The following is a 111509-nucleotide window of genomic DNA, read 5'->3' on the forward strand; positions in this document are numbered from 1 at the left end:
CCTGGTCGGCGTGAGCGCCAGCAACTACAACCCCATGATCTCCTTCGCGGCCACCGGCACGTTCTGGAAGGAACTCAGCAAGAAGTAACCCTTCTCTGAGCTGACGGCACAGGGCAGCCCCCCATACCGGGGCTGCCCTGACTGTTGTGGTAGCCGCATCAGGGCCCGCGCGGTTCACACGCCGTCACCGCAGATCACAGACGAGGCAGGTCCACAAGGAAAACTGACGTTCCAGCCGTCAGAATCGGTTCTCCATACCGGGACGCCAGGACCGTCACCTTTGCGTTGTCCGGCCCTTTTGAACTAGTCTAGAGAGCGGACTACAGCTCAGGCGTCACCTTCCAAACCAACGTTCGTTCTTCATCCCTTCGCTCCGACTGCCGGAGCCCAGCGCGGCTCCACACGCGGAAAGTCACCCACCCCGAGGCTCTCATGCTCAATTTCATCGTGAAGCGACTCATCCAGATTCCTGTGGTGATGCTCGTGCTCTCCCTGATGATCGTCGGCCTGACCCAGCTGCTCACCCCCGAGCAGCGCGCTGCGCCGTACATCCGCAGCGAACAGCAGGCCGCCCGCCTGGAACAGATCATCGAACAGCGCGGCCTGCGCGACCCCTTCCCCGTCCAGTACAGCCGCTGGCTGGGCAGCACCCTCCAGGGTGACCTGGGGTACTCCAAGGCCAGCAACCAGGACGTGATCGTCACGATCAAGGAGCGGCTGCCCCGCACGGTCGAACTGACCATCCTGACCGCCATCCCGATCCTGCTGATCAGCGTGTGGCTGGGCACCCTGAGCGCCCTGCACAAGGACAAGTTCATCGACCAGCTGCTGCGCGTGTTCGTGGTCCTCGGGTACTCGCTGCCCAGCTTCGTGGTGGGCATCCTGCTGCTCGCCGTGTTCTACGCCTACCTGGGCTGGCTGCCCGGCTCGGGCCAGCTGAACGTCGTGAACACCTTTGCGCTGGGCGACATCAGGACCTACACCGGCCTGCTGACCGTCGACGCCGCCCTGAACGGCCGCTGGGACATCGCCTGGGACGCCCTGCAGCACATGATCCTCCCGGCCCTGACCCTGGTGATCGTCCTGAGCGCCAACATCATCAAGGTCATGCGCAACAACATGCTCGAGGCGCTGACCAGCGACTACGTCCGCACGGCGCGCGCCAAGGGCCTGTCCGCCAGCGTCGTGAACCGCAAGCACGCCCGCCGCAACGCCCTGCTGAGCATCGTCACGCTGGGCGGCTTCCTGATCATCGGTCTGCTGGGCGGCTCGCTGATCACCGAGACGATCTTCGCGTTCCCCGGCATCGGCCAGTGGGTCGTGCAGGCCGCCGTGGGCGTCGACCTGGCCGCCGTGCTGGGCTTCGCCATGCTGACCGCCGTGATCGTGGTTGTCGTGAGCACCATCGTCGACATCCTGTACGGCGTGATCGACCCGCGCGTGAGGTTCGACTGATGCCCCGCCCCACCCTGACCCGGAGGACCGCATGACCGTCGCCGCCCCCACCAAACCCCAGGAACGCAGCCGCTTCCAGGAGTTCTGGACCAGCCCTGCCACCCGCAAGCTGCGCCGCAACCCGCTGGCGATCACGGGCCTGATCATCACCATCCTGTTCGGCCTGATCGCGCTGTTCGCGCCGCTGATCGCCAAACCCAGCGGCAACTGCCTGCGCGACCTGAACATCACCAGCGCGAACGAGGTCTACAACCCCGCTGGAGGGGCCTTCTGGCGCGCCGTGTTCACGCCGCCCGAGAGCTGCTACCGCACCGAACGCCTGAGCTTCGCGCAGGAACCCAGCGCGCCCAGCGCCGCCGCGCCCTTCGGCACCGTGAACGGCTACAACATCTACTACGGCCTGATCTGGGGTACCCGCACCGCGCTGAAGATGGCGTTCATCATCGTGGCGATCACCCTGGCGCTCGGCGTGGTCATCGGCGCGATCAGCGGCTACTACGGCGGCTGGATCGACAACCTGATCCAGCGGTTCATCGACGTGCTGTTCTCGCTGCCGCCCCTGATCCTGACAGTCGTGATCCTGACCATCCTGCGCGCCCGCTTCCAGAGCGGCGGCGGGGACTACGACCCGACCCTGCCGATCATCGTGGCATTCTGCGTGACCGGCTGGGCTGGGTACGCCCGTCTGATCCGCGGTGAGGTGCTCCGCACCCGCCAGCTGGAGTACGTGGACGCCGCCCGCAGCCTGGGCGCGCGCGACCCTCGCCTGATCCTGAAGCACGTGGTCCCCAACAGCATCGCCGCGGTGTTCACCATCGCCGTGCTGGACCTCGCGACCGTGCCGCTGACCGTCGCGGGCCTGTCCTTCCTGGGCCTGGGTTTCGAGTCCGGTTTCGCCGAGTGGGGTCAGATGATCGACTTCGCCCGCGCGTGGCTGAAACCCGAGTACTGGTACGTGCTTGTGTACCCGGCGACGTTCATCGTGCTGTTCAGCCTCGCCTTCAACCTGTTCGGTGACGGCCTGCGCGACGCGCTGGACCCCAAGTCCCGCTGACGCGGCCAGAACCCGGCACGAGGAACCCCCCGCTCCTGTCTGCGGGGGGTTCTTCATGCTGTGCAGCCGGGTCAGCGGGGACGGGTCAGGACGAACAGGATCAGCGCAAACGTCCACAGCAGCGCCGCGAACAATGGCGCGGCCAGGAACGCGCAGCCCACCAGAAACGCGAGCCCCGGTGCCGTGGCGGCCTGCATCGCCCCGGCCAGGGCGCGCTGCGGGACGGGCAACGTCTCGTCGCGGGCAGTGCGGCGCGCGAGGTGCCACGCCACGCCCGCCAGCAGGATGACCAGCAGCAGCACGCCGCCCTGCGTCGCCAGCCCCTCGACCCGCAGGGGCCGCAGCAGGGCCAGCAGCGCCCCCAGCGGCAGACCCGGGGCGGCCAGGGTCAGGAACGCGAGTAGGTGGGCGCGCCGCGCGGCGCGCAGGTGCCCGGCGGCGTCCCCGCCTCGCAGGTCGCGGGTCAGGGCGTCAAGCATGCGCGGTGATGAGCGTGACGGTCGCGGGCTGCCCGGCCACCTGTACCTCCGCGCCGTCCGGGAGTTCCTTGCGCAGACGGGCCACACTGCCGCTCCCCGCGTGCAGTCCGGCCTGACCGACGACCTTCCCGTCCGCCGTGATCTCCGCACCCGCCTCCCAGGGCCCCGCGCCAGTCAGTCGCACGAGGTGGTAGCGGGCGTTCCCGCGTGCCTCCAGGCGGGCCATGATCTCCTGCCCCACGTAACAGCCCTTGCGGTAGCTGATGGCCGGCAGGGGCCCGGTCAGGTCCAGGCCGACCTCCTGCGGGAGGGTGCCGCTCAGGGCGTCCCGCGTGATGTCCGGGATGCCCGCCTGCACGCGCGCGGCGTCCAGTGCGGCCAGGGGCGTCTCGGTGCCGGGCAGGGCAGCCAGCACCGCCTCCTCGTGCCGGGCGAGGTAGTGCAGGTCCATGCCCGCCGCGCCCGTGCGGTTGACGCGGCCCGCCAGGACAGTGCTCCCGGCCAGTTCGAAGGTCTGCGCCTCCCCGCCGTCCGCCTGCCAGCCGGGCAGGGCCGAGCCGGGCCAGACGTGCACGGTCCGCAGCTCGTCGGTGACGTCCTGCACCTCCACCTGATCGAAGATGATGTACCGCCGCAGCCGCGCGGCCAGCGCCCCGGCCTGATTGGCGTCCAGGTGCAGGTACACGTCCTGCTCGCGGCGGTACGCGCGGGCGAACTGCTCGATCTGCCCCCGCACGTTCAGGAACGCGCAGGGCACCAGCCCCGGCGTGGGCGCCGCGCGGAGGTTGTTCGTCATCTGACCGTGCACGAAATCCACGCGGTCCGCGCCGGTCACGCGCAGGCTGCTGGAGGGAATCCGGGTCCACATGCCGCCCAGGGTACGGGATGCGGCGCGCGGCATGTGGAACGCGGATCGCAAGGCACCCCCCGCACCCGTCATCACTCACCCACGCAGCCTGTACTGGCCCGTCGCGGGCGCTGTTCGGGCGGGAACACGAGCAGGCGATGACCCCTGGTGTGAAGCCTGGGGTCATCTCCGCTGCTGCGGTCAGTCGCTGGCGAGGGCCAGTTCGCGCTGCCGGGCCTGCCGGGTCAGGTGCCAGCGGCTGAGGTCGGCGGCGGCGTCGCGGACGATGGCGTTCGCGTGCGGCAGCGCGGCGCGGCGGCTCTGCATGTTGCGCGCCACGATGCCGGTCAGGTCGTCGAGGTTGTGCAGGTGCGCGCCGGGCACCCCGGCGATGTCGGGGTTCAGGATGCGCGGCACGCTGATGTCGATGAGGAACATCGGGCGGCCCGGCCGCTGGCGCAGCGCGGCGTTCACGCCCCCGGCACCCAGGACGTAGTGGGGCGCGCCGCTGGAGGCGATCAGGACGTCGGCCTCGGGCAGGACCTCCTCGAGGTAGTCGGCGGCGCAGGGGCGTCCCCCGAGTTTCTCGGCGAGCTGCCGGGCGCGTTCCACGGTGCGGTTCACGACGATGACGTCCTCGACCCCGGCGGCGCGCAGGTGCGTGAGAGTCAGTTCGGCGGTCTCGCCCGCACCGATGATCAGGGCGGTGCGGCCCGCGAGGCTGCCCAGGGCCGCCTGCGCGAGTTCCACGGCGGCGCTGGAGACACTGACGATCTTGTCGCTCATGCCGGTCTCGAAGCGCACGCGTTTCCCGGCGGCCAGGGCGCCCTGCGCGACCTTGTTCAGGGTGGTGCCGGTCAGGCCGCGTTCGCGGGCGTCCATCCAGGCGCGTTTGACCTGCCCCTGGATCTGCGTCTCGCCGATGACGAGGCTGTCGAGGCCAGCGGCGACGCGGTACAGGTGCGTGACGGCGGCCTCGCCGGTGTGGACGTACAGGTGCTCGCCGAGGTCCTGCGCCCAGGCGCCCTCGAAGGCGGCGCGGGGGTCGCCGCTGACGCCCGCCATGTACACCTCGGTGCGGTTGCAGGTGGCGAGCAGCATGACCTCCTGCGCGTAGCCGCACAGGTGCGAGAGCAGGGTGCCCTCATGCCCGGCTCGCACGGCGGCGCGTTCGCGGACCTCGACCGGGGCGGTCTGGTGGTTCAGGCCGACGACCACGAAATCCAGCGCCTGCGGGGCGTGCGTGCCCGTGCGGGTGAGCAGGGCGTGCGCGGTGGGGCAGGCGAGCGTCACGCGAGCCCCACGGATTGGCGGATGTCGCGGCGCAGGGCGTCCAGCGTGGCGGCCCGCACGGTTTCAGGCTGGGTCAGGGCGATCTCGCGGCGGGCGGCCCAGCCGTCCAGGGTGGCCTCGTCGGGCAGCAGGGACGCGACGCGTTCGGCAATTGCCTGGGCCAGCAGGGGCAGCTCCCGGCCGCTGGTGACGGCCACCTGCACGCCCGCGCGACGGGCCTGCGCGGGGAAACGCCAGTTGCCGCGCGGGGCGTCCCCGGCGTCGTTCACCAGGGAACCCTGCGCGCGCGCGTCGCGCACCACGGCGTCGTTCACGTCGGCGGAGCTCGTGGCGGCGACGACCAGCGCCGCGCCGCTCAGGTCGCCCCGCCGGTAGTGACGGGTCAGGGCTGTCACGGGCAGCGCCGCGAAGTCCGGGTGCTGCTCGGGCGCGACGACCTGCACCTGCGCCCCGGCGTCCAGCAGGGTGCGGGTGCGGCGCAGCGCGACCTCTCCCCCGCCGACCACGACGACGCGCACGCCGCGAAGATCAAGGAAGGCTGGGAGGAAACTCACGTGGCGCAGCATAGCGTGCCGGGCGCGGGGCAGCCGTCCCCGACCGATCGGTAAGAAAGACGACTGGGACGCGATTGCACCCCAGATTCGTCACTGCGCGCGGAACGCGGGGGACGCGGTGCGCGGACGGCGGGGTCGGCCCCGTCATCCATCCCCTATTGCCCATCCCCCGCCCGCAGGGCGGCCTCGGCCGCGTCGGCCAGGGCGTCCAGCGTCGGCACGGCCGCCACCGTCACGCGCGTGAAGCCCGCCTCGCGCGCCGCCTCGGCCGTCTGCTCGCCCATCGCCGCCACGCGGAAGTCCGTCCCGGCCAGGGCCGCGAGGTGCCGCGCGGCGCTGCCGGACGCCAGGGTCACCACGGCCGCGCCGCGCAGGCGGTCCATGCTCAGGTCGTCGGGCCGGGCGGGTTCGGTGCGGTACAGTTCTGCCCGCCCGTACGGCAGGCCGCGCGCGGCCAGGGCGCGTTCCAGGTGATCCTCGGCCAGCTGCGAGGTGAGGTGCAGCAGCGTCCCGCCGTCCGGCGTGGCGGGAATCTGCGCGCCCAGGTGCCGCGCGCCCGCCACGCTGGGCACGAAGTCCGCGCGCAGGCCACGCTCCGCGAGGGACCGGGCCGTGCTGGGGCCCACCGCCGCCAGCCGCGTGCCCGCGAGGTGCCGGGCGTCCAGGCCCAGCGCGTCCAGGTGCTCGAACAGCGCCGCGACCGCCTGGTTGCTGGTCAGCAGCAGCCACGCCACGCCGCTCAGGTCGCGCAGGCGGGCGTGCAGCGCCTCCGGCTGCGAGGTCGGCGCGAAGCGGATCAGCGGGACCTCCAGCACGCTCGCGCCCCGCGCGCGCAGCCGCTCGGACAGGTCGCTGGCGCCCACGCGGGTGCGGGTCACGGCGACCGTCTGCCCCGCCAGCGGCCCGCGCGCCCCCTGCGCCGCCTGGAACCAGCGCAGCGGGTCGTGCAGGCGCACCACCTCCCCCACCACGGTCACGGCCGGGGCCTCCAGACCCGCCTCGCGGACCCGGTCCGCGATGGTCGCCAGGGTGCCGGTCACGCTGCGCTGCTGTGGGGTGGTGCCCCACTGGATGGTCGCGGCGGGCGTTTCCGGGGCGCGGCCCGCGTCAATCAATTCAGTGGCGATGCCCTCCAGGTTCCTCACGCCCATCAGCAGCACCAGCGTGTCCACGCCCGACAGCCGCCCGTAGTGCGCGCTGCCGCCCCGCGTGTTCCCGGTCAGGACCGCGAACGACTGCGCCAGATCGCGGTGCGTGACGGGAATGCCGGCGTAGGCCGGCACGGCCAGGGCGCTGCTCACGCCGGGTACGACCTCGAAGGGAATCCCGGCCTGCACGCACGCCTCGGCCTCCTCGCCGCCGCGGCCGAACACGAACACGTCCCCGCCCTTCAGGCGCACCACGCGCCGCCCACACCCCTCCAGGGCCTTGCGCACCAGCAGGTCGTTGATCTGCTCCTGCCGGATGTACTCGGAGAAGCCCTTCTTGCCCACGTAGATCGTCTCGGCCTGCGGGGCGAAGCGCAGCAGGTCCGGGTTGGCGAGGTAGTCGAACAGCACCACCTCGGCCTGCTCCAGCGCCTCACGTCCCCGCAGGGTCAGCAGGCCCGCGTCGCCGGGCCCAGCGCCGACCAGGGACACGAACGCATGGGAGGAGGCAGGCGCAGTCATGCGCCCCAGGGTAACGGCCCCCGGCACGCGGGAGAGCCGACCCGTTTAATCCACCTCTATGCAGCGTCCCGGTCAGTCGGCGGCGGTCGCGTGCACGTCACCCAGGTCCAGGTGATGCGCAGACGTGTCGTGCAGCCCCGCGAAGCGCAGGTGCCGCTGGCAGATGAACCACATCTCGTCCCGGTCGTTCGGGAGGATGAAGTACGCGTCCGACGACTCGGACGGGTTATACACCCCCAGCACGCGGTAGGCGCGGCCCTCGCTGAAGCCGCTGGACAGGGGCCGGGGCATTGGTGCGCGCGGCCCATCGAGTTCCACGATGCGGACGAACAGGTGAGGGTGGAAGGCGATCATGACCCATCGTTCACCCACGCAGCATCCGGCAACGGGGCGATGCGTCACAAGGTCAAGGCTGGCCTAAGGCCGTCCCCTCGCTGCCCCCCGCAGCCGCTAGGCTGGTCCTCATGAATGATTTCATCCGGCAGCTTGCGCGGGCCGAGGCCGCCGCCCACGGGCGGGGCGGCACGCGCGCCGAATTTGGCCCGCTGGTCGCCGCGCACCACGGTCCGGGCCTGCCGCTGAACAGCGCGTGGCACGACGGGAGTGCGTCCCTCACGGAAGCGGACCTGCTGGACTTCGAGGCGTTCAGTGCCGCGCACGACATGCCCGCCACGCTGCACCTGCTGTCCCCCGCCGTGAACGAGGTCCTGCCGCCCCTGACCGCGCGCGGCTACGCCCTGACGTACGTGCTGCACGCCTACACCCACGACCTGCGCGACCTCCCCCCGGCTCCCACTCTGGACGTGCGCCGCAGCGACGATCCGGACGACTGGGCGGCCCTCTCCGCGCAGGGCTTCGGCCCCGGCAGCGAGGCGGTCATGCGGGTCGTGGCGCACCTGCCCGGCACGGGGCTGTACCAGGCCCACGTGGACGGACAGCCAGCCGGAACCGCCGCGCTGGGCCTGACAGCAGGCGTCGCGGCGCTGTTCGGCACGTCCACCGTGCCAGACCGCCGGGGCCTGGGTGTGCAGACCGCGCTGCTCGCCGCGCGCCTGCACGCCGCCCACACGCAGGGCGCGGCGCTCGCCAGCGTGTTCGCCACGCCCGGCAGCGCCAGCGAACGCAACATCCGCCGCGCCGGGTTCCGACTGACCACCCTGCGCCTGACCTTCACCCGGACCGGTTAGAGCACGCCCATGCACACGCGCAGGTGCGCCAGCGCCGCGCGGTCCACCGGCCCCAGCCCGTGGGGCAGGGCGTCCAGTGGCCAGAAGCGAAGTTCGGTGCCCTCCAGCCCGTCCGCGTGGGGCACCCCCACCCAGCGGCGCACCACGTACGCGGCGGACACCTGATAGAACTCGTCGCCGTTCGGCAGGCGCACGAAGGTGTCCGGCCCGCTGACCACCGTGAACAGGAGGGAGTCCAGGACGGTCAGGCCGGTCTCTTCATGCACCTCGCGGCGCAGCGTGTCCTCCAGGGACTCGCCGGGTTCGCACAGCCCGCCCGGTGTGCCCCAGCCGCCGGTGTCGCTGCGCCGTTGCAGCAGGACCTCCTCGCCGCGCAGCAGCAGCGCGCACGCGCCGGACAGGATCAGCGGCATCGGGCCGGTGCGGGCGCGCAGGTCGCGGATGTATGTCACGCGGTCCATGCCAGGGCGGCGCGGCCCAGGCGGGTCAGCGGGAGGTGCGGGAGGTCGGCTCGCGGGAAGAAGCGCAGGTCGGCGAGTTCATGCCCGTCGGGCTGCGGGGTGCCGTGCCAGCCGGTCACGCGGTACGCGGCGGTATACGCGAAGAACTGGTCGCCGTTCGGAGCCTCGCTGAGCCCGGCCGGGGCGAGCAGGTCGATCAGGTGCGCGCCCTTGACGGTCAGGCGGCTCTCCTCGTGGACCTCGCGGCGCAGGGTGGTATCCGGTGATTCGCCCAGTTCGCTGAGGCCCGCGATGAGGCCCCAGCGGTCGGCGTTCACGCGCCGCGCGAGCAGCAGGTGCCCGTGCAGGTCGGTGATCAGCGCGGCGACGCCGATCAGGTTGACGGGGCGCGGACCGATCAGCGCGCGGAGGTCACGGACATAGCCTTCTCTGCTCATATGAGCATGTTACACAACGTACTTCTAGTGCGATGTCGGGTTCGAGCAGCGGTTTCCAGTTCCGCCCAGGCGCCAACGGCACGCCCCTGGGCTCCACTTCCAACCGCTGGTCTTGACGGCTTCTCGCTTCGCTCGTTTCAGGGGTGCCGAGAAGTACCCTCACCACCCCTGAATTCCGCTGAGCAGCGCACCGCGTCCCGCACCGCCGCGCACACCGCCTCCTGCACCAGGGCGCCCAGCAGCAGCGGATCGGCCGCCGGGAGCGCCCCCGTGCTCACCATGAACGCGCTGTCCCCATCCCAGAAGGTGTGGCTGGGGTGAATCACGCGCGACAGCGCCGCCTGCGCCGCGTCCGCCAGCCGCCGGCACTCCGCCTTGCTCAGGGCGTGCTCGGTGACGACCGCGACGAGCGTGGTGTTCTCCGCGTCGCCCGGCGTGAACGCCGCCGCGCCCGGCCCCACGCCCGGCCCGGCCAGCACCCCGCCCTGCTCGTCCAGCACATCCCCGATCGGGTTCACGACCGCCAGCGCCCCCACCCGCACCCCGTGCCGTTCCAGCAGGACGCTGCCCAGCCCGCCCGGCACCGCGCCGCGGCCCAGGTACTTCCCGGCGGTCGCCCCGGTGCCCGCCCCCACCCGTCCACGCGGTACGGGATCGCTGCTGGCCGCGCGGGCCGCCTGTTCCCCCTCGGCGTCGCCAGGGCGGACGTCCGCGCGGCCCACGCCCAGGTCGTAGATCACGGCGGCGGGCACGATCGGCACGCGCGCCCAGGGCGTCTCATGGCCCACGCCACGTTCCTCCAGCACCCGCACCACGCCCGACGCCGCCGCGAGCCCGAAGGCACTCCCGCCCGTCAGGAGCAGCGCGTGAATGCGCTCCACCTTCTTCTCCGGGGCGAGCAGCACGCCCTCGCGCGTGCCCGGGCTGGGGCCCAGGAACGACGCGGACGCCACCGCACCCGCCGGGGGCAGCAGGATCGCGGTGCAGCCCGTGCGGGCCTGGGCGTGCGTCCAGTGGCCCACGCGCACGCCAGGGATGCCGGTCAGGGTGAGGTTCGGGGTCATGCGGGCATTCCAGCACTTCCGCACGCGGCAATACCACTTGCCACCGCGCCACTCACCACAGCGCGCGGCCCAGGCGGCATCATCCGGGGCACACATGTACCGCGGCTCCCTCCTGCCGGCCCTCGTTCTTTCAGCGTCCCTGCTCGCGCCGGGCGCGGAGGCCCTGACGATGACGTACCCGAACTCCACCACCACCATCCACGAGCAGCCCGGCGACTGGGCCGGCGGCGAGGGACGCGGCGCGGTCGCGGGCGCCGCCGGCCTGAGCCTCGCGCCCGGCGCGACGAGCGGCACCTGGACGTCCGCGCCCCTGCGGGTACCCGCCTTCGACGAACTGGTCCCCTCGTGGAACGCCGTGACGCCCGCACGCGGCAGCGTCAGCGTGGAGGTCCGCGCGCAGAACGCCGGCGGCTGGACCCGCTGGTTCAGCTTCGGCACCTGGAGCGACGCCGGGGACCGCGCCAGCCTGGACGGGCAGAAGGACCGCGCCGGGCAGGTCCTGACCGACACGCTGCGCCTGACCGCCAAGTCCAGCGCCGTGCAGTACCGCGTGACGCTGCGCGGCGCCGGGACCGCCGTGCGGCTCGTGGCGCTGAACACCAGTGACCGCGCCCGCCGCAGCGAGGCCCTGGGCACCCCCGGCAACCGCGCCGCGTGGGGCAAGGAAGTGAGGGTGCCGCAGCGCTCGCAGATGCTCTACCCGGACGGCGGGGAGGTCTGGTGCAGTCCCACCAGCGTCTCCATGATCCTCGCCAAGCACGGCGTGAACGTCAGCGTACCCGACGCGGCGCGCGGCACCTTCGACCGGGTGTACGACGGCACCGGCAACTGGGCCTTCAATGCCGCGTACGCCGGGGCGCGCGGCATGCGCTCGGTCGTGCTGCGCCTGCCCAGCCTCGCCGCCGCCGAGACGTTCACCGCGCAGGGCACCCCGCTGGCCGTCAGCCTGGGCTGGAAGGCCGGGGAACTCCCGGGCGCGCCCCTGCCCAGCTCGGGCGGGCACCTGATGGTCCTGACCGGCTTCGACGCGCAGGGCAACCCGGTCCTGAACGACCCGGCCGCCCCCACCGACGCGGGCGTGCGCCGCACCTACCCGCGCGCCGCGTTCGAACGGCTGTGGCTGGGTCACTCCGGCGGACTGGCGTACCTGATCACGCCCCGCTGAGAACCGCACCCGACCACCCGTCGCCCCCCTGACCGGGTGTGTACCTGAACGGGTGGTCACTGCCCAGTTTGAGGTATTTTCCACAGCCGCGCGGACGTACCGTGAAGGCATGAACACGTCTCATGGGGGGAGGTTCAGCAGACCTGAGCAGGGGGTGGCACTGGTCGTCACCCTGCTGTTCACCGGGATCGTCCTGATGATCATCGTCATGACCAGCGCCACCCTGGTCACCGGCGCGCGCAGCGGCGGCGCCGAGGAACGCCGCGCGTACCAGGCGCTGCTCGCCGCCGAGAGCGGCCTGAACACCGTCATGGTGCGCGTCAACCGCCGCCTGACCAGCACGCCGTACACCGGCAGCACCCAGACGGACCTGCAGACCTGGCTGGGCGGCCTGAACAGCGACCCCGAAGCGGCCCTGTTTCCCGCCACGTTGACCTTCACCCCGAACAGCGCCGACACCTTCACCGTCGAGTCACGCGGCAGCGCCGCGGGCGCCGTCAAGATCGCGCTGCAGGACTTCACCCTGAAACCGGTCTACCTGTCCACCGGCATGCGGCTGCGCGCCGCCCTGACCTCGCTGCCGCGCATCAACGCCAACGGCAACGCGACCATCACCGGGCAGTCGAACCGCGGCCAGATCACCACGCTGGCCGGGACCGGCGTCAGCGCCGCGCTGGGCAGCAGCGTCGTGACCGTGACCGTCACCGACGCCAGCGGCCTGACCAGGGGCGACTACGTGCAGGTTCCCGCCGGTACCGCCGGGCAGCGCTTCCGGGTGGACGGCATCAGCGGCGCGCAGCTGAGCCTGACCAGCGTGCCCGGCCCACTCGCGACCGCGCTGGCCGCCACCGCCGGGACCGGCGTGGACCTGATCCTGAACGCGGCCGCCCAGACGACCACCAGCGTCACCGATCCCCTCACGCAGCGCGTGTCGAACGCCGCGGACTTCACGCCCGGGGAAGTCGTCACCGTCGGCGGCTTCAAGGCGACCGTCACCGCGATCAGCAGCAGCGGCAGCGGCCCCGACGGGCTGGTCCTGGACTGGCAGGCCGGGCAGCCCGCCGCCATCCCCGAGGGCACCGAGATCACCCGCGACCTGTCCGCCATGCGCAGCGCCAACGCCATCGACGTGAAGGACACCGACAAGGCCCTGAGTAACTTCACCATGGACGGCAGTCAAGACTGCGTGATCACCGGCACCAAACCGAACACCAGCGTCAAGTGCGAGGGCGCCGCCGATCCACTGCTCACGAACGGATCGGCGCTGGAAGCCGACAAGTTCTTCACGCAGCAGCTGCTGGGCATGACCGACACGCAGCTGAACGAGCTCGTGCCGCTGTCCTACCCGGATGCCAGCGGCAAGTTCCCGCCGATGGTGAACGCCATCCGCCGCATCCGCGCGCAGGACTTCGACGCCATGCTCAAGAACAGCACCTCCAGCGGCCTGCTCATCGTGGACGGCGACATCAACTCCAACGTCAACGGCAACACCATCTTCAACGGTTTCATCTACTTCCGCGGGAACCAGGGCGGAAAGTTCAATGGGAACCTCACCGTGAACGGCGCCATCGCCGTGCGTGGCGGCCCGATCGAGGGCATCACCACCGACGATGTCGTCACCGACATCACCGGCAGCCTCAACATCAACTTCAATGCCGTGAAGCTCCGTCAATTGCTGATGAACACGCGTGGCGGCCTGACGCTGAACGACACCCAGGGCACCTGGAGGCAACGGTGAGACCCGCCGGTTTCACGCTGCTGGAAGTGCTGATCGTCGTGGCGATCGTGGGCATCCTGGCCGCGCTGGGCCTGGGCAGCTACACCCGCTGGCGGGCCAGCAGCGCCGTCGGCGAGGGCACGCAGGTCTTCACGCAGGCCGTGAACGCCGCGCGCACCGGCGCCAAGCGCCTGAACACCTGCCAGGAGGTCCTGCTCACGGCCGTCAGCGCCAGCCCCTCCCTGACGGTCCGCTCCTACCCGGGCAGCACCTGCAGCGGCACGCCCACCACCCGCACCCTGAATCTCCCGGCCGGCGTGCAGGCCAGTCTGGACAGTGGCGCGAACAGCCTGTCGTTCCGCGCGCCCTATGGGTCCACGGACGCCGCCCCGGCACAATTCACCGTGTTCTGGGCGGCCAACCCGGCCATCACGCGGCTCGTGCGGGTCACGGGCATCTTCGGGAAGGTGATCGTGAAATGAACCGTACCACGCACGAAGCGGGCCTGACGCTGATCGAGGTGCTGATCGCCCTGGCGATCTTCACAGTGCTGAGTATCGCCGTGCTGGGCGTCCTGCCCACCCTGTTCAAGGTGAACCGCAGCAACCAGAACGACCAGGCCGTCACGGTGGCCGCCAAGGCCTTCATGGAATCTGTCCGCACCGGGTACAGCGCCCAGAGCACCTTCGACGCGGGCACGCTGCCCGCCGCGCCCGACACCAGCCTGATGGGCGGCCTGACCTGCACCACCAGCCAGACCAACCCGGTCCCGACCTGGGTGACCGCCACCGGCAGCCCGATGCTGCGCCGCGTCACGCTGAGCTGCACCGGGAGCGGCCAGCCGACCTACGCCTTCACGCTGGACTTCGGGCGTCCGGTCGGCACGCCGGGCGGGGCGGGCTCGTGAGGCGCGCCGCGCGCGAAGCAGGGCTGACCCTGATCGAGATCCTGCTCGCCCTGGGCATCATGGGCGTCGTGATGGCCCTGATCACGAACTGGCAGACCGGCACCCTGAACATCACCACCCGCACGAACGCCACCGCGCGCGGCCTGACGGAACTGAACGACCTGACCGGGTACGTGGGCGACCGCGTCCGCACGGCGCAGCGGGTCCGGGTGGCCACATCGGGGCTCAGCGTGAACAGCGGCAGCGGGAACACCTGCTCGGCGCTCTCACCCTGTCTGGCCGTCGTGCTGCCCGAGACCAACCCCACGACCGGCGCCGTCACGAAGTACGTCCTGTTCGTGTACCGCATGGAACCCCGCTCGAAGGTCACGGCTGACAAGACCCCGGACGACTGGGCGGAAGACCACGTGCAGGTCATGCGCGAGTACCGCAGCGGCGACTCGGGCACCACACCCGTGAACTGTGTCCCTGCCGCCGGGCAGACCTTCGAGACGGCCACGGGCGCGGGCTGCGCCGCCATGCAGGGCCTCGCGGGGCTCACCTCGGTGGGCGGGTTCAATCCGTACCTCGTGGCGGATTACCTGACGCCCTCGGATCAGCTGCCGGGCAGCGCCGCGCCGTTCGAGTGGAGCGCCGCGACCCGGTCGGTCACGCTGCGCGTCCAGTTCCGCCAGCAGGCGGGCGGCCGCGTGACGAGCCTCCCCCCCACCCAGGCCTACGCCCTGAACGTCCAGGCGCGCAACGCGCCGGTCGTGCCCTGACCGGGGACCGCTCCCGCGTCCCGGCTGGGAGAATGAGGGCATGCCCCTGCCCGTCCATCAGGCCCCCCTCGCCGACCACGCCGCTGCGGCAGCCCACCTGTCCCGCGACCCCGTCCTGGCCGGGGTGATCGCCCGGGTGGGCGACCTGCCGGTCCTGGCCCCCACCGCTGACCCATTCGGGACACTGATCCGCAACGTGACGGGTCAACAGCTGAGCGTGAAGGCCGCCGCGAGCATCCACGCCCGCGTGACGGCCACCCTGGGGGAGGTCACGGCCGACACGCTGCTCGCCGCCAGTGGCGACACCCTGCGCGGCGCGGGCCTGTCATGGGCGAAGGTGCGGACCGTGCAGGCCATCGCGCAGGCCGCGAAGACCGGCGCGGTGGACTTCACGCACCTGAGCGGGCAGGACGACGAGACCGTGATCACCGAACTGCTGCCCCTGCCCGGCATCGGCCGCTGGACCGCCGAGATGTTCCTGATGTTCGCCCTGGCCCGCGCGGACGTGTTCAGCCTCGGGGACCTCGCGCTGCGCCAGGGCCTCGCGCGACTGCACCCGGACGCGCCCACTGCCGAGATCCTGAACCGCTGGGCCCCGTACCGCACGCTGGCCGCCCGCTACGTCTGGGCCGACAACGCCCGCGTGAAAGCGGGCGGGGAACCGGTGTAAGCGGGTGATGGGTGATGGTCAACAGCGTGTGCGCGGCGTACCCGCCCGCGTCAACTCACTTCCCACTCCCCACGTCCCCCTGCCCCTTCTGCCACTCCTCGAAGGGAATACGGTCGATGACGAAGGTGTCGCGCGTGCGGGCGTACGTGCCGCGTCCGCCCATGCGGCCGATCAGGTCCAGCAAGCCCGTGTCCACGTGGTGCCGGTCGACGTCCTGCACGGCGTCCGAGCGCAGGGTCAGGCCCAGCACCTCGCCCAGGATGATGCGGGTGCGGCCGATCAGCACGGTCTGCACCTCGCGGCATTCCAGCGCGGCGGGCGCGGCGGCCACGCGCGGCACCGCGACCTTCACGCCCGGCGCGAGGGAAATGCCCAGCGCGTCCGGTTCCCCCTGCCCGTGCGGGAAGTCGGTGGCGGTGGCATTCATGGTGACGGCCAGCGCCTCGCTGACGAGGTTCACGGTGAACTCGCCGCCAGAGGCGATATTCAGCGCGGTGTCCTTCGGCGTGCCGTCGGGCCGGTCGCCGGGCGCGAACGCCACGACGGGTGGGTCGCTGCCCATCAGGCCGAAGAAGGAATACGGCGCGAGGTTCACGTGCCCGCCCTCGCCCAGCGTGCTCACCCACGCGATCGGGCGGGGCGTAACGGTCGCCGTGAGCAGCTTGTACCGCGCCGCGCCGGGCAGCGCCGTCAGGTCGAAGTGCGCCACTGGCAGGGCGGCCGGTGCAGAATCGGCGGGGGTCATGCGCGCAGCGTAGCGGTAGCATAGCCAGCATGACTGAGCCTCAGCCCACCTCGTACCGGGAGGCGTACGCCCGGCTGAGCCGCATCGCCGCCGAACTCGAATCCGGAGAGGCCGACCTCGACCGCGTCCTGCCGCTGCTGGAGGACGCCCGCGCCGCGTACGCCCAGTGCCGCGAGCGCATCGAGGCGGTCCGCGCCGTGCTGGCCGGAGACTGGGCCGACGGTGAGGATGGAAGCGACGAAGACGAGGAGTAGGTGGGAAATGGAGGGTGGGTCGGAGGTCAGCCCCAACCCACTGCCCCCTTACAACTCGGCGACGGCCTGCGCGACCGGGGTGTCCCCGGCGACCACCTCGAAGGTCTGCCCGGCGCGGCGCAGGTCGTTCAGGTAGGCGGGCAGTCCGGCGCTGACCCTGCCGGTGCCGGGGGCGTCGGTCAGACCGCCGGGCCGCACGACCGTCCATGCCAGCGGGCTGGCCGCCGTGCTGCGCGTCAAGGCCGTCTCGGACGTGCAGTGCAGCACGGGGGCCAGGAAGGGCGGCATCTGCTCGGGGCGGTCCAGACCCATGGAACTGACCACCACCAGCGGCCCCGGACTGCCCGAGACGCGGCGGCGGACGAGTTCAGCCGTCGCGGCGGTCAGGGCGTCCCCGTCGATGGCCTGGAGGTGGCCGCTGGCGCCGGCCCCGGCGGCCCACACGACCGCATCGGCACCGTGCAGCGCGAGCATGTCGGCCTGTTCCGTGGTGGGTACCAGTGCACGCACCTGATGCCCGGCGGCGGCCTGCGCGGCCACGCGGCAGCCCACGCCACCGGCCGCTCCGATCACTGCGAGATTCATGGCCGCGCAGGCTGCGCCCGTCAGGGTGGCGAGACCGCACGCTCTGCCACGGTTGTCCCCACCACCACCGGAAGGGTCAGCGTGGTCCCTGCGCACCGGGCATGCGCCAGAACGCGGAGGTCAGTTCGTGGGTGCGGGCGTATCCTGCGGGCAATGAGTGACGCTGCTCACCCCGAGAAGCCCGCTGCCCCGTCAGCCGCTAAGGCCCCCACGGCCGAGCCGCCCGCGCCGCCCGTCATTCCGTGGGTGTACCGGCTGGTGGTGGACACCACGTACCTGCCCGTGATCTTCAGCGGCATGCACCTGGAGGTGCACGGCCGCGAGCACGTGCCGCCGCCCGGCACGCCGCTGGTCGTCGCGGCCAATCACGTGAGCGCCCTGGATCCGTTTCTGGTCGCGCGGGCGCTGCCGCCGGGCCGGTTCCTGCAGTTCATGGCGAAGAAGGAGCTGTTCATCCCGGTTATCGGGGACATCATCCGCGCCGGGGGGTCGTTCCCGGTGGACCGCAGCGGGAACGACCTCGGTGCGGTGCGCACGTCGCTGCGCATCCTGAAGGCGAACGGCACGGTCGGGATCTTCCCGCAGGGTACGCGCGGCGGGCATGAAATGCAGGGCGGCGTGGCATTGATCGCGGCAAAGGGCCGCGCACCGATCCTGCCTGCTGGGGTCAGCCGCGACGGCAAGCGCTGGATCGTCCGCTTCGGGGCGCCCATCCCGCCGCGCGGGGGGATCAAGGCCATCACCGGGGAACTTGCCGAGGTGCTGTCCACGCTGGCCGTCCCGGTCGGGCAGCGGCTGTAGCGTCCGGCGCTATACTCGCGGGTGACGGCTGCGGGGGGAAGTCCGGTGAGAGTCCGGCCCTGTCGCGCAACGGTAACCCTGCCCCCTCATCACATGATGGGCGGCGGGGAAGGCCGAGCACCCCCGCCGTTCGCGCCGCCCGGAGTGGGCGGGCGTGGCTTGACCCCTCGCGGACTGGGGGCACGCCGTGAGCGCCCCCTGTGCGGGGCCTGCCACGGACACTGTGTTTCCCGCCGCCGCCCCCAGCCGGGCGGCGCGTTTCGTTGCCGGAGGGAAGGAGTTTTCCATGACGTTCCCTATGAAAGGCATCCTGACCCTGATCACCCTGAGCGGCGCCCTGAGTGGCGCGGCCGCCGCGACCTCCTACCCGCTGACGATCACCGACGACCTGGGCCGCAAGGTGACCCTGAAGGCCGAGCCGAAACGGATCGTCAGCGTGCTGCCCAGCACCAGCGAGACCGTGTGCGCGCTGGGCCTGTGCGACCGGCTGGTGGGCGTGGACGACTACAGCGACTACCCGCAGCAGGTGACGAAACTGCCCAAGGTGGGCGGCCTGTACAACCCGAACATCGAGGCGATGGTGGCCCTGAAACCCGACGTGGTGCTCGTCAGCCAGTACGGGAAGCTGGCCGAGCCGCTGACGCAGGCGGGCGTCACCGTGATCGCCGTGAACCCCGAGACGTACGACGAGGTGTTCAGCAAGACGCTGCTGCTCGGGAAGATCCTGAACCGCGAGGCTCAGGCCAAGACGCTCGTCGGGAAGATCAAGGGCGACATCGCGCGCGTGGAGATCCTCACGAAGAACGCCGTGCGCAAACCCACCGCGTACTTCGAGATCGACCCCACGCCGTACTCGATCGGGCCGAACTCGTTCATGGGCGTGCTGCTCACCAAGGCGGGCGCGCGGAACATCATCCCCGCCAGCATGGGCGACTTCCCGAAGGTGGACCCCGAATTCATCGTGAAGGCCAACCCGCAGCTGATCCTGGGCGTGGACGCCAGGACGGCGGGCGCGCGCCCCGGCTGGAGCGGCATCAGCGCCCTGAAAACCGGGAAGGTCCGGGACATCCCGGCGGAGCTGAACACCATGCTGGGCCGCCCGGGACCGCGCCTGGGGCAGGCGCTGATGGGCCTGGCGAAACTGATTCACCCGGAACTGTTCAGGTAAATGCAGGCCGCCGCGCCCCGCCGGGGGCTGGGGGTGGGTCTGGGCACGCTGCTGCTCGCGGCGCTGCTGCTGGCCGCCGTGGTGCTGGGCACCGGGCTGGGCAGCGTCACCATTCCGCCCGGCGAGGTGCTGGGCGCGCTGTGGCGCGGCGTGACCCGGCAGGCGCTGGCCGGCAACGACGTGATCGTGTGGCAGATCCGGCTGCCGCGCGTGGTCATGGGGGCACTGGTGGGCGCGAGTCTCAGCGTGTGCGGGGGTGCGTTCCAGGGCGTGTTCCGTAATCCGCTGGCGGACCCGTACCTGCTGGGCGTCGCCAGCGGCAGCGCGCTGGGCGCCACGGTCGCCATCGTGGCCGGGTGGCCCCGCACGCTGATTCCTGTGTCGGCGCTGCTGGCGGCCCTCGCGGCGGTCGCATGCACCCTGTCCCTGGCGCGCGAGGGGCGCCGCTTTCCGCCGACGCGGCTGATCCTGGCGGGTGTGGTGGTGGGCAGCGTCCTGAGCGCGGCGACCACCGCGCTGATCCTGCGCGGCGAGGACCGGGCGCGGCAGGTGCTGGCGTACACGCTGGGCGACCTGGGCTTCAGCGGCTGGCGGGACGTCCTGACGGTGCTGCCGTACGCGGCGCTGGGCTGCGGGGCGCTGCTGCTGCTGGCGCGCGCGCTGGACACCCTGCAACTGGGCGAACTGACCGCCCGCAGCCTGGGCGTCCCGGTCGAGCGGCTGCGGCTGATCGCGGTCCTGGCCGCGAGCCTCGCCACGGCGGGCGCGGTCGCGTACGTGGGCGTGATCGGCTTCGTGGGCCTGATCGTGCCGCACATGATCCGCCTCGCGTTCGGACCCGGGCACCGCACGCTGCTGCCCCTCTCGGCACTGCTGGGCGGGGCGCTGCTGGTCGGCGCGGACCTGCTGGCCCGCACCACGCCGCTGTCGCAGGTGGGCATCGTGACGACCCTGCTGGGCGGCCCGTTCTTCCTGTGGCTGCTGCGCAAGGAACGCCATGAATAACGGCGCGCCGGACACCGACGCCCTGGTCGCGCGGGACGTCCACGTTCACGCCGGGTCGTTCCCGGCGGTGCGCGGCGTGAGCGCGGCGTTCCGGCCCGGTGTGTTCAGCGCCGTGATCGGCCCGAACGGCGCGGGCAAGAGCACGCTGCTGCGCGCCCTGCTGGGCCTGAACCCCGTCACGCAAGGGGAGGTGACTCTGGCCGGGCGGCCCCTGAAGGCCTGGAGCCGCGCGCAGCGGTCGCGGCAACTGGCGTACCTCGCGCAGAGCGAGGGGCTGCCGGACGGCGCGCGCGTGCGGGACGTGGTGGCGCTGGGGCGCGGCGCGGGCGACTGGCGCTTCGGGCTGCTGCCCCGCACCCCCTGGACCCCCGCCGACGAGGCCGCCGTGGACGCCGCGCTGGACCGCACCGACACCCGCCGTTTCGAGGACCGCCGCGTGTCCGAACTCAGCGGCGGGGAGCGGCAGCGGGCGGCGCTGGCCCGCGCCCTGGCGGCCGAACCGCGCTTCCTGCTGCTGGACGAACCCACCAACCACCTCGACCTCGCGTACGCGCTGGACGTCGTGCGCTACCTGCGCTGCGAGGTCGCGGGCGGCCTGGGCGTCGTGGCGGTGCTGCACGACCTGAACCTCGCCGCGCGCGCCGATCACCTCGTGCTGCTGTGCGGCGGGCGCGTGCAGGCCGCCGGGTCCCCGCACGAGGTGCTGACGCCCGGGCACCTGCACGCCGCGTACGGCCTGCACGTCAACGTGGTGCAGCACGCAGACCGCCTGCTGGTCATCCCGCAGGATTGAGCAGCGTCACGTAAGGAGAGGCATGCCCCCGAAGTTCTTCCCCACCCACGGCCACCTGCTCGTCTGCCAGGGCCCGAACTGTCAGGCGCGCGGCTCGGCGCTGCTGCACAAAGCCCTCTGGAATCACTTGGAACGCCAGTCGCTGGCGTACTACAAACGTGGCGGGACGCTGCGCCTCACCGAGAGCGGCTGCCTGGGCGCGTGCAGCTACGGCCCGGCGCTGTGCGTCTACCGCCCCGACCCCGGCGGCGCGGGCCTGGAGGAAGCGTGGTACGCCGCCGTGGACTTCCCGCTGGCCGCGCGGGTGGCGCAGGCCACGCACGACCGCGCGCCCCTGCCCGCCGAGCACCGCTACGGACCGGACCCGGACGCCTGAACGGACAGCGGAAGGGGGCGGGCCATTCGTGGCGCCGCCCCCTTCCCTTTCAGCCGACCTTTCAGCCGCGTACGACGTCCAGGATCTTGTCGCCGTACTTGCCCAGGCGGGCCTGCCCCATGCCCTTGACCTCGCGCAGGTCGTCCAGGGTGTACGGGACGCGCCGGGCGATCTCGGCCAGGGTGGCATTGCTGGCGATGATGAAGCGGCTGATCTCCTGGCGTTTGGCCTCGGCATTGCGCCACTCGCGCAGGCGGGCGTAGATCGCCAGCTGCCCGTCCGTGAGGTTCGCCGCCGGGTCCTCCTTCCCGCCGGGCAGGTCCGGGGGCAGGATGACCGGGGCAGGTTCGGGCGTGGGCTCCGGTTCCGGCTGGGTGTTGGCGGGCTGCTCCATGACAGAACCGGCCTGTTCCGCCGCGGGCTGGTCCTGCTCCTCGACGGCCTGATGGCGCACGTCCGGCACCTGCGGGAGGTTCGGGGCGTCGGGGCCGCTGCTGACCGGGGTGGGCAGCGGCGCGGCGACCTGCGCGGGCGAGTCACTGAACACGATCTCGGGCTCCCAGGTCTCCTCCGGCTCTGGCTGGGGCGCAGGGGCGGGTGTACTCACAGGGGCCCCCGCTGCGGCTGGAGGCTCGAAGGTGAAGCGTTCGGGCACGTCGGGCTGATCCGGCTGCGACGGGGTGCTGGGCGCGTCGGGCTGCTCGCCGCGCGCACCGGTCACGGGCGGGCGGAAGTCGCGGCGCTCGAAGCGGTCGCGGCCTCCCCGCTCGCGGCTGTCCCGCCGTTCGTCGCGGCGACCTCCGCGTTCCCGGCGCTCAAAGCGGTCGCGGCTCTCGCGGCGCTCCCGGAACTCGCCCCGCTGATCCGGGCGGCCATCCGGGCGCGGCTCGCGCTCGCGGCGGTCCTCCTCCTGCGGCGCGGCCGCCTCCGGGGCCACCGGCGTGGCGGGCGTCTCCTCTGCGGTGGCCTCGCCGCGCAGCAGGGCCAGCGCGACGCGGGCGTCCTCCAGGCCGGGCGTGATCAGGACGCCGCCCGGCACGCTGCGCGCCGCCGCCAGCACGCCGCCCAGCGGGGCCTCGCTGTCCGCCGCCTCGTCCGGCGCCAGCAGCAGCGCGGTCGGTCCGGCAGGCTGCGCCGCGCCGCCCAGCCGCTCGGCCAGCTGCGTGGTCGTGCGGGCCACGCGCGCCAGCCGCAGCGGCAGCGTCGCCACGTCCCGCAGCGCCAGCGCCACGCTCAGGTCGCTGGGCGCGGCGGCCACCGGGGCGGGCGCGGCTCCCGTGCCGAACAGGGCGCTCAGGGGCGCGTCGCCGTGCCCGGTCAGGGTCACGCTGTCGCGGTACACGACCAGCCGCGCGCCCTGCGCGAGCCAGGTGCCGCCGGGCGCCAGCGTGGCGTCCACGATCACGGGCACCCCGGCGCGGCGGGCGCGGTCCAGCTCGGCGGGCGTGGGTTCCAGCAGCCACACGGCGCGCGCGCCGCGCCAGTCGGCGTCCACGCTCGCGGCGGCCAGCCCGGCGGCCGCCAGCGCCTCGCGGCTGACGCGCACGCGGGCGTCCACCCGCAGCGTGCCCGCACCCAGGTGCTCGGCCAGCTGGCGGGCCAGGGCGGTCTCGTCGCGCAGCAGCAGGCCCCACGCGGCGCCCTCCAAGTCGGCGAGCGCCCCCGCAAGGCGGGCGTGCGGATCGCCCCGCCCGGCGTGCAGGCGCACGAGCCGGGCGTCAGGACGAACGGAAGTCACGGGATCAGTCATGCCCTCCATTCTGACGCACCGCGCGCCGCGCGCGCCGCCACACGTCCGGGGGGCCTCTCTTCACGTTCGCTGCTCGCCCGGTCACCTGCGGCAACCCCGGGCACGCAAACGCCCAGAGCCTTACAAACCCCGCGCCGGAAACGCGCCATGCTGCGGGCGACGGAGGTTCACATGGCGCGTGTCACGCGGTACAGCAAGTTCGAGGGGGAACTCGATCAGCTCGAGAGCAGCGAGCTGATGCAGATGATTCAGGAGGCGCTGCTGGGCCAGGGCATGAACGACCCGTACGACCCGGACCCGGACGCGCGCCCCAGCATGGACGACCTGTTCGACGCGATCCTGCAGGCGCTGGCCGAGCGGAACATGATCCCGGAGGAGCAGCTGATGGAGGCCATGCAGGCCGACGACATCCGCGAGACCGGGCTGGGCCAGCAGATCCAGCGCCTGATGGACAAGCTCCAGCAGGACGGCTTCATCCGCAAGGAGTTCGAGGATGGCGAGGGCGGCGGCGCGGGAGATCCCGGCGACGCGAAGTTCCAGCTGACCGACAAGAGCATCGATTTCCTGGGGTACAAGAGCCTGCGGGACCTGATGGGCGGCCTGGGCCGCAGCAGCGCCGGGTCGCACAACACGCGCGAGTACGCGTCGGGTGTCGAGATGACCGGTGAACTCAAGGGCTACGAGTTCGGGGACACCATGAACCTCGACACGACTGCCACCCTCGGGAACGTGATCAGCAAGGGCTTCGATAACCTCGAAGAAAGTGATCTGGTGATCCGGCAGGCGGAGTACAACTCGTCGGCGGCGACGGTGGTGCTGCTGGACTGCTCGCACTCCATGATCCTGTACGGCGAGGACCGCTTCACGCCCGCCAAGCAGGTCGCGCTGGCCCTGGCGCACCTGATCCGCACGCAGTACCCGGGGGACACCGTGAAGTTCGTGCTGTTCCACGACAGCGCCGAGGAGGTCCCGGTCGGGAAGCTCGCGCAGGCGCAGATCGGGCCGTACCACACGAACACCGCGGGCGGCCTGCGGCTGGCGCAGCAGCTGCTGAAGCGCGAGAACAAGGACATGAAGCAGATCGTGATGATCACCGACGGGAAACCCTCGGCGCTGACGCTGCCGGACGGGCGCATCTACAAGAACGCGTACGGCCTGGACCCCTACGTGCTGGGCGCGACGCTGCGTGAGGTGGCGAACTGCCGCCGCAGCGGCATTCAGGTGAACACGTTCATGCTGGCCCGCGACCCGGATCTGGTGGGCTTCGTGCGCCGCGTCAGCGAGATGACGCGCGGCAAGGCGTACTTCACGACGCCGCACAACATCGGGCAGTACGTGCTGATGGACTTCATGACGAACAAGACCAAGATGATCAACTGACGCAATGGGGCATTCAGGGGCGGGCGGCGTGAGGCGGTCTGCCTCTGCCCTTTTATGCTGCCCGTATGAACGTGGATCTGGGGACGGTGCGGGGGCAGCTGGCGCGGACGCCGGGCGTGCTGGACGCGCTGCTGCGGGGCCTGCCGGGGGACTGGGTGGGGCTGGACGAGGGGCCGGGGACGTGGTCGCCGCGTGGGGTGGTGGCGCACCTGTCGCACGCGGACCGCACGAACTGGCTGCCGCGTGCGCGGGTGCTGCTCGCATGGGGCGAGGCGGAGGTGTTCCCGCCGTTCGACCGGGCCGGGCATCAGGCGGCGGAGGCGGCGCGGTCCCTGGATGAACTGCTGGACGACTTCGCGGCGGTGCGGGCGGAGAGCCTGCACGCGCTGGACACCCTGAACCCGGGTCCGGCAGAGCTGGCGCGGCGGGGCACGCACCCGGAGTTCGGACCCGTGACGCTGGCGCAGCTACTCGCGACCTGGGCGGCGCACGATCTGGATCATGTCCTGCAGATCACGCGCACGCTGGGCGGCGGGTACCGGGAGGCGGTGGGGCCATGGCGGGCGTACCTGCGGATCATGCGGCCCGCGTAGACCACCTCCCGCAGGCCAGCTTCAGCGGATGCGTTCGCTGAGGCCGGGGACTGCCTGGCCGCGCAGCAGGTCGGCCAGCACCTGCGCGCCGCGCACGACGCCCAGCGCGGGGCGGCTGAACAGCGCGTTGGCGTCCACCGCCCACACCTCTCCCAGCGGCAGGTCCGGCAGGTTGCAGGCGAAGGTGACGTTGTCGCGCAGGCCGTACCCGCAGCACAGGACGACGCTCACGTCGGGCCGCAGGGGCGCGATCTGCTCCCAGGTGGCGCGGCCCGAGTCGGTGCCGGGGGTGCCCAGGACGTTCACGCCGCCCGCCCGCACCACCTGCTCGGGCACCCAGTGCCCCCCGTAGAACGGAGGTTCGGTCCACTCCAGCGTCAGGACGCGCGGCGCGTGGGGAACGGGCCGGATGGCGTCCCAGTCGGCCTGCGCCTGCCGGGCGAGGGCATCGCCGGCCTCGGGGAGACCGGTCGCGGCGGCCAGGGCGCGCAGGTCGTCCAGGATGCCCTGCACGCTGCGGCCATCCAGACTGAGGACGTTCGCGGCGGGCAGGCAGCCGGGCAGGTACCGCACGGCGGCCTCCAGGGTGCCGGGCGTGACGGCGCAGACCTCGCACACGCCCTGCGTGACGACCAGATCGGGGTTCAGCTGGTCGAGCAGGGTGCCGTCCACCTGGTACAGCGCGCGGCCCTCGCGCACGGCCTCGCTGACGGCGCGGTCAATCTCGGCCTGGGGGGCGCCGCTGTCCACGATGGAGCGGGTCAGGACCGGCAGGTGCCGGGCGCGCGGGTGGTCGCAGGAGTGGCTGACGCCCACCACGCGGCCCGCCAGACCCAGGTCGGTCAGCAGATCGAACAGCAGGTCGGTGGCGCTGGGCAGCAGGCTCACGATGCGCTGGGGGGCGGTCATGCGGTTCAGGGTACCCCGCGCCAGCGTGGGCGCACAGGCCAGCCGCGCTCCTGGCGGGGCGGTGGGGGCCCTCTTGACCCTGACACTGACGTCAGGGTCTAGCCTGAGGGCATGCGAATCGGCGAACTCGCGGCCCGCACTGGCAGCAGTGTCCGCGCCCTGCGGCACTACGACCGGACCGGCGTCCTCAGCAGTGTCCGTCAGGACAACGGGTACCGCACCTTCATCCCGGAGGACGTGGCCCGCGTGCGCCTGATCCGCATGTTCCTGGCAGTGGGCTTCACCCTCGACGAGATCCGCCGGTACGCCCCGTGCTGGCAGGCCGGCGGGACCCCCGCTGATTCCGCCGCCGGGGACGTCGCCCACTTTTACCGCCGTAAGCTCGCGGAACTCGACACGCAACTGCGGGACCTGCACGTCATCCGTGACCGCCTGAGTGCGCAGCTGGACGCCCTTGAGCGCTCCGGCACGACCTGCGCCGCGCCTCCCCGGGAGACCCCATGAACCTGACCCTGCTTCGCAACGCCACCCTGCGCCTGGAACTGGCGGGGCAGACTGTCCTGATCGACCCGATGCTCGGTGAGCGGCACACCCTGCCGTCCTTCGGGGGCCTTGAAGCCAACCCCACCGTGCCGCTGCCCGTCCCGCCGGACGCGGCGCTGCACGGCGTGACCCTGCTGGTCGTGTCGCACCTGCACCCCGATCACCTGGACGCGGCGGCCCTGGCGGCGCTGCCCAGGGACCTGCCGCTGCTGTGCCAGCCGGGCGACGAGGCGACCCTGCGCGGGCACGGCTTTCAGCACGTGACGCCCCTCCAGGACAGCCTGACCCTCCAGGGCCTGACCTTCACGCGCACGGTGGGCGAGCACGGCAGCGGCGAGATCCTCTCGCGGATGGGACACGCGATGGGCTTCACGCTGCGCGCGCCCGGGGAACCCAGCCTGTACTGGGCGGGCGACACCGTCCTCATTCCCGCCGTGCGGGAGACCATCGCCCGCGAGCAGCCGGACGTGATCGTCACACATTCGGGCGGCGCGGCGCTGGGCGGGACGCTGATCATCATGGACGCCGCGCAGACCGTGGACGTGCTGCGCGCCGCGCCGGACGCGACCGTGGTGGCCGTGCATCTGGAAAGCCTGGACCACTGCGCCACCACCCGCGCCGACCTGCGGAACGCGGCACAGGCGGCGGGCGTCGCCGCGCGCCTGCTCGTCCCGCAGGACGGTGAGACCCTGACGCTGGCGTGACCGCCGCGCACGGCCCGGTTGAGGACGGTTGTCCAGGCCGCGTGCCCGGAGACCCGGGCGCCCCGCTCCCTGGTCAGCGGCTGGCCCAGAGCTCCACGAGGCCGCGCAGGGTCAGGGTCTCGTCGTAGTGGTCAATCTCGCGGCAGATGCCCTCGATGGTGCGCGAGAAGCCCCCGGTGGCGATGGCCACGGCGGGACCCGGCAGTTCGGCGCGGATGCGGCGCAGCAGGCCGTCCACCATCTCGGCGTACCCGAACACGAGGCCGGACTGCAGGGCGTGCGTGGTGTTCTTCCCGATGGCCGTGCCGGGCGCCTGCAGCGTGATGCGAGGCAGTTTCGCGGCGCGGCTGAACAGCGCGTCCGCGCTGACCTGCGCGCCGGTGGCGAGCACGCCGCCCAGGAAGCGGCGTCCGCGGCCGATCACGTCGAAGTTGGTGCTGGTGCCGAAGTCCACGACCACGGCGTACTCGTGGTGCCCCAGGTACTTCTCGGCGCCGAACAGGTTGCACAGGCGGTCGGCGCCCACGGCGTCGGGCACGTCGAGTTCCACGCTGACGTCCGGGAGGTTCGTGGCGCGCACCTCGAAGGCCTCCACCGCGAAGTGGCGGCGCAGGGCCAGGACGTAGTTCTCCCCCAGGGGCGGCGCGACGCTGCTGAGCACCGCGGCGCGCGGCGTGGGCGCGCCCGTCAGCGCCAGCAGGCCGTGCAGGCGCATGGCGAGGTCGTCCGGGAGGTGCTCGCGGTTCGTGCGGATGCGCCACGTGTTTGTGAGGTTCAGCTGCTCGTCGGCCAGGCCGATCACGGTGCTGGTGTTGCCGATGTCCACGGCCAGGAGGGGGAAAGCAGGCACGCCCCGCATTCTAGGCCAGCCCTGGCTGGTCCCGGCCGGTGTGCGGCGGGTTCAGCGGAGGGTGCGGGTCAGTTCGCGGGTCATCAGGTCCTCGGCGATGGGTCCGCGGAGGCGGCCGAACAGCTGGATGTCCAGGAAGTACACGTGTCCGGCGCGGCTGGCCGGAAGGCGCTGCGCGAAGGGGTTGGCGTGCCAGTCGCGCCGGGCCTGCGCGGCGGTGTTCTTGCCGGACGCGATCACGAAGATGGCGTCGGCGCGGGTGGCGCTCAGGCCCTCGCTGCTCAGTTTCAGGTAGCCCTCGCCCAGGCTGGGGTCCTGGCGGCCGGGCAGGTCGAGGGTCAGGCCGAGGTTCTGGAAGTACCCGCCGGTCCAGTCGTGCGGGCCGAGGACGGTGTAGAGGTCGCGGGTGGCGCCCCCGGCGTTCCAGATGACTAGGGCGCGGCGGCCGCGCAGCCACGCGGGGAGGGTCTGGCGGGCGCGGTCGGCGGCGGCGGCCCGCTGGCGGATGACCTGCGCGGCGCGTTCGGGGCGGTTCACGGCGCGGGCGAGGACCGGCAGGGTCTTCTGCCAGTCGCCGCTGTGAGTGCCGTGAAAGAGCAGGGTGGGCGCGATGGCGTTCAGGGCGGGGTAGGTGTCCTGCGCGAAGTGCTCGCCGACGATCAGGTCGGGTTTGAGGCTGGCGAGGACTTCGAGGTTGGGTTTGAAGCGGTCGCCGACGTAGGTGGGCGCGCCGGTCACGCGGCTGCCCAGGTAGCGGATCTGGCGGATGGGTGAGCCGTACTGGCGCAGGTTGAGCTGGGCGGCCTCGCCGTAGCCGACGGGCTGGATGCCCAGTGAGAGCAGCAGGTCCAGCGCGTGTGGGCCGAGCGCGACGACGCGGGTGGCGGGTGCGGGGAGGGTGGTGGTGCCCGCCGCGTGGCGCAGGGTGATGGGGGCGGCGCCGGCGGTGGCCAGGAGGCCGGTCAGGAGCGTGGTGGCGAGCAGGATGGTGGGGCGGCGCAGGGTCACGGGCCTCACTCTGCTTGAATGATAATGAAATATCAATACTTTTAAGGCAGTGCTGTCTGCCGGAACCGTCCCTCCTGTCGCCAGGCAGTGGTCCGCACCTCCGGCTGTTCCTGCACGCCGGACACGCGGCTCAGGCAGAACTCTCATGCGGGCGGCGCTAGGCTGACCGGGCCACACAACCCATCCCTCTCTTCTGACCTGTCCGGAGGCCGCTGTCATGGATCCTGCCCTGCTGTCCCACCCGCTGGTGCTCCCCACCCCCACCCTGTCCGCCGCCGCACCCGTGTCCCCCCAGGACGCCGCGCGGCTGCGCGCCCTCGACCCGCAGGCCTACTGGCTGGAGATCGCCCGGGAACTCAGCTGGGTCACGCCGCCCACCACCGCCCTGAACGGCACACTGGGCCACTTCGAGTACTTCCCCGGCGCGACCGGGAACGTCAGCACAAACTGCCTCGACCGCCACCCCCCGGAGCGCGTGGCGCTGCGCTACGAACGCGAGGACGGCCTGAGAGAAACCTGGACGTTCGGCGCGCTGACCGACGCCACCGCCCGCTTCGCCGCCGCGCTGGAAGACCTGGGCGTCACGAAGGGCGACCGGGTGGCGATCTACCTGGGGAACGTCCCGGAGGCGTTCATCGCCATTCACGCCTGCTACCGCATCGGGGCGATCTACTCGGTGATCTTCGCGGGCTTCAGCGCCTCGGCGGTACGCGACCGGCTGGAGGACGCGCAGCCGAAGGTCGTGGTGTGCACCGACGCCACCCTGCGGCGCGGGAAGGTCGTGCCCCTGCGCGACACCCTGCACGAGGCGCTGGGCGGCCTGGACGCGCAGGTCATCGTGGCCCGCCGCGTGGAACCCGGCGCGCCGCTGCGGCCCGGCGACCTGGACTTCCACGCGCTGCTGGACGCCACCACCCGCCGCGCCGACCCCGCCGCGCTGGACGCGAACGACCCGGGCTTCATCATCTACACCAGCGGCACCACCAGCAAACCCAAGGGCCTCGTGCACGCCGGGCTGGGCTTCCTGACCGGCGCGTACGCGAACGTGAAGTGGGCCCTGAACCTCCACCCCGGCGACGAGTACTGGTGCACGGCGGACGTGGGCTGGCTGACCTTCCCGATCTTCGCGCTTGTGGGCGGACTGGCGCACGGCGCGACCCACGTCATCTACGAGGGCAGCATCGACACGCCCACCCCGGCCCGCCCGTACGAGATCATCGGCCGGTACGGCGTGACGAAGGTCTTCACCGCGCCCACCGCCCTGCGGATGCTGCGCCGCGCCGGGGACGACGCGCTGCGCGGCCAGAACCTGGACAGCCTGCACCTGATCGGGCTGGTCGGCGAGCCGCTCGACCCGGAGACGTGGCACTGGACGCACCGCACCCTCGGGCAGGAACGGGTCTTCGTGAACAACACCTACGGGCAGACCGAGACCGGCACCGCCTGGGCAGGCAGCATGGTGGGCCTGACCGCCACCCGCCCCGGCGCGTGCGGGCACCCCCTGCCCGGCTACCGCGCCCGCGTCGTGCGGGACGACGGGCAGGAGGCCGCCCCGGGCGAACTGGGCGCCCTGACCCTCACCGAGCCGTTCCCCTGCCTGGCACGCACCGTGTGGGGCGACCACGACCGCTACGTGCAGACGTACCTCGCGGACTTCCCCGGCGCGTACGCTGCCAGCGACGCCGCCCTGCTCGACCACGACGGGCAGCTGTGGGTCACGGGCCGCCTGGACGACGTGATGAACATCGCCGGGCACCGCATCGGCACCATGGAGATGGAAGCCGCGCTCATCACGCACCCCACCGTCAGCGAGGCCGCCGTGGTCGCCATGCCCGACGACGTCAAGGGCGCCGTGCCGGTCGCGTTCGTGGTGCCGCGCGGGGACGCGCAGGACAGCCCCGAACTGCAACGCGAACTCGCCGAGGCCGTCGTGCGCGGCGTGGGCGCCATCGCCCGCCCGGCGCGCGTGATCGTGACCCCCACCGTGCCCCGCACCCGCAGCGGCAAGATCATGCGCCGCGTCCTGCGCGACCTGCTCGTGACCGGCGAGACGCGCGGCGACCTCACCAGCCTGGAAAATCCGGACGCCATCGACACGGTGCGCGAACGGCTGCGGGGCGGCAGCACGCCGTAACCCGCCAAGCACAGAGGGAGCGCCCGTGTTGCCCGGCGCTCCCTCTGTCTCCTGCGCTCAGCTGAACTTGCCGAGGTCCAGGGGAATCTGGTAGGCGCAGTCCGTGTCCGCCTCGGTGCGCAGCAGCAGGGGCACGGTGTCACTGGCGCCGATCCCGGCCTTCAGCGGCTCGAAGTAGTACACGAGCGTGCCGCTCCAGGTGCCGCCGTCCTGCTTGAAGTCGTTCACGTACGTGCTCCTGACGGGCGCGATCAGTTTCCCGTCCGGGCCCTTCAGGCGCACGAGGTACGCACCCCGGGCCTTCTCGCCCGGCAGGCCGCGCACGCCGATGTCCACGCGCAGCTGCCCATCCGGAAGGCGGCGACTGGCGGACTCCTCGGCCAGCGCGGCCTTCACGCTGAGGTTCTGGAAGTTGTTGCGGGCGTCCTGCGCCTGGAAGTACAGCTGGTCCGCCTGCCCGCTCACGGTGAGCTGCGCGGGACGGCTGCCCTTCGTGAAGTCGTCCGGCGCGGCCAGCCAGTCCGCGACGCAGGCCGCGCCGCCGTCGAAGGCGGTCACGGCGTCCTTCCCACCAGCGAAGGCGCCGCCTTTGACGGTCAGGTCCACCGTCAGGTACGTGGCGACCGGGTCGCGGCGGCCATACGCGCCGTCGATGACGTTCTTGGCGGTGGTGTCCTCCAGTTTCGGCACCCACGCGTACGCGGGCGCGGCCAGCAGCGAGCAGAGGGTCAGCAGGGTCAGGTAACGGATCATGGGGCTCCTTTGATACGGGATGGAATTGACTTGCTTCGAACGTGATCGCGTTCCGTTATCCCCTCTCCCCCTGAGGGAGAGGGAGGAAGGAGCAGAGCGACGGAAGGGTGAGGGGGCCACCGGGCGACTCCGATTGACTTGGAATCACTCGAATCCCGTATGAGGCTCAATCTTTGAGGTAGACGACGCGGCACGCGCTGCCCGCCGAGCGGAACTGCGCGGCAGCCGCGTCCGAGAGGGTCACGTCGGTGTACACCCGCGAGTTCGGGGCGAACCGGTTGGGCTGGATGCGCTCGGCCTTCACGCGGGTGACGTTCGGGAAGGTCGAGAGCTGCGACTCGGCGGTGACGTAGGTGTGCAGGTTGCCCGCCTGCACCAGTTCGCTGGACACCCCCCTGATCAGGGCGGCGTCGGGCCACAGCTGCTGCCCGCCCGCGTACACGATGCTGGTCATGTCCCGCTGGAACGCGCCCAGCCCGCGCACGTCAATGGCGACGGTGCAGGCCAGCGGGCGCGTCTCGCTGCCCGCCCCGGCTGCCGCGCCGCCCCCGCGCGCGAGCGGCGCAGCCGGGTCACGGCCCCCGCTGCCGCTTCCCGCGGCGCCGCTGCCCCCACGTCCGGATGCGGGCGCACCGGCATCCCCCCCTGCGCCGTTCCCGGGCCGGGCCGAGGTGGGGGCGTCCGCGTCGCCCGCCGCGGGACCCGTACCCGCTGCGCCGGTGGGGGCCGTGCCAGCAGCCGGGGTGGGACTGCCGGCCGGGTCGCGGCTGGGCGCGCCGGCGGCCGGGGCCGCGCCGGTTCCGCTGCCAGGCTCGGCACGTGGGGCCGGAGAAGAGGCGGGGGCATCGTCGCTGGCCGCCGTCGGGGCCGTGCCGCGCGGGGCGGGCGTGGCTGCGGGCGTGGTGTCCCCAGAATCCCCGGCGCCGTCAGCAGGTCGAGCCGAGGGGGCGGGTGCGGGCGTGGCGGTGGGCTCCGGCGCGCGGGCGGTTGGGGTCGAGGTCACTGGAGCGGCCGCCGCTGGCTCGCTGGGGGCCGCTCGGCTGCTGCCGGAAGCGGCCGGACCCTCCTGGGGCGCTGGAGCGGTCTGGTTGCGGGTGGTGGCGGTCACCGGACTGCCGCCTTCGGGCGTGTCGGCGCGACTCACGGGCCGGGCGGGGATGCCGCGCGCGTCGGCCGGGGCCTCGGTCGGGCTGGCGGTGCGGGCCGGGGCAGCCTGGGCGACCTCGCTGCCCGTCTCCGCGCGGGTCAGGTCCTCGCGGCGGGGCAGGGCACTGATCGGCTCGGGGGCAGAAGTGGCGTTCCCGGCGGTGCGGGCCGCCTCGGGGGCCGCTACGTCCGGTTCCGCCGCGCGGGTGGGCGTCGCCTCGGGCGCGGCCTCCACCTCACCGGTGGCGGCAAGGCGGGTCGTGGCGTCCAGCGCGGGCAGCTCGGACGGAGCAGGTGCGGCGTCCGCCTCACGGGGCGCAGCCGGAGCGGATGCTGCCGCAACAGGCGCCGCGACCTGCGGGGCTGAGGCTGTGGGAGCGGCCAAATTCGGAACCTGGGCCGCCGGAGTCGAAGAGGCCGGGGTTGAGGCAGTTGGGGTTGAGGTGGGCGGCGCAGACGGCGCGGCCGTCGTGCGGGACGCCGAGTCCGCCGGGGGCTGAGCCGCACGGGTCGGGGCGGCGGGTGTCGTCGGCTGGGAAGTCGTCGGGGACGGCCGCGGCTGTGGCGCCTGGCGGGTCTCGGTGACGGGACGCGCGGCTGTGGCCGGGCTGGTGCGCTCCGGGGTGGCGCGCGGCGTGGTGGTCGTCCGGGATGGGGTGATGTGCGTGGTGGGCGGCGCCGGGGCGAGCGTCACGACTTCCAGCGGCGCGCGGGCCGGGTCGGGCGTCGCCGCGGAGGGCAGGGGCTGGGGGCGCAGGGCCAGCAGGCCGGCCAGCAGCGTCACGTGCACCGCGATGGTGGCGGCGGCGGCGCGTCGGCCCTCGCGGGACTCAGGGCGGGCCGGGGTGGGACGAGGCAGGGTGGTCACGGCGCCGCACCTTCGTCCTTTCCGGTCTGCGTGCCCAGGGCCAGCCGCGTGCCGCCGGCTTTCTTGATCTCGTCCATCACGCCGACGACCGTGCCGTAGCTGCCGCGCTCGTCGGCGCGCAGGCCCACCATGCCGCCCGACGCGGCCGCCAGGGGCCGCAGCTGCGCGCCCAGCCTGGTGAGGGTGGTGGCTGTCCCGTTCAGGAACACCTGCCCGGCGCGGTTCACGCTCACGACCGGCAGATCCGGCGTTTCCTGCACGCTGCTGCTCGCGCGCGGCAGGTCCAGCGGCAGGGCGTTCTGCCGGGCGCCCAGCGTGCTCGTCAGGAAGAAGAAGATCAGCAGCAGCAGCACGATGTCCACCATGGGCGCGAAGTCAAAGGTGACCGGGTCGTGGTCCCCGCGGAAGCGGCGGCGGGCGGGGCGGGTCACTGCGCCCCACCGAAGGTCAGGGCGACCTCCGGTACCGGCGCGTCGGCGCGCGCGGGGGCCGGGGTGGGCGCAGGGCGGGTCAGCCAGCCGGGCAGGTCCTCGCGCACCTGCTCGGCCTGCACCATGATCCGGTCGGCGCGGGCGCGCAGCGCGCCGCGCGCCACGTACGCGATTACCGCGACGATCAGCCCGGCGGCGGTGTTGATCAGCGCCTCGCTGATCCCGGTCGCCAGCTGCGCGGGCGTGGGCGCGGTGGTCTGGCTGAACACCAGGAACGAGCGGACCATGCCGATCACGGTGCCCAGCAGGCCCAGCAGGGGCGCCACCTGCGCGGCGGTGCCCAGCGCGCCCAGCCCGGCGTACAGGCGGGCGTCTTCACCCAGCAGCGCGGAGTGCATGGCGCTTTCGGCGGCGGGCACGCCCCGGTCGGCGCGGGCCAGTCCGGCGCGCAGGACCTGCGCGGCGGGGCTGGGGTGCGCGGCGCGGTCCACTTCGGCCAGCGCGGCGTGCGGGCCGCTCTCGGCGGTGACGGCGCGGGCGCGTTCCACGAGCGTGCGGGCGTCGGCGCCCAGGCGGGCCAGGGCCTGGGCGCGGGCGGCGCTCAGGTAGACCACGTAGACCGACAGGGCCAGCAGCACCCACAGGAGCGGGCCGGCCGCGCGAACCAGATCAAGGATGGTCATGACCTTCACGGGTAGCACGCGCGCTCGTGGCAACCGTGAAAAACACGTGCAGCACACTCATGAGGAGGAGCGGCCGTCTGCGGGAGGCTGAGCTCCAGCCCCTGGTGGAGTGGCGGGTCCGGGTCGGCCGCGCTGAGCGGCGGGGTTCTGGTTGCCGCTCGCGCGGGCGGTACGGTCCAGAGCCTCAGGACGTGACGTCCACCTGTCGGCGGCTGGGGGTCCGCGCCGCGTTTCCTGGCCCGGAATCCGCAGTGAATCACTCGACTTTGCAGGCTGCGGCGGGTAAAATAACCCGGTAAGTAGGAATCATTCCTAACAAAACACACCCTGATTCCCGAAGGAGCCTCATGACCCACCAGCTCGAAATCCGCAACCTGCACGCCACCGTCGGCGACCAGCCCATCCTCAAAGGCATCAACCTGACCGTGCCCCGCGGCGAACTGCACGCCATCATGGGCCCCAACGGCAACGGCAAGAGCACCCTGGCCAAGGTCATCGTCGGCGACCCCGAATACACCGTCACCGAAGGCGAAATCCTCGTCGACGGCCAGAACATCCTCGAGATGGAACCCGACGAACGCGCCCGCCTCGGCGTCTTCCTGGCCTTCCAGTACCCCGTCGAGATCCCCGGCGTCACCATCGCCAACTTCCTGCGCCTCGCCATGCAGGCCCGCAAGGCCGAAGGCGAAGAAGTGAGCTTCACCGAGTTCTACGGCAAGCTCCAGAGCGCCCTGAAAACCCTGGAATGGGACGAGAGCATCGTCGAACGCTACCTGAACGCCGGCTTCAGCGGCGGCGAGAAGAAGCGCAACGAGATCCTCCAGATGCTCATGCTGGAACCCAACTACATCATCATGGACGAAACCGACAGCGGCCTCGACGTCGACGCCCTGAAGATCGTCTCCAAGGGCGTGAACAGCATGCGCGGCGAGAACCTCGGCGGCCTGATCATCACCCACTACCAGCGCCTGCTCGACTACATCGTGCCCGACAAGGTCCACATCATCCTCGACGGCAAGGTCGTCCAGACCGGCGGCCCCGAACTCGCCAAGAAGATGGACACCGAAGGCTACGACTGGGTCAAGGAACTCGCCACGGCGTAACGCCGTTGATGGTGAACGGTTGACGGTTGATGGCCGACCCCACGCGGGTCCGTGTCCATCAACCCTCGCTTCCCTCTCACCCTCCGAAGGAGCAGCACATGACCATCAATCCTGAAGTGAACGAGATCAACGCCACGTACGAGTACGGGTGGAGCAGCCCGGAACGCTACGCGATCAAGGCCCCCAAGGGCCTGAGCCGCGACGTCGTGGAGATGATCAGCAAGGCCAAGGACGAACCCCAGTGGATGCTGGATTTCCGCCTGAAGGCCCTGGACATCTTCCTGAGCAAGCCCATGCCCGAGTGGGGCGCAGATTTGAGCGGCCTGAACCTCGACGAGATCTACTATTACATCAAGCCCGAGGGCTTCAACGCGCGCAGCTGGGACGACGTGCCGGCCGACGTGAAGGAAACCTTCGAGCGTCTGGGCATCCCCGAGGCGGAGCGCGCCGCGCTGGCCGGTGTGGGCGCGCAGTACGAGAGTGAAATGGTGTACCACAACCTCAAGGAGGAGTGGGAGAAGCTCGGCGTGGTGTTCCTGAGCATCGAGGACGGCCTGAAGGAGTACCCGGAGCTGTTCCGCGAGCACTTCGCGACCATCGTGCCGCCCGAGGACAACAAGTTCGCGGCCGTGAACAGCGCCGTGTGGTCGGGCGGGAGCTTCGTGTACGTGCCCAAGGGCGTGAAGGTGGACATTCCCCTGCAGACGTACTTCCGCATCAACGCGGAGAGCAGCGGGCAGTTCGAGCGCACCCTGATCATCATCGACGAGGGCGCGCAGGCGCACTACATCGAGGGCTGCACCGCCCCCGCGTACAGCAGTGACTCCTTCCACTCCGGCGTGATCGAGATCGTCGTGAAGGAAGGCGCGCGCTTCCGCTACAGCACCATCCAGAACTGGAGTCACAACGTCTACAACCTCGTGACCCAGCGCGCCGCCGTGTACGCGGGCGGCGTCATGGAGTGGGTGGACGGGAACCTGGGCAGCAAGGTCACCATGAAGTACCCCGCCTGCTACCTCCTCGAGGAAGGCGCGCGCGGCGAGGTCCTGAGCATCGCCATGGCCGGCCGCGGCCAGCACCAGGACGCCGGGGCGAAGATCGTGCACTTCGCGCCCCACACGTCGGGCACCATCGTGTCCAAGAGCATCAGCAAGGACAGCGGACGCAGCAGCTACCGCGGCCTCGTGAAGATCTACGAGGGCGCCAAGGGCAGCAAGACGAACGTCGAATGCGACGCCCTCCTCCTCGACGAGGAAGCCCGCACCGACACCTACCCCTACATCGAGATCGAGGAAAAGGACGCCAGCGTCGGCCACGAAGCCACCGTCTCCAAGATCAACGACGACCAGATCCTGTACCTCCAGAGCCGCGGCCTGAGTGAAGACGAGGCGGCCGGCCTGATCGTGCGCGGCTTCATTGAACCCATCGCGAAGGAACTCCCTCTGGAGTACGCCGTGGAACTGAACCGCCTGATCGAACTGGAAATGGAAGGCTCGGTCGGCTGACCGCCCCCTGCCGCCCTCACGCTGCGGCGTGGGGGCGTCTCCCCTGCCCTGGAGGTCCCGCGTCATGAAACTCAATCACATCAATCTGGGCGTCACGGACGTACCGCAGGCGGTCGAGATCTTCGAGCGGTTCTTCGGGCTGCGGCAGGCGGACGGCATGCCCCGCACGGACGCGATGACGTTCCTGCTGGACGACGCGGATTCGCTGATCTCGGTCTTCCGGGCGAAGGACGTGGTGTACCCGAAGGTGTTCCACATCGGGTTCCTGCAGGACTCGCCGGAGCAGGTGAGGGCCATTCACGCGCAGCTGACCCAGGGTGGCTTCACGGTGCCCGCACCGCGTGAGAACCACGGTCGGCTCACTTTTTATTTTGACGCGCCGTTCGGCGTGGTGATCGAAGTCGAATCGTTCCTCGGCTGAGGGACTCTTCTTCTTTCTTCTGGAGGTCGCATGACTCAATTCAATGATCAACTGGCGCAGGTGCAGGGGCCCGAGTGGCTGAGCGCGAAGCGCAGGGAAAGCCTGGAGCTGTTCACGACGCTGGACGTCCCGCAGGAGTCGGTGGAGGCGTGGAAGTACACGCGCGTGGACGTCGATTTCGACGCGCTGCGCCCGCACGGCAAGCGGGACGTGGTCTCGGACGTGTCGGCGCTGCCCGCGAGCGTGCAGGAGCGCCTGAGCGGCACGGACGTGGGCGCGTTCCTCGTGCTGGACGGTCCGGACGTGGTGTACCGCACGGAACTCCCGGCGGAACTGGCCGCGAAGGGCGTGATCTTCACCGATCTGAAGACGGCGGTAGAGCAGCACGCGGACAAGGTGCAGCAGTACCTCTACAGCGTGGTGCCGGCCGAGGTGCCGGACGACACGACGATCGCCGCGCCGGGCACGACGCCCAGCAAGAGCCCGGATCCCAGCGAAGGGAAATTCAGTGCGCTGGCGGCGGCCCTGTGGACGAACGGCGCGTTCGTGTACGTGCCGCGCGGCGTGGAGGTCGAACTGCCCCTGGGGTCCTTCCGCGTGATGAGTGAGGCCGGGACGTACACCGCGACCCGCACGCTGGTCGTGGCCGAGGAGAACGCCCAGGTGACGTTCATTGACGAGCAGGACAGCGCCCCTCTGCCCGGCACGTACGCGATCGGCGCGGTGGAACTCGTGGTGAAGGACGGCGCGCGCGTCCGGTACGTCAGCATCCAGAACTGGGGTGAGGGTGTCACGCACATCCAGCGTCAGCGTGGGGACGTGGGCCGCGACGCGACCCTGAATTCCCTGGTCGTCACGATGGGCGGCACCCTGAGCCGCACCGAGATGCAGTCCTACCTGCGCGGGCAGGGCGCGGACAGCGAGATGCTGGCCCTGTACTTCGCGAACGCCGACCAGCACTTCGATCACTACACCCTCCAGCACCACGCCGCCGCGAACGCGCACAGCGACCTGCTGTACAAGGGCGTGAACAACGACCAGGCGGTCGGGGTGTTCAGCGGCATGATCAAGGTGGACCTGGGCGCGCAGAAGACCGACGCGTACCAGAAGCACCGCACCCTGATGCTCAGCAGCGAGGCCCGCAACTACAGCGTCCCGCAGCTGGAGATCAACGCGAACGACGTGCGGTGCAGCCACGGCAGCACCACCAGCCCCGTCGATCAGGAGGCGCTGTTCTTCCTGCGCTCGCGCGGCATCAGCAAGGAAACCGCCGAGAAGATGCTCGTCACGGCGTTCTTGGAGGACGTGCTGGGCCGCGTGCCCCTGGCCAGCGTCGTGAAGTACATCGAGGGCATCATCGCTAAGAAGGTCGGCGCGGCGTAACGCCTCCCGGCTCTGTGCCTGAACCGGCCCGTCCCGCGTGGACGGGCCGGTTTACACTGCCGGGCATGGCGATGCGGGTGGTGTTCCCGGCGGATTACTTCCAGGCGCGGCAGCCGGACGGGGCGTTCGTGGATCAGGCGGCGGCGTTCGCGGCGCACGGGTGGGGCGTGTCTACCTTTGCGTTCGACGGGGACCGGGTGTTCCGCCCGGCCCTGGTGCCGGGTGAGACGGTGCTGTACCGGGGCTGGATGCTGGATGAGGCGGGGTACCGGGCGTTCGTGGGCGCGGTGGAGGCGGCGGGCGCGCGGGTACTGACCCCGCCGGAGGCGTATCTGGCGGCGCATCACCTGCCGCGCTGGGCGCCGCTGCTGGCGGACGTGACGCCGGAGACAGTGTGCTTCACGGATCTGGACGCCCTGCCGGGGGCGCTGGCGGCACTGGGCTGGGACGGGTTTTTCGTGAAGGACTTCGTGAAGTCCCTGAAGACCGGCGCGGGCAGCCGCATCACGCGGCCCGATCAGATCGGGGAGTTGCTGGCGCGCATGGCGCATTTCCGGGGGCAGATCGAGGGTGGGGTGTGCGTGCGCCGCGTGGAGGCGCTGGACCCGGCGTCGGAGGTGCGGTTTTTCGTGCGTGCGGGGCGGGCGTTCGGCGCTGATGGCGCGGCGGTGCCGGATCTGGTGCGGGACGTGGCCGGGCGGATCACCTCGCCGTTCTTCTCGGTGGATATTGCCCGGCGTGCCGATGGTGTGCAGCGCGTGGTGGAGGTTGGGGACGGGCAGGTGTCGGATCTGGTGGGCTGGACGCCCGCGCAGTTCATGGCGGTGTGGGCGGGCTGATCAGCTCAGGTCCAGTTCGCCTTCTTCCTCGCCCCACCAGTTCACGCGGCGGGCCTTCACGGTGATCATGGTCAGGCCGGGGGTGTCCAGGCCGTCCTTGAACCACTGCGTGAGACTCTCCTGCCAGTGGGGGGCCATGGTGGGGCGGTGGGTGGTGAGGGTCGCGTCACCCTGCACGGCGATGAACAGGAAGGGTTTATCCGACTGGAAGCCCAGCTGGACGTTCTTGTTCTTCGCGATGTCCTGCGCGGCGCGGCTGCCTTGCCACGTGAAGAAGTGGCTGGTGCCGTCGTAGTCCACCTCGCCGTTGTTGCTCATGGGGCGCGAGCCGAGGTGGCCGTATGCGGTGGTGGTCGTCAGGAGACAGAGGTCGAGGCCGCGCATGAGCCGCGCGAGGTCTTTCAGGGTGCCGGGCATACCCCGAGCGTAGGGGGGCGCGGTGGCCGGGGGGATGACGCGGGCTTCACGGGAGGCTGGGCGTGTCCTGAGGTGATCTTCAGGCGGGGCCCCTTCCCCCGTTCTGAATCCTTTCAGATAGCATGGGGGCATGCGAACTCAGAAGCTGGGCGGAAGTGAGCTGATGGTGCCGGTGGTCGCGGTGGGCTGCATGCGCATCGACGGAATGGAGCAGGCGGCCGCGTCGCGGCTGATCGGGACGGCGCTGGAGCACGGCGCGAACTTCTTCGATCACGCCGACATCTACGGCGCGGGCCGCAGCGAGGAGGTGTTCGCGGATGCGGTCGGCATGACCTCCAGCGTCCGTGAGGGCCTGATCCTCCAGTCCAAGTGCGGGATTCGCCCCGACCTCCAGACCTTCGATTTCTCGCGGGAGCACATCCTGGCGTCGGTGGACGGCATCCTGAAGCGGCTGCGGACCGAGTACCTGGACGTGCTGCTGCTGCACCGCCCGGACGCGCTGGTGGAACCCGAGGAGGTCGCCGCCGCCTTCGACCAGCTGGAGCAGGAGGGCAAGGTGCGGCACTTCGGCGTGTCGAACCAGCACCCGCGCCAGATCGAGCTGCTGAAGAAGTTCGTGCGGCAGCCGCTGGTGGCGAACCAGCTGCAGCTGAGCATCACGAACGCCACGATGATCACCAGCGGCCTGAACGTGAACATGGAGAACGCCGAGGCCGTGAACCGCGACGGGGGCGTGCTGGACTACTGCCGCCTGCACGACATCACCGTGCAGCCCTGGTCGCCGTTCCAGTTCGGGTTCTTCGAGGGGGTGTTCATCGGGCACGCGAAGTTCCCCGCGCTGAACGCGAAACTGGACGAGATGGCCGCGAAGTACGGCGTGAGCAGCACGACGGTCGCCATGGCGTGGCTGCTGCGGCACCCGGCGCGGATGCAGCCGGTGACCGGCACGACCACCCCGGAGCGTCTGGCGGACTGCCTGCGCGCGGCGGACGTCACCCTGACGCGCGAGGAATGGTATGGCCTGCTGATCGCGGCCGGGAACACGCTGCCCTGACCCTCCCCGGGTTCCGCCGCCCCGGCTAGACTGCGCGTCATGAAACGCAGGGTGTGGGTGGCGGCGGCGCTCGTGGCGGGCGGGGCGCTGCTGAGCGGGTGCGCGGACGTGCGGTACCTGTCGCAGGCGGCGGGCGGGCAGCTGGACCTGCTGCGCCGCGCGCGGCCCCTGGCGGACGTCCTGGCTGATCCGGGCACCCCGGCGGGCGTGCGGCGCCGCCTGCAACTGGCGTCGGACGTGCGGGCCTTCGCGGTCGCGCCGGAGGCGGCGGGTGGGCTGGGCCTACCGGACCACGGCTCGTTCCTGAAGTACGTGGACGTCGGGCGGCCGTACGTGGTGTGGAACGTGTTTTCCGCGCCGGAGTTCAGCGTGACGCTGGACACGTCGTGTTTCCCAGTGGCGGGCTGTGTGGGGTACCGGGGATACTTCAGCGAGGCGGCGGCGCTCTCGGACGCGCAGGCGCGGCGCGCGGCGGGCCGGGACGTGAACGTGGGCGGCGTCAGCGCGTACTCCACGCTGGGGTACCTCAAGGACCCGCTGCTGTCCACCATGCTGAGCTACCCGGACGCGACGCTGATCCGCACGATCATCCACGAGCTGTCCCACCCGAGCCTGTACGTGGCGGGCGACACGGTGTTCAACGAGTCGTACGCCACAGCGGTGGAGGAAGAGGGGATGCGCCGCTGGCTGGCGCGGTACGGCACGCCGGAGCTGCGCGAACAGGACCGGCTGGCGCAGGAGCGGCAGTCGGGGTTCGAGGCGCTGCTGCTGGACACCCGCGCGCGGCTGGAGGCGCTGTACGCCGCGTCCGGCCTGACCGAGGCCGAACGGCGTGCGCGCAAGGTGGCAATCCTGGCGGACATGAACACCCAGTACGCGACGCTGAAGGCATCCTGGGGCGGGTACGCGGGCTACGACGCCTTCTTCGCGCGGGGCGTGAACAACGCGACGCTGGGCGCCGTGGCGGCCTACGCGACCATGGTCCCGGACTTCCAGGCCCTCCTGGCGCGGGTGGACGGGCACCTGCCCACCTTCATCGAGGAGGCCCGCGCGTGCGGCCGCCGCCCGCAGGCCGAGCGGGCCACCTGCCTGCGCGGTTCCTGACCGGCGGCCCTCACGGTCGGTCCCCAGACGCCGTCCTGCACGCTGCGCCGTGTGAGAGGGCGGTCTCATGCCCGGCCGGGCGCGGGTCTGCTACCGGCCGGTCACTGTTCCCCCGCTGCGGGGGACCGGGCTGACCCGCGGGGTGAGGGGGCGGTGACGTGCCCCTGAATCCCATGAAGGCTGCGTGCGCCGCGCCTGAGCGGACATCCGGCGCGCCCTTGAGCGTGCCCCCAGGGAACGCGCAGCTTCGCCCCGCAAGGTGGGGAGCAGGAACAGCCCAGAGCGGTCGTTCACTTCTCCCCGCCCGGCCCACCGTGGCCGCGCGACCCTGAAAGAGGTGCTCCATGCGTCAAGAGAATGCCCCCCGTCCCGCCCTGCGCCGCCCCCTGCTGGGCCTGCTCACGCTGAGCCTGCTGGCCGCCCCTGCGGCGCTGGCCCAGACCGCCGACCCGGTCATGCCGCCCGCCCCGGCACCCGTCACCACCGAGCCCACGGCGCCGGCCCCCGCGCCGACCACGCCGGCTGAAACGGCCCCCACCGACGCGGCCCCGACCGAGACCGCCCCCACGGACGCGGCGCCTGCTGATGCGGCCCCGACGGACGCCGCGCCAGACACCGCAGCGCCGACCGAAGCAGCGCCGGCCGACGCCGCCCCGGCCGGTGACGCCCAGCCCAGCAGCCTGCCGGCCGCAGGCAGCGTGACTGTCCCCAAACTGGACGGCGAGGAGGTCCTGAAGACCGTCCCCACCGTGCTGGGCGAGGCCCTGATCTACAGGGGTGACGCCGAGGACGCCCTGGCCCGCACCGCGCAGGCCCTGGTCGCCGAGGGGTATCAGGCCGCCGAGGGTGCCGCCCCCACCGCCGACGCGGCGGGCGTGACCACCCTGACCCTGACGAAGGATGACCAGCAGTTCCAGCTGACACAGAGGAGCAGCATGGGCCTGACGGTCGTGGCGCTGGCCCGCCTGCCCGAGAGCGAGAGCACCCCGGCCGCCCCCGCCGCCGAGACGCCCGCACCCGACCGTGCGCCCGCCACCGACGCGGCCCCAGCAGACACAGCGCCCAGCGAGGCGCCAGCGGAGGCAGCTCCGGCTGAATCCGCCCCGGCAGACGCGGCACCGACTGAACCCGCGCCCAGCGAACCGGCCCCCGGTGCGCCTGCCCCGACCGAGCCCGTGACCCCAGCTCCCGTCACGCCGCCCAGCCAGCCCTGAGCGCAGCGCCTCTCCGTGCAGCGCCCCTCCAGGTGCGAAGCCGCCCCCCCCTCGGGGCGGTTTTTTCATGTCTGCACCCGCAACCTCCGGGCGGGACCGAGAGGAGCGTGGGCGCATCCGGATCGGCCGCAGGTGGGGTCCGGACCGTCCTGAACAGAACGTGGGCACCGTGCGCCCCCACCGACCTCGACATCAGACGGGATGAAATTGACTTGCTTCCGACTGGAACACGTTCCGTTGTCCCCTCTCCCCCTGTGGGACTCGGAGAGCTGCGCAGCAGAGAGGGAGGGAAGCGCGACAGGGCGGAAGGGCGAGGGGGGCCACCGGGCGACTCCGAATGATGTGGAATCACTCGAATCCCGTATCAGACGGGCGAGGACGAGGGGGGTGCTATGGTCGCAGCGGTGTTCAGGTGGGTCGAGGGCTGACCAGCGCACACCTGAACCGGGCGGACTCGCAGAGGTGCGGAGCCGGAGCGAGCCCCCGTCCACACCAGCGGTTGGACATGGCGTCGAAGGGCCTGCCGGAGGCGCCAGGGTGGAACTGGACACCGGGGTCCCAGTGTCGCGTCGCGCCCGGGGCACCCTCTCCCCGGCGACTGGGGCGGGGCGTCCAAAAGAGGAGCGCCGCCTCTCCGGTGGGAGGGGCGGCGCTCGGGAAGAGGATTACTCTTCGCTCTTCTCTTCGGTGCTCTCGGCGTCGCCTTCGGTCTCGCCCGCGGCGTCGGCCTTGGCTTCCTCGACGGTGGCGTCGCCTTCGAGGATCGCGGCGGCGGCTTCCTCGCTGATCTCGCCAGCGGCGACCAGACCGGCCACCTGGGCGGCCTGCTGCTCGGCGGCGGCTTCGCCTTCGCTGAGGCGGGGCGGCAGGACGCTGATGACGACCTGCTCGGCGTCACCGGCGAGCTTCACGCCGTCGGGCAGTTTGACCTGACCGGCGGTGACGTGGTCACCGATGTTCAGCTTGGTGACGTCCACGACGAGTTCCTGGGGGATGCGGCGGGGGCCGGGGGCGATGACGCTCAGGTTGTGAATGACGATGTCCACGAGGCCGCCCATGACTTCGCCCTGGCTCTTGCCCTTGGTGTGCACGGGGACGTTCACTTCGACGGGTTCACCGTAGGTGACCATGTAGAAGTCCACGTGGATGGGGGTGCGCTTGCGCTTGTCCATCTGCACGGTCTTGACGAGCGCGGGGAAGGTCTCGCCACCCTCGATGGTGATGTCGAACAGACCGGTGGTGCTGGTCTGGCGGAAGGCGCGGTCGAAGGCCTTCTTGTCGATCGTGAAGGAGACGTTCTTCTCCTTGTTGTAGGCGACGGCGGGGATCAGGCCTTCAGCGAGCTTTTCCTGGCTCTTGCGGGGTTTGGCGTTCAGTTCCATGTGCTCTTTCTCCTTCGGGGACGTTCTTCGCCGCCTCACTCTCGCCGCGCGGTTCCGCTCGGGGCGGGGCGGGGGGCGGGCGTGCAACCGTGACAGCATAGCAAACGCGCGTGCGCGGGTGGAAGGGTTACGGGGGCCTCTGCTAGACTCTGTGGCGTTGCCGCGCGGCCGCCCCACCCAGCGGGTGCGGAGATGGCCCCGGACGGAAGATAAGGAGAAGAACATGATCAGTGTGACTGAACTGCGCAACGGCACGAAAGTGGAGATGGACGGCGGCCTGTGGGAGTGCCTGGAGTACTCGCACCTGAAGATGGGCCGCGGCGGCGCGAAGGTCGTCACGAAGTTCCGCAACATGGAAAGCGGCTCGATCGTGGACCGCACCTTCAACAGCGGCGAGAAGCTGCAGGACATCTACGTGGAAGGCAAGAAGATGCAGTACCTCTACCCCGACGGTGAGGACTACGTGTTCATGGACCTGGACACCTTCGACCAGATCACGCTGGGCAAGACCCTGGTCAGCGACGCCTCGAAGTTCATGAAGGAGAACACCGAGGTGGAAGTCGCGATGTACGGCGAGAAGCCCCTGAGCATCACGCTGCCCAACCAGGTCATCCTGAAGATCGTGCAGACCGACCCCGGCGTGCGCGGCGACACGGTGTCCGGCGGCACGAAGCCCGCCACGCTGGAGACCGGCGCCGTGGTGCAGGTGCCCCTGTTCGTCGAGCAGGACACCAACGTGAAGGTGGACACCCGCACGGGTCAGTACCTCAGCCGCGCGTAAATGACGTGACGTAACGGCGCCGCCCCCGGTTCCTCCGGCGGGCGGCGCACACGTTTTCCCTTGGACTGAGTTCAGTCCGCGCCCGGCGGCCCGGAGTGCCCCTGCACCGCGATTGCCGCTAGACTGGGCGCAGCCAAACGAGCGTTAGGCTGCGGGGTGCATGCCCCTCTCACCCGGCACAGGGCATGATTGGGAGCAGCACCCGCAGAACACCCGAACTTCAAGGAGGGGCCATGAACCCGAACGACCTGAAACAGATTCTCGATGCCCTCACGTACGCCGACGTGCGCGAATTCAGCCTGCGCACCGGCAGCTTCGACCTGAGCCTCAAACGCGGCCCGCAGGCCTTCGCCGCGCCCGCACCCATGCCCACCCCCGGCCCCGCCCCGGTCGCGACCCCCATGCCCGCCCCCGCGTTCGCGCCCATGCCCGCACCCACCATGCCTGCCCCACAGGTGCAGGACAGCGCCCCCGCACAGGCCGCGCCCGCTCCGGCCCCCACGCCCGCCGAGGCGCCTGCCGAGAAGCCCGCCAGCAAGGGCACGCCCGTCAAGGCGCCCATCGTCGGCACCTTCTACGCATCCAGCAGCCCCGACGCCGCCCCCTACGTGAAGGTCGGCGACACCGTGGCCGCCGGGCAGGTACTGTGCATCATCGAGGCGATGAAACTCATGAACGAGATCGAAGCCGAGCAGGGCGGCACCATTCGCGAGATCCTCGTGAAGAACGCCGAACCCGTCGAGTACGGCCAGACCCTCTTCATCATTGAGTAATTGCGGTGAGCCGGAGGCGAACCCGAGCGGACCTGAAAGGCTGCACCGCAGCGCGAGCAGCAACAGGTTCTGAGTCGCGCAGATGAAGGGGTGGGCCGGGCGACGTTCCCGGCTCTCACCGCAAGTCGGAGCGGATCAGAACTCAGCCGACCGAGGTTTGCCTCCCAGCCGCTGGAGGCATGCATGTTCAAGAAGATCCTGATCGCCAACCGTGGCGAGATTGCCCTGCGCGTCATCCGGACGGCGCGGGAGATGGGCGTGAAGACGGTCGTGGTGTACTCCACGGCAGACGAGAAGAGCCTGCCGGTGCTGCTGGCCGACGAGTCGGTGTGCGTGGGTCCGCCCGCGAGCAACCAATCGTACCTGAACATCCCGAACATCCTCTCGGCGGCGCTGATGACGGGCGCCGAGGGCATTCACCCGGGCTACGGCTTCATGGCGGAGAACCCTGACTTCGCGGAGATGTGCCGCGAGCATGGCATCACGTTCATCGGGCCGACGCCCGAGAGCATGCGGGCCCTGGGCAGCAAGGCCGGCGGGCGCGAGATCGCCGCGCTGAGCAACGTGCCGGTCGTGCCGGGCACCGGCGTGCTGGATACGGTGGACGACGCGCTGCTGGCCGCCAAACAGATCGGGTACCCGGTGCTGCTCAAGGCCAGCGCGGGCGGCGGTGGGCGCGGGCAGAAGGTCATCCGCACGCAGGAGGAACTCGCCAAGGGCTTCGCGCAGGCGCAGGAGGAAGCGCGGCTGTACTTCGGTGATCCGGCGATCATCATGGAGAAGTTCCTGGAGGAATTCCGGCACGTCGAGGTGCAGGTCATGGGCGACGGGCAGGGCCACGTCATCCACATCGGCGAGCGCGACTGCTCCATCCAGCGGCGCAACCAGAAGCTGATCGAGGAGGCGCCCAGCACCCTGCCGGATACGCTGCGTCAGGAGATCCTCGCGGCGGGCGTGCGTCTCGCCAAGCACGTGAACTACGCCGGGGCGGGCACGCTGGAATTCATCGTGGACCGCGACGGGAACTACTACTTCATGGAGATGAACACCCGCATCCAGGTGGAGCACTGCGTCTCCGAGGAGATCTCCGGGCTGGACTTCGTGAAGCTGCAGCTGGAGATCGCCGCCGGGTACGGCCTGAAGCTCCAGCAGGAGGACGTGGTGCTGCGCGGGCACGCCATCGAGTGCCGCCTGAACGCCGAGGATCCCGACAAGGACTTCCGCCCGGCCGCCGGGAAGATCGACGACGTGCACTTCGCAGGTGGTCCCGGCGTGCGCGTGGACAGCCACTGCTACACCGGCTACGTGATCCCTCCGCACTACGACAGCCTGATCGGCAAGCTGATCGTGCACCACGACACCCGCGAGCAGGCGATTGCCCGCATGAAGCGCGCGCTGGAAGAGACGGTCATCCAGGGACCGAAGACGACCATTCCGCTGTACGTGAAGATCATGGACAACCCGTTCTACAAGCGCGGGGCGGTCATGACGAACTTCCTGAAGACCCGCATGGAGATGTAAGAGCGTGTTTTAAAAGTGCCTGAATGACAGCGCAGCGGGCCAGGTTCTGGCCCGCTGATGTTGATGAGACGACAACGGTATACCAGCGACCTGACCCGCCAGCAGTTTAAACGCCTCGAACCGTTGTTGCCGACTGGCAAGGCCGGGGGCCGACCCCGCACGGTGGATCTGTATGAGGTGATGTGCGCGATCATGTATGTACTCCAAAACGGCTGCGCCTGGCGCAATCTGCCTCATGATTTCCCAGCCTGGGAGACCGTCTACGGCTACTTCCGACGGTTTCAGTACGACGGCACGTGGGAAGCGGTGAACCGCTTCCTGGTCAGACGTACACGGCGCAAGGCCAAACGCGATCCGGAGCCGAGTGCGGGCAGTATCGACTCCCAGACCGTGCGCTGTGCGCCACAGGCGGGGATACGCGGTGTGGACGCGGGCAAGAAGACCAATGGGCGCAAGCGGCATCTGGTCGTGGACGCCCTTGGACTGCTGCTGGTGGTCTATGTGACGGGGGGTGGCGTGCAGGATCGGGTCGCAGCCCCGATCCTGCTGGGCATCCTCGCCAAACGCCATCCGCGCCTGAAGCACATCTGGGCGGATGGCGGTTACTTAGGTGAAGTGGTGACGTGGGCCGAGAAGGTCCTGGGCTGGGTGGTGGAGATCGTTCACGGCATCAGCGGACAACGAGGCTTCGTTGTCCGCCCACGGCGCTGGGTCGTTGAGCGTAGCTTGGCTTGGCTGACCCGCTGTCGTCGCCTGACCCGAGATTTCGAAGGGCGGCCAGAGACCACCGAAGCGTGGTGCTATCTCGCCAGCATTCGACTCATGTTGCGCCGTCTTGACCCCGCTGCCTAAAGCTTTTAAAACACGCTTTAAGAGCCTATGGCGGATGGTCGGAGGCAGACGGCTGGGGGGCACCCGGCGTCTGCCTCTGCCCGTTTGGGGGCGCGTGATGCGTGGCTCTCGCGCCTGTGTGGCCGGGCGTGGCCGGAGGGGCTGCTGCTGGACGCGCTGAGCCTCTCCCCTGCCCTGGACGTGCTGGATGTGGGCGCGGGGGATGGTCGGCTGCTGCGGGAGCTGGCGCGGCGGGGGCACGCGGGCCGGGTGGTGGGGATCGATCCCACGCCGGGGCCGGGCGTGCAGCCCGCATCAATGGTGGCGTTGCCGTTCCCGGATGCGAGCTTCGCCGTGGTGCTGTTCGTGAGGGTCCTGGCGCACCTGCCCGATCCGGCGCGGGCACTGGCAGAGGCGCGGCGCGTGCTGCGGCCCGGCGGGCAGGTGTGGGACGCCGCGCACGGCCCGGTGCACCTGCGGGCCACCTGGGCGGCGCTGGGCCAGCCCCTCGCGCCGGGGGACACGCTGCCGGAATCCGCGTTGACCGTCACCTGCCCGCTTACGGTGACCGGTGACGACGCCCGCTTCCTGCTGGGCACATACGGGAAAGAGGCGGAGGTTTCCCCCCACCTCTTCCCCGTGCAGGACGCCGCGCAGCTGCTGGTCTGGTCCCTGGCCCCGTGAGGTCAGCTGGCCAGTCGGCGCGCCAGGCGGCCAGTGCCGCCCCCGCGCGGTGGGGCGCATGCTGCGGGCATGCTTCCTGCTGACCTGCATCAGGCGCTGCGGCCCCTGCTTCCGGAACTTCAGACCCAGCTGCTCGGAGGGTGCCGCCCGGACCCGCTGCGGCACCTGGACATTCAGGTGTCCGCGAAACCCAGCGGCACGGTCACGTTGACGGTGCGGGCCGCGCATGACGGGGCGCGCTGGGGCCGCACGGCCAGCGTGGACCTGCACCCGCTGTGGTGCGGGGATCACCTGGAATTGCGGGCGGACGCGCCGGAGTACGCGATCAGCGCCACGTGATACGGAATTCAAGTCAGTCCACGTCATTCCGAGTCGCCCGGTGGCCCCCTCACCCTTCCGTCGCTTCGCTCCTCCCTCTCCTACAGGGGGAGAGGGGACAACGGAACGCGATCACGGTGCACGCAAGTCCATTTCATCCCGTATGACTTCAGCAGCGGGCCGCGACACCCCAGTCGTGGCGGTGTCGCGGCCCCCTGACCTGCTTTACACGGGGTCGGTGGCGGCCAGCCGGTCGAGCACGCCGGGGTCTTCGAGGGTGCTGGTGTCGCCCTGGATGTCCTTGCCCGCGGCGATCTGGCGAAGGAAGCGGCGCATGATCTTCCCGCTGCGGGTCTTGGGGAGCGCGTCGGCGACGTAGATGGCGTCGGGGCGGGCGAGGGCGCCGATTTCACGGCTGACGTGGGCGCGCAGCTCTTTCGGGTCAACCGTGTGGCCGCTCTGGGGCAGGACGAACGCGACGACACTTTCACCTTTCACGTCGTCGGGTTTGCCGACCACGGCGGCCTCGGCGACGCTGGGGTGGGCGACGAGGGCGGATTCGATCTCCATGGTGCCCAGGCGGTGGCCGCTGACGTTCAGGACGTCGTCCACGCGGCCGATGACGGTGACGTACCCGTCGGCGTCACGGCGGGCGCCGTCTCCGGCGAAGTACACGCCGTCGATCTCGCCCCAGTAAGTCTTGCGGTAACGGTCGTCGTCGCCGTAGACGGTGCGCAGCATGCTGGGCCAGGGGCGTTTGATGACGAGCAGGCCGCCCTCGTCGGGCCCGAGTTCCTCGCCCTGGTGGGTCATGATGGCGGGGTCCACGCCGAACATGGGGAGGCCCGCGCTGCCGGGTTTGCTGGCGTGCGCGCCGGGCAGGGTGGTGAGCATGATGCTGCCGGTCTCGGTCTGCCACCAGGTGTCCACGACGGGGCAGCGCTCGCCGCCGATGGTGCGCCAGTACCACATCCACGCTTCGGGGTTGATGGGCTCCCCGACCGAGCCCAGCAGGCGCAGGCTGCTCAGGTCGTACGCGGCGGGGATGGCGTCGCCCTGGCGCATGAAGGAGCGGATGGCGGTGGGCGCGGTGTACAGGATCGTGACGCGGTGCTTCTGGATCAGGTGCCAGAAGCGGCCCCAGTCGGGGTGGTTGGGCGCGCCCTCGTACATGAGGACGGTCGCGCCGTTCAGAAGGGGACCGTACACGCTGTAGCTGTGGCCGGTGATCCAGCCGACGTCGGCGGTGCACCAGTAGATGTCGTCGTCTTTCAGGTCGAAGACGGTCTGGGTGGTGAGGTACGTGCCGATCATGTACCCGCCGGTGGTGTGCTGCACGCCCTTGGGTTTGCCGGTGCTGCCCGACGTGTACAGCACGAACAGGGGGTGTTCGCTGTCCACGGGCAGGGCGTCGTGCTCGTCGCTGGCGGCGTTCAGGGCGTCGTGCCACCAGACGTCGCGGCCCTCCTGCATGGGGGCGTCACAGTCGGCGCGGCACACCACGAGGATCTTCTCGAGGCTGGGGGTGAGTGTGGCGGCCTCGTCGGCGTTCGCCTTGAGGTTCACCAGGGAACCGCGCCGCTGCCCGGCGTCGGCGGTGATCAGGACCTTGCTCTGGGCGTCGTTGATCCGGTCGGCCAGGGCGCTGACCGAGAACCCGCCGAACACGACGGAGTGCACGGCGCCGATGCGGGCGCAGGCGAGCATGGCGATCGCCGCCTCGGGCGTCAGGGGCAGGTAGAGGGTGACGCGGTCGCCGGCCTGCACGCCCAGATCGCGCAGGGCGTTCGCGGCCCGCTTCACCTCGCGCAGGAGTTCGGCGTAGGTGTAGGTGCGGACCTCACCGTCCTCGGCCTCCCAGATGATCGCCGTCTTGCCCCCCAGGCCGCGCGCCACGTTGCGGTCCAGGGCGTTGAAGGCGACGTTCGTCTGGCCACCCACGAACCACTGCGCGTGGGGGGGCTGCCAGTCGAGCACCTGCGTCCACGGGGTGAACCAGTGGAGTTCGCCGGCCACCCCGGACCAGAAGGTGTCGGGGTCGTCGAGGCTCTGGTGGTAGCGGCGCTCGTAGTCCTCGCGGGTGACGCGGGCCTGCGCGCGGAAGTCGTCGGCCGGTGCGATCACTCGGTTCTCGTGGAGCATCGCGTCGATGTGATCGCTGGCCTGGGTGGGGGTCTGGGTCATGGGACACCTCCGGGTGAGGGGCTGGGGCCGCCGGTGTGGCCCCGGGCGCAGGGTTGGGCTGTGTGTGGCCTTCACTGTACTCGCGCGAAGGTGGGATTCCGGGTGGGCTGACTGCGCGGGTACCGCGGCGGTACTGCACCCGGTTCAAGCGGTCAGGTTCGGCCTTGACACGGGAAAGCGCTATTGCGGAAAATCAACGCATGACCACGATCAGCAACCCATCTGACGTCACGGCCGAGCAGGCCGCCGGACGGCTGGCCCGGCAGATCACGGCCGAGCGGGAGGCGCGCGGCTGGACGCAGGCGACCCTCGCGGGGCGCGCCGGGGTGTCGAAGGCCGCCGTGAGCCGTATCGAGCGCGGCGAGATGAGCCCCACTGCCGTCACGCTGCTGCGCCTCGCCGGGGCGTTCGACCTGACCCTGGCAGGGCTGCTCCTGCGCGCCGAGGGGGCCGGGGCGCGCGAGCACGAACGCCTGTCGCGCGCCGCGCAGCAGCCCGAGTGGCGTGACCCTGACACCGGGTACACCCGCCGCCAACTGTTCGCCGCGCCCACGCACCCGCTGGAGGCCGTGCAGGTCACCCTCCCGGCCGGGGCGAGCGTGACGCTGCCCGCCAGTTCGTACGCGCACATTGCGCAGGTGCTGTGGGTGCAGTCGGGTGAACTGCGCCTGACCGAGCGCCGCACGCCGGACCTCACCTGGATGCTGGCGGCGGGCGACTGCCTGGGCTTTGGCCCGCCCTGCGACGTGACCTTCGAGAATCCTGGCACTCAGCCCTGCATGTACGCCGTCTTTCTCGCCCGGAGGTAAGCCATGACCGACGCCGTCCGTATTGAACCGCTGTGTGCCACCCCCGAGACCCTGGCCGCCCTGAGCGACCTGCTGATCGCCACCGTCGCCGCCGGGGGGTCCGTGAGCTTCATGCATCCCCTTGACCCGGCGCAGGCCCGCGCGTTCTGGGCGGGCTCGCTGGCCGCCGCCGCGCGTGGCGAACGCGTCGTGCTGGGCGCGTGGCAGGGCACGAGGCTGCTCTCGACCGTCACGCTGATCCTCGACTGCCCGCCCAACCAGCCGCACCGCGCCGAGATCGCCAAGATGATGACCGCGCCGGGCGCGCGCGGGCAGGGACTGGCCCTGACCCTGCTGCGCGAGGCCGAGGCCCTGGCCCGCACGCACGGGCGCACGCTGCTCGTGCTGGACACCGCCAGCGAGGGCGGCGCGTCGGGCCTGTACGAGCGCGCTGGGTACGTGTTCGCCGGGGAGATCCCCGATTACGCCCTGAAACCCCACGGGGGCCTGACCGGCACGCGCCTGTACTACCGGCGGCTCTGAGCAAGGACGAGCGCCCGCTTCTCCGCCCAGTCATGCCGCCCCCCCTTTGCGGCCCCGGCGCCCAGCCCGTACTGTGGATCATGTTGCCCTCAGTCCCCGTTCGGAGGCCCTGATGGACCTCCCAGCACACCTGCAACCCTTCGAGGCGCTGCTGCCCCAGGAGCCCGGCCCGGCGCGGGTGGACGCGCTCCTGGCCCTGTCCGCCGATCCTCACCCCCTGCCGGAACAGGTGGCGCTGGCCGGGCAGGCCCGCGAGCTGGCCGCCAGCCTGAACGACCCGGCCCGCACCGCCCGCGCCGAACTGCGCCTGGGCGCGCTGCACGGCGGCCCGGAGGCGCTGGAGCAGGTCCGGTCGGCCGCCCGGCGCTTCGAGCAGCTGCGGGACGCGGCACAGGAACTCGCCTGCGCGGTCCGCGAGGCAGCGCTGCTGGACGACCCGCTCGCGCGGCTCCCGGCGCTGCTGCGCGCCGCCGCGCTGGCCGCCGAGACCGGGCAGCCCCTGACCGAACTGACCCTGCAGGTGCAGCTGGGAGCGCTGCTGCGCGACCTGGGCAGCGCCGCGCAGGCCGCCGGGGCGTTCACGCGCGCCACCGAACTGGCGGTCACGCACGACGCGCGCGTGCAGGCGACCGGGGCGCTGCTGGGCCTGGGTGAACTGCACCTGGAGGCCGGGGACGCGCAGGCGGCGCTGGAGCCGCTGCGCGCGGCCGGGCACCTGACGCACGGCGAGGGCACCGCCGCGCAGGCCCGCGCGCTGGGCGGCCTGGGCCGCGCGTACGCCGCGTTGGGGGACCCGGCGCGCGCCGCGCGGTTTCTGGACGCGGCGCTGCCCCTGGCCGAACGTCACGGCGAGCCCGCGCTGCTTGCGGCGCTGCTGGACGCCCGCGCTGCCACGCACGACGCGCAGGGCCAGCCGGGCGAGGCGCACGCCCTGCTGCGCCGCAGCCTCACGCTGACCGAGCAGGACTCGCCCCGGGCGCACGGGCGGACGCTGCTGGCCCTGGCCGCGCACCTCGCCGCGCAGGGCCGCGCCGCGCAGGCGCGCGAGACGCTGGTCTGGGCGCTGCGCTTCGGCCTGGAGCACGGGCAGGGTGACCTGAGTGCCGGGGCGCACCTGGCGCTGGCGGACCTCGCCGAGGCGCAGGGCGACCCGGCCGAGACGGCCGCGCAGCTGCGCGCCTGGGCGACCAGCTTGGACGCGCAGCGCCGCCGGGACGCCGAACGGGACACGCAGGTGCAGGACGCGGTCTACGGCGCGCGTGAGGCGCTCGCGCAGCGCGCGGCGCGCCGCGACACGCTGCACCTCCTGGAGGGGACCGTGCAGGACGCCAGTACCCGGCTGGCCGCGATGCAGGTCATGCTGGAACGCTGGCGCGGCACGTCCATGCTGGACACGGAAAGCGGCGCGCACTCGCGGCCCTTCGGGCTGGAGGTCCTGACACTGCACTTCAACCGCTGCGTGCGCCTGCGCGCCCCGCTGAGTCTCGCGGTGGTGGGGGTGGAGGTCCACGCGCCGCCCACCGACGGCCCGGCGGACCTGTTCGTCAGCAACGTCCTGAGTGCCGTGAGTCGCGTCCTGGAGGGGCAGGTGCGGGCGATGGACACGGTCGCGCGCTTCGACCGGTTCAAGTTCATGGTGATCTTCCCCGAGACGGCGCCGGAGGAGGCGACGCATCCCCTGGAACGGGTGATCGAGCAGGTCCGTACGTACGACTGGGGCGTGCCGGGCATGCAGGGCGCGGTCAGCGTGGCGGTGGGGCTGGTGGGGCGCGGGTTCGTGCAGGGCGTGAACCTGCTGATCGACGCGGCGGACGCCGAGTACTACCGGGCGCGGCGGCAGGGGCCGAACACCCTGACCATCACCCGGTAGCGGCCTCAGGGGCGCCGGCGGGGCGGGTCATCCGGGCCTGCACGCGCCCTTCCAGCGCCAGCAGGAGCAGCGCGGCCAGGAGCGCCAGTCCGGCGATCACGACCCACATCCCGCCCGCGCCGAGCGTCTGGAGGAGCGCGCCGCCCAGCAGCGGGGCGAGCAGGGTGGCGAGCCCCGCCATGCTGCCCACCAGGCCGATGTAGGTGCCGCGCTGCTCGGGGGGGCCCAGTTCGCTGATGATGGTCTTGCTGATGCCGTAGGCGATGATCTCCCCGATCGTCCAGACGGCGACAGCCAGCATGTGGGCCCACAGGGTATGCGCCAGGGCGTGGCCCAGGAAGCCCGCGCCGAGCAGGGCGGCGCCCAGGGCCTGCCAGCGGGGGTGGCCGCTGCGGGCGATCAGGTGGCCCAGCGGCAGACCCAGCAGCACGACCAGCGCGCCGTTCACCGCGAGCATCTGTCCGTACTGCGCGGCGCTGAAGCCCTGCTGCGCGAACACCACGGCCAGCAGCTTGTAACTCTGGTAGGTCAGGCCGAACAGCAGGGACGCGAGGCAGAACTGCCACAGCAGTGGGTCACGCGGCAGCAGTCGGCGGGTGTGGGTGACCTGCGACAGCGCGGCGCGGGGTGTTCGCGGATACAGCAGGGTCAGCAGCAGCGCGAAGAGGGCCATGGTCGCGGCGTCCAGCCAGAACAGCAGCCGCAGGGACCGCCCGGCCAGCCAGCCGCCCAGGATGGGCGCGGTGGCGGCGCCGACGTTGATCGCCCAGTACAGCAGGTTGTACGCGCGGGTCCGTTGCGGGCCCTGCGTGAGGTCCGCGACGGCGGTGCTCGCGGCGGGTTTGTACAGCGCGGACAGCAGCGAGAACCCCAGCACGCCCGCCGCCGTCCACCAGAACCCCTGCGCGAAGGACAGCGCGAGGATCATGACCGCGCCGCCGGTCAGGGCGAGGATCATGGTGAAGGCCGGGCCGCGCCGGTCGGTCAGCGGGCCGCTGAGCCCTTCGGAGATGAAGCGGCCCAGGCCCAGCATCGCCAGGATCACGCTGACCTGCGTGACGCCCAGGTGCGCGTGCGCGGTCAGGTAGAACCCCAGCAGCGGCACCACGAACTCCCCCAGGCGGTTGATCAGTGTGCCCCACCACAGCACCCAGAATCCGGTCGGGTAGGGGGCGTGGATCAGGGCAGTCACGCGCGCCATGCTAGGTCAGGTCACGGGCGGGTGCATCCGCCACTCAGCGGAGGGACCCGGACGCGACTCGGCATCCGGGTCCCCTCTCGTGTGCGGGTCAGTCGTGCGCGGCGACGGTGCCGTCCACGCCGGCGCCGGTGTAGGCGCGGAACTGCATGTCCTCGAAGATGCGGTCGTCCTCGGGCGTGTGGCGGCGGGCGCCGATCAGGGTGCCCAGATACGCGAACAGGAATCCGGCGGGAATGCTGATCAGGCCGGGGTTCTCCAGCGGGAAGATCGCGTTGGCCTGGATCAGGTGGCGGCCGGTGGTCAGGGTGTCCGGGTCGATCTTCATGATGTTGGGGCTGATGGCGATGAGCAGCAGCGTGAACAGGATGCCGCCCACGATCCCCCACATGGCGCCGGTGGCGTTGAACCTGCGCCAGAACAGCGTGAACAGGATGACCGGCAGGTTGGCACTGGCGGCCAGCGCGAAGGCCAGGGCGACCAGGAACGCGACGTTCTGGGTCTTGGCGGCCAGACCCAGCAGGATCGCGGCGACGCCCACGGCGACGGTGGCGAGGCGGGCGACACGGAACTGGTCTTTCTCGCTGGCCTGTCCGCCCTTCAGGACGCCGTTGTAGATGTCGTGCGTGAAGCTCGTGGACGCGCTGATGGTCAGCCCCGCGACGACCGCGAGGATGGTGGCGAAGGCGACGGCGGTGACGAAGGCCAGGCCGAACTCGCCGCCCAGCGTGCCCGCCCCGCCGAAGAGGTTCTCGGCGAGCAGCGGCGCGGCCATGTTCCCGGCCTTGTTCGCGGCCTCGATGGCGCCTTTGCCGAGCAGGGCGTTGGCGGCGTTGCCCATGAAGGCGGTCATGACGTAGAACGCGCCGATCAGGGCCATGGCCCACACGACGCTCTTGCGGGCATCCTGCGCGGTGGGGACGGTGAAGAAGCGCACCAGGATGTGCGGCAGTCCGGCGGTGCCGAGCACCAGCGCGAGGCACAGGCTGATCAGGTCGATGGGGTTGGTGTATTTCACGCCCGCTCCCAGGAAGGCAGCGCCGTTTTTGGCTTCCACCACACCGAGCATGTTGGAGAAACTCCAGCCGAAGCGGTTCAGGATCAGGACGGTCATGACGATGGTGGCGAACATCAGCAGCATGGCCTTGATGATCTGCACCCAGGTGGTGGCCAGCATGCCACCCACCACGACGTAGATGATCATCAGCACGCCGACGAGCGGGATGGCGAGGTCGGCGCTGATGGCGCCCCTGGAGAGCAGGCTGATCAGGGAGCCGGCGCCGACGACCTGCGCGATCATGTAGAAGGTGCTGATCACGATGGTGCTCACGGCGGCGTAGGTGCGCACGCGGGGGTCTTTCAGGCGGTACACGAGCATGTCGGCCAGGGTGTACTTGCCGAGGTTGCGCAGCGGTTCGGCCACGATGAACAGTACGGTCAGGTACGCGATGAACCACCCGACCGAGTACATGAAGCCGTCGTAGCCGTTCAGGGCGATCAGGCCGGTGATGCCCAGGAAACTGGCGGCGCTCATGTAGTCCCCGGCGATGGCGATGCCGTTCTGGGTGGCGCTGATGCGGCCGCCCGCGACGTAGAAGTCCCCGGCGCTGGTGTTGCGGCGGCTGGCCCAGAAGGTGACGGCCAGCGTGACGGCCACGATGACCGCAGCGAGCAGGAAGGTCACGCGCGGGCCTCCTGTGCCAGCCGGTCGAAGGTGCGGGCCTTGACGACGTAGATGTACGCCATGACCCAGCCCATGATGAATTCCGCGAAGGCCAGGACGTACCCGAAGGTGACGTTCCCGACGACCTTCTGCGCCATCAGGGGTTTGTTGTACCCGGCCAGGACGGGCAGCAGGAAGTACAGCACCAGGAACGTGACCGTCATGGTGAGGGTGAAGGCGTTGCGCTGCGCGACCAGTTGCTGGTACGCGGCGTTACGCGCGGCGGGGGGGGCGCTGGATACCGTCATGACGACCTCCGGGAGTGGGGGTGCGGTCGGTCGCGGCCGGCCGCGCGGGGCTGGGTTGTGGACGTTGCGTTCAGGGTAGTCGGACGGTGGGGCGGCCGCAATGCACCGGGTTCAAGCTTTGCGTCCCTGTGAACGGTACAGCCGGGACCGGGGCGGGCCGGGGCGGGCGAATGCGAGGCGTCCCGCCAAGTTCCCACCCGCCGCCCGCTATCCTGCGGGGCAATGCTCGACCTGCTGGGAAGGCCCCTGCGCGACCTGCGCATCAGCGTCACGGACCGCTGCAACCTGCGCTGCACGTACTGCATGCCGGCGGACGTGTTCGGGCCGGAGTACGCCTTCTTGCCACGTGCCGAACTGCTGAGTTTCGAGGAGATCGAGCGGCTGGCCCGCGCGTTCGTGGCGCTGGGCGTGCGCAAGCTGCGCGTGACGGGTGGCGAGCCGACCCTGCGGCGCGACCTGCCCACCCTGATCGCGGCCCTGGCGGCCATTCCGGACGTGGAGGACGTGGCGATGACCACGAACGGCCTGCTGCTGCCGCGCGTGGCGGCGGACCTGAAGGCGGCGGGCCTGCGGCGGGTGACGGTCAGCATCGACAGCCTCGACCCGGAGGTCTTCGGGCTCATGAACGGCCTGGGCACGCATCCGCAGAGGGTCATGGACGGGATCGAGGCCGCCCTGACGGCCGGGCTGGGCGTGAAGGTGAACACGGTGGTGCAGCGTGGCGTGAACGACGCGGGCCTGCGCGAGCTGTGGCTGGCGCTGCGCGAACTGGCGCCGGTGCGCTTCATCGAGTTCATGGACGTCGGGAATCACAACGGCTGGAACCTGGACAGCGTGGTGCCCAGCCGTGAGGTCCTGGCCCGGCTGGGAGGTGAGGCGGGGGCCGGTCACTTCCAGCCGGTACGCGCGGACTACCGGGGCGAGGTGGCCTCTCGGTACGCCGATCCGGAGGGGCGCGAGGTTGGGCTGATCAGTTCGGTGACGGCGCCGTTCTGCGGGGACTGCTCGCGGGCGCGCCTCTCGGCGGTGGGGGTGCTGTACACCTGTCTGTTCGCGTCCGGCGGGACGGACCTGCGCGCGGCGCTGCGGGACGGGGCCTCGGACGCGGCGCTGCGGGACCTGATCGCGGGCGTGTGGGCGCGCCGGAACGACCGCTACAGCGAGGAGCGCGGGGAGGCCACGGCGGCCCTGCGTCCGAAGGTGGAGATGTCGCATATCGGCGGTTGACGCCTGTCAGATGACAGGTCAGGAGTGGGGCAGGCGTGCCTAACGCTCGTTGTCTCGGGTCGCGTGACAGCTAGACAAGCTTGTGTACTCTGGACACTAAACTTAAGATGACAGAAGGCACCGCCCGCCAGCGGAACGCCCGGAGGGATGCATGGCGAAGTACCCGCTCATCAAGACGACCCTGAAAGACCGCCTGCTCGGCGGCCACTACGCCGAGGGGCTTCCCCTGCCCAGCGAACCGCAGCTCGCCCGCGAATTCGAAGTCTCCCGCATGACCGCCCGCCGCGCCATCGACGAACTGGAACGCGAAGGCTACGTCTACCGCGTCCAGGGCGCCGGGACCTTCCCCACCGGCAAACGCTTCCGGCAGGGCATGTTCCGCGTGCGGCCCTTCAAGGAATGGGCCCGCCACCCCGACCACCGCACCACGGTCCTGCGCGCCATGCAGATCGAGGCCACCCCCGAGATCGCCATCGTGCTGCAGATCCAGCCCGGCGACCCCGTCATCTTCGTGCACCGCCTGCGCACCGCCGGGGACGAAGCCCTGGTGATCGAGAAGCGCTACATCAACGGCAACCTCGTGCCGAACCTGCTGGATCACAACCTGGGCGCCGAGAGCATCCACGAGATCATGATCGGCCTGGGCGTGCCCCTCCAGCGCGTCGAGCAGAACCTCGAAGCCGTCAACCTCCGCCAGGAGGAAGCTGACCTGCTGCGCGTGCCGCTGGGCACCGCCGCGTTCCTGCTGCGCCGCACCACCTACAGCGGCCAGAAACGCGCCAGCTACGTGAACTACTGGGTGCGCGGCGACCGCTACGCTTTTCAAGACACCTTCGAACCCTGAACCCAGACAGCGGAGCGGGCCGGGCATCAGCGCCCGGCCCGCTCTCTGTGCACCCTCCCTGTGCACCCACAGCAGGAGGCCCGCACTCACGGGGAGCGCGGGCCTCCTGAACGGGGGTCTTACTTGGCGTTCTTGGCGGCGTCCACGAGGGCCTTGAAGGCCTCGGGTTCGCGCGCGGCGATGTCGGCCAGGACCTTGCGGTTCAGGTCGATGTTCGCCTTCTTCAGGCCACCGATGAAGGTGCTGTAGTTCATGCCGTGCAGGCGGGCGCCGGCGTTGATACGCTGGATCCACAGGCGGCGGAAGTCACGCTTCTTGTTGCGGCGGTCGCGGTACTCGTAGGTCGCGGCGTTCAGCAGGGTCTGGAACGCGTTGCGGTACTGCTTGCTGCGGGAGCCCCAGAAGCCCTTGGCGCGCTTCAGGACCTTCTTGTGACGGCGGCGACGGATGATACCGGTTTTGGCGCGAGGCATCTACTTCACTTCCCCTTCGGCAGCATGAGTTTCATGCGGGCCCATTCACTCTTGGCGAGGACGAAGCCCTTGCCCTTGCCGCGGATTTCGTTGCCGCTCTTGCCGGTGTTCTGGTGGCGCTTGCCACTCTTGAACGCCATGACCTTGCCGGTTCCGGTGATCTTCACCCGGCGGCTGGCCGCTTTCAGTGTCTTCATCTTGGGCATGTGAGTGCCTCCTTCGTAGTCCGGTCGCTCGTCTGGGACGGCTTCCGTCTGGGGTTCGGGCCGCCTGGGCGGGCGCGTACGCGCCGCGATAGGCTGTTGGTCGCCCTGCCCCGCTTGACCAAGAGAGCATTCTACGCGAGCCCGCCACGGCTGGTCAAGGCGCAGTCGCCTCGGGGACGGACGCCGCCAGGACAGGCGCGGCGCCGAAGTCCAGCTGCGTGGACACCAGCCGCGCGCCGTGCCGCTCGAACAGGCGGCGCATGGCGTGGTTGTCGGCTTCGGTGCCGCCCACGTGCGTCCCGAAGGTCTGCGCGGCGAGGTGCAGCAGGTGCGCGTGCAGCCGCCCCCCGAAGCCCTGGCCGCGCCTCTGTGGCAGGACGCCGATCAGGTCGATCCCGGCCGTGTCGGGCCGCCCGCTGGCTCCCAGGGCCGCCAGGGCCACCACCTCGCCCGCGTGGGTCAGGGCGTGCAGCGTCCAGTCCTCGCCCGGCACCCAGGCTTCGCGGCCCAGCGCAGTCAGGGCGGCCGCCACGCCGGGGTCATGCACGGTCACGGGCTGAACGTGCGGGTCGGCCGGGTACGACCGAGCGCGGAGGTCGGGCGTCTCGTACACGACGTTCGTCTCCTGAAGGGCCCACCCGGCGGCCTCGGCCTCCTCGCGGCGGAGCGGCGCCTGGGTGGACACGAGGATCAGGCGCGGGGCCGCCGCGCGCAGTTCACACAGGAAGGCGATCAGCGCGTCGGCGGGCACGTCCTCCCGCAGCTGCGGGAACAGCGGAACCCGCGGGCTGGCGGGACGCAGGCAGACGCCCTCCACCCCACGGGGCGACCGCAGGAGGAGGAACTGCTCGGGGTGCAGCGCCCTGGCCTCGATCCGCGTGCGGGTGAAGGTCAGGCGCCGCTCGGCCTCGGCCGGATCGGGAATCAGGGCGACGACATCGGCCAGCGTGTCGTGCGTGGCCGCTTCAAGGGTGTAGGTGTTCACGTGGGGAACCTCGGCGGGGGCGGGGGCATCCGCCGGACGGGATCAGGCGTGAGCCCCGGTGGGAACGAACAGTGCAGCAGGCAGGATTCGGTTCATGGGACCTCCGGGGAACAGCGGGAATACGGCACGCTAGCACCCCCGCAGTCTGTGGGTGCCGCAGGTGCCCGCGTAGGCCAGAGGGCTTACCGGGAGCGGTCGCGCAGGTACTCGTCACGCACGCGGCGCAGCAGGTCCGCGCGGCTGGCGTCCGGGTGGCGGCGGCGCTGCGCGGTCACGCCCCGCTCGATGGCGCCGCGGTTGCCGCGCGTCAGGCGCAGGAGTTCCTCCTCCAGCGCCCGCTCGGCGCGCGGGCCACTGCCCCGCATCCCCGACCGGGAGCCGCGCAGGTGCCGCGTGACGTGCAGCAGCGCCCACACGAACGCCGCCAGCAGCAGGATCAGCAGGAGCGCGTCCACGCGGGCCCTCAGCCCATCTTGATGAACATGGGGGGTTTCACGCCGATCATGCGGGCCATCAGCCACACCTGCCCCTTGTGGTGCGCCTCGTGCGTGATGATCGTGTCGATCAGCGCCGCGACCGGCATCTCACGCCCCCCGAAGGCGGGCACGCGGCGCGACAGGTCCTCGTCACTCAGGGTGCTGATGGCGCTCAGGGCGCGTTCCTGCGAGTCCCACAGGCGCCCGCGCGCCTCGGTCAGCGTGGCGCTCGGCCCGGGCATCGCGCCGGGCGCCTGACCCTGCACCATGTTCAGGAAACGGTCGGCGCTGGCGGACAGGTGGTCGGACAGCCCGATGAAGCTCATGCCGCCGTCCCACGCGGCGAACGTGCCCTGATCCTCGGGCAGCTGCTCGAGGAGGTCGAGCAGGGCGGAACGGTGGGCCTGGAAGGTGCGGGCGAGGACGGCGCTGCGGTTCATGTCCGGCAGCATACCCACACCGCGCCGGGCGGGGCGAGTGGGCTGCGGGGGAACCCTCACGTTTCCTTCAGCGGGCCTCACGCAGCGTCAGCTGCCATGGCGAACAGTGAAGGGCATGACCCTGCGCATCCTGCTGACCGCTGCCGTCCTGACGTCCTCGCTGGCCCAGGCGCAGACGACGATCTTCAACATCCCGGCCCTGCCCCCGAAGAGCAGCGCGGCCACGCCCACAACCCCCGCGCCCACGCCGACCACCCCGGCGCCCGCCGCGCCCACCACCGGCAGCACCCTGCCCATGACCAACCCCGTGCTGAGCACCGCGCACAGCGCCAATCTGAATGGCCCGGGCAGCCTGCGCGTCGGTCAGGCCACCACCTGGACCTTCACCCTGACCAACCAGGGCGAGCAGGCCATCAACCTCCAGCACGGGGCGTGCGACGTGCGTTTCGAGGTGCTCGACGCCGCCGGGAAGGTCGTGCGCGCCAACCCTACGAACACGGTGTGCACCATGCAGCTGGTCATCACGGACGTCGCGCCCGGCGAGACGATGGACGTGCAGGACATCCGCTGGGATGGCCGCGACAGCGGCGGGAAGGCCCTGCCCGCCGGGGAGTACACCATCCGCGCGGTGTTCAGCGGCGCTGGCGTGCGGATCATGGCCGAGGAATTCCCGGTCACCATCGAGAACTGAAGTGCAGCGGGGAGGCGCGGCGTGATGTCATCGCCGCGCCCCTTCCCTGATTCAACCGCGCAGCCGGGCGAGTTTCACGCTGTCCCAGCGCTGGCCTGCCCACGCCCGCGCCTGCGGGATGCGCGCGCACTCGTGGAACCCCACGCGGGCCGCCGCGCGGATCATGCGCTCGTTGCCGCCCCAGGTGGTCAGCGTCAGCACGTGCGCGTCCGTCTCGGCGAAGGTCGCCGCCGCCCACAGGTCCAGCGCCCGCGTGCCCAGCCCGCCGCCCCAGTGCCCCGGGTCGAAGATCAGGATGCCCAGGTCCCACCAGCCGCCACCCGCCGGGGCTTCCTCGTGTCGGCTGACCTGCCCGATGCACCCACCATCAAGCGCGATCACCCGCAGGTCGGGACTGACGGGACGCGCCAGAGTCTGCTCGCGGTAGGTGTCGAAAGGCAGCGGCTCCGGCTGGCCGGTGTGGAAGTACGGGGCGTCCCACCGCTGCCACTCGGGGTCCGGCTCGGCGTGCATCCAGCGCCAGAGGGTCGGCAGGTCGTCCGGGAGGCGCCCGCGCAGGGTCAGGGGGCGCAGGGTCGGATCGGGGGCACCAGGCATCGGCCCCCAGCGTAGCGGCGTGCCCCACCCGTGGGATGCGCCTTTTGCCGGATGCAACCCCGCCCGCCACCGGCGCGTAATGGGGGGCATGAGTGATGGAACCCCCGGACCGCTGACGCCGCCCGATTCGATGCTGAAAGCGCCGGAGGCCGTCCCGAGCGTGCAGCCCGTGCAGGCGCCCGAGATGGTGCCCCTGTCCCCCGAGGACCGCGCGCGGCTGGAGGCGATGGCGCAGGCCTTCGCGCAGGACGTCCTGAGCGCGGGGGCGCACACCCCGGAGTTCAAACGCAAGCTGGACGCCGTGCATGAACTGGGCCTGCCCGAGCAGCGCGCGGCGGCGCAGAGCAGCAACCGCATGCTGGACCGCCCGCTGCGCGCCACGCGGGCCGGGGCGCTCGCGGAGGGCAGCGACATCCTGCGCGGCCTGACCGACCTGCGCCGCACCGTCGAGGACCTCGACCCCAGCCGCGCCCCCACGCCCCGGCGCCTGTTCGGGAAGCTGCCGGGTGGGAAGAAGGTGCAGAACCACCTCGACCGCTACCAGAGCGCGCAGTCGCACCTGAACGGCATCCTGGAGGCGCTGTACCGCGGGCAGGACGAACTGCGGCGCGACAACGCCACCATCGAGACCGAGAAGGTCCACCTGTGGGACACCATGCAGAAACTCCGGCAGTACGCGCACGTCGGGAAGGCCGTGGACGAGGCCCTGACCCGCCGCCTGACGGAGTTGCAGGTGACCGACCCGGAGAAGGCCCGCATGGTCAGCGAGGAACTGCTGTTCGCGGTGCGGCAGCGCGTCACGGACCTGCTGACGCAGCTGGCGGTGAGCATCCAGGGGTACCTCGCGCTGGATCTCGTGCGGCGCAACAACATGGAGCTCATCAAGGGCGTGGACCGCGCCACGACGACCACCGTCAGTGCCCTGAAGACCGCGCTGATGGTCTCGCAGGCGCTCGGGACGCAGCAGGCGGTGCTGGGGCAGGTCACGGCGCTGAACGACACGACGGGGCGCATGATCGGCTCGACCGCGCAGCTCCTGAAGCAGCAGAGCACCGAGATCCAGCGGCAGGCGGGCAGCGCCACCGTGGACCCGCAGATCATCCAGGCGGCGTTCCGGGACGTGTACGGCGCGCTGGACGCCATCAGCGCGTACCGCACGCAGGCCCTGGACCGCTTCCGCGAGACGATGACCGTGCTGGACAAGGAGGTCGCGCAGGCGCAGACGTACCTGGACCGCGAACGCCAGAACGCCGCGCGCGAGGTCGCGCAGGGCCTGAACGTCACCGAGAAAGGCGACCTGAAACTCTGAACGCGCCGCAGGTTCAGGGTCGGGAGGGGGTGCTGGCGTGGCTCGCGGCCCGCTGGGCGGCCCTCCCGGCGCACCCGGTCGCGCGGGTGGCGGTGGACGGCGTGGACGGGGCGGGCAAGACCACCCTGGCCGACGAGCTGGCCGGGCGGGTGCGGGCGCTGGGGCGGCCGGTCATCCGCGTGAGCACCGACAGCTTTCACCAGCCCCGCGCGGCACGGTACGCGCGGGGGCGCGGGTCACCGGAGGGCTTCTACCGCGACTCGTACGATCTGGCGGCACTGGCGCGCGAGGTCCTCTCTCCCCTGTCGCCCGGCGGCACCCTGCGCTACCGGGCGCGGGTGTTCGACGTGACCCGCGACGAACCCGTGCCCGGCCCTGCACTGGCGGCGGGGCCGGGCAGCCTCCTGATCGTGGACGGACTGTTCCTGCACCGCCCGGAACTGCGCGGCTGGTGGCACGACTCGGTGTTCCTGCGCGTGCCGTTCACCGTGTCGGTCCCGCGTGGCGCGGCGCGCGGGCCGGGCTTCGGCTCGCCCGACCCGGCGGCCGACAGCAACCGCCGATACGTGGCAGGCAACGAACTGTACTTCCGCGAGGCGGACCCGGAAGCGCAGGCGGGCGTGGTGCTGGACTACACGAACCTGGACGCCCCCAGGGTGGTCGTAGCCCGGTGAAGACAGTCAGGGCCGCCTCCAGATGGGGGCGGCCCTGATCGTGACGGTTCAGTGATTGTCGGCGCTGAGGCCCTGCGTATCACTCATGCTTTCCGTTGGGCTGAAGGTGAGGCACTGCGCGGTCTGGCCGCTCATGCTGACCTCGATCTGCCCGGCGGTGCAGTTCATGTCGTCGTTGAAGCGGCAGGTGGTGGCGTCGCAGCGGCTGACCATGCTCTTGTCGTCGTCCATGTGAACCTCCGTGACCGTCAGCGTGCCTGCCCGGGCGCGGCGGGAACGTGAGGCACGCTGCAAGGTGAAGGGACGCTTCAAAACCGCAGTGTGCCGCTCCGATTACATGACGGCGCGGCGCAGAGACCGTGCCCACCGGGGTCCAGCACGGCGCAGGCCGCGGACCACGCGGCGACGGCCCTCAGCCGACCCTCACCGCCGGGACCAGATCAGTTCAGCAGCGTGGCGCGGATGCCCTGGGCGCAGGCGACGCGGTGGGCGACCTGCGCGGCGTCCAGTTCACCGTGTTCGCGCAGGCCGGCGGCGATGACCTGTACTTCGCTCCAGGCGCGGCGCAGCCTCGCGCGGGCGCGACCCCGCAGGACGCTCAGGTACGCGTCGAGGGTCTCACGTTCGTCCGGGTCGGTCAGGGCGCAGTCCAGCAGCATGCGCGCGTCGCGTCCGGCGCCGGGGGCGGGCGCGCCGGTCAGGGCGGCAGCCTCGCGGGCGGCCAGGGCGACCATGACGACCTCCTCGGCCAGCGCGCGGTTCAGGCGCAGCGCGGCGGGGTCGGGCGCGCAGGCGTACGTGACGCCGCTCAGGGTGACCCGGTCCAGGCGCAGCGGGGCGCGGGGGTGGGTGTGCGCCAGATAGGCCTCGGCGGCCCAGGTCAGGGCGGCGGCCCCGGGGTCGGGGGCAGGGGTGTGGGGCGCGTGGGGGGTGAGGTGGGGGCTGGTCATAATCCTGACTTCCGGACTCAGGATAAGGCGGGAGGCATGAGACGCATGACCCGCTGTCCAGAACAGTGGGACCCCGCCATCAGGCGCGCGGGGTCAGCCGCCCTTCGCTTCCACCTCGGCCTGCTTGGCGCCCCAGGCCTCCATCTTCGCCTCCAGCTGCACTTCCAGGTCGTGCGCCGAGCGCCCCAGCGCCACGAAGTCCGCATCCGAGGGTGCGGCGCTCAGCGCGGCCTGCGCGGCCTCCAGCTCCCTTTCCAGGCGGGCGATGTCGGCCTCGATGGCCTCCACCTCGCGCTTGAGGTGCCACAGGCCCTTGCCCCTGGGTGCGGCAGGTTTCGCGCTGACTTTCGGCGCGGCGGCGAGCGCCTCGGCCTCCAGCTCGGCGGCCGTGCGGTGCTTGGCCTTGTAGTCCTCCCAGCCGGGGTACTCGTAGAACTGCCCGTCCTCGATCAGCCAGATGCGGTCAGCCAGGCCCTCGATGAACGCGCGGTCGTGGCTGACCATCACCAGCGTGCCCGAGAAGTCGTCCAGCGCGGCCTCCAGCGCCTCCACCATCTCCATGTCGAGGTGGTTGGTGGGCTCGTCCATGATCAGGAGGTTGTGGTCCTCCTGCGCGAGTTTCAGCAGGGCCAGCCGCGCCCGCTCGCCGCCCGACAGGATGCGCGCCTGCTTGTCGTGCTGGTCGTACGGGAACATGAAGGTGCCCAGCAGGTCGTGCGCTTCCGGGTCCTTCTGGGTGTACGCGCGGGCCACGTCGTACAGCGTCTCGCTGGGTTCCACGCCGCGCAGCGCCTGATCGTAGTACCCGACCGTGACGCGCGCCCCGGTCAGGATGCGGGTGCGCGGGTCGTCGCCCGGTTCCAGGCCCAGCAGGGTGCGCAGGAAGGTGGTCTTGCCCGCGCCGTTGCGGCCGATGATCGCCACGCGCTCGCCCTGGCGGATCTGCACGTTCACGTCCCGGAACAGCTGCCGCCCGCCGGGCAGCACCCGCGTGACATGCCGGGCGTCCAGCACCACCTCGCCGCTCTCGGGCGCGTGGAAGGTGATGCGGGTGGTGCGCTGCTCGGGCGGCGGGGCGCTGACGGCGCGGGCCTGCATGCGGTCCACGCGGGCCTGCATGGCCTTGGCGCGCCGGGCGAGCTTGCTCATGCCCAGACCCCAGATCTTCATGCGGTCCGCACTGGCCTGCAGCGACGCGATCTGGCGGCTCTCGACGGCGAAGCGCGCCGCCTGCTGCTCCAGTTCGGCGGCCAGCGTCTCACGGAAGGTCGTGTAGTTCCCGGCGTACACCTTCATGGTCCCGCCGCGCAGGTACGCGGTCTCGCGGGTGACGGTGTCCAGGAACGCGCGGTCGTGGCTGATCACCAGCACCGCGCCCGGGTAGCGGCCCAGGAAGCCCTCCAGCCACTCGACCATCACGATGTCGAGGTGGTTGGTCGGCTCGTCCAGCAGCAGCACGTCCGGGTTCTCCACGAGCAGCGCCGCCAGCCCCAGCCGGGTGCGCTCACCGCCGCTGAGGCTGGCCGCCAGGTCACCCTCGCGGCCCCGGAAACCGAACGCCAGGGTCACGGCGTCCTTGCGGCTGCGCCGCTCGAAGCCCCCACGGCGCTGGTAGTGCTCCAGCACGGCCTCGTGGTGCAGGATGCTCTCGGGCGTGCCGCTGCCCATCGCCTCGGCCGCCGCGTTCAGTTCCGCCTCCAGCTGATCCAGATCATGAAACGCGGCGTCCAGTACGCTGTCCACCGTCGCGCCCGGCGGGAAGACCGGATCCTGCTGCAATGAACGCACCCGCACGCCCGGCGCGCGCTTCACCACGCCACCGTCCGGCTGAAGCTGCCCGGTCAGGAGTTTCAGCAGCGTGCTCTTCCCCGCCCCGTTGCGCCCGACGAGACCCACCCGGTCGCCGGGCTGCACGGCGAAGGTCACGTCCTGCAGGACGGTCAGCGGTCCATATTCCTTACTGGCGTCCACGGCGGCAACAAGCACGCCCCGCAGTATAGGGCGCCCCCGGGCCTCGCCGGACGCGCGCGGCATGGAAGAAATGAATAGTGTCAGATTTCTCTCTTACACTGTGGGGTGATGATGCGCGCGGCCCCCGTCCTCCACGCCCTGACCCCCACGCTGCTGCTCAGCGCGACCGCGCTGGCCGCCCCTGTGCTGGACAGCGCGCAGGGCAGCGTGGAACTTCAGCAGGCGGGCGGCACCTGGATGCCCCGCGCTGCCAGCGGCGAGATCACGCTGGGCCTGCGCACCGGCGCGGGCCGCGCCGAGATCCGCGCCGGTGCCGGGCGCGTCACGGTCGGCAGCGCGTCCCGCCTGCGCCGTTACCTGGATGAGGTGGACCTGCAGCAGGGCCGCTTCTACCTGCGCGGCCCGGCCGCCGTGCACGTGCAGGGGCAGCACCTCGTCATGGACGGCGCGGGCAGCCTGCGCGTGGACCTCGACGGGCCGGTGCGGCGCGTCGCGGTCATCACCGGGCAGGTGCGCATCGACCGCAGCGGCCGCGTCACGACCGTGCGGGGCGGGCAGCAACTCGACCTGCGCAGCGGGCAGCTCAGCGCGTTCCGTGAAACGGATCCCTGGTACGCCGCGCAGTTCCGCGGTGAGGGCAGCGCCAGCGTGCAGGCCACGCGCGGCGCGGTCACGCTGGGCCGCGCCGGGCAGGCGCGCGGCGCGGTCATCGGGGACACCCTGGAGATCGGCGCGACGCTGAACACCGGCGCGGGCGCCTGGGCCGAGGTGGGCTTCACCGGCGGCGGGTACCTGCGCCTGAACGAGCAGAGCGAACTGAGCGTCCTGAGCGTGGACCGCACCGACCGGGGCCGCGAGGTGCTGCTGAAACTCGCGCGCGGCACCGCCTGGAACGTCGTGCAGAAGGGCCAGGGCGGGTACCGGATCGACACGCCGGTCGTGAGTACCGCCGTGCGCGGCACGGTGTTCCGCGTGGACGCGGACGGCCTGGTGAAGGTGTTCGAGGGTCAGGTGGCGCTGCCCAGCAGCGCCGATCAGGCGGTCAGCGCCGGGCAGCAGCGCAGCGAGGCGGGGACCGTGGGCACCCTGGTCCCGGACGCCACGGACCGCTTCAATCAGGCGCGGGACGCCGAACGGGCCCGCCCGCTGAGCCTCACGCTGCCCCGCGCGCCCCTGAGCCTGAACGACCTGATCCTGAGTGCCCGCAGCCTCCCCGACGCGACCCTGAGCGCGCAGGTGGCCGGGCAGCGCGTCCCGCTGAACGCCGACGGGGACACCTTCCGCCTGGAGCGACTGGCGGCGCCGCTGCCCGAGGGCACCTACCCGGTGACCGTGACCGCCGAACGCTTCGGGCAGACGCTGACGCGCACCGTGACCGTCACCGTGGACCGCAGCGCCCCGCAGGCGGACCTGCGCGCCGAACGGCGCGGCCACCTGCTGCTCCTGAGCGGCGCCGTGACCGACGCCGTCCCCGGCACGCTGACCGTCACCGCCCGCATCGGCCCGCGCAGCTACACCCGGCGCGTGACGTCCGGCGAGCCGCTGCGCTGGGCGCTGCCCCTTGCCGACCCGACCGCGCCCGTGCAGGTGAGCGCCCGTGACGCCGCAGGAAACGAACGAGATGCCGCGCTCCGCTGAGCGGTCCCTGGCCCTGATCACCGCGCCCGTCGCGGCGCTGCTCGCGGCGCTGCTGGCCCTGCTGATGCCCGCCAATCCGCGCCTGGGCGACGCCCTGAACCGCGCCCTGCCGTCCGAGACCGACCGCCGGGTGGTGCTGGTCGGCATTGACGACGCGTCCCTGCGGGACTACGGCCGGGTGGGCACGTGGCCGCGCGAACTGTACGGGCAGGCGCTCGGCACGCTCGAGCAGGCCGGGGCGACCGCGGTCGGTATCGACGTGCTGCTGACCGACCCCAGCCAGAACGACGAGCGCCTGAAGGACGCGTTCAGCCGCGCGAACGTCGTGCTGGCCACCGCGCCCGGCGAGTCCACGCTGCTGGCCAGCCCCGAGTGGCGCTCCCCGACGGGAGTCAGCGCGCTGAACGTCAGCGGTGACGGGATCGTCCGGACGTTCCAGACCGCGTACCCGGACGCGGCCGGGACGCTCCAGCCCAGCTTCGCGCGGCAACTGGCGGTCGCGGCTGGCAGGCACGTGGATCTCAGCGATCAGCCGCGCGTGCTGCGGTACGCCGCGCCGGACCGGGACCGCCTGCCGGTCATTCCGTTCCGGGACGTCGTGAACGGCAACGTCCGCTACGGCGACATTCAGGGCAAGATCGTCCTGATCGGCCTGACCGCCAGCGGCACCGGCGTGGGCGGCGTGCGGGACGTGACGGGGCAGACCGTGCCTGGCACGGAACTGCAGCTGCGGGCCGTATCCAGCCTGCTCAGCGCGCCCTTCACGACGCTGCCCACCTGGCTGATCGCGCTGCTGTCGGCGGTCATTGCCGTCACGGCGGTGCTGGCGCGCGGCCTGTGGGGGTTCGCGCTGGCCATGGCCGCGCTGCTGGCCGCCGCGCCCCTGTGGCTGGGGAACATCCTGCTGCCCGGCGTGACGCTGTCGCTGGCGGCGATCATCGGCACGGCGCTCGTCGCGGCGGAACGCTGGTGGAACCTGCGCACCCTGGCGCTGCGCGACCCGCTGACCGGCTTCGGGAACCGCGTGGCGTTCACGCGCGCGCTGGAGCAGCGCTGGGCAACCCGGCAAACCCGCCCGCTGGGACTGTTGCTGGTGGACCTGAGCGGCTTCCGGAAGGTGAACGAGGTGTACGGCCCGCACGCTGGGGACGAGCTGCTGCGCGACCTGTCCGGGCGGATCATGCAGCAGAAGCGGCGCGGGGACCTGATCTTCCGCTGGGGTCCGGACGAGTTCGCGGTGCTGCTCGATCAGGCCAGCGCGCACGAGACGGCGGACGTCGCGCGGCGCGTGCAGGAGTCGCTGGACCGCATCAGTTACCGCGATCTGCCGCTGCGGGCCAGTGTGGGCGCGGCCCGTACGGGCGAGGACATCCAGACGCCGGTGGATCTGGTCGAGGCCGCCAGCCGCAGCCGCTACCGCGTGAAGTACCAGCGTGAGCAGCGCGGCTGAGCAGCGCGGGTGGCTGGGTCCGGGACCGGTGCATCCACCAGACGACTTAGACTGCCATCTATATTGACAACCACCTATATAGATGGCAGTCTATAGATGTGCCTGATGGACCCCCGTTCGACCTGCTCCTGAGCCGCCTGCGCGCCCTGGGCGACCCCACCCGCCTGCGCATCGTGCAGCTCATCGGCCAGTCGGACCCCGACCACCCCCAGGCACGCCCGGACGCCGGCAGCACCCCCCCGATCAGCATCTCCGCCGAACTGGGCCTCACGCAGCCCACCATCAGCCACCACATGAAAGTCCTGATCGAGGTCGGCCTGATCACCTCCGAGAAGAAGGGCACCAAGGTCTACTACAGCCTGAACCCCGACGGGTTCCGCGACCTGACCACCTTCTTCGAACCGCTCGCGACCCCCTGCACCGAACCCGACCTGCCCTGAACGCCCCGCGCGTTCCCCCCGGCCCGCGACCCCACTGACCTGCCCGCCCACAGCGCGCAGCCGCCCCACCACACTCCGACCGCATCCGCACTGCCCGCCACCCGGCGCGCAGCAGGCCCCGCCCATACGGATTCCGTCTGGTTCATTCACAACCCGGAACGGCACCGGGTCGTCAACACCATGTCCGGCACCCGCTGCTCTCCTGCTCTGCGGGGCAGCTCTTCGAATCACATCCGCTCGGACTGAACGGCTATAAGCCATTCAATCGGAGTCCGTATCATCCTCCGGAGGACCGCATGCACGACCTGTACCTGAAGGACACCGTCGACGGCCGCACCGCCCAGTACGAACAGGTCCGCGACCAGCTGGCCCTGGAACGGCAGCTGCGCGCCGCCCAGCCGCAGCGTCTCCCCCTGCGCGCCACACTGGCCACCCGCCTGCGCCGCCTCGCCGATCAGCTCGACCGGCCCGCCGCGCCCAGCTGCACCTGAACAGGACCGAACGCGAAGATCGGCTCCACCCACCCCCGGCTTCCCCTGGGGTACAGCGAGAGGCCCGACCTGATCCCGGCCGGGCCTCCTCGGGTGCCGGTCAGCGTCCGGCGAGCATCGCCCAGATGTCGGGGTGCGCCACGAAGGCGTACCAGAGGTTCGGCAGCAGGCCCAGCACCGTGACGCCCGCCACGCCCAGCGCGACGGCCAGGGTGGTGGGGGGACGCTGGCCGAGGCCGTACTCGCGCGCGGGCGTGCGGTCGGGCATGAACATCAGCATGGCGGGGCGCAGGTAGTACACCAGCGCGGCGACGCTGGTGAGCGCGGCGAGGATGCTGATCCACGCGTAGCCGTTCTGGAAGGCCGCCTGGAACACCAGGTACTTCCCGAAGAAGCCCGCGAAGGGCGGCAGGCCCGCCAGCGAGGCGAGGCACACGGCCAGCGCGACGGCGTAGCCGGGGTGGCGGTGGTACAGGCCGCGCATGTCGGTGATGCTGAAGCCTTCCTCGCTGCGTTGCAGGGCGGCGACGATGGCGAGCGCGGCGGCCGTCATCAGGGTGTACACGAGCAGGTAGTACCCGAGGGCCGCGCCGCCCGCGGCGGGGGTGCCCAGCAGCGCCATGCCCAGGAAGCCGGTGTGCGCGACCGCCGAGTACGCCAGCATGCGTTTGAAGTTCGTCTGGCGCAGCGCGGCGAGGTTCCCGACGATCAGCGTCCCGGCGATCAGGACCGCCAGGACGGAGTGCCAGCCGGGGGCATTCTCCAGCGCGCCGGAGAACACGCGCAGCATCCCGGCGAACGCGGCGACCTTCACGACGGTGCTCAGGAACAGGCTGACGCTGGTGGGCGCGCCCCCGTACACGTCGGGCGTCCACTGGTGGAAGGGCGCCAGCGCGACCTTGAAGCCGAAGCCGCAGAGCATCAGCAGCGCGCCGCCGACCAGGATGCCGACGTTGTCGGGGTTCAGGGTGCTCGTCTTCTCGGCGATGACGGCGTAGTTCAGGCTGCCGGTCGCGCCGTACACGAACGCCAGGCCGTAGATCAGCACGGCGCTCCCGGCGGCGCCGAGCAGGAAGTACTTCAGGCCGCTTTCCTCCGCGCGGCGCGAGCCCTGCAGGGTGGCGAGGACGTAGGAGCTGAGGCTCATGATCTCCAGGCCGATCAGCATGACGATCAGGTCACCGGAGAAAGCGATGAGCAGGCAGCCGGTCACGGCGTACATGAGCATCGCGTCGAATTCGGGGAAGGACACGCGGGCGCGCCACGCGGTGTCCAGCGTCACGAGCAGCGTCATGAGGGTCCCGGCGAGGATCACGAAGCCCAGCAGCAGCGCGGCGTGGTCAGCGCGCAGGCTACCGCCGAAGGAGGACAGGTCACGGTTCCACAGCCAGCCGACGCTGAGTGCGGACGCGACCACGGCCCCGATGTTGATGAAGGTCAGGGTGCGGCGCTGGACCCAGAAGCCCAGCAGGGTGCTGCTGATCGCCCCGGCCAGAATGAGCAGGATGGGCAGCAGGGGCAGGAGTTTCACATCGGGCGGCTGGAGCATGTCAGTTGCCTCCCAGGGCGCTCAGGACGGCGCGCACGGCGGGCTGCATGAGGTTCAGGGCGGGGGTGGAGTACACGCCGAACAGCACCAGGATAGCCAGCGGGATGCCCAGGATCAGCCACTCGGTGTGCACGAGGTCACGCACGGTGACGGACCCGGCGGGCCGCGCCTGCCAGAAGGTGTGCTGGAAGGCGGTCAGGGCGTACGCGGCGGCGGCGATGGTCGTGATGCCTGCGATGAAGGTCAGCCACGGCGACACCTGGTACGCGCCGAGCAGGATGCTGAACTCGCCGATGAAGCCCGCCAGTCCGGGGACGGCGATGCTGGCGAACCACAGGGCCATGGTCAGGCCGCCCAGCGCGCCCGCCTGGGTCATGACGCCGCCCACGCGGGTGTCCAGGCTGCCGATGCGTTCCTGCAGCATGCCCACCGAGAGGAACAGCGCGCCGGTGTAGAGGTTCTGGAAGGCCAGCAGGTACATCGCGCCGATCACGGCCGTCTCGTTCAGGGAGAACACGCCGAGCGCGACGAAGCCCATGTGGCTGAGGCCCGCGTAGGCGAGCAGGCGTTTCCAGTCGGTCTGCCGGAACGCGATCCACGCAGCGTACAGCGCCGTGAACGCGGCGAGGCCCATCAGGATGGGGCGCAGTTCCAGGCTGGCGTCGGGGAACAGGGGAATAGCAAAGGTGAAGATGCCGTACCCGCCGACCTTGTACAGGGTGCCCATGACGTCGGGCACGCCGCTGTCGTGGTTCTGTTCGTGGAAGTCCGGCAGCCACGCGTGCAGCGGCCACAGCGGCAGCTTGACGGCCATGGCGGTCAGGAAGCCCAGGTACAGCCACGTCTGCGCGCTGCCGGTCACGAGGTTCTGTTTCAGGTCGGTCATGGCGAAGCTGGGGCTGCCGCCCAGGTAGCGCACGCCGATGATGCTGACGAGCATCAGCAGGCTGCCGAACAGCGTGTACGCGGCGAATTTCGTGAGGGCCGCCATGCGCCCGCTCTTGCCGTACATTGCCAGCATCAGGAGGGCCGGGATCAGCGCGTCCTCGAAGAACACGTAGAACAGCATCAGGTCCTGCGCGGCGAAGATGCCGATCAGGCCGGTCTCCATCGCCAGGATCAGCGAGAGCATGGGGCCGGGGTTGGGGATGCGGCGGGCGGCGTACAGGATCGCGATGAACGACATCAGCGCCGTGACGAGCGCCAGGGCGAGACTCACGCCGCCCAGCTGCACCGAGTACGTGATGCCCAGCGGGGGAATCCAGTCCCAGCGGAACAGCTCGGAGCCGCCGCCGCGCCAGATGGCGAGGCCCGCGCCGAGCGTCAGGGCGGCGATGAAGCCCGCGACCTCGTCCCGGAAGGTTTTCGGCGTGACGAGCAGCAGCAGGCTGCCCGCCAGGGGCAGGAAGATCATGAGGGTGGGGAGCCAGTCGGTGAAGGAGTTCATGCGCCGCTCCCGATGGTCTTGAGGGCCCAGTAGCCGATGATCGCGGCGGTGCCGAGCAGCATGCTGACGGCGTAGGCGCGCACGAAGCCGCTCTGCCACAGCGTGAACAGCCCACCGGGGCCGCTGGCATTGCGGGCGACGCCGTTCAGGGCGTCGTCGGTGCCGCGGTCCACGGTGTCCAGCGCGCCCGCGATGGCGCGGCTGGGGGCGGACACGACGTTGTCGTACAGCGCGTCGAGGTACAGGCTGTTGCGGCTGAGGTCACCCAGCGGCCCGGTCGCCAGCGCGCTGCGGCGGTGTGCGAGGAACGCCCAGCCCAGCCCCAGCACGCCCGCGAGGACGGCGAAGACGGTCAGCAGCCACTCGGTCGCGACGGGAATCTCGTGCGCGTGCAGCGGGATCGCCCGACCCAGGTACGAGTCGAAGGCGTGCCCGCCACCCAGGAAGGTGGGGATGTTCAGGAACCCGGCCAGGGTCGCCAGCGCGGCCAGCACGCCCAGCGGGATCTTCGTCAGGGTGTCCGCCTCGTGCGGGTGGCCGTGCCCGCGGTACGTGCCGCGCCACACCAGGAAGTACCAGCGGCCCATGTAGAACGCGGTGAGCAGCGCCACGCCCAGCCCGATCAGGTACAGCGCCGTGTTCTGCTCGTACGCGGCGGCCAGGATGGCGTCCTTGGAGAAGAAGCCGCTCCAGATCGGAATCCCGGCGATCGCCAGCACGCCCGCCACGGACACGAGGTGCGTGAACGGCATGAACCGGTGCAGGCCGCCCATCTTGCGCACGTCCTGCTCGTCGTGCAGCGCGTGGATCACGGCGCCCGCCGCGAGGAACAGCAGCGCCTTGAAGAACGCGTGCGTGAGCAGGTGGAACACGCCCGCCGAGTACGCGTGCAGGCCCACCGCGAGGAACATGTACCCCAGCTGCGACACGGTGGAGTACGCCAGGATCTTCTTGATGTCCGACTGATTCAGCGCGGACAGCGCGCCGTACAGCGCGGTCAGGCCGCCCACCCACGCGACCCACAGGCTGGCGTTCGGGGCGAGGTCGTACAGGAAGTGGCTGCGCGCCACGAGGTACACGCCCGCCGTGACCATGGTGGCCGCGTGGATGAGCGCGGAGACGGGCGTGGGGCCCGCCATGGCGTCCGGCAGCCAGGTCGTCAGGGGCAGCTGACCGCTCTTGCCGACCGCGCCGACCAGCAGGAACAGGCACGCGAGTTCAATGCCCGCCTGCGCCACCTGCGCGCCCTCGACCCGCTCGGCCAGTTCGGGAATGCTCAGGGTGCCGTACAGCTTGAACAGCAGGAACATGCCCAGCATGAAGCCCAGGTCTCCAATGCGGTTCATGATGAACGCCTTGCGCGCCGCGTTGGAGTTGCTGACCGCCTCGGCGTCACTGGCAGCACGCACCTGCGCGTCACTCGCCTCGCTGTTGCGGCCATTGAACCAGAAACCGATCAGCAGGTACGACGCCATGCCCACGCCCTCCCAGCCGACGAACATCAGCGGGTACGAGTCGGCCAGCACCAGGATCAGCATCATCGCCACGAAGAAGTTCAGGAACGCGAAGAACCGCGTGAACTTCGGGTCGTGTCCCATGTACGAGATCGAGTACAGGTGAATCAGGAAGCCCACGCCCGTGATGATCAGCGCCATCAGCGCCGAGAGCTGGTCGAGCCAGAACCCCACCGACAGGTTCGCGTTCAGGGCCATGTTCGGCAGCCACGCCCACAGCACCTCATGGGCGGGCGCACCCTGGTTCAGGTAACGGATGACGGCCACGACGAACGCCGCGCCGACCATCCCGGTCGCCAGCCAGCCCCCGGTCTTTCCGGGGAACAGGCGGGGCAGCACCATCAGGGCCGTGAAGCCCAGCAGCGGCAGGAGGGGCAGCAGGTACAGAGCAGGAAGACTATCCACAGGTTGCCACTCAGCCTTTCAACGCCGCGAGATCGTCCACGTTCGTGGTCTCGCGTTTACGGAAGATCGCGACGATGATCGCCAGCCCGATCGCCACCTCGGCGGCGGCCAGCGTCATCACGATGAACACGGCCGTCTGCCCGGTCGGATCGCCCCACGACCGCGCGAACGCCACCAGCGCGAGGTTCGCGGCGTTCAGCATCAGTTCCACCGACAGGAACACCATGATCGCCGTGCGGCGGGTCAGCACGCCGATCATGCCCAGCGCGAACAGGATCCCGGACAGGCCCAGGTAGAAGGTGGTGGGGACCATCAGGCACGCACCTCCCCTTCTGACATCAGCGCCGGGGCGGCCCCGCTCGGCGCGGCAACCCGTTCCTCACGCGGGGTCCTCACTGGTTCCTCCAGCTCGTCCGGCACGCCGTCCGGCTGCGCGGCCGGACGCTGCACGAGTGCCACCGCGCCCACAATCGCCACCAGCAGCAGGATGCTCACCGCCTCGAAGGGCAGCAGGAACCGCGTCAGGAGGGTCTCCCCCATCACCAGCGCGGACCCGCCCCGCAGCGCCTCGGCCCCCTCGGCCAGCGGGCGCGGGTCCTTGTACGTGAAGGCCAGCACCACGAACGCCCCGGCCAGCAGCGTCCCGCCGATCCCGGCGAGTTCGCGCACGTACGGCACCGGGTCGCGTTCCGTGACTGGCTGGTTGGCGTTCAGGAGCATGATCACGAACAGGAACAGCACCATCACGGCGCCCGCGTACACGATCACCTGCGTTGCGGCCAGGAACGACGCGTTCAGCGTGGCGAACAGGCCCGCCACGCACAGCAGCGTCCCCACCAGCCCCAGTGACGCGTGCACCGCGTTCCTCGCGGCAATGGTGATCACGCCGCCCACGATGGCCAGTGCGCCCAGCAGGATGAACCCCAGCATCATGGGCGGCCTCCGGCCACGGGGAGTGGGGTGTGGGGAGTGGGCAGTGGGAGGAACGCGGGGCGCGGGGCGCGGGGCGCAGGACAACCGTCAACTTTCAACCATCGACCATCGACTCTCACTGGTACGTCACCCCTTCCAGTTCCGCGCGGGGCTGCCCGCCGTCGAGCTGGAAGCCCAGGCGGACAGGTTTACCCTTCCGCTCGGCCTCGCGGCGCTGCGGGACGCTGCCAGTCACGCCGACGAGCATGTCCTCCTTGGCATACACGAAGTCGCGGTACCGGTAGTCGGCCATCTCGAACTCGTTGCCCAGCACGACCGCGCCGGTCGGGCAGGCTTCCTCGCACATGCCGCAGAAGATGCAGCGCAGCATGTTGATCTCGTACACCTTCGCGTAGCGCTCGCCGGGCGACACGGGCGCGGCCGGGTCGTTCTCGGCCGCCTCCACGTAGATGGCGTAGGCGGGGCAGGCGGCGGCGCACAGCGAGCAGCCGATGCACTTTTCCAGATTCGTGCCGGGGTGGCGGGTCAGGATGTGCCGCCCGCGGAAGCGGGGTTGCAGCGTGGCGCGCTGTTCGGGGTAACTGACCGTCACGGGTTTCTGGAACAGTTTCCCCAGCGTGACGCCCATGCCCTTGGCAATTTCAAGAACGCCCATGGTTGGCTCCTGTGGAGGGGTGAGGGGAGGCGCGCATCAGTCGCCTCCGGCGCGGACGATGTCACCTTCGGGGTGGATGCTGGGCTGGTTCCACAGGGTGCGGACGCGGTCGCTCATGACGAGCAGCGCGAGCACGCCCGCGAGGCTGAGGACGCCCAGGAACCACAGGCCGCCCGAGCCGCGGAACGCGAGAAACGCGGCGGTCATGACGGTGTTGGCCAGCGCCAGCGGGAGGACGAGTTTCCAGCCGAAGCGCATCAGCTGGTCGTAGCGCAGTCTCGGGAGGGTGGCGCGCACCCAGATGAACAGGAACAGGAAGAACGCGATCTTCACGATCAGCCAGATCAGCGGCCAGTCCGAAATCCCGGGGATCAGGCCGTTGAGGAACTGCGGGCCCTTCCATCCACCGAAGAACAGGGTGGCCATGACGGCGGACGCGGTGATCATGTTCACGTACTCGGCCATCTGGAACAGCGCCCACTTGATCGCGCTGTACTCGGTGAGGTACCCGGCGACGATCTCCTGTTCGGCTTCCGGCAGGTCGAAGGGCGTGCGGTTGGTTTCCGCGAAGGACGAGATCAGGAACAGCACGAAGCCCAGCGACTGGAAGAGGATCATCCAGCCGTTCTGCGCCTGCCAGCCCACGATGCCGTGAAAGGAGGTGGTGCCGACGATCATCAGCAGGCCCAGCAGGCTCAGGCCCATGCCGAGTTCGTAGCTGATCATCTGCGCGCTGCTGCGCAGGCCGCCCAGGATCGGGTACTTGCTGCCCGACGCCCAGCCGCCCAGGAAGATGCCGTACACGCCCATGCTGGTCAGGGCCAGCAGCGCCAGGATGCCGGTGTCGAGGTTGTACACCCAGGGGTTCTCGCCGAACAGGCTCCCGGCGGGTCCGGCGGGCAGACCGCCGAAGGCGGTCAGGGCCATACCGATGGCGACGATGGGCGCCAGGGTGTACACGAGCTTGTCGGCCAGGGTGACGGTGACGTCCTCCTTGAAGATGCTCTTGATGGCGTCCGCGGCGGGTTGCAGCAGTCCCATGGGGCCCACGCGGTTCGGGCCGGGTCGCAGCTGCATGCGGCCCAGCAGGCGCCGCTCGATCAGGGTCATATACGCGAAGGTGGTCAGCAGCCCCAGGACGACCAGCACGGCCTTGAGCAGCGAGATGAGCAGGGTGGCAAGCCAGTCGGGCATCAGTCGTCCCCTCCGGGTTGAGGGGCCGCCGGCGCGACCGGCAGCGTCCAGCCGCCCTCCACGAGGTCGTGGATGCGCTCGACCCAGTCGCGGTCACGGGAGCGCATGCGCTCGGTCCAGAGTTCTGGCGTGTGGGGCGCGGCGGGAGCCACGAACGTGCGGGCGAAGGTGTGCAGCGCGCCACCCGCCTGAATCCCGGCGGTGTTCACGCCGACGCTTCCCATCAGCAGGGTCTGCGCGCCGCGCTGCCCGCGCGCGGGGGCCTTCACGCCCAGCGCCTCGGCCAGGGCGGTCAGGGTGCGGATCAGGTCGGCGGCCTCGCCGCTCTGGATCGCGGCGGGATTCAGGGGCAGCAGGCGACCTTCGAGGTTCTGCACGGTGCCGCGCTTCTCGTAGTTCGTGACGGCGGGCAGGACCACGTCCGCCAGCTGGGCGGTGGCGGTCAGGTGCGTGTCGTGCACGACCGTGAAGCCCGCCGCGCGCGTGCCGGGGTCCAGGCGGCTGATGAAGGCGGCGGGCACCTCGCCAAGGCGCTCAATGCCCATCCCACCCGCGCGGGGTACGAGGTTCAGCGCGGCCAGGCCGTTGCTGTTCGGCCCGGCAGGAATGGCGATGACCTTCGCCCCGGTGCGCGAGGCGAGGTCCGCCAGCAGTGAGGCCGCCGAGCCGCTCGCGCCGCGCAGGGCGTCCGCACCCAGAATCAGCACAGGGCGCTCGGCGCCGTCCAGCAGGGCGCGCACGGCCTTCAGGTCGTCGGTATCCGGGTGGGCGAGGCGGGTCAGGGCGTTCTCACCGTTCGCGCTGACGCGGTGCCCGGCGTGCCCCCACAGGCGCGACTCGCCGCCGATCACGGCCAGCCGCTCGGGGCGGCGGGCGGGACGTTCCACGAGGCGCAGGTCGGCAATCGCGGTGCCGTGCGCGAACTCGGCCGGGAGCAGGCCGCCGCGCAGCATCTCCAGGATGCGCAGTTCCAGCACCGGCGCTTCCTCGCCCAGGTCGGCGCCCAGCACGACGACGGCGTCGGCGGTCGCCACGTCCGTCAGGGTGGCGGTCGGCGCGATGAACACCGAGTGGCGCGGGAAGTGATCCACGTGCCGGGCGTTCAGGGCGTCCGCCAGGGCCGACAGGGCCGCGCCCTCCTCCAGCGTGGCGTCCGCGCCCACGAACAGGCCCAGGTCCGCCAGCGGCAGGCCCAGCAGCCCGCGGTTGATCGCGGTGATCGCCTCGTCCCAGGTGGCGGGGACCAGCGCGCCGTCCTCATTGCGGATGAGGGGGGTGGGCAGGCGTTCCTCGCTGGCGAACGGGTGCCCGAAGCGGCCCGCGTCGCAGATCCACGCCTCGTTCACGTCGCGGTTCTCGCCCGCCACGATGCGCTCCAGGCGGCCGTTGCGGGCGTCCACCGTGATCGAGCACCCGACCGGGCACAGCGTGCAGGTGGTGGGCGTGTGGTCGTACTCCCAGTTGCGGCCCCGGAAGCGCGCCACGTTGTCCAGCAGCGCCCCCACCGGGCAGATGTCCGTGATGTTCCCGCTGAAGCCCGTGGGCAGCCCGCCCTCCTGCGTGTCGATGAACGTGTGACCGCCGCGCTCGATGAAGTCCAGCACCTCCTGGCCCGGCACCTCCTCGAAGTAGCGCACGCAGCGCTTGCAGTGAATGCAGCGCTCCTGATCCAGAATCACGAAATCAGACAGCGGGTAGTGCTTCTCCGCGTGCCGGCGGTCGAAGCCGAAGCGGCTCGCGCCGTACCCGTACTCGAACGCGCGGTCCTGCAGCTCGCACGCGCCGCCCTTGTCGCAGGTGGGGCAGTCCAGCGGGTGGTTCAGGAGCGTGAACTCCATCATGCCCGCCTGCGCCTTCGCCACGACCTCTGACGTTTTCGCGGTGCGGATGTGCATGCCCTCGGTCGCCTGCATGGTACAGGACGCCATGGGCTTGGGGAACCAGAAGATCTTCGGCGTCGCCGCGTCCCCCTCCCCTTCCATCACGAACGACCCGTCCGGGTTCTTCCGGGGCGAGCCCGACTCCACGAGGCACATCCGGCACGCGCCCACCGGCGAGAGGTACTTGTGCGCGCAGAAGTACGGCACGTCCCCCCCCGACTGGAACACCGCGTCAATGGCGCTGGTTCCCGCCGGGAGCTCGACTTCGATTCCATCGACATGAACTTTCATTTCCGCACCTCACGGCGGATGTTGATGGGTGATGGTTGATGGATGATGGAACACCCATCACGCCGCGCCCTCTCCATCAACCATCCTCTATCGACTATCCTCATCAGCTGTCCTTCCAGCGCCTGCGCGCGGGGTACAGGGGCTGCTGGGTGGTGGCCAGCGCGTCGTATTCCTCGCGGAAGTGTTTGATGCTGCTCAGGACCGGGCCGAGGCAGGCGTCGGCCAGCGCGCAGAAGGAGCGGCCGCCGATGTTGTCACTCATGTCCAGGATGAGCTGCACGTCGCCGGGCTGGCCGCGTCCGGTGACGAGTTTCTGGTACATGCGGGTCATCCAGGAGCTGATGCCCTCGCGGCACGGCGTGCACTTCCCGCAGCTCTCGTGGCCGTAGAAGCGCACGAGGTTCCAGGTGGCGTTCACGATGCAGTCCGCCTTCGGGATCAGCGTGACGCCGCCGGTGCCCAGCATGCTGCCGGCAGCCGCGACGGCCTCGTAGTCCATGGGCGTGTCGAGGACCGCGTCCGTCCAGGGCAGCATGGGGCAGCTGCTCCCGCCGGGAATGATGGCCTTCATCTCCTCCAGGGGACCGCCCGCCCAGTCGTAGATGAGTTCGCGGAAGGTGGTGCCTAGCGGCAGTTCGTACACGCCGGGCCGCGCGACCGGGCCGCTGATCTGGAAGAGTTTCATGCCCTTGCTCTTCTCGGTGCCCATGCCCGCGTGCCAGTCCGCGCCGTACCGCAGGATCTGCGTGGCGGCACAGAAGGTCTCGACGTTGTTGATGGTGGTGGGCAGGCCGTACAGGCCCGCCGCGGCCGGGAAGGGGGGCTTGAGGCGCGGGTTGGCGCGCAGGCCCTCCAGCGAGTTCATCAGCGCGGTTTCCTCGCCGCAGATGTACGCCCCGGCGCCGCGGTGCACGTACAGCTGGAAGTCAAAGCCGCTGCCCAGGATGTTCTGGCCCAGCAGTCCGGCCTCGCGCGCCTCGTGGATGGCGGCCCAGACGCGCTCAGCGGCGTGCACGTACTCCCCGCGGATGTAGATGTACCCCCCCGAGGCGCGCATGGCGTACCCCGCGATGATCATGCCCTCGATCAGCTGGTGCGGGTCCTCGGAGAGCAGGTAGCGGTCCTTGAAGCTACCCGGTTCGGACTCGTCCGCGTTGCAGATGATGTAGTGCGGCTTGCCGTCCTTGAGGGGCATGAACGACCACTTCAGGCCGGTCGCGAAGCCCGCCCCGCCGCGCCCGCGCAGGCCGGACTTCTTCACTTCCTCGATCACGGCGTCCGGGCCCATCGCGAAGGCGCGTTTCACCGGTTCGTACCCGCCGTTGCGGCGGTAGTAGTCGAGCGTCCAGCTGTCTGCCTGCCCGACGTGCGCGTACAGCGTCGGCGCGAAGCGCGGGTCCTTCGCGCTCGTGATCGGCTTCGGGGGGGTGGGGGCCGTGGCGGTCACGCCTCACCCCCGGCCTGTTCCGGCAGGCGGTGCAGGCCCGTCACGCTGGATCCGATGGCCTGACCGGTCGCCAGCACCTGCCGTCCGTCCGCGCCCACCGTCACCGGCACCGGGTTGTCCGGCAGCGGCTGCAAGTCGTTTCGCAGCGACGCCAGAATCCGCGCGCACTTGCCCGGCCCCACGTTCTCGTAGTACCCGTCGTCGTTGATCTGCATCATCGGCGCGGTGCCGCACGAGCCCAGGCACTCGACCTTCTGCACGCTGAACCGCCCGTCCGCGCTGACCTCGCCCGGCTGCACGTCCAGCGTCTCCACGAGGTGATCCCACAACTCGTCCGACCCGGCCAGCGCGCACATCAGCGTGCTGCACACCTGCAGGTGATACTTCCCCGTGGGGAGCGTGTGGTACGTCGAGTAGAAGCTCATCACGGACCGCACCTCGGTCGCCGTCGTGCCGCACAGCGCCGCGATCTCCGCCATGCGAGATTCGGACACGAAGCCTTCCGCGTCCTGCACCTCGCGCAGCAGCGGCATCAGCGCCGAGCGGCGCCCCTGCGGTGAATCCGGGTAACGGCTGAAAATATCCGCCACCAGTGGTTGTTTCTCAGCGAAGTAACTCAAATTGGCTGCACTCCTTGATTGAGAGGGCGTCGGGCGCCGCGCTCAGCGGTCCACGTCGCCCAGCACGGGGTCGATGGTGGCGAGGATCGTGATGAGGTCCGCGAACTGCGCGCCGACGCAGGCGTACTCGAGGGCCTGGAGGTTCACGAAGCTGGGCGCGCGGATCTTCACGCGGTACGGCATGCTGCCGCCGTCGCTGACGATGTAGTACCCGACCTCGCCGCGCGCACTCTCGACGGGGACGTACACCTCGCCGGTGGGCGGGTGGAAGCCTTCCGTGACGAGCTTGAAGTGGTGGATGACCGCTTCCATGCTCGTTTCGAGTTCGTGGCGGGGTGGGAGGCTGATCTTGCGGTTGGGGTCCTTGACCGGGCCGGGTTTGAGGCGCTTGAGGGCCTGGCGGACGATCTTGATGCTCTCGCCGAATTCGAGGAGGCGCATGTTGAACCGCGCCAGACTGTCGCCGTCGGTGCTGGTGATGACGTTGAAGTCGTAGGTGTCGTAGCCGCAGTAGGGGTTGTCCTTGCGGTGGTCGAGGGGCACGCCGCTGGCGCGCAGGTTGGGTCCGGTGAGGCCCAGGTCGATGGCGACCTCGGGCGGGATGACGCCGACCCCCTTGGCGCGGTCGAGGAAGATGGGGTTCTGCGCGAACAGGGTGGTGTACTCGGTGACGCCGCGTTCCATCTGGTCGAGGAACTTCTCCACGCGGGGCGCCCAGTCGTCCGGGATGTCGCGGGACAGGCCGCCCACGCGGAAGTACCCCTGGTTCATGCGGTAGCCGCACACGGCCTCGAAGAGGTCCTGGAGGGCCTCCTTCTCGCGGAAGGCGTAGAAGAACGGCGTCAGGGCGCCCAGGTCGAGCAGGCCGGTCCCGACGAACACGAGGTGGCTGTGGATGCGCCCGAGTTCGTGCAGGATGACGCGCACGGTGGTGGCCCGCTCGGGCACGTCCGCCTGCAGCAGTTTCTCGACGCTGAGGACGTACGCGAGTTCATGTCCGAAGGAGTGCAGGTAGTCGGTGCGGGGCGCGTACGTGACGCCCTGCTGGTACGTGCGGTTCTCGAAGGTCTTCTCGAAACCGGTGTGCAGGTACCCCATGTGCGGGGTGACCTTCACGACGTACTCGCCGTCCATGTCCACCACGAGTCGCAGCACGCCGTGCGTACTGGGGTGCTGCGGGCCGACGTTCAGGCTCATGATCTGCGTGTGCATCTGCCCCTCGGGCAGCGCGCCGGGGCGTTCAGGTGCCGTGGTCACCGCGCACCTCCGGTAAGGGTGATGGGTGAAGGGTGATGGTTGATGGGGAGCGGCAGGACCTCGCGGGCCTGTTCCATCAACTGGGTTCTTTCGACCATCGACATCACTTGGGCCCTCCTTCCGGCATGACGGGCGGCAGGCGGTCCTCGCCGCGTCCCCGGCGGAGTTCGCCGCGGTACCCGGTGAGGCCCGCGTCGCGTCCGGTGAGGCCCGCGCGGAACGCGGCCGGGTCGAGGTGGCGGCCGTCGCGGAACAAGGTGGGCGTCTCGCCCAGCGGGAAGTCCTTGCGCAGCGGGTGCCCTTCCAGGTCGTCGGGCGTCAGGACCTTGCGCAGGTCCGGGTGGCCGGTGAAGGTGACGCCCAGCAGGTCGTACACCTCGCGCTCCAGGTAGTTCGCGGCGCGCCAGATGGGATACAGGCTGGGCAGGGTCTCGCCGTCGTCCAGCCACACGCGCAGGAACAGGCGGCGGTGGTCGCGCGGATGGTAGAGGTTGTGCAGCACCGCGAAACGTTTCGGGCGGGCCTCGGTGTACGTGCTGTAGTCGATGCCGACGGTATCCATGAGCATGAACCCGTGGTCTTTCAGGGCCTGCGCGGCGCGGTGCAGGTCGCCGGGCGTGACCAGGGCGGTGGGTTCGGCGGCGTGGTCCTCGGTCAGGCCCAGCTGGGCGATCAGGCCGGTGACGTCGCGGCTGGGAGCCGCTGGAGTCACCGGGACCGGGGACGGGACGACCGGCGCGGCGCTGGTACTGGACTGCGCGACGCCCTCGCGGCCCATGGGTTTCGCGTCGGCGGGTTTCAGCGGGTCCATGCGTCCACCATCGGCAGCTGCTGGCCCAGCCCGTCGAAGGCCTCGCCGCGCACCTTCTTCTGCAGCTGCATCACGGCGTAGATCAGCGCCTCGGGGCGCGGGGGGCAGCCGGGCACGAAGATGTCCACCGGCACGACGCTGTCCACGTTCTGCACGATCGCGTAGTTGTTGAACATGCCCCCGCTACTGGCGCAGGCGCCCATGCTGATCACCCATTTCGGGTCGGGCATCTGGTCGTACACGCGGCGCATGACCGGCGCCATCTTCTTACTCAGGCGGCCCGCGACGATCATCACGTCCGCCTGCCGGGGAGAGGCGCGGAACACCTCGCTGCCGAAGCGGGCGAGGTCGTTGCGGCCGTCTGTGCTGCTCATCATCTCGATGGCGCAGCACGCCAGTCCGAACGTGGCGGGCCACAGGCTGTTGCTGCGCCCCCACGCGACCAGTTTCTCCAGGCTGGAGAACAGGATCCCCTCGGACTCCAGTTCCTGCCAGTCCTTCTCGAACAGTTCCTTCAGCGGCACGGGGGCACCTCCGGTGCGGAGAGATGGTTGATAGTCGATAGTTGATGGAAAACATGTGTCTCTCCATCAACCATCAACTTTCTCCTATCAACTGCTCTCAGGCCCATTCCAACACCTTCTTCTTCAGGATGTAGACGTACCCGACGAGCAGCAGGAGCACGAAGGTGATGGCCTCGAAGAAGGCGAAGGGGATGAGTTTCTGGTAGGCGACGGCCAGGGGGTAGAAGAAGGCGGTTTCGATGTCGAAGATGATGAACAGCATGGCCACGAGGTAGAAGTGGACGGGGAAGCGCTGGCCGGTGCCGACGCCGCCGCGTTCGGGGTCGTTCCCGCTCTCGTAGGCCATGAGTTTGGTGCGGCTGGCCTTCTTGGGGCCGAGGAGGGCGCTGGCGAGGACGGCGACGATGCCGATGCCGAGCGCGACGAGCAGCATGATGACGAAGTTGGCGTATTCGATGGTCGGTCTCCTTTCTGTGTCTGCGCCGCCCTCCACACCACCTGCTCGTGAAAAACGGCACTAGGATCTGGAAAAAAAGAGAAGTCCTGAAACGAACTGCGCTTCATAAAACTGTTGGTACGCCCCTGTTTTATCACGGTTCACACGACACGCAGCCACAAACAGCCCACCACCCACCCGTCAGGCACAGGTATGGTCCTCATATGGACTCCGGTTGAAAGGTTTGCAAAAACTTTCAACCCGAGCGGAGCGAGTAGGAGACAAACGGGTTCCGGGCGTGGAGTTGGCAACCCGGTGTGGTTCCGGGTTGTGAACGAAACAGACGGAATCCGTATCACACATGCCCGCACCCCGCCCGACCGCCGAGCAGGCCGCCCTTGCAGAACTCCGCTCACCGACCTGCGCCACCACCACCCAGTTCTTCGCCGCGCACGTTCTCGAACACACCGACGGCGAACCGCGCGTCCACGGCGTCGTGCTGGACGGTGACGTGCATCAGGTGCACTTCAGGCCGCAGGGCGAGGACTACTTCCTCGTGGTCATGGTGCGCGCCACACCGGACGGCTGGGACATCCTGGGCGCGCGAGCTTCAGCACGCGCACGGGTGGCGTTGTCCATCGTCAGCGAGACCCTACTGGCCGAAGACATCACCCGTGCCACCGGGCTGGACCCCACGGACGCCTGGAGCGTCGGGGACAAATGGACGCGACCCGGACGCAAGCCATCACGCCGGACGTTCACCCGCTGGACCCTCTGCCCCGAAGGTGACCACCCCGGCGAGTTCGAGGACAAGCTGACGCGACTGCTGGACCTGACGCAGGAGGCCGCGCCGCGCATCCGGGCGCTGGGTGCCACCTGCGACGTCAACGTGACGGTCGGGTACCGCGGTTACGCGAAACAGATGTGGGGCGTGCCGATCGAGCGGGACGACCTGAGCCGACTGGCGGCGCTCGACGCGGGCCTGGACATTGACCTGTACGCCGGTGGTCCAGCCCTGGCCGAGGTGCCCTGAGCGGCCGCCTCTCCCCTACCCGTTTACACCAGTTCGACGAAGTCGTCGTCCTCGGCGTCCTGCGCCAGCGGCAGCGTGAAGTAGAACGCAGCGCCCTTGCCGCGTTCGGATTCGACCCAGATCTGCCCGCCGTGTTCCTCGACGGCCAGTTTGCAGAACGCGAGGCCCATGCCGGTGTCGAAGCGGCCGTGCAGGGTCAGGCGGGACTGTTCGAACGCGGCGAACAGGTTGGGGATGTCCTCGGCGGGGATGCCCTCGCCGTCGTCGCGGACGGTGACCTGCACGGCGTCGGGGGTGCCCTTGACCCCCACGGCGATCAGGCCGCCGGTGGTGGTGTGTTTCAGGGCGTTGCTGATCAGGTTCGCCAGGACGCGCCGCAGGATTTCCGGGTCGACGCTGGCGGGGCTCAGGTCGGGTTCGACCTCGACGCGCACGTGCCGGTCGCGCAGGCCGCTGCCGACGTCCCCACGGGCGAGGTCGACGACCTCGCGGAACATGGGGGTGAACATCAGTTCGCGCCTCAGGTTCATCTTGCCCGCCTGGATCTTGCGGACGTCGAGCATGTTCACGGTGAGGTGCAGGAGGTGCTGGGTTTCGTCCCGGGCGACTTTCAGGAGTTCGCGGTTGTCCTCGGGCACGCGGGGGTCTTCCTGCACGATCTCCAGGAGGCCCATGACGGCCGCGATGGGGTTTTTCAGGTCGTGGACGAGCATGTGCACGAGCTGGTCGCGGACGCGTTCCTCGTGCTCCCAGGTGTCCATGCGGCGCTGCAGGGTGGCGACGCGGCCCAGGGTGTCGCGGAACTGCTGCGCGCGGCCCAGCAGGGCGCGGACCTGCAGGGCCAGCGCCTCGGGGGGCGTGGCGTCGCTGATCAGGGCGTCGGCGCCCGCGCCGAGCATCTCGCCCAGGCCCTGCGAACCGACGGCGAGCCAGTGGGTGCCGCCCAGTTCGGCGCGCTGGCGGAGCATGGGCAGCACCTGGTGCAGGGGCACGCCTGGGGTGTCGGTGTACAGCAGGGCGACGTCGGGGATGGTGACGTGCGATTCGCGCATCAGGAATTCGGCGTGGGGGGCGTGGACGACGTTCACGCGCGGCAGGTGGGCCCGCAGCGCGTGCGCGCGGGCTTCCTGGGACGTCACGACAAACACGGTGGGCGGTTCGGGAGTCGTCATGAACTGCTGTCCAGTCTACCCTGCGCGGGCGGGCGACCGTGACGCGCTTCCCTCTTGCGTGTGTGCGCGCGGCTCTAGACTGTGGGGATGCTGCCCGCCCGCTATCCCTTCGCCCGTCTGGAGGGGTTCCTGCGGGACACGCTGGGGAGCGGGGCGACGCGCCTGCACGAGGAGTGGCCGCAGGACGCGCGGACGGTGGCGGCGTCGGGGCTGGGCTGGAGCGACGCGGTCACGCGGGGCTTCGGCTTTCCGGAGGTGTTCGCGCATCAGGCGCGCACGTACGAATTGATGCGGGACGGGAAGCATGTGATCATCACGACGCCCACCGCGAGCGGCAAGACCGGCGCGTTCTTCCCCGGCGTGTTCGACCGGCTGGAGCGGGACCCGCGCGCGACGGCGCTGTTCGTGTACCCGCTCGTGGCGCTGGGGCAGGATCAGCGGGACAAGCTGCTGGCCTTCCGCGAGCGCGGGGGGTTCCCGTGGGAGGTGGCGGCGTTCCAGGGCAGCGCGCAGGGGTCGGCGGTGTTCCGGCCCGGCGTGCGGATGGTGACGGCCACGCCGGACAAGCTGCACTGGTCGCTGACGCAGCCGGGCGTGCGGGAGTTCCTGCGCAACCTGTCGTTTCTGGTGCTGGACGAGGCGCATACGTACCGGGGTGGGTTCGGGAGCGAGGTGGCAGGGATGCTGCGCCGCCTGCTGGCGCTAGCGCGGGCGCTGGGCGCGAACCCGCAGGTGATCCTCAGCACCGCGACGATCGGGAACCCCGCCGAGTTCGCGCGGGAACTGACCGGCGTGGACGCTGTGGAGGTCAGCGAGTCGGGTGCGGCGCGGCACGGCAAGCGGTTCGTGCTGGCGGACCACAGGGGGCAGCCGAGGCGCTTCTGGAACGCGGTGATGGATGCCAGCGAGCGGTACGACCTGAAGGTGCTGGCGTTTTTCCGGGGGCGGTCGCGGGCGGCGCGCCTGTACTCCACGTACCGGGCGCAGCCGCAGTACGCGCGCCGGGCGCACCTGTACATGGCGGGCACGAGTGACCGCGAGGGCCGCCTGTCGGAGTTCCGCCGGGCCCGGAGCGGGGTGATGTTCGCCACGAACGCCCTGGAGGCCGGAGTGGACATCGGGGATCTGGAGGTCGTGATCATTGACGGCTACCCGGGAAGCCGCATGGCGTTCCGGCAGATGGCGGGGCGGGCAGGGCGGATCGCGCCGGGGCTGGTGCTGTACCTCCCGGCGCTGAACGAGCAGGGCGTGCCGCAACCGGCGGACGCGTTCTACAGCAACGCGGGGAACTTCCTGGAGCTGCTGACCGGCCCGATCGAGAAGGCGGTCGTGGAGGCCCACAACCCGTACCTGTCACCGCGGCACGCGGCCCGCGCGAACGACGAGTTCACGGCCGCCGGGCTGCCCGCCCCGCACGAGGCGCAGCCCAGCCCGCGCTACTGGAACCTGCGTGGCGAGGGCAGCCTGAAGTTCGCGGTGGTCGAGGCCGCCGAGTGGGAACGGCAGGGCATGCGGGCGCTGGACGCCCCGTTGGAAAGCCCCAGTCAGCACTACGCCCTGACCGAGAAGCACGAGGGCGCGGTGTTCACCCTGGACGGGCAGGGGTACAAGGTGCTGCGCTGGGAGGAGCACCCGGCCGGGACCGCGATCCTGGTCGAGAAGCACGACGCTGCGAACCTCTTCACGCGCGGCCTGTACGCCATCGAGGTCACCCCGGCCCGCATGGGCGAGTGGGAGCGGCGCGGCCCGCTGGCGTTCCGGCACGGCGAGGTCGTCATCCGGCGGCGGTACACCGGGTACCAGATGCTGCGGCAGGTGTTCGAGCGGGTCTGCGTGGGCTGCGACCGCGAGCCGGGCGAGACCGAGCGCAGCTGCGCCCGCTGCGGGGGCCGCATCCAGGACCGCATGCAGGACCACAAGCTCTCCGAGCACCTGTACGAGCAGCCCACCGAACTGCCGCCCTTCCGCACGAGCGCGCTGGAGGTCGGCGTGGACCCGCGCGCCACCGAGCGGCCCACCGCCGTGGCGCACACCCTCAAGCACCTGCTGCAGAAGGTCACGCCCGAGCGGGTGGCGTGCGACGAGAACGACCTGGCGGGCGCGTTCCGCGAGGGGCGCGACACGTACTTCTTCCTGTACGACGACTGGCTGGGCGGCCTGGGCGTGGCCCGCCGGGCGTTCGAGCACATGGACGACCTGCTCCAGCGGGCGCTGGACCTGACGAGCAAGGCGTGCTGTCAGCAGGCGCAGGGGTGCTTCGAGTGCATCGCGGTCAGCCGCTGCTTCTCACCCACGCTGCCCAGCGGCGAGCGGCGCCCCACCGACAAGCTCGCCACCCGCGCGTTCCTCCAGAGCGTCCCGGGCCTGACCGTCCGCCCCGCGGAAGGCCCGGTGCCCGACGCGGACGACCTCCCGCCCACACGGCCGGACCACGCGCCGTTGCCGGACGTTCCGGCGCTGCCGCCCAGCTGGCCCACGCAGGCGCGCGAACTGCTGGACCTGCACGGCCTGTCCCTGCCGGAGGTCAGCGCCCGCCTAGGCATCCCCAGCCGCGAGTTGCAGCGCGCCGTGAGCACCACCCAGCCGCTGCGGCTGCGGCACCCGAAGTTCGGCGACGGCGTGTTCATGCAGGGTTTCCATCAGGGCGAGCGGCGCGAGGTGCTGCTGTACTTCCCCGGCGTGGGCCAGAAGCGGCTGCTGCTGAAGTTCGCGGGCCTGACCGTTATCGAGGCGGCGCCCACACCCGTATCTTGACCTGCGGCGCCGAGCACCCCTATACTCGTACCCGCCTGAAACGCATGTTTCGGCAGCAGTACAGGGATATGGTGTAATGGCAGCACAACAGATTTTGGATCTGTTTGTCTAGGTTCGAATCCTAGTATCCCTGCCAGACCCAGCGGCCCCCGGAGCGATCCGGCGGGCCGCTTCTGCTATCTCCCCCACTACGGCAGGCCGGTTTCTGATCGGCCGATCATGAGCCGCGTCACGTTCGAGCTCATGTTGAGTCAGCCTGCCTTCACCGCCCGTCAGGTGACCTTCCTTACTATTCAGGGCAGGACAGCACCCCCGGCCTCCACGCACTCCCGCACGGCGAGAATCACCGCGCGGCGGAGATCCGGCCCGTCCCCTGGAGCCCCCATGAAGAAGCCCGCCCTGCTGCTCGCCCTGACCGCTTCCATCCTCGGTGCCGCCACCCCCGCCCTCGCCGCGCCCAAACTGAGCGCGCAGAGCATCATCGTGAACCCCGTCCCCACCGACCTGAGCGTGAAGGTCTGGGTGGACCGCGATACCAGCGGCGACCGCACCCCCGTGTACCGCGTCGGCGACCGCATCAGCATCAGCACCACCGTGAACGAGGACGCGTACGTGTACCTGTTCAACATCAACCCCGACGGCACCACCGACCAGATCCTCCCCAACCGCCTGAGCAGCAGCGCCTACGTCCGCGCCGGGCAGACCCGCACCTTCCCGGCCCAGGGGGACAACTTCGTGTTCAACATCAGCGGCCCGCGCGGCATCAACAAGGTCCTCGTGATCGCCAGCCGCACCCCGCTGAACCTCGACCAGCTCAGCAGCTACCGCCAGGGCGAGACCTTCGCCACCGTGCAGCCCAGGACCCAGGCGGGCCTCGCGCAGGCGCTGAGCATCGTCGTGAACCCCGTCGAGCAGCCCGTCCCGCAGCAGAACTGGACCAGCGACACCGTCCGCTACAGCGTCGGCCGCTAAGAGCGTGTTTTAAAAGTGCCTGAATGACAGCGCAGCGGGCCAGGTTCTGGCCCGCTGATGTTGATGAGACGACAACGGTATACCAGCGACCTGACCCGCCAGCAGTTTAAACGCCTCGAACCGTTGTTGCCGACTGGCAAGGCCGGGGGCCGACCCCGCACGGTGGATCTGTATGAGGTGATGTGCGCGATCATGTATGTACTCCAAAACGGCTGCGCCTGGCGCAATCTGCCTCATGATTTCCCAGCCTGGGAGACCGTCTACGGCTACTTCCGACGGTTTCAGTACGACGGCACGTGGGAAGCGGTGAACCGCTTCCTGGTCAGACGTACACGGCGCAAGGCCAAACGCGATCCGGAGCCGAGTGCGGGCAGTATCGACTCCCAGACCGTGCGCTGTGCGCCACAGGCGGGGATACGCGGTGTGGACGCGGGCAAGAAGACCAATGGGCGCAAGCGGCATCTGGTCGTGGACGCCCTTGGACTGCTGCTGGTGGTCTATGTGACGGGGGGTGGCGTGCAGGATCGGGTCGCAGCCCCGATCCTGCTGGGCATCCTCGCCAAACGCCATCCGCGCCTGAAGCACATCTGGGCGGATGGCGGTTACTTAGGTGAAGTGGTGACGTGGGCCGAGAAGGTCCTGGGCTGGGTGGTGGAGATCGTTCACGGCATCAGCGGACAACGAGGCTTCGTTGTCCGCCCACGGCGCTGGGTCGTTGAGCGTAGCTTGGCTTGGCTGACCCGCTGTCGTCGCCTGACCCGAGATTTCGAAGGGCGGCCAGAGACCACCGAAGCGTGGTGCTATCTCGCCAGCATTCGACTCATGTTGCGCCGTCTTGACCCCGCTGCCTAAAGCTTTTAAAACACGCTTTAAGAGCAGACAGCACCCGGCAGCGCGTCCCCCAGTTCACGCGGGGGGCGCGGTTTCGTCGGTCCCGTTTCCGTCCGTGCAGGCGCGAAGGCGCTGGTACACTCGGCGCACATGCCCAGCCGTACCGACGCCGTTCAGGAGGCCGTCACGCACATCCAGGCGTGGCTGGCCCACGCTCCTCCGCCCGGCGAGGCGATCGTGCGGCAGGCCGTCGTGCTGCGGCTGCTGCACGCGGCGGGGTTCGACATCTGGAACCCGGCGGAGGTCGTGCCGGAGGAGACGAACGGCGCCGGGCACCGCGCGGACTTCCTGATCCGGGCGGGCAGCGGCACGTTCGCGCTGGAACTCAAGGGCATGACCGTCACGCTGGGCCCGCGGGACTACCAGCAGGTCGTCACGTACGCCGCCAGCGAGAAGACCCCCTGGGCGGTCCTCACGAACGGGCGGGTGTGGGCCGTGCTGGACCGCCTGCACCAGCCGGGCGGGACCTTCGAGGAGCACGAGGTGCTGCGGCTGGAACTGGGCCGCGAGCCGCAGCCGTTCGCGGATGATTTCGCGCTGCTGTTCGACCCGGCCGTGTGGCGCGCCGATGGGGCGCGGGCGGCGGTGGCGCGCGTGCAGGCGCAGCAGCAGCGCCGCCTGGACGAGGCGCGCATCCTGCGCGAGAAGACCCCGGTCGTGGCGGACGTGCAGCGGCAGTTCGGGATCGCGTCCTTCGCGCTGGCGGCGCAGGCAGCGGCCGAGATGAACCGCATCACGCAGCAGGAGCGCGACGTGCTGCTGGGCGCGCAGACACCCCCGGCAGGCGACGCGTCAGAGGGGAGCGTGCACTTCACGTTCCGCGCGCTGGGCTGCGCGGCCCAGGCCCTCTACCTGCCGGACGGGACGTGGCGGCTGCTGGCGGGCAGTCAATGTGCGGCGCGCCGCCGGGACGAACCGGGCTGGCAGCAGTTCATGGCGCGGCGGGACGCCTGGGTGGCCGACGGCACGCTGCGCCCCCTGGACAACGCCCGGCTGGAACTCACGCGCGACCTGGACCTGAAGTCCGCGTCAGAGGCCGCCGCGATGGTCTGCGTACGGCCCGTGAACGGCTGGGACGCCTGGAAGGACGCGCAGGGCCGCCCGGCGCAGCACTGGCGCTGACGTTCAGCGGTTCGCGTCGCTGCTGTGGTCGTAGCGCCGGTAGATCAGTTTCTGCACGACCGCGTCTCCCAGCGCGGGGATCAGGCCTTCCAGCCAGACCAGGGGGCGGTACAGGCGCGGGACGATGGTCTCGGCCTTCGGGCGCAGCAGGACGCGCGCCACGGTCCGCGCGACGACCTCGGGGCCGGGCATGGGGAGGCGGGCGCTGGCGGTCATCTCGCTCCTGACGAAGCCGGGGGCGACCAGGCTGACGTGCACGCCGGTCCCGAGCAGTTCGCGCCGCAGCGCGAGGCTGAAGCCGCGGATGCCGAATTTGCTCGCGGAGTACATGCCGTTCGTCGCGGCGCGTCCGGCGACCGAGCCGATGTTCAGGATGTGGCCGCTGCCGCGTGCCTGGAATTCCGGCAGGACCAGCCGCGTGAGTTCGATGGGTGCTTCCAGGTTCACGCGCAGCACGCGCAGCGGGTCGGTGTCGTCCCACCACCAGCCCTTCTCGATGGTGACGCCCGCGTTGTTGATCAGCACGTCGATGTGCCCGTAGTGCGCGTGGGCGGCCGCGATGAGGGCGCGGCGCGAGGCGTCGTCGGTGACGTCGGTGGGGACGGCCAGCACGCGGGCGCCGCTGGGGTCCAGTTGCCGCGCCAGGGCGTGCAGGTCGTCGGCGCGGCGGGCGGCGATCACCAGCGCGTAGCCCAGGCTGGCGAGTTCCGTGGCGGTGGCCCGGCCGATCCCGCTGGACGCCCCGGTCAGGAGCACGACGGGCCGCGCGGTGGGGTGGCTGGGGGCAGGCTGGGTCATAGGGGTGATGGTATCCCCAAGGGCCACTCAGGTGCGCGTCAGCGGCGCGCCGGACACTGGGGGGATGATCCGCCGCCACCTGCCTCACGCGCTGCTGGGAGGCCTGCTGCTGGGCTCCGCCCTGGCCGCCACGTCCATTCCCAGCCTGCCCCCCGCGCCCGGCGTGCCCGTCCCGGTGTCCCCGGCGCCGCTGGAGGAGATCCCGCCCCTCTCACCCCTGACCCCGGCGCCGCGCCCGGTCACGCCCGCTGCCCCCTCGACCGGCAGTGCGGCGCAGCCGGTGACGCCGGGCGATCCGCTGTTCGCCTCTCAGTGGAACCTCGGGCTGATCCGCATGCCGCAGGCGTGGGCGCTGGAACGCAGCGCGCCCGTGACGGTCGCGGTGCTGGACACCGGGTTCGTGCGCAGCGCGGAACTGGGCGCGCGGGCCGTGAACGGCTACGACTTCGTCACGGACGCCCGGCGCGCCGGGGACGGCAACGGGCGTGACGCGGACGCCAGCGCCGTCGGGCCCTTCGCGTACCACGGCGAGGTGATCGCAAACCTGATCGGCGCGGCGCACGACGGGCGCGGCATGGCGGGCATCAACCCGGCGGCGAGGATCGTGCACGTGCGGGTGGCCGACACCGAGGGCACCATCACCGTGCCGGACCTGGTGGACGGCCTGAAGTGGGCGGCCGGGATTCCCGTGCCGGGCGTGCCCGCCAACCCGAACCCGGCGAAACTCCTGAACCTGAGCCTGTTCGCGGATTTCATTCCCCTGACCGGCTGCGACGCGCGCGTGCAGGCGGCCGTGGACGCCGTCACCGCGCGGGGCGCGCTGGTCATCGCGGGGGCCGCCAACGACGGCCAGGACGCCGGTGGGTACTCCCCTGCCGGGTGCCGGAACGTCCTGACCGTCACCAGCGTCACCGAGGCCGGTCAGCGGCCCGCGTACGCGAACTGGGGCCGCAGCGTCGCCCTGGCCGCGCCCGGCGGCGACCCTGCGCGCGGTATTCCGGCCGTCAGCATCAGCGGACCCGGCGGGCAGCGCGCCCCGAACGGCACCAGCTTTGCCGCGCCGCACGCGACCGGCGTCGCCAGCCTGCTGCTGGGCGCCCGGCCGAAACTCAGTCCGGCGCTGCTGCGCTCGTACCTGACGGGCAGCGCTGTACCCTTCCCCGGCGGGCGCTGCGATCCGCAGCCGGGCCACACCTGCGGCGCGGGCACCCTGAACGCCGAAGGAGCCCTGAAACGCGCGCTGGCCTCCAGCATCGGGAAATGAGATGAACGGAGAGGTGGGAGGTGAGGCGGGACCACCGGCCCCCCACCCACCCCGTACCCTGGGAGGCATGAGGTTCACGCAATGAACGCGCCCGCGTGGCGCATCTGGATCGTCGCCATCCTGATGATCGGCTGGGGCGCCCTGACCATCCGCTTCGCCACCCGCCAGGACTGGCCCATGGCCCTGCTGTGCGCCGTGCTGCTGATCAGCAACGGCGTCACCCTGTACCGACTGACGAAAAACGGCAAGTAACCCGGTGCAGCAAAAACCCCCGCGCGTGGCGGGGGCTTTTGTCTGTGGTGTGCCCGAAGGGATTCGAACCCCTGGCCTTCTGATCCGTAGGGCCCCAGGACGCTGTATCCGCTGACCTCCCCTGATGTCAGCTAGTCCTGAAAATATCGTCCTGGCGGCCATCCTCAGGGCACGCCCACCGAACGGCTATGACGTTTGCCGACGCTCATATCTTCTCGTGTTGCGCACGCGCTGCGCACGCCCGCAGCCGCGCGCGGTGACACCCCTCTGACCTGACCCGTCCGCTGTGAGCTTCAGGGGGCGGGAGGGCCGCCCGTGGGGCCACAGAGCCCGCGGCGGCCTGCCGCCCCCCAGCACAGCTCAACAGCCGGCCGCACGCCAGCAGGGCCAGCACCACGCGCGAGCAGCCCGCACAACGTGTCCTCGGGGGCCTCTCCCATCCCCGCACCGCGTGGTCGACACGCCCGTGCGATGTTGCTTAAATGCTGTCCCAGTGCGACTTGACTGTGTGAGAGCAGGTGATCCAGTGTGTGCTGCCCCGCGAGCCAGCACGCGCGGCAGGAGGTTCCCATGACGCCCCTATCGGATGAACGCCACACCCTGCACACCGCACGCGCCTGTCTCGCGCGACTGCTGCCGGCCCTCTCCCCTTTTTCCGACCCAGAGGTCCGTAGCCTGACCCTTGAGGCCGGGCTGCTCGCGCTGACCGCTGCCGCGCGGCCCCAGCATCTGGAGCTGACCAGTCAATTGCATCGGCACCTTGACCGCATGCGACAGCCGGGCCGCAACCAGCGTCAACTGCTACCCCACAGCCAGCAGCGCGACTCGGACCCACCAACTGTCAGGCTCGGACGCGAGCAGTTCGAGCCCTCGCTCCAGCGCATGCAGCGTTTCGCACATCAGGTGGGCCTGCCCTGGTTCACGCGGCAGACGCCCTCAAAGCACCGCATGCAGGTCAGCTACCGCGTCACGGAGGCCTTCGAGCGGGCTCTTGATGAGGCCTGGCGGTTACACGCGCCGCATGGAGGCACCCGCAACGCTCTGCAAGCCACCCTCGTCCTCGCCTACCTCAGCGTGCCCGAGGTCAGGCAACGCGTTCAGGCGGTGCAGGACCTCCGGTACGGGCAGGCAACGCCTTCACCGGCTACCGACGAGGATGGCGAGCGGGTGGCTCAGGTGCTGCGCCGATGCTGCATCCCCGTCCGGGGCGCCCCGACCTTACGCCACCAGGTGGTGCAGTTGAGCTACCGCACCACGCTGCCTGCTAACACCGCCCTGCGCCGCAGCCTAGCGGGTGAAGGCCGGACCATGGCGTACCTGCACACCGACCTGCTTGCGCTGTACCTGACGGCCCCCGACCTACGGGCCCTCATCGATCATGTGCTTGAGGTGCGGGGGGTCGAGTAAGCGTGCAGGCAGGAGGCCTTGGCCGAACGAGAGCCTACGGCACGATTAGCGGCAATCCCGGGAAGTCCGTGCTGAAGTCGCTCGGGTTGAGAGTCATGAGGGCGTCGGCATACGCCTCGGCATGAGCGCCGATCAGGAAGTCCGCAAGGATGCGGCGCGGTGGGGGTGCCTTCCCTGCGCGGCGCCGCGCCGCGTACCCCTGGAACGCGACTCCCGCCCGCTCCCACTCGCTGCTGTGAACTGAACGGTGGCGCCGGATGCCGTACTGTGCCAGAAGGGCGTCCAGCGCTGGGGGAGTCGTACCTGCTCCAGCGAGTAATTCCGCGTACACGACGTTGCTAATCAGGACGCGATTACCTGACGCTAGGTGGATAGCAACCAAAGTGGCGCACTTAGCAGCGCGGGGCTGACCGCCACGAATCTCGATGAGGATATTGGTATCGAGTGCAACGTTCAATTGCGCTCCCCTCCGCCTCTCTCAACCTCGTCGAAGCTGTCGTAGCCACGCAGATCGTACATGACCTGCGCAGTAGAGCGCCCTAGCGGCGCGTCACCGAGCGCGGCTAGGTCCGCCATCAGATTGACTGTTAGCGATACAACGAGTCGAGGGTCGGGGACCACCTTTTCACGCTCAAACGGGCCGACATCCGTGGGGGCACCTGGCGCGCGGCCTGCTATGCGCCGGAGTCGCATACCAAGCAGTCGACGCGTGGGCCGCACGATCTCAATCTCATCCCCATCACTTATCCCAAGAGCCTCAGCCACGCTCGCGGGAATTTCAGCATCCACACGTTGGGTGACGCGCGCTCTGACTTTCATGACCTCAGTATGCTCCGCTGCATGGTGGGGGTTTGAGGGTTGCTATGCAGAACGTCGCGCAGGGACGCCATACCGTTCAGCCCTGAGAGCACGCGAGGGCTCAAGAGCTACTCCACGAGCGCCTTGAGCAGGGCGTCGCGCGCGTCGGTGTAGTAGAGGAGGTTGATGCGGGTGATCATCTCGTCGCTCAGTTCGTTCATCTGCCGCCGCGCGCTGATCGGGACGAGCAGCGTGGCCGCGCGCTTCTCGATGGCGAGCTCCGCGACGTCCACTGCGTTGTAGAGGGGGTCGATGCCGCCACCCAGGTTGAGGCCGCCCACGACGATCAGGCCCCCTTTGAGGCTCTTGCCCATCAACACGCTGCACAGGGCGAGCAGCGCGGGCACCCCGAGGGCCGAGCCGCCGCGGGACGCGTCGAAGGCGCGGAGCTGGACGCTGAACTCGTGGGCGCGGGGGTCGCGCTCGCCCACGAGGTGCAGGGCCTGCGCGTACAGGTTCTGCTCGGCGTACTTGATGCTCTCCACGAAGGCGCGGGGCGCGGGGTTGTTGAGGACGCGCACGCCGGAGCCGGGTCCCTCGGTGACGTCGATGCGGTAGAGGCCGGCGTGCTCATCCTGCCCGCCTGGGCTGATGCCCCACACCTGGCCGGGTGGCAGGGGGTCACTGGCGATCGCGTCGTCGCTCTGAAGCTCTGGGGTGTTGACGAACTTCTCGACGTCGTCCTCGCCCAGCTGGTAGCTGAAGTGGGTGTTGCGAAATTCGGCGCTGCCGATGCGCTTCTGCTGCTCCTTGACCCGGCGGCGGCACTCGAGCGCGATCCGCACGGCCCATTCCAGGTCCTCGTCCGCGATGTCCTGCTCACCCCCGGGGTAGAGGAGCTTGAGCAGGCCGTTGACCGTGCGCTGAACGGCTGTCATGTCCCGTCCGCTGAGCGCGCCGCCGAAGCGCAGGCGGGGCGCGACCTTGTTCCAGCGGGACTCGAAGCGGAGCTGGTGCCAGCATTCGGCGAGGAAGTCGCTCACCAGGCCGAAGTGTCGGGTGAACAGTCCGGCGTGGAGCTTGGGGACGTCCCAGCCTGGCAGGAAGGCGTGGATGCGGTCCATCAGCGCCGTGTCGTCGCGCATCTCGGGGGGCATGGGGCCGAAGAGGTGTCCGACGCGCTGCTGGTGGGCGACGTCGACGTCGAAGTTACCCACCATGATCATGCCGCCGTCGGCGCGGATGCTCTCGCGGCCGCGGGAGAACTCCCCGCTCTCCATGTAGCCCTTCATGATGTTCACGCCGTCCTTCTGGTCGAAGGACACGCCGGAGACCTCGTCGAAGCACACGACGTCGTACTGGCACACCAGGCCGCGCTGGCCGTTCGAGTTGTTCACGAACATGCGCGCGACGCTCGCCTTGCCGCCGGACACCAGGTGGGCGTAGGGGGACACCTGCTGGTAGAGGTGGGACTTGCCGGTGCCGCGCGGGCCGAGCTCGACGGCGTTGTAGTTCCGCTCGACGAAGGGCACCATGCGCAGCAGCAGGACGTCGCGGGCCCGTTCGCTGAGGGCCTCCGGTTCGAAACCGACGCTGCGCAGCAGCACGGCCTTCCACTGCTCGGCCGTGAACCGCGCGCGGCCCTGGGCCATCTCCTCGAGCGCGGTGCGTTTGCTGAGCTGGATGGGCCGCAGGCCTGCCACACCGAATGGCCGCCCGTTTTTTTCCTGCGCGATGACGGCGTCGTACTCGAGCTCCACCTCGGCGTAGAAGCCGCCGGTGAGGAGGCGTTCGTGCTCCTTGACGAGCTCGGGGCTGATGCGCACGTCCTTGATCTGGAGGCTGGGCAGTTCGGCCAGGTACGCGTCGGTCTTCGCGTCGAGGCGGGTGGTCACGAGGTCGATCAGTTTGACGGACCCGCGTTCCCTCGCGCGGGCCTTGAAGAGCTCCTGGGTGCCGGCGCGGACGGTGCGTTCGCTCATCAGGCGCTGCACGATCTCGAGGCCCTCGGCGATCTCGTCGGGGTCGGTGCTGGCGCAGTAGCGGCCCAGCAGGAACTCGCCCACGTAGGTCGGGACGGGGTACTGACCTTTGAACTTGGTGGCGAGGTCCTTGCGGACGACGTATCCGTCGAAGGCGTCAGCCAGCAGTTCGTCCAGGGGGTCAATCACGGTGGCCGTCATTATCCCTCACCGCCGATCACGGTCATCTGGTTCCCTACCACTTGGCCTCCCTGCAGCAGCACCACGAATCCCGCCTGTCCTTCCAGGCTGTCGTCGTCCACGAAGAGGGACGCCTTGCCGTTGCCCTCGCCGCCCTTGCCACTGACAACGCTGGTGGCGGGATCGCCTACCTTCCGGCGCAGGTCCACCTGCCATGCACCGGCGCCTTCCACGTCCACGCGGCACACGAGGCCTTTCCATCTCACCTGGCTGATGCGGGCGGTGGCGGCGGGCGTGCGGGACTTCAGCGTGAGCACGGGCACGACGCTCTCCTGCAGGGACACGCCGCCGTGCCCGTAGGAGGTGCCAGCCTCGAAGCAGGCGACGCCGCTGGCCACGGTGACCTGCACGTCGGGGTCCCACGTCCAGGGGACGGTGGGCTGGTCCGAGTGGTTGCCGGGCTTGAGCAGCGCGCAGCGGCTCTTCTTGAGCTGCGTGATCGCGGCCGGCAGCTCGATCTTCGGGAGGCCGCCGGGGAGAAGTAACCACCCGTGGTCAGTCACGATCCGCACCTCGCGGTACCCGGCGGCGAGCAGGCCCTCCACCCGGTCCTGCAGGGCACGCAGCTCGTCTGGCAGGCGGGCCGGCATGAATTCGCCCTCGTCGTGCCCGAGTCGGTCGAAGTTGCCCAGTTCCGTCCAGGCGGCCCCCTGGGCGTCGCCCATGTCGTGGCGCGCGATGGGTTGGAAGCCGACTGAGCGGAGCTGGTCGCGCAGCACCTCGGCCGTGACCTTCCGGCCAGCGGCGCTCGCGTGCAGGTCCGCGTGCCCGGTCAGCGTGCCTGTGCCGGGGGCGACTGCGGGCTTCGCGGTGGATGTGACGGTCGGGAGCGCCGCGAACTGCCAGCCGAGGCTCACGTCGTAAGCGCCATCCAGTTGCTGTTCAAGGAGGCGCGCGACGTCGAAGCGCAGCCCGTCGACGAACAGCACGGCCAGCCCGGGCGTGGCGGTCCAGTTGCCGGAAGCAGGTCGAGGCAGGCCGTGCGCGAAGACCTCCTGCTGGAAGGCGGCGTTGGCGCGCTCCAGCCACTCGAGGTACAGGCCGCGCAGGGCCTCACCCACCGCCTTGACGTCCTCGGGTTTACGCACGCTGCCCAGGGCGGCGAGCACCGCCGCGTCCACCCGCCACGCGCGCGCCACATAGTCCTCCGCCAGCTCGCGGGCCGTCCCCCCCACCGGCAGCTGCGTGCTGCCCGCGGCAAGGCCGACGAGGGCCTCCAGGGCCCGCGCCAGGGGTGCCCGGCCGAGCTCGGCCCACACCCAGGCCCGTCGGGCCCCGTGCGCGGCGTCCAGCTCGGTGAGCCGAGCGCGGGCCTTCGCCGGGGCCAGCGTGCCCACCTGGGCCAGCTCCGCGCGCAGGGCGTCCTCATGGGCCTGGTTGACCTGCGGCCAGGCCTCCTCACGCGCCGCGCCCTGAGTGTGGGCAGCTTCCAGTTGCGCCACGACCCCGGGGTACCGGCCCGGCTGATCACGGAAGCGCCGCCACACCTGCTCCCACGCGCCGTCCCCCTGGGCCAGGGCAGCGGCGGCCTGAAGTGGGCCGTCCTCGCGGGGGTGCAGCCCATAGACCGCCTGCATGGCGTCCCCGAAGCCCGAGTCGGTCTCCTGAGGGTCGTTCAGCCAGGCGAGCACTTCGCCCTCGAGGTCGGGATGCTGGATGGCCCGCAGCACCGGCACCGACAGGGGCGCGCGGACGCGCAGGTCTTCAATGGACATGGTCAGCAGCCTGGGAAGCGCGCGCAGCAGCTCGGCTTTCGTCTCGGCACCCTCGACGACCGCGACGTTCGCCCCGAGACTGGGGTGCGTCAGGAAGGCGGACACGCCCCAGGGTCGCCCATTCGGATGCACCCAGGTCGCGCCTCGGTACTGCAGTTCCACGAGGGGCCGCAGTTCCTTGGCCGCCGTCCCGGGCCGCAGATCATCACGGGATACGCCCGGCAGGTACAGGACGGGCACGGCGTGCTGAGCCATCACCACGTCGGGCAGGGTCCCAGCGATCGCGGCCCGCAGCCAGAGGGCCGGCCCGGTCAGACTGGCCAGGTCATAGCGGCCCAGGGTGAGGACCGGCAGGTGCGGGCGCAGCTCGGGGATGGCCGACTCCCACTGCCGCCCCGGGTCAAACCAGAGCAGGGCAGCGGGAGCCACCTGGTCACCCTTGTTGTAGGCGCTCGCCCCCTTGAGTCGGGTGAGCAGGACGTCGAAAAGGCGCGGCGTGGCGGGCATGTGAGGGCAGTCTACCGTTCACCCCCAGCTCAGGCTTCAGGGGGTGTCGAAGAGTCCCGGTTGCGTGCTCACGGGCCTGACCGGCGGGGGCAGCAGGAGGGCGTCCTGAATGGCGTAGAACATCTCGTTGTCCGCCGTGACGCTCACCGATTCGGCAAAGGCGCGGGCCAGCGCCTGGTTGCCTTCGGCTGGCAGGTCCAGGACGAAAACGCGCCGTCCCAGACGGTGGGCGTCCTCTGCACCTGCCCAGGTGCCGCTCTGGGCTGTCTTGCCTTCGACCTTCGTCTCTTTGACTCCCGTCTGCGCGACGATGACGAAGTCGGCCAGCGCCACGATCAGGCGGTTGCGCATCATGGCGAAGCGTCCCTGCCAGCGCGACTTGGGGTGCAGCTCGGACAGGAGGGCCACCTGCCCTTCGAGCAGGCCACGGTGGCGCTTACGGAGCAGGGTTGCTGTGGCCTTGTCGAGCAGGCCCTGCGGCAACACCGAGACCACGTTGCCGCCGGCGCTGAGGGCCGCCTCCTCGGCCTCCTGATCGACGCCGCGGGCGTTACCGCTCACCAGCACGAGCCCTTCACTGGCGAAGAAGGCGGCTGCGCGCCGGGCCGCGTCGAGCGCCTCCGGGCTGGCGTCACGCGAGCCGATGATCGCCACGGTCCGGCGGGCGTTGAGCAGGTCGCGGCTGCCCGCGAGGTACAGGGCCACTGGGGTGCGTTGCTTGAGTGCGCGCTTGAAGCGGTTCGGATATGCGGCGTCGCGGCCGGTCACGACGCTCATCCCCTGGGAGGAGAGCTCCTCCAGGAGAAAGGCTTCCTGCGCGGCGGTGTCGAAGGCGGCGCGGACGGCGTCCCTTGTGGGGGCGTCCACGCCGGGGTACGCGGCCTCGGCCCAGGCGGTCAGGTTGGCAGCCTCGCCGTCCAGTTCCCTGGCGGCCTGCAGCGCGGCGATTCGCCCCGCAGGTTTCAGGCGGGCGTGGGCGAGAAGATGCCAGTACAGGTGTTCACTCATGCGTCACTCAAGCGGGTCTTGGCGATGGTCACGGGGTAGATCACCCCGGCGCCCGCCTCCTTCAACACCTTACCAGCTTCAGCCATCGTGATTCCGCTGTCGAACACATCATCGAGCAGCAGAATGTTTTTACCGTAAAGCTCGTCGCCGCACTTGAAGACGCCCTTGAGGTTGCGCTTCTTCCCTTCACGCGAGGCGAAGCCCTTCTGGGCCACGGTCAGGCGCGTCTTCGTCAACGTGTCCATCAGCGGCTTTCCAAGCCTGTCCGCCACCTTGCGGGCAAAGTTCTCGACCAGCGGGCCGCTTTCCGAGGGGGGCATGAACGTGACGGCGTCAATGTCCTCGTGAGGCAGACGCGCCCGCACCAGCCGCACGACAGCCTCGACCAGTTCGTCCGGGAAGTCTCCTCTTCCCTCGTACTTGCTGCCCCCGACGAGCTCACCGACCCGCGTATGGCCGTAGTAGTCGACCGCGTACCCGGACGCGAAGATCGGCTCTCCTTTCAACACGTTCCTAAGCGAGAGCTTGGGGTACTCCGTGAACTCACGCGCAACGCCCATCAGGTCAGGCAGCACCTGCACAGGCGGCAGGCTCACGCAGCGGTCACAACGCCCGCACGCCTGACCCTCCGGGTCGCCAAGAAATTGCGTGAAGTACCGCATCCGGCAGCCATCGTGCGCGGCGTAGGCCTCCATCACGGCCAGTTCCTCCAGGCGGCGGTCATGGGAGGCGTTGATATCCAGGCCCTGAACGTTCACGGCCCGCAGCAGACGGTAGTACCCATCCTTGTCCTTCGCCAGCGCGCCGTCGAGCATCAGGTCCGTCAACACGCGCTTGACGATGTTCTCGCTCAGGCCGCAGTGGGCCTCCAGATCTCGCAACCGCAGAGCCTCGGACGTCAGCGCCTGGATAACCCTCTCGTAGTGCTCCTCGAGCGGCTTGCTGCGAGCGATGAAGTGCCGCTGCAGTTCAACGTCATTGGCCTTGTAGAGCAGCACCACGTCGGCCGGCTGACCGTCGCGCCCCGCCCGCCCCACCTCCTGGTAGTAGTGCAGCGGCGAGCCGGGAAACTCGGCATGTATGACGAAGCGCACGTCCGGCTTATCGACGCCCATCCCGAGCGCGTTCGTTGCCACGACCACCTTCAGCTCGTTCGCCATGAAGCGCCGCTCCACCTCAGGGCGATCAGGACGTGCACTGTGATAGTGCTCCGCCTCAATCCCCTGCTCGCGCAGGAACAGCGCCAGGGCCTCCGTCTGCGCCTGCGTGGCCGCATACACGATGCCCGTCCCCGCGGCCGCCTTCACGAAAGCCGCCACGTTCGCGTACTTCTCCCCCTCGTTGTCCACCACGATCGTGCGCAGGGCCAGATTCGGGCGCACCAGCGGCCCGCGAATCACCCGCGCCCCCTGGCCGATCTGGATCAACACGTCCTGCTCGACGCTCTCGGTTGCCGTCGCCGTGACCGCCACGACCGGGACACTCTGCGGCAGCAGCTGAACGACCCGCGCGATGCGGCGGTAATCAGGCCGGAAGTCATGCCCCCACACGGAGATGCAGTGCGCCTCGTCCACGACCATGGCCTTGATGGGCAGACGCGGCACGAACTCCTCCCACAGGCTGTTGTCGAGTCGTTCAGGGGCGATCAGTAGCAGGTCGACCATGCCCTGAGCGGCCCGCTCCAGGATCTCGCGGTGCACCGCCTGACGGGAGGCGGGATCATCCGCCTCGCCCTGATCAGAGTTGATGAACTCCGCGCGCAACCCGAACCCCTGCGCTTTGGCCGCCTGGTCCCGCATGAGTGCCCGCAGAGGCGAGAACACCACCGTGAGACCCTTGACCCGCGCCACCATCTGGTACACGAGGCTCTTGCCCCACCCGGTGGGCTGAACCAGCAGCAGGCGCTCACCGTCCAGCACGGCGCTGATGGCCTCCTCCTGTCCCGGCTTGAAGGCCTGCAGGCCAAATTCCTCGCGCAAGATCGCCTTCAGGTCGACGGGCCGGGTCATCGTCATATCTTCCATGTGATCCTCTCCTGTGGCGCGCCGCCACTCGCGGGCGCAGTGTTCGAATACGCCTCTCAACTGCGTCACTGCCTGATGAAGCTCCCGCACCCAATCGGGAGCGGGCTGGTATGCCTGCGAGTTCCGCCCCTCGAGCAGATCGGCGATCTTTCGAGTGCCGCCGCCCAGCTCCTGCAGCAGCAGGGCCTCCCTGACATCCGGGACATGCTGGGCGTAGATATCCAGAAAGCCCTGGACCTGCTCGAAAAAGGTCAGGATCTCCGCGTGCTCGTCAGGCGACAGCAGGTCACGCCTGCGCCAGAGCAGGTCATCGAGGATGACGCCCTGCAGGGCTTCACACCGAGTGAGTTCATCCTCCAGCAGGTGGATGTCGGACATGTACATCCGTGGGAACAGGTCAAGGCGCTTGAGGGGCGGTGCCAGAACTTTCGTCTGCGGGGGCTCCTCCGGGTCAGGAAGGGCCGAGGCCACCGCCAGAGGAGGAGCAGCCTGACTGACAGGCTGATCGAACTCGTCCGGCGCACGCCCTTTCCCACCTGAAGGCACATCGGCGCCATCCAAGATCTGCGGCTCCTCCAGTGCGGCGCCAACCACAGGCCCCCGCCGCACAAAACGTGCCCCGTCCCCCTGCAACCAGCGAGTCACGTGCTGCATGTCGTACGGGACGCCCTTCCTCTCTTCGCGCCTTACCGCCGTCACCTGGGCGTCGCAGACCAGATGCAGTGAAGCCACCAGCTGCTCAACATCCTGCCGGGTGTCGAAAGAGAAGGCCTGTCCCCCCATCAGGCGGCCGTTCAGCAGAATCACGTACGTCGATGCAGTGGGCGATGAAGTCAAGCGGGAGCCTGTACGCCCGCTCGGGCCCGCCGCTTCTCGTCCAGCGTCAGGTGCAGGTCGTTGTGCCGCTCGGTGGTGCCACTCGCGTTGGGTTTAGGATCGTTGCCGCGGTCCTTCGTCCACTTCACGTTCACCTTCGCGCGCAGCACGCCAGCCATCACGAAGGGCCGGATGTTGAGGCGTACACCATCGTTCAGGTCAGGCGCCCAGCCCAGCGCCTGCTCGTGCAGGGGCTTCCAGCGCACGTAGATGTCGTAGGGCGGTTCACCCGCCAGGATGGCCTCCAGCTTGCCCTGAAGCTCCCTGGCCGCCACGAGGCGAGCTTCCGCACCCGCCGTCTTGGCGCTGACTTCAGCCTGCTGCTGGTTGATCCAGTTGCCCAGGTACGTGTAGGTCAGCTTCTCCAGCCTGGCCCGGTCGAGGCCGTGGTAGTTCACGATGGCGCTGAAACCATCCTTGCGTCCGTCCCAGATGTGCCAGAGGAAGGGGCGGTGGTGGAAGAGCTTAGCGTGCTGCTCGAAGAACTTGTCACGCAGCCACGTTGCCAGATCGGGGCTGCCCACCCCTGCGAGCAGTTCCGCGAGCTTCGCGGGCGTCCACGCCGAGCCGAAGCCCTGCGCCAAGGCGTCCAGCAGACGCTCGTGAGCGGCCTTCTCGCCTGCCACGGGCGGCAGGCAGACGATCCCGTCCGCGTCGGGCACAACGTCATCCTTGACCTGCTCGGGCCAGGCGTAGCCAAGGAGGCGCGCCATCGCCACCTGTAGTGGCTCAGATGTATCGTCGATGGTACCTTTAAACATCCATTGAGTAGGATCTTCCGAACGGATCTCAAGCAAGCCTTGAGGAAGCTTTTCCTGAGCCTGCTGACGCCAATATTCAATATCAATCGAGGCTTTAAGAATATAGCCGTTATCGACGTTGCCCTTTTGATTAACATCCCTGATAGATGAAGCCAACCCACCGCTCTCGGCAAATAGCCAAAAGGCAGCTAGGTCAGACTCATTTGACGGTATAAGTGCTGCAACGTTGGTATCGAATCTAGCTCCGGAGTATCTACCAGCAGACAGACTGGACATCTGACTAATCGCTATGCCCTTCTTTCCCCATGCCTCACGACCTCTTATATATGCACCACTTGCGTTTTGAATACCTTCGATATCTTCCACATAAGAACATCCACAACTAGACTCTTGTGTTATCGACGATTGATAGTAGTGCCACTTATTTTCAGGACATATAACAATTTCCCAAAACCTGCGACGATACCTTGAATCGTCCCCAGTAGTGATACCCTTATAACAACCGGCCACTTCGCTTATAGCGACGCCTTTATCATTATTTCTAAATGAAATGATGGAATCAGTTTTATCAGCCTGAGCTGCCTGATTTACTTCAACAAGGTCGCCAAGCAAAAGGGAATTCATCTTTTCGTTCACCGTCTTGGAGTGGCTAGCCTCTACCCCCATTATCCTATTCTCGCGTCCCGGCCTTACATTAGACATCGCAAGCAGGGCAACATTCACAACTTCCCCACTGATAGTCTCAAACGCGCCCGAACCTAACCGCGCCACCCAGTCCCATTTCTGATCCCTCAGCAGATTCTCACGAAGCTTTTTGTAGCTACCTAAGAAGAGCCAATTCTGAGGAGTCACCAGTGCGTATGTGCCGCCCTTTTTCGCAAATTCACGGCAACGCTCTACAAATACACTCGCGAGGTCGGCCTTGCCCATTGGAAAACGTCGCTCTACGAAATCGGCTAACACCTCACCCTGCTTAGCTCGCGCTAAATAAGGCACATTTGTAACGACGAAGTGGTAACTCCCG

111 protein-coding genes, 1 tRNA gene and 1 riboswitch (2 of these 113 only partly in view) are annotated in these 111509 nt (G+C 70.2%); of the genes, 56 read left to right on the forward strand and 56 right to left on the reverse strand.

The window, feature by feature from the left end:
* From SY84_RS05825 to SY84_RS05835, 3 genes are all read left to right on the forward strand, one after another.
* Positions 1–88 carry the end of an ABC transporter substrate-binding protein gene (locus SY84_RS05825; protein ID WP_046843228.1) on the forward strand. It extends 1634 nt beyond the left edge of the window, so the window shows 88 of its 1722 coding nt (coding positions 1635–1722); the start codon falls outside the window, past its left edge; the stop codon is at positions 86–88.
* Positions 89–432: 344 nt separating this feature from the next.
* Positions 433–1455 carry an ABC transporter permease gene (locus SY84_RS05830; protein ID WP_046843229.1) on the forward strand — a complete coding sequence of 341 codons (1023 nt, stop codon included), beginning with the start codon at positions 433–435 and terminating at the stop codon, positions 1453–1455.
* 31 nt (positions 1456–1486) lie between these two features.
* Positions 1487–2509 carry an ABC transporter permease gene (locus SY84_RS05835; RefSeq protein ID WP_046843230.1) on the forward strand — a complete coding sequence of 341 codons (1023 nt, stop codon included), beginning with the start codon at positions 1487–1489 and terminating at the stop codon, positions 2507–2509.
* Positions 2510–2580: 71 nt separating this feature from the next.
* Here SY84_RS05835 and SY84_RS05840 read toward each other — a convergent pair whose 3' ends face one another.
* From SY84_RS05840 to SY84_RS05865, 6 genes are all read right to left on the reverse strand, one after another.
* Positions 2581–2988 carry a hypothetical protein gene (locus SY84_RS05840; protein ID WP_046843231.1) on the reverse strand — a complete coding sequence of 136 codons (408 nt, stop codon included), beginning with the start codon at positions 2986–2988 and terminating at the stop codon, positions 2581–2583.
* Positions 2981–3856, reverse strand: a complete 876-nt coding sequence (locus SY84_RS05845) for a YgfZ/GcvT domain-containing protein (RefSeq protein ID WP_046843232.1) — start codon at positions 3854–3856, stop codon at positions 2981–2983. The genes SY84_RS05840 and SY84_RS05845 overlap by 8 nt, the downstream gene beginning before the upstream one ends.
* A 180-nt stretch (positions 3857–4036) precedes the next feature.
* Entirely contained in the window at positions 4037–5128 is a 1092-nt protein-coding gene (gene hemA / locus SY84_RS05850; RefSeq protein ID WP_046843233.1) for a glutamyl-tRNA reductase, read from the reverse strand.
* Positions 5125–5682, reverse strand: coding sequence for a precorrin-2 dehydrogenase/sirohydrochlorin ferrochelatase family protein (locus SY84_RS05855; RefSeq protein ID WP_245621418.1), 558 nt, complete (start codon positions 5680–5682; stop codon positions 5125–5127). The genes hemA and SY84_RS05855 overlap by 4 nt, the downstream gene beginning before the upstream one ends.
* Before the next feature lie 155 nt (positions 5683–5837).
* Entirely contained in the window at positions 5838–7352 is a 1515-nt protein-coding gene (cobA, locus tag SY84_RS05860) for a uroporphyrinogen-III C-methyltransferase (protein ID WP_046843235.1), read from the reverse strand.
* Between the two features lie 72 nt (positions 7353–7424).
* Positions 7425–7706, reverse strand: coding sequence for a hypothetical protein (locus tag SY84_RS05865; protein WP_046843236.1), 282 nt, complete (start codon positions 7704–7706; stop codon positions 7425–7427).
* Positions 7707–7816: 110 nt separating this feature from the next.
* Between SY84_RS05865 and SY84_RS05870 the strand changes: the two genes are divergently transcribed.
* The gene (locus SY84_RS05870) at positions 7817–8539 is read left to right on the forward strand and encodes a hypothetical protein (protein WP_046843237.1); all 723 of its coding nucleotides are present in this window, start codon (positions 7817–7819) and stop codon (positions 8537–8539) included.
* Here the strand turns inward: SY84_RS05870 and SY84_RS05875 are convergent.
* The 3 genes from SY84_RS05875 to SY84_RS05885 all read right to left on the reverse strand — a co-directional run bounded on the left by SY84_RS05875 (position 8536) and on the right by SY84_RS05885 (position 10501).
* Complete coding sequence (locus tag SY84_RS05875) at positions 8536–9000, reverse strand: NUDIX hydrolase (protein ID WP_052751054.1); 465 nt, start codon at positions 8998–9000, stop codon at positions 8536–8538. The two genes, SY84_RS05870 and SY84_RS05875, sit on opposite strands and share 4 nt — an antisense overlap.
* Positions 8988–9437 (reverse strand): NUDIX domain-containing protein, encoded by a 450-nt coding sequence (locus SY84_RS05880; protein WP_046843238.1) that lies wholly within the window; start codon positions 9435–9437, stop codon positions 8988–8990. Before SY84_RS05880 ends, SY84_RS05875 begins: the two co-directional genes overlap by 13 nt.
* 137 nt (positions 9438–9574) lie before the next feature.
* On the reverse strand, positions 9575–10501 hold the full coding sequence (locus SY84_RS05885; protein WP_046843239.1) for a P1 family peptidase: 927 nt from the start codon (positions 10499–10501) through the stop codon (positions 9575–9577).
* Between the two features lie 94 nt (positions 10502–10595).
* Between SY84_RS05885 and SY84_RS05890 the strand changes: the two genes are divergently transcribed.
* From SY84_RS05890 to SY84_RS05915, 6 genes are all read left to right on the forward strand, one after another.
* Positions 10596–11666: a peptidase C39 family protein gene (locus SY84_RS05890; protein WP_046843240.1), complete on the forward strand. Its 1071-nt coding sequence runs from the start codon at positions 10596–10598 to the stop codon at positions 11664–11666.
* Positions 11667–11775: 109 nt separating this feature from the next.
* A complete protein-coding gene (locus tag SY84_RS16440; protein WP_157882905.1) occupies positions 11776–13404 on the forward strand; it encodes a pilus assembly PilX family protein in 1629 nt (542 codons plus the stop codon).
* Entirely contained in the window at positions 13401–13865 is a 465-nt protein-coding gene (locus SY84_RS16445; RefSeq protein ID WP_046843242.1) for a pilus assembly FimT family protein, read from the forward strand. The genes SY84_RS16440 and SY84_RS16445 overlap by 4 nt, the downstream gene beginning before the upstream one ends.
* Positions 13862–14290, forward strand: a complete 429-nt coding sequence (locus SY84_RS15810; RefSeq protein ID WP_052751055.1) for a prepilin-type N-terminal cleavage/methylation domain-containing protein — start codon at positions 13862–13864, stop codon at positions 14288–14290. The genes SY84_RS16445 and SY84_RS15810 overlap by 4 nt, the downstream gene beginning before the upstream one ends.
* Positions 14287–15051, forward strand: a complete 765-nt coding sequence (locus SY84_RS05910) for a PulJ/GspJ family protein (protein ID WP_046843243.1) — start codon at positions 14287–14289, stop codon at positions 15049–15051. The genes SY84_RS15810 and SY84_RS05910 overlap by 4 nt, the downstream gene beginning before the upstream one ends.
* Positions 15052–15091: 40 nt before the next feature.
* Positions 15092–15721, forward strand: a complete 630-nt coding sequence (locus SY84_RS05915) for a DNA-3-methyladenine glycosylase family protein (protein WP_046843244.1) — start codon at positions 15092–15094, stop codon at positions 15719–15721.
* Positions 15722–15776: 55 nt separating this feature from the next.
* Here SY84_RS05915 and SY84_RS05920 read toward each other — a convergent pair whose 3' ends face one another.
* Complete coding sequence (locus SY84_RS05920) at positions 15777–16466, reverse strand: flavin reductase family protein (protein ID WP_046843245.1); 690 nt, start codon at positions 16464–16466, stop codon at positions 15777–15779.
* Between the two features lie 29 nt (positions 16467–16495).
* On the opposite strand from SY84_RS05920, the gene xseB reads away from it, so the two are divergent.
* Positions 16496–16720, forward strand: coding sequence for an exodeoxyribonuclease VII small subunit (gene xseB / locus SY84_RS05925; protein WP_046843246.1), 225 nt, complete (start codon positions 16496–16498; stop codon positions 16718–16720).
* A 48-nt stretch (positions 16721–16768) separates the two neighbouring features.
* Here the strand turns inward: xseB and SY84_RS05930 are convergent, their stop codons facing one another.
* The gene (locus tag SY84_RS05930; RefSeq protein ID WP_052751056.1) at positions 16769–17305 is read right to left on the reverse strand and encodes an NAD(P)H-binding protein; all 537 of its coding nucleotides are present in this window, start codon (positions 17303–17305) and stop codon (positions 16769–16771) included.
* A 153-nt stretch (positions 17306–17458) separates the two neighbouring features.
* Here SY84_RS05930 and SY84_RS05935 point away from each other — a divergent pair, with 153 nt between their 5' ends.
* The 5 genes from SY84_RS05935 to SY84_RS05955 all read left to right on the forward strand — a co-directional run bounded on the left by SY84_RS05935 (position 17459) and on the right by SY84_RS05955 (position 21448).
* A complete protein-coding gene (locus SY84_RS05935; RefSeq protein ID WP_046843247.1) occupies positions 17459–18106 on the forward strand; it encodes a lysophospholipid acyltransferase family protein in 648 nt (215 codons plus the stop codon).
* A gap of 34 nt (positions 18107–18140) precedes the next feature.
* Positions 18141–18229: riboswitch (cobalamin riboswitch) on the forward strand.
* Between the two features lie 175 nt (positions 18230–18404).
* On the forward strand, positions 18405–19274 hold the full coding sequence (locus SY84_RS05940; RefSeq protein WP_046843248.1) for an ABC transporter substrate-binding protein: 870 nt from the start codon (positions 18405–18407) through the stop codon (positions 19272–19274).
* Positions 19275–20279, forward strand: coding sequence for a FecCD family ABC transporter permease (locus SY84_RS05945; protein ID WP_046843249.1), 1005 nt, complete (start codon positions 19275–19277; stop codon positions 20277–20279).
* Complete coding sequence (locus SY84_RS05950) at positions 20272–21072, forward strand: ABC transporter ATP-binding protein (RefSeq protein ID WP_046843250.1); 801 nt, start codon at positions 20272–20274, stop codon at positions 21070–21072. The genes SY84_RS05945 and SY84_RS05950 overlap by 8 nt, the downstream gene beginning before the upstream one ends.
* A gap of 22 nt (positions 21073–21094) precedes the next feature.
* Positions 21095–21448, forward strand: a complete 354-nt coding sequence (locus SY84_RS05955; RefSeq protein ID WP_046843251.1) for a (2Fe-2S) ferredoxin domain-containing protein — start codon at positions 21095–21097, stop codon at positions 21446–21448.
* Positions 21449–21509: 61 nt separating this feature from the next.
* Here the strand turns inward: SY84_RS05955 and SY84_RS05960 are convergent, their stop codons facing one another.
* The gene (locus SY84_RS05960) at positions 21510–23198 is read right to left on the reverse strand and encodes an HRDC domain-containing protein (RefSeq protein ID WP_046843252.1); all 1689 of its coding nucleotides are present in this window, start codon (positions 23196–23198) and stop codon (positions 21510–21512) included.
* 171 nt (positions 23199–23369) lie between these two features.
* Between SY84_RS05960 and SY84_RS05965 the strand changes: the two genes are divergently transcribed.
* Together SY84_RS05965 and SY84_RS05970 are read left to right on the forward strand one after the other, a co-directional pair.
* Positions 23370–24578, forward strand: a complete 1209-nt coding sequence (locus SY84_RS05965) for a vWA domain-containing protein (protein WP_046844980.1) — start codon at positions 23370–23372, stop codon at positions 24576–24578.
* Positions 24579–24643: 65 nt separating this feature from the next.
* Entirely contained in the window at positions 24644–25171 is a 528-nt protein-coding gene (locus SY84_RS05970; protein WP_046843253.1) for a DinB family protein, read from the forward strand.
* Between the two features lie 21 nt (positions 25172–25192).
* Here SY84_RS05970 and SY84_RS05975 read toward each other — a convergent pair whose 3' ends face one another.
* Positions 25193–26080 (reverse strand): hypothetical protein, encoded by an 888-nt coding sequence (locus tag SY84_RS05975; protein WP_046843254.1) that lies wholly within the window; start codon positions 26078–26080, stop codon positions 25193–25195.
* A 111-nt stretch (positions 26081–26191) separates the two neighbouring features.
* Here SY84_RS05975 and SY84_RS05980 point away from each other — a divergent pair, with 111 nt between their 5' ends.
* Both SY84_RS05980 and SY84_RS05985 read left to right on the forward strand, forming a co-directional pair.
* The gene (locus SY84_RS05980; protein WP_046843255.1) at positions 26192–26584 is read left to right on the forward strand and encodes a MerR family transcriptional regulator; all 393 of its coding nucleotides are present in this window, start codon (positions 26192–26194) and stop codon (positions 26582–26584) included.
* Positions 26581–27327: an MBL fold metallo-hydrolase gene (locus tag SY84_RS05985; protein WP_046843256.1), complete on the forward strand. Its 747-nt coding sequence runs from the start codon at positions 26581–26583 to the stop codon at positions 27325–27327. The genes SY84_RS05980 and SY84_RS05985 overlap by 4 nt, the downstream gene beginning before the upstream one ends.
* Positions 27328–27400: 73 nt before the next feature.
* Here the strand turns inward: SY84_RS05985 and SY84_RS05990 are convergent, their stop codons facing one another.
* Together SY84_RS05990 and SY84_RS05995 are read right to left on the reverse strand one after the other, a co-directional pair.
* Positions 27401–28177 (reverse strand): type III pantothenate kinase, encoded by a 777-nt coding sequence (locus tag SY84_RS05990; protein WP_046843257.1) that lies wholly within the window; start codon positions 28175–28177, stop codon positions 27401–27403.
* Between the two features lie 51 nt (positions 28178–28228).
* On the reverse strand, positions 28229–29185 hold the full coding sequence (locus SY84_RS05995; protein WP_245621419.1) for an ABC transporter substrate-binding protein: 957 nt from the start codon (positions 29183–29185) through the stop codon (positions 28229–28231).
* Positions 29186–29402: 217 nt separating this feature from the next.
* Here SY84_RS05995 and SY84_RS06000 point away from each other — a divergent pair, with 217 nt between their 5' ends.
* Positions 29403–31319, forward strand: coding sequence for an acetate--CoA ligase (locus tag SY84_RS06000; RefSeq protein WP_046843258.1), 1917 nt, complete (start codon positions 29403–29405; stop codon positions 31317–31319).
* Positions 31320–31376: 57 nt separating this feature from the next.
* On the opposite strand, the gene SY84_RS06005 is transcribed toward SY84_RS06000, so the two are convergent.
* From SY84_RS06005 to SY84_RS06020, 4 genes are all read right to left on the reverse strand, one after another.
* The gene (locus tag SY84_RS06005; RefSeq protein WP_046843259.1) at positions 31377–32072 is read right to left on the reverse strand and encodes a hypothetical protein; all 696 of its coding nucleotides are present in this window, start codon (positions 32070–32072) and stop codon (positions 31377–31379) included.
* A gap of 166 nt (positions 32073–32238) precedes the next feature.
* A complete protein-coding gene (locus SY84_RS16450) occupies positions 32239–34086 on the reverse strand; it encodes a hypothetical protein (RefSeq protein WP_157882906.1) in 1848 nt (615 codons plus the stop codon).
* Positions 34083–34517, reverse strand: a complete 435-nt coding sequence (locus SY84_RS06015; RefSeq protein ID WP_046843261.1) for an ExbD/TolR family protein — start codon at positions 34515–34517, stop codon at positions 34083–34085. The genes SY84_RS16450 and SY84_RS06015 overlap by 4 nt, the downstream gene beginning before the upstream one ends.
* Positions 34514–35200, reverse strand: coding sequence for a MotA/TolQ/ExbB proton channel family protein (locus tag SY84_RS06020; RefSeq protein WP_046844982.1), 687 nt, complete (start codon positions 35198–35200; stop codon positions 34514–34516). The genes SY84_RS06015 and SY84_RS06020 overlap by 4 nt, the downstream gene beginning before the upstream one ends.
* 347 nt (positions 35201–35547) lie before the next feature.
* On the opposite strand from SY84_RS06020, the gene sufC reads away from it, so the two are divergent.
* The 5 genes from sufC (at position 35548) to SY84_RS06045 (ending at position 40451) form a co-directional block, all read left to right on the forward strand.
* Positions 35548–36303 (forward strand): Fe-S cluster assembly ATPase SufC, encoded by a 756-nt coding sequence (gene sufC / locus SY84_RS06025; protein ID WP_046843262.1) that lies wholly within the window; start codon positions 35548–35550, stop codon positions 36301–36303.
* Positions 36304–36401: 98 nt separating this feature from the next.
* The gene (gene sufB, locus SY84_RS06030; protein WP_046843263.1) at positions 36402–37808 is read left to right on the forward strand and encodes a Fe-S cluster assembly protein SufB; all 1407 of its coding nucleotides are present in this window, start codon (positions 36402–36404) and stop codon (positions 37806–37808) included.
* Between the two features lie 64 nt (positions 37809–37872).
* On the forward strand, positions 37873–38229 hold the full coding sequence (locus SY84_RS06035; protein ID WP_046843264.1) for a VOC family protein: 357 nt from the start codon (positions 37873–37875) through the stop codon (positions 38227–38229).
* A gap of 30 nt (positions 38230–38259) precedes the next feature.
* Positions 38260–39612, forward strand: coding sequence for a Fe-S cluster assembly protein SufD (gene sufD / locus SY84_RS06040; protein WP_046843265.1), 1353 nt, complete (start codon positions 38260–38262; stop codon positions 39610–39612).
* Between the two features lie 65 nt (positions 39613–39677).
* Positions 39678–40451 (forward strand): ATP-grasp domain-containing protein, encoded by a 774-nt coding sequence (locus tag SY84_RS06045; RefSeq protein WP_052751057.1) that lies wholly within the window; start codon positions 39678–39680, stop codon positions 40449–40451.
* Here the strand turns inward: SY84_RS06045 and SY84_RS06050 are convergent, their stop codons facing one another.
* Entirely contained in the window at positions 40452–40868 is a 417-nt protein-coding gene (locus tag SY84_RS06050) for a pyridoxamine 5'-phosphate oxidase family protein (RefSeq protein ID WP_046843266.1), read from the reverse strand.
* 130 nt (positions 40869–40998) lie between these two features.
* On the opposite strand from SY84_RS06050, the gene SY84_RS06055 reads away from it, so the two are divergent.
* The 3 genes from SY84_RS06055 to SY84_RS15815 all read left to right on the forward strand — a co-directional run bounded on the left by SY84_RS06055 (position 40999) and on the right by SY84_RS15815 (position 44240).
* Entirely contained in the window at positions 40999–41922 is a 924-nt protein-coding gene (locus SY84_RS06055) for an aldo/keto reductase (RefSeq protein ID WP_046843267.1), read from the forward strand.
* A 39-nt stretch (positions 41923–41961) separates the two neighbouring features.
* Positions 41962–43026 (forward strand): aminopeptidase, encoded by a 1065-nt coding sequence (locus tag SY84_RS06060; RefSeq protein ID WP_046843268.1) that lies wholly within the window; start codon positions 41962–41964, stop codon positions 43024–43026.
* Between the two features lie 344 nt (positions 43027–43370).
* Entirely contained in the window at positions 43371–44240 is an 870-nt protein-coding gene (locus SY84_RS15815; protein WP_052751058.1) for a hypothetical protein, read from the forward strand.
* A gap of 665 nt (positions 44241–44905) precedes the next feature.
* Here the strand turns inward: SY84_RS15815 and SY84_RS06075 are convergent.
* Entirely contained in the window at positions 44906–45622 is a 717-nt protein-coding gene (locus tag SY84_RS06075; RefSeq protein ID WP_046843269.1) for a 50S ribosomal protein L25/general stress protein Ctc, read from the reverse strand.
* A gap of 223 nt (positions 45623–45845) precedes the next feature.
* Here SY84_RS06075 and efp point away from each other — a divergent pair, with 223 nt between their 5' ends.
* The 6 genes from efp (at position 45846) to SY84_RS06105 (ending at position 50551) form a co-directional block, all read left to right on the forward strand.
* Positions 45846–46403 (forward strand): elongation factor P, encoded by a 558-nt coding sequence (gene efp / locus SY84_RS06080; RefSeq protein WP_046844986.1) that lies wholly within the window; start codon positions 45846–45848, stop codon positions 46401–46403.
* A 233-nt stretch (positions 46404–46636) separates the two neighbouring features.
* Complete coding sequence (gene accB, locus SY84_RS06085) at positions 46637–47176, forward strand: acetyl-CoA carboxylase biotin carboxyl carrier protein (RefSeq protein WP_046843270.1); 540 nt, start codon at positions 46637–46639, stop codon at positions 47174–47176.
* Positions 47177–47359: 183 nt separating this feature from the next.
* The gene (gene accC / locus SY84_RS06090; protein ID WP_046843271.1) at positions 47360–48697 is read left to right on the forward strand and encodes an acetyl-CoA carboxylase biotin carboxylase subunit; all 1338 of its coding nucleotides are present in this window, start codon (positions 47360–47362) and stop codon (positions 48695–48697) included.
* 63 nt (positions 48698–48760) lie between these two features.
* Complete coding sequence (locus tag SY84_RS06095) at positions 48761–49549, forward strand: IS5 family transposase (RefSeq protein ID WP_046844987.1); 789 nt, start codon at positions 48761–48763, stop codon at positions 49547–49549.
* Positions 49550–49633: 84 nt separating this feature from the next.
* Positions 49634–50212 carry a class I SAM-dependent methyltransferase gene (locus SY84_RS17005; RefSeq protein ID WP_052751234.1) on the forward strand — a complete coding sequence of 193 codons (579 nt, stop codon included), beginning with the start codon at positions 49634–49636 and terminating at the stop codon, positions 50210–50212.
* 69 nt (positions 50213–50281) lie between these two features.
* Complete coding sequence (locus SY84_RS06105; protein WP_046843273.1) at positions 50282–50551, forward strand: hypothetical protein; 270 nt, start codon at positions 50282–50284, stop codon at positions 50549–50551.
* 204 nt (positions 50552–50755) lie between these two features.
* Here the strand turns inward: SY84_RS06105 and acs are convergent, their stop codons facing one another.
* Positions 50756–52714 (reverse strand): acetate--CoA ligase, encoded by a 1959-nt coding sequence (gene acs / locus SY84_RS06110; RefSeq protein WP_046843274.1) that lies wholly within the window; start codon positions 52712–52714, stop codon positions 50756–50758.
* Between the two features lie 200 nt (positions 52715–52914).
* Here acs and SY84_RS06115 point away from each other — a divergent pair, with 200 nt between their 5' ends.
* From SY84_RS06115 to SY84_RS06125, 3 genes are all read left to right on the forward strand, one after another.
* Positions 52915–53523 carry a helix-turn-helix domain-containing protein gene (locus tag SY84_RS06115; protein WP_046843275.1) on the forward strand — a complete coding sequence of 203 codons (609 nt, stop codon included), beginning with the start codon at positions 52915–52917 and terminating at the stop codon, positions 53521–53523.
* Between the two features lie 3 nt (positions 53524–53526).
* Positions 53527–54045, forward strand: a complete 519-nt coding sequence (locus tag SY84_RS06120; RefSeq protein ID WP_046843276.1) for a GNAT family N-acetyltransferase — start codon at positions 53527–53529, stop codon at positions 54043–54045.
* A 112-nt stretch (positions 54046–54157) separates the two neighbouring features.
* Positions 54158–55915 carry a GGDEF domain-containing protein gene (locus SY84_RS06125; protein WP_046843277.1) on the forward strand — a complete coding sequence of 586 codons (1758 nt, stop codon included), beginning with the start codon at positions 54158–54160 and terminating at the stop codon, positions 55913–55915.
* Here the strand turns inward: SY84_RS06125 and SY84_RS06130 are convergent.
* The 3 genes from SY84_RS06130 to SY84_RS06140 form a co-directional block, all read right to left on the reverse strand.
* On the reverse strand, positions 55905–57107 hold the full coding sequence (locus SY84_RS06130; RefSeq protein ID WP_380081323.1) for an MFS transporter: 1203 nt from the start codon (positions 57105–57107) through the stop codon (positions 55905–55907). The two genes, SY84_RS06125 and SY84_RS06130, sit on opposite strands and share 11 nt — an antisense overlap.
* 97 nt (positions 57108–57204) lie before the next feature.
* The gene (locus tag SY84_RS06135) at positions 57205–58797 is read right to left on the reverse strand and encodes a cation acetate symporter (RefSeq protein ID WP_046843279.1); all 1593 of its coding nucleotides are present in this window, start codon (positions 58795–58797) and stop codon (positions 57205–57207) included.
* The gene (locus SY84_RS06140) at positions 58794–59084 is read right to left on the reverse strand and encodes a DUF485 domain-containing protein (RefSeq protein WP_046843280.1); all 291 of its coding nucleotides are present in this window, start codon (positions 59082–59084) and stop codon (positions 58794–58796) included. The genes SY84_RS06135 and SY84_RS06140 overlap by 4 nt, the downstream gene beginning before the upstream one ends.
* 222 nt (positions 59085–59306) lie before the next feature.
* On the opposite strand from SY84_RS06140, the gene moaA reads away from it, so the two are divergent.
* Positions 59307–60311 (forward strand): GTP 3',8-cyclase MoaA, encoded by a 1005-nt coding sequence (gene moaA / locus SY84_RS06145; protein ID WP_046843281.1) that lies wholly within the window; start codon positions 59307–59309, stop codon positions 60309–60311.
* 151 nt (positions 60312–60462) lie between these two features.
* Positions 60463–61155, forward strand: a complete 693-nt coding sequence (locus SY84_RS06150; protein ID WP_046843282.1) for a GntR family transcriptional regulator — start codon at positions 60463–60465, stop codon at positions 61153–61155.
* A 119-nt stretch (positions 61156–61274) separates the two neighbouring features.
* Here SY84_RS06150 and rplT read toward each other — a convergent pair whose 3' ends face one another.
* The 5 genes from rplT to SY84_RS06175 form a co-directional block, all read right to left on the reverse strand.
* Positions 61275–61628, reverse strand: a complete 354-nt coding sequence (gene rplT / locus SY84_RS06155) for a 50S ribosomal protein L20 (protein WP_046843283.1) — start codon at positions 61626–61628, stop codon at positions 61275–61277.
* A 5-nt stretch (positions 61629–61633) separates the two neighbouring features.
* Positions 61634–61834, reverse strand: coding sequence for a 50S ribosomal protein L35 (rpmI, locus tag SY84_RS06160; RefSeq protein ID WP_046843284.1), 201 nt, complete (start codon positions 61832–61834; stop codon positions 61634–61636).
* Positions 61835–61988: 154 nt separating this feature from the next.
* Complete coding sequence (locus tag SY84_RS06165) at positions 61989–62819, reverse strand: GNAT family N-acetyltransferase (protein WP_046843285.1); 831 nt, start codon at positions 62817–62819, stop codon at positions 61989–61991.
* A 182-nt stretch (positions 62820–63001) separates the two neighbouring features.
* Positions 63002–63274, reverse strand: coding sequence for a hypothetical protein (locus SY84_RS06170; protein WP_046843286.1), 273 nt, complete (start codon positions 63272–63274; stop codon positions 63002–63004).
* A gap of 8 nt (positions 63275–63282) precedes the next feature.
* A complete protein-coding gene (locus tag SY84_RS06175) occupies positions 63283–63735 on the reverse strand; it encodes a DinB family protein (protein ID WP_046843287.1) in 453 nt (150 codons plus the stop codon).
* Positions 63736–63850: 115 nt separating this feature from the next.
* Here SY84_RS06175 and SY84_RS06180 point away from each other — a divergent pair, with 115 nt between their 5' ends.
* Positions 63851–64426, forward strand: a complete 576-nt coding sequence (locus tag SY84_RS06180; RefSeq protein WP_046843288.1) for a FlgD immunoglobulin-like domain containing protein — start codon at positions 63851–63853, stop codon at positions 64424–64426.
* Positions 64427–64477: 51 nt separating this feature from the next.
* On the opposite strand, the gene SY84_RS06185 is transcribed toward SY84_RS06180, so the two are convergent.
* Complete coding sequence (locus SY84_RS06185) at positions 64478–65023, reverse strand: GNAT family N-acetyltransferase (RefSeq protein ID WP_046843289.1); 546 nt, start codon at positions 65021–65023, stop codon at positions 64478–64480.
* Positions 65024–65111: 88 nt separating this feature from the next.
* Between SY84_RS06185 and SY84_RS06190 the strand changes: the two genes are divergently transcribed.
* Positions 65112–66332: a toxic anion resistance protein gene (locus SY84_RS06190; RefSeq protein WP_046843290.1), complete on the forward strand. Its 1221-nt coding sequence runs from the start codon at positions 65112–65114 to the stop codon at positions 66330–66332.
* A 29-nt stretch (positions 66333–66361) separates the two neighbouring features.
* Entirely contained in the window at positions 66362–67006 is a 645-nt protein-coding gene (locus SY84_RS06195; protein ID WP_046843291.1) for a uridine kinase, read from the forward strand.
* A 48-nt stretch (positions 67007–67054) separates the two neighbouring features.
* Here SY84_RS06195 and SY84_RS06200 read toward each other — a convergent pair whose 3' ends face one another.
* From SY84_RS06200 to SY84_RS06210, 3 genes are all read right to left on the reverse strand, one after another.
* Positions 67055–67237 (reverse strand): DUF1540 domain-containing protein, encoded by a 183-nt coding sequence (locus tag SY84_RS06200; RefSeq protein WP_046843292.1) that lies wholly within the window; start codon positions 67235–67237, stop codon positions 67055–67057.
* A gap of 209 nt (positions 67238–67446) precedes the next feature.
* Positions 67447–67956 carry a hypothetical protein gene (locus tag SY84_RS06205; protein ID WP_046843293.1) on the reverse strand — a complete coding sequence of 170 codons (510 nt, stop codon included), beginning with the start codon at positions 67954–67956 and terminating at the stop codon, positions 67447–67449.
* Positions 67957–68049: 93 nt separating this feature from the next.
* On the reverse strand, positions 68050–69942 hold the full coding sequence (locus SY84_RS06210; protein ID WP_046843294.1) for an ABC-F family ATP-binding cassette domain-containing protein: 1893 nt from the start codon (positions 69940–69942) through the stop codon (positions 68050–68052).
* Positions 69943–70035: 93 nt separating this feature from the next.
* Here SY84_RS06210 and SY84_RS06215 point away from each other — a divergent pair, with 93 nt between their 5' ends.
* From SY84_RS06215 to SY84_RS06230, 4 genes are all read left to right on the forward strand, one after another.
* Entirely contained in the window at positions 70036–71565 is a 1530-nt protein-coding gene (locus SY84_RS06215; RefSeq protein WP_052751060.1) for a FecR family protein, read from the forward strand.
* On the forward strand, positions 71549–73015 hold the full coding sequence (locus SY84_RS06220; protein ID WP_046843295.1) for a CHASE2 domain-containing protein: 1467 nt from the start codon (positions 71549–71551) through the stop codon (positions 73013–73015). The genes SY84_RS06215 and SY84_RS06220 overlap by 17 nt, the downstream gene beginning before the upstream one ends.
* 98 nt (positions 73016–73113) lie before the next feature.
* Positions 73114–73455, forward strand: a complete 342-nt coding sequence (locus SY84_RS06225) for an ArsR/SmtB family transcription factor (protein WP_052751061.1) — start codon at positions 73114–73116, stop codon at positions 73453–73455.
* A gap of 296 nt (positions 73456–73751) precedes the next feature.
* Complete coding sequence (locus SY84_RS06230) at positions 73752–73946, forward strand: hypothetical protein (RefSeq protein WP_046843297.1); 195 nt, start codon at positions 73752–73754, stop codon at positions 73944–73946.
* A gap of 100 nt (positions 73947–74046) precedes the next feature.
* Here the strand turns inward: SY84_RS06230 and SY84_RS06235 are convergent, their stop codons facing one another.
* From SY84_RS06235 to SY84_RS06300, 14 genes are all read right to left on the reverse strand, one after another.
* Positions 74047–75495 (reverse strand): NADH-quinone oxidoreductase subunit N, encoded by a 1449-nt coding sequence (locus SY84_RS06235; RefSeq protein WP_046843298.1) that lies wholly within the window; start codon positions 75493–75495, stop codon positions 74047–74049.
* A gap of 1 nt (position 75496) precedes the next feature.
* Positions 75497–76942, reverse strand: coding sequence for an NADH-quinone oxidoreductase subunit M (locus SY84_RS06240; protein ID WP_046843299.1), 1446 nt, complete (start codon positions 76940–76942; stop codon positions 75497–75499).
* Positions 76939–78798, reverse strand: coding sequence for an NADH-quinone oxidoreductase subunit L (nuoL, locus tag SY84_RS06245; protein WP_046844989.1), 1860 nt, complete (start codon positions 78796–78798; stop codon positions 76939–76941). The genes SY84_RS06240 and nuoL overlap by 4 nt, the downstream gene beginning before the upstream one ends.
* A 73-nt stretch (positions 78799–78871) precedes the next feature.
* Positions 78872–79174: an NADH-quinone oxidoreductase subunit NuoK gene (gene nuoK, locus SY84_RS06250; RefSeq protein ID WP_046843300.1), complete on the reverse strand. Its 303-nt coding sequence runs from the start codon at positions 79172–79174 to the stop codon at positions 78872–78874.
* Positions 79174–79794 (reverse strand): NADH-quinone oxidoreductase subunit J, encoded by a 621-nt coding sequence (locus tag SY84_RS06255; RefSeq protein WP_046843301.1) that lies wholly within the window; start codon positions 79792–79794, stop codon positions 79174–79176. The genes nuoK and SY84_RS06255 overlap by 1 nt, the downstream gene beginning before the upstream one ends.
* A 115-nt stretch (positions 79795–79909) precedes the next feature.
* Entirely contained in the window at positions 79910–80449 is a 540-nt protein-coding gene (gene nuoI, locus SY84_RS06260) for an NADH-quinone oxidoreductase subunit NuoI (RefSeq protein ID WP_046843302.1), read from the reverse strand.
* A gap of 36 nt (positions 80450–80485) precedes the next feature.
* Positions 80486–81643, reverse strand: coding sequence for an NADH-quinone oxidoreductase subunit NuoH (nuoH, locus tag SY84_RS06265; protein ID WP_046843303.1), 1158 nt, complete (start codon positions 81641–81643; stop codon positions 80486–80488).
* Positions 81643–83814 (reverse strand): NADH-quinone oxidoreductase subunit NuoG, encoded by a 2172-nt coding sequence (gene nuoG / locus SY84_RS06270; protein ID WP_046843304.1) that lies wholly within the window; start codon positions 83812–83814, stop codon positions 81643–81645. Before nuoG ends, nuoH begins: the two co-directional genes overlap by 1 nt.
* A 103-nt stretch (positions 83815–83917) precedes the next feature.
* Positions 83918–85261 (reverse strand): NADH-quinone oxidoreductase subunit NuoF, encoded by a 1344-nt coding sequence (gene nuoF / locus SY84_RS06275; protein WP_046843305.1) that lies wholly within the window; start codon positions 85259–85261, stop codon positions 83918–83920.
* Complete coding sequence (gene nuoE / locus SY84_RS06280) at positions 85258–85881, reverse strand: NADH-quinone oxidoreductase subunit NuoE (protein ID WP_046843306.1); 624 nt, start codon at positions 85879–85881, stop codon at positions 85258–85260. Before nuoE ends, nuoF begins: the two co-directional genes overlap by 4 nt.
* A 42-nt stretch (positions 85882–85923) precedes the next feature.
* Entirely contained in the window at positions 85924–87093 is a 1170-nt protein-coding gene (nuoD, locus tag SY84_RS06285; RefSeq protein ID WP_046844990.1) for an NADH dehydrogenase (quinone) subunit D, read from the reverse strand.
* A gap of 148 nt (positions 87094–87241) precedes the next feature.
* Positions 87242–87949, reverse strand: a complete 708-nt coding sequence (locus SY84_RS06290) for an NADH-quinone oxidoreductase subunit C (protein WP_256444713.1) — start codon at positions 87947–87949, stop codon at positions 87242–87244.
* A complete protein-coding gene (nuoB, locus tag SY84_RS06295) occupies positions 87937–88419 on the reverse strand; it encodes an NADH-quinone oxidoreductase subunit NuoB (RefSeq protein WP_419177423.1) in 483 nt (160 codons plus the stop codon). Before nuoB ends, SY84_RS06290 begins: the two co-directional genes overlap by 13 nt.
* A gap of 151 nt (positions 88420–88570) precedes the next feature.
* Positions 88571–88906, reverse strand: a complete 336-nt coding sequence (locus SY84_RS06300) for an NADH-quinone oxidoreductase subunit A (RefSeq protein WP_046844992.1) — start codon at positions 88904–88906, stop codon at positions 88571–88573.
* 364 nt (positions 88907–89270) lie between these two features.
* Between SY84_RS06300 and SY84_RS06305 the strand changes: the two genes are divergently transcribed.
* The gene (locus SY84_RS06305) at positions 89271–89942 is read left to right on the forward strand and encodes a DUF4279 domain-containing protein (RefSeq protein ID WP_046843308.1); all 672 of its coding nucleotides are present in this window, start codon (positions 89271–89273) and stop codon (positions 89940–89942) included.
* A gap of 23 nt (positions 89943–89965) precedes the next feature.
* Here the strand turns inward: SY84_RS06305 and SY84_RS06310 are convergent, their stop codons facing one another.
* Positions 89966–91114, reverse strand: a complete 1149-nt coding sequence (locus tag SY84_RS06310) for a sensor histidine kinase (protein ID WP_046843309.1) — start codon at positions 91112–91114, stop codon at positions 89966–89968.
* An 87-nt stretch (positions 91115–91201) separates the two neighbouring features.
* Between SY84_RS06310 and SY84_RS06315 the strand changes: the two genes are divergently transcribed.
* The 5 genes from SY84_RS06315 (at position 91202) to SY84_RS06335 (ending at position 96853) form a co-directional block, all read left to right on the forward strand.
* Complete coding sequence (locus tag SY84_RS06315) at positions 91202–93868, forward strand: DEAD/DEAH box helicase (protein ID WP_046843310.1); 2667 nt, start codon at positions 91202–91204, stop codon at positions 93866–93868.
* A 62-nt stretch (positions 93869–93930) separates the two neighbouring features.
* Positions 93931–94004: transfer RNA gene (locus tag SY84_RS06320), tRNA-Gln, on the forward strand.
* 248 nt (positions 94005–94252) lie between these two features.
* Complete coding sequence (locus SY84_RS06325; protein ID WP_046843311.1) at positions 94253–94840, forward strand: DUF4384 domain-containing protein; 588 nt, start codon at positions 94253–94255, stop codon at positions 94838–94840.
* A 63-nt stretch (positions 94841–94903) separates the two neighbouring features.
* Positions 94904–95692 carry an IS5 family transposase gene (locus tag SY84_RS06330; protein WP_046844987.1) on the forward strand — a complete coding sequence of 263 codons (789 nt, stop codon included), beginning with the start codon at positions 94904–94906 and terminating at the stop codon, positions 95690–95692.
* A gap of 129 nt (positions 95693–95821) precedes the next feature.
* Complete coding sequence (locus tag SY84_RS06335) at positions 95822–96853, forward strand: DUF4357 domain-containing protein (protein ID WP_046843312.1); 1032 nt, start codon at positions 95822–95824, stop codon at positions 96851–96853.
* A gap of 3 nt (positions 96854–96856) precedes the next feature.
* Here the strand turns inward: SY84_RS06335 and SY84_RS06340 are convergent, their stop codons facing one another.
* Complete coding sequence (locus SY84_RS06340) at positions 96857–97651, reverse strand: SDR family NAD(P)-dependent oxidoreductase (protein WP_046843313.1); 795 nt, start codon at positions 97649–97651, stop codon at positions 96857–96859.
* 64 nt (positions 97652–97715) lie between these two features.
* Here SY84_RS06340 and SY84_RS06345 point away from each other — a divergent pair, with 64 nt between their 5' ends.
* From SY84_RS06345 to SY84_RS06350, 3 genes are all read left to right on the forward strand, one after another.
* A complete protein-coding gene (locus SY84_RS06345) occupies positions 97716–98915 on the forward strand; it encodes a S8 family serine peptidase (RefSeq protein ID WP_046843314.1) in 1200 nt (399 codons plus the stop codon).
* An 81-nt stretch (positions 98916–98996) separates the two neighbouring features.
* Entirely contained in the window at positions 98997–99167 is a 171-nt protein-coding gene (locus tag SY84_RS16705; protein ID WP_168927150.1) for a hypothetical protein, read from the forward strand.
* 570 nt (positions 99168–99737) lie between these two features.
* Positions 99738–100574 carry a hypothetical protein gene (locus SY84_RS06350; protein ID WP_157882909.1) on the forward strand — a complete coding sequence of 279 codons (837 nt, stop codon included), beginning with the start codon at positions 99738–99740 and terminating at the stop codon, positions 100572–100574.
* A gap of 34 nt (positions 100575–100608) precedes the next feature.
* Here SY84_RS06350 and SY84_RS17060 read toward each other — a convergent pair whose 3' ends face one another.
* The 6 genes from SY84_RS17060 to SY84_RS16175 all read right to left on the reverse strand — a co-directional run.
* Complete coding sequence (locus SY84_RS17060; protein WP_081424524.1) at positions 100609–101031, reverse strand: type II toxin-antitoxin system VapC family toxin; 423 nt, start codon at positions 101029–101031, stop codon at positions 100609–100611.
* A 469-nt stretch (positions 101032–101500) separates the two neighbouring features.
* Positions 101501–103543, reverse strand: a complete 2043-nt coding sequence (gene brxL / locus SY84_RS06355) for a BREX system Lon protease-like protein BrxL (protein WP_211117128.1) — start codon at positions 103541–103543, stop codon at positions 101501–101503.
* 11 nt (positions 103544–103554) lie between these two features.
* Positions 103555–105816: a BREX-1 system phosphatase PglZ type B gene (gene pglZ, locus SY84_RS06360; RefSeq protein ID WP_046843317.1), complete on the reverse strand. Its 2262-nt coding sequence runs from the start codon at positions 105814–105816 to the stop codon at positions 103555–103557.
* Between the two features lie 36 nt (positions 105817–105852).
* Complete coding sequence (locus SY84_RS15820) at positions 105853–106824, reverse strand: DNA-processing protein DprA (RefSeq protein WP_052751062.1); 972 nt, start codon at positions 106822–106824, stop codon at positions 105853–105855.
* A complete protein-coding gene (locus SY84_RS06370; protein WP_052751063.1) occupies positions 106821–109655 on the reverse strand; it encodes a RecQ family ATP-dependent DNA helicase in 2835 nt (944 codons plus the stop codon). Before SY84_RS06370 ends, SY84_RS15820 begins: the two co-directional genes overlap by 4 nt.
* 26 nt (positions 109656–109681) lie before the next feature.
* Positions 109682–111509 carry the 3' portion of an N-6 DNA methylase gene (locus SY84_RS16175; protein WP_046843318.1) on the reverse strand. Its footprint extends 1328 nt past the window's final position, so 1828 of the gene's 3156 nt are visible here — the last part of the coding sequence; its start codon lies off the right edge, out of view — the gene reads right to left on this strand; its stop codon occupies positions 109682–109684.

It is taken from the genome of Deinococcus soli (ex Cha et al. 2016) (genome assembly GCF_001007995.1).
In the GTDB taxonomy this organism is placed as follows: Bacteria; Deinococcota; Deinococci; order Deinococcales; family Deinococcaceae; genus Deinococcus; species Deinococcus soli.

Bases quoted from the DNA above. Each gene is read 5' to 3' on its own strand.
- SY84_RS05830 (WP_046843229.1), top strand. From the start codon at position 433: ATGCTCAATTTCATCGTGAAGCGACTCATCCAGATTCCTGTGGTGATG.
- SY84_RS05835 (WP_046843230.1), top strand. From the start codon at position 1,487: ATGACCGTCGCCGCCCCCACCAAACCCCAGGAACGCAGCCGCTTCCAG.
- SY84_RS05840 (WP_046843231.1), bottom strand. From the start codon at position 2,988: ATGCTTGACGCCCTGACCCGCGACCTGCGAGGCGGGGACGCCGCCGGG.
- SY84_RS05845 (WP_046843232.1), bottom strand. From the start codon at position 3,856: ATGTGGACCCGGATTCCCTCCAGCAGCCTGCGCGTGACCGGCGCGGAC.
- cobA (WP_046843235.1), bottom strand. From the start codon at position 7,352: ATGACTGCGCCTGCCTCCTCCCATGCGTTCGTGTCCCTGGTCGGCGCT.
- SY84_RS05865 (WP_046843236.1), bottom strand. From the start codon at position 7,706: ATGATCGCCTTCCACCCTCACCTGTTCGTCCGCATCGTGGAACTCGAT.
- SY84_RS05870 (WP_046843237.1), top strand. From the start codon at position 7,817: ATGAATGATTTCATCCGGCAGCTTGCGCGGGCCGAGGCCGCCGCCCAC.
- SY84_RS05875 (WP_052751054.1), bottom strand. From the start codon at position 9,000: ATGGACCGCGTGACATACATCCGCGACCTGCGCGCCCGCACCGGCCCG.
- SY84_RS05880 (WP_046843238.1), bottom strand. From the start codon at position 9,437: ATGAGCAGAGAAGGCTATGTCCGTGACCTCCGCGCGCTGATCGGTCCG.
- SY84_RS05885 (WP_046843239.1), bottom strand. From the start codon at position 10,501: ATGACCCCGAACCTCACCCTGACCGGCATCCCTGGCGTGCGCGTGGGC.
- SY84_RS05890 (WP_046843240.1), top strand. From the start codon at position 10,596: ATGTACCGCGGCTCCCTCCTGCCGGCCCTCGTTCTTTCAGCGTCCCTG.
- SY84_RS16440 (WP_157882905.1), top strand. From the start codon at position 11,776: ATGAACACGTCTCATGGGGGGAGGTTCAGCAGACCTGAGCAGGGGGTG.
- SY84_RS15810 (WP_052751055.1), top strand. From the start codon at position 13,862: ATGAACCGTACCACGCACGAAGCGGGCCTGACGCTGATCGAGGTGCTG.
- SY84_RS05915 (WP_046843244.1), top strand. From the start codon at position 15,092: ATGCCCCTGCCCGTCCATCAGGCCCCCCTCGCCGACCACGCCGCTGCG.
- SY84_RS05920 (WP_046843245.1), bottom strand. From the start codon at position 16,466: ATGACCCCCGCCGATTCTGCACCGGCCGCCCTGCCAGTGGCGCACTTC.
- xseB (WP_046843246.1), top strand. From the start codon at position 16,496: ATGACTGAGCCTCAGCCCACCTCGTACCGGGAGGCGTACGCCCGGCTG.
- SY84_RS05930 (WP_052751056.1), bottom strand. From the start codon at position 17,305: ATGAATCTCGCAGTGATCGGAGCGGCCGGTGGCGTGGGCTGCCGCGTG.
- SY84_RS05935 (WP_046843247.1), top strand. From the start codon at position 17,459: ATGAGTGACGCTGCTCACCCCGAGAAGCCCGCTGCCCCGTCAGCCGCT.
- SY84_RS05940 (WP_046843248.1), top strand. From the start codon at position 18,405: ATGAAAGGCATCCTGACCCTGATCACCCTGAGCGGCGCCCTGAGTGGC.
- SY84_RS05945 (WP_046843249.1), top strand. From the start codon at position 19,275: ATGCAGGCCGCCGCGCCCCGCCGGGGGCTGGGGGTGGGTCTGGGCACG.
- SY84_RS05950 (WP_046843250.1), top strand. From the start codon at position 20,272: ATGAATAACGGCGCGCCGGACACCGACGCCCTGGTCGCGCGGGACGTC.
- SY84_RS05955 (WP_046843251.1), top strand. From the start codon at position 21,095: ATGCCCCCGAAGTTCTTCCCCACCCACGGCCACCTGCTCGTCTGCCAG.
- SY84_RS05960 (WP_046843252.1), bottom strand. From the start codon at position 23,198: ATGACTGATCCCGTGACTTCCGTTCGTCCTGACGCCCGGCTCGTGCGC.
- SY84_RS05965 (WP_046844980.1), top strand. From the start codon at position 23,370: ATGGCGCGTGTCACGCGGTACAGCAAGTTCGAGGGGGAACTCGATCAG.
- SY84_RS05970 (WP_046843253.1), top strand. From the start codon at position 24,644: ATGAACGTGGATCTGGGGACGGTGCGGGGGCAGCTGGCGCGGACGCCG.
- SY84_RS05975 (WP_046843254.1), bottom strand. From the start codon at position 26,080: ATGACCGCCCCCCAGCGCATCGTGAGCCTGCTGCCCAGCGCCACCGAC.
- SY84_RS05980 (WP_046843255.1), top strand. From the start codon at position 26,192: ATGCGAATCGGCGAACTCGCGGCCCGCACTGGCAGCAGTGTCCGCGCC.
- SY84_RS05985 (WP_046843256.1), top strand. From the start codon at position 26,581: ATGAACCTGACCCTGCTTCGCAACGCCACCCTGCGCCTGGAACTGGCG.
- SY84_RS06000 (WP_046843258.1), top strand. From the start codon at position 29,403: ATGGATCCTGCCCTGCTGTCCCACCCGCTGGTGCTCCCCACCCCCACC.
- SY84_RS06005 (WP_046843259.1), bottom strand. From the start codon at position 32,072: ATGATCCGTTACCTGACCCTGCTGACCCTCTGCTCGCTGCTGGCCGCG.
- SY84_RS06020 (WP_046844982.1), bottom strand. From the start codon at position 35,200: ATGACCATCCTTGATCTGGTTCGCGCGGCCGGCCCGCTCCTGTGGGTG.
- sufC (WP_046843262.1), top strand. From the start codon at position 35,548: ATGACCCACCAGCTCGAAATCCGCAACCTGCACGCCACCGTCGGCGAC.
- sufB (WP_046843263.1), top strand. From the start codon at position 36,402: ATGACCATCAATCCTGAAGTGAACGAGATCAACGCCACGTACGAGTAC.
- SY84_RS06035 (WP_046843264.1), top strand. From the start codon at position 37,873: ATGAAACTCAATCACATCAATCTGGGCGTCACGGACGTACCGCAGGCG.
- sufD (WP_046843265.1), top strand. From the start codon at position 38,260: ATGACTCAATTCAATGATCAACTGGCGCAGGTGCAGGGGCCCGAGTGG.
- SY84_RS06045 (WP_052751057.1), top strand. From the start codon at position 39,678: ATGGCGATGCGGGTGGTGTTCCCGGCGGATTACTTCCAGGCGCGGCAG.
- SY84_RS06050 (WP_046843266.1), bottom strand. From the start codon at position 40,868: ATGCCCGGCACCCTGAAAGACCTCGCGCGGCTCATGCGCGGCCTCGAC.
- SY84_RS06055 (WP_046843267.1), top strand. From the start codon at position 40,999: ATGCGAACTCAGAAGCTGGGCGGAAGTGAGCTGATGGTGCCGGTGGTC.
- SY84_RS06060 (WP_046843268.1), top strand. From the start codon at position 41,962: ATGAAACGCAGGGTGTGGGTGGCGGCGGCGCTCGTGGCGGGCGGGGCG.
- SY84_RS15815 (WP_052751058.1), top strand. From the start codon at position 43,371: ATGCGTCAAGAGAATGCCCCCCGTCCCGCCCTGCGCCGCCCCCTGCTG.
- SY84_RS06075 (WP_046843269.1), bottom strand. From the start codon at position 45,622: ATGGAACTGAACGCCAAACCCCGCAAGAGCCAGGAAAAGCTCGCTGAA.
- efp (WP_046844986.1), top strand. From the start codon at position 45,846: ATGATCAGTGTGACTGAACTGCGCAACGGCACGAAAGTGGAGATGGAC.
- accB (WP_046843270.1), top strand. From the start codon at position 46,637: ATGAACCCGAACGACCTGAAACAGATTCTCGATGCCCTCACGTACGCC.
- accC (WP_046843271.1), top strand. From the start codon at position 47,360: ATGTTCAAGAAGATCCTGATCGCCAACCGTGGCGAGATTGCCCTGCGC.
- SY84_RS06095 (WP_046844987.1), top strand. From the start codon at position 48,761: ATGAGACGACAACGGTATACCAGCGACCTGACCCGCCAGCAGTTTAAA.
- SY84_RS06105 (WP_046843273.1), top strand. From the start codon at position 50,282: ATGCTTCCTGCTGACCTGCATCAGGCGCTGCGGCCCCTGCTTCCGGAA.
- acs (WP_046843274.1), bottom strand. From the start codon at position 52,714: ATGACCCAGACCCCCACCCAGGCCAGCGATCACATCGACGCGATGCTC.
- SY84_RS06115 (WP_046843275.1), top strand. From the start codon at position 52,915: ATGACCACGATCAGCAACCCATCTGACGTCACGGCCGAGCAGGCCGCC.
- SY84_RS06120 (WP_046843276.1), top strand. From the start codon at position 53,527: ATGACCGACGCCGTCCGTATTGAACCGCTGTGTGCCACCCCCGAGACC.
- SY84_RS06125 (WP_046843277.1), top strand. From the start codon at position 54,158: ATGGACCTCCCAGCACACCTGCAACCCTTCGAGGCGCTGCTGCCCCAG.
- SY84_RS06140 (WP_046843280.1), bottom strand. From the start codon at position 59,084: ATGACGGTATCCAGCGCCCCCCCCGCCGCGCGTAACGCCGCGTACCAG.
- moaA (WP_046843281.1), top strand. From the start codon at position 59,307: ATGCTCGACCTGCTGGGAAGGCCCCTGCGCGACCTGCGCATCAGCGTC.
- SY84_RS06150 (WP_046843282.1), top strand. From the start codon at position 60,463: ATGGCGAAGTACCCGCTCATCAAGACGACCCTGAAAGACCGCCTGCTC.
- rplT (WP_046843283.1), bottom strand. From the start codon at position 61,628: ATGCCTCGCGCCAAAACCGGTATCATCCGTCGCCGCCGTCACAAGAAG.
- rpmI (WP_046843284.1), bottom strand. From the start codon at position 61,834: ATGCCCAAGATGAAGACACTGAAAGCGGCCAGCCGCCGGGTGAAGATC.
- SY84_RS06175 (WP_046843287.1), bottom strand. From the start codon at position 63,735: ATGAACCGCAGCGCCGTCCTCGCCCGCACCTTCCAGGCCCACCGTTCC.
- SY84_RS06180 (WP_046843288.1), top strand. From the start codon at position 63,851: ATGACCCTGCGCATCCTGCTGACCGCTGCCGTCCTGACGTCCTCGCTG.
- SY84_RS06185 (WP_046843289.1), bottom strand. From the start codon at position 65,023: ATGCCTGGTGCCCCCGATCCGACCCTGCGCCCCCTGACCCTGCGCGGG.
- SY84_RS06190 (WP_046843290.1), top strand. From the start codon at position 65,112: ATGAGTGATGGAACCCCCGGACCGCTGACGCCGCCCGATTCGATGCTG.
- SY84_RS06200 (WP_046843292.1), bottom strand. From the start codon at position 67,237: ATGGACGACGACAAGAGCATGGTCAGCCGCTGCGACGCCACCACCTGC.
- SY84_RS06205 (WP_046843293.1), bottom strand. From the start codon at position 67,956: ATGACCAGCCCCCACCTCACCCCCCACGCGCCCCACACCCCTGCCCCC.
- SY84_RS06215 (WP_052751060.1), top strand. From the start codon at position 70,036: ATGATGCGCGCGGCCCCCGTCCTCCACGCCCTGACCCCCACGCTGCTG.
- SY84_RS06220 (WP_046843295.1), top strand. From the start codon at position 71,549: ATGCCGCGCTCCGCTGAGCGGTCCCTGGCCCTGATCACCGCGCCCGTC.
- SY84_RS06230 (WP_046843297.1), top strand. From the start codon at position 73,752: ATGCACGACCTGTACCTGAAGGACACCGTCGACGGCCGCACCGCCCAG.
- SY84_RS06235 (WP_046843298.1), bottom strand. From the start codon at position 75,495: ATGCTCCAGCCGCCCGATGTGAAACTCCTGCCCCTGCTGCCCATCCTG.
- SY84_RS06240 (WP_046843299.1), bottom strand. From the start codon at position 76,942: ATGAACTCCTTCACCGACTGGCTCCCCACCCTCATGATCTTCCTGCCC.
- nuoL (WP_046844989.1), bottom strand. From the start codon at position 78,798: ATGGTGCTGCCCCGCCTGTTCCCCGGAAAGACCGGGGGCTGGCTGGCG.
- nuoK (WP_046843300.1), bottom strand. From the start codon at position 79,174: ATGGTCCCCACCACCTTCTACCTGGGCCTGTCCGGGATCCTGTTCGCG.
- SY84_RS06255 (WP_046843301.1), bottom strand. From the start codon at position 79,794: ATGATGCTGGGGTTCATCCTGCTGGGCGCACTGGCCATCGTGGGCGGC.
- nuoI (WP_046843302.1), bottom strand. From the start codon at position 80,449: ATGGGCGTTCTTGAAATTGCCAAGGGCATGGGCGTCACGCTGGGGAAA.
- nuoH (WP_046843303.1), bottom strand. From the start codon at position 81,643: ATGCCCGACTGGCTTGCCACCCTGCTCATCTCGCTGCTCAAGGCCGTG.
- nuoG (WP_046843304.1), bottom strand. From the start codon at position 83,814: ATGAAAGTTCATGTCGATGGAATCGAAGTCGAGCTCCCGGCGGGAACC.
- nuoD (WP_046844990.1), bottom strand. From the start codon at position 87,093: ATGCACACGCAGATCATGAGCCTGAACGTCGGCCCGCAGCACCCCAGT.
- SY84_RS06290 (WP_256444713.1), bottom strand. From the start codon at position 87,949: ATGGACCCGCTGAAACCCGCCGACGCGAAACCCATGGGCCGCGAGGGC.
- SY84_RS06300 (WP_046844992.1), bottom strand. From the start codon at position 88,906: ATGCTGCTCGTCGCGCTCGGCATCGGCATCGTCGCCGTCCTCGCCAGC.
- SY84_RS06305 (WP_046843308.1), top strand. From the start codon at position 89,271: ATGCCCGCACCCCGCCCGACCGCCGAGCAGGCCGCCCTTGCAGAACTC.
- SY84_RS06310 (WP_046843309.1), bottom strand. From the start codon at position 91,114: ATGACGACTCCCGAACCGCCCACCGTGTTTGTCGTGACGTCCCAGGAA.
- SY84_RS06315 (WP_046843310.1), top strand. From the start codon at position 91,202: ATGCTGCCCGCCCGCTATCCCTTCGCCCGTCTGGAGGGGTTCCTGCGG.
- SY84_RS06325 (WP_046843311.1), top strand. From the start codon at position 94,253: ATGAAGAAGCCCGCCCTGCTGCTCGCCCTGACCGCTTCCATCCTCGGT.
- SY84_RS06330 (WP_046844987.1), top strand. From the start codon at position 94,904: ATGAGACGACAACGGTATACCAGCGACCTGACCCGCCAGCAGTTTAAA.
- SY84_RS06335 (WP_046843312.1), top strand. From the start codon at position 95,822: ATGCCCAGCCGTACCGACGCCGTTCAGGAGGCCGTCACGCACATCCAG.
- SY84_RS06340 (WP_046843313.1), bottom strand. From the start codon at position 97,651: ATGACCCAGCCTGCCCCCAGCCACCCCACCGCGCGGCCCGTCGTGCTC.
- SY84_RS06345 (WP_046843314.1), top strand. From the start codon at position 97,716: ATGATCCGCCGCCACCTGCCTCACGCGCTGCTGGGAGGCCTGCTGCTG.
- SY84_RS16705 (WP_168927150.1), top strand. From the start codon at position 98,997: ATGAACGCGCCCGCGTGGCGCATCTGGATCGTCGCCATCCTGATGATC.
- SY84_RS06350 (WP_157882909.1), top strand. From the start codon at position 99,738: ATGACGCCCCTATCGGATGAACGCCACACCCTGCACACCGCACGCGCC.
- pglZ (WP_046843317.1), bottom strand. From the start codon at position 105,816: ATGCCCGCCACGCCGCGCCTTTTCGACGTCCTGCTCACCCGACTCAAG.
- SY84_RS15820 (WP_052751062.1), bottom strand. From the start codon at position 106,824: ATGAGTGAACACCTGTACTGGCATCTTCTCGCCCACGCCCGCCTGAAA.